The sequence below is a fragment of the Streptomyces sp. NPDC001914 genome (genome assembly GCF_042891215.1).
In the GTDB taxonomy this organism is placed as follows: Bacteria; Actinomycetota; Actinomycetes; order Streptomycetales; family Streptomycetaceae; genus Streptomyces.
Genome location: NZ_JBIASW010000002.1, coordinates 745832 through 860129, shown reverse-complemented (window position 1 = coordinate 860129; position 114298 = coordinate 745832). Strand labels below are relative to the sequence as shown.

General features: G+C 71.8%; 97 protein-coding genes, 2 tRNA genes, 1 pseudogene and 1 riboswitch (1 of these 101 only partly in view). Of the genes and pseudogenes, 40 read left to right on the top strand and 60 right to left on the bottom strand.

Translation table 11 applies throughout. From position 1 onward, the window contains the following. The 3 genes from ACFYYF_RS08850 to ACFYYF_RS08840 form a co-directional block, all read left to right on the top strand. On the top strand, window positions 1-14 hold the 3' portion of the coding sequence (locus ACFYYF_RS08850) for a VOC family protein (protein ID WP_355764829.1). The gene continues 406 nt to the left of window position 1, outside the view; only the last 14 of its 420 coding nucleotides appear in the window; its start codon lies beyond the left edge, outside the window; its stop codon occupies window positions 12-14. A gap of 198 nt (window positions 15-212) precedes the next feature. Further along, on the top strand, window positions 213-1049 hold the full coding sequence (locus tag ACFYYF_RS08845) for a hypothetical protein (RefSeq protein WP_388772789.1): 837 nt from the start codon (window positions 213-215) through the stop codon (window positions 1047-1049). Next, window positions 1046-1867, top strand: coding sequence for a VOC family protein (locus tag ACFYYF_RS08840; protein WP_388772787.1), 822 nt, complete (start codon window positions 1046-1048; stop codon window positions 1865-1867). Before ACFYYF_RS08845 ends, ACFYYF_RS08840 begins: the two co-directional genes overlap by 4 nt. Window positions 1868-2117: 250 nt before the next feature. Here ACFYYF_RS08840 and ACFYYF_RS08835 read toward each other — a convergent pair whose 3' ends face one another. The 7 genes from ACFYYF_RS08835 to ACFYYF_RS08805 form a co-directional block, all read right to left on the bottom strand. Then, window positions 2118-2465, bottom strand: coding sequence for a DUF952 domain-containing protein (locus ACFYYF_RS08835; RefSeq protein ID WP_388772784.1), 348 nt, complete (start codon window positions 2463-2465; stop codon window positions 2118-2120). 10 nt (window positions 2466-2475) lie between these two features. After that, window positions 2476-3699 (bottom strand): RNA polymerase sigma factor, encoded by a 1224-nt coding sequence (locus ACFYYF_RS08830; RefSeq protein WP_388772781.1) that lies wholly within the window; start codon window positions 3697-3699, stop codon window positions 2476-2478. 5 nt (window positions 3700-3704) lie between these two features. Continuing rightward, window positions 3705-4118: a YciI family protein gene (locus tag ACFYYF_RS08825; RefSeq protein WP_388772779.1), complete on the bottom strand. Its 414-nt coding sequence runs from the start codon at window positions 4116-4118 to the stop codon at window positions 3705-3707. 139 nt (window positions 4119-4257) lie between these two features. Further along, window positions 4258-4506 (bottom strand): hypothetical protein, encoded by a 249-nt coding sequence (locus ACFYYF_RS08820; protein WP_388772776.1) that lies wholly within the window; start codon window positions 4504-4506, stop codon window positions 4258-4260. A gap of 95 nt (window positions 4507-4601) precedes the next feature. Beyond that, window positions 4602-5237, bottom strand: coding sequence for a GNAT family N-acetyltransferase (locus tag ACFYYF_RS08815; protein ID WP_388772773.1), 636 nt, complete (start codon window positions 5235-5237; stop codon window positions 4602-4604). A gap of 273 nt (window positions 5238-5510) precedes the next feature. Beyond that, window positions 5511-6656, bottom strand: coding sequence for a family 2 encapsulin nanocompartment cargo protein polyprenyl transferase (locus ACFYYF_RS08810; RefSeq protein WP_388772770.1), 1146 nt, complete (start codon window positions 6654-6656; stop codon window positions 5511-5513). After that, window positions 6647-8053, bottom strand: a complete 1407-nt coding sequence (locus ACFYYF_RS08805) for a family 2B encapsulin nanocompartment shell protein (protein ID WP_388772768.1) — start codon at window positions 8051-8053, stop codon at window positions 6647-6649. Before ACFYYF_RS08805 ends, ACFYYF_RS08810 begins: the two co-directional genes overlap by 10 nt. Before the next feature lie 255 nt (window positions 8054-8308). Here ACFYYF_RS08805 and ACFYYF_RS08800 point away from each other — a divergent pair, with 255 nt between their 5' ends. Further along, on the top strand, window positions 8309-8899 hold the full coding sequence (locus ACFYYF_RS08800) for an N-acetylmuramoyl-L-alanine amidase (protein ID WP_361694576.1): 591 nt from the start codon (window positions 8309-8311) through the stop codon (window positions 8897-8899). 246 nt (window positions 8900-9145) lie between these two features. After that, window positions 9146-10093 (top strand): 1-aminocyclopropane-1-carboxylate deaminase/D-cysteine desulfhydrase, encoded by a 948-nt coding sequence (locus ACFYYF_RS08795; RefSeq protein WP_388772998.1) that lies wholly within the window; start codon window positions 9146-9148, stop codon window positions 10091-10093. On the opposite strand, the gene ACFYYF_RS08790 is transcribed toward ACFYYF_RS08795, so the two are convergent. Continuing rightward, on the bottom strand, window positions 10075-11670 hold the full coding sequence (locus ACFYYF_RS08790; protein ID WP_388772765.1) for a Na+/H+ antiporter: 1596 nt from the start codon (window positions 11668-11670) through the stop codon (window positions 10075-10077). The two genes, ACFYYF_RS08795 and ACFYYF_RS08790, sit on opposite strands and share 19 nt — an antisense overlap. 92 nt (window positions 11671-11762) lie before the next feature. Between ACFYYF_RS08790 and ACFYYF_RS08785 the strand changes: the two genes are divergently transcribed. The 3 genes from ACFYYF_RS08785 (at window position 11763) to ACFYYF_RS08775 (ending at window position 13902) form a co-directional block, all read left to right on the top strand. Then, a complete protein-coding gene (locus tag ACFYYF_RS08785; protein ID WP_361694580.1) occupies window positions 11763-12023 on the top strand; it encodes a UBP-type zinc finger domain-containing protein in 261 nt (86 codons plus the stop codon). Between the two features lie 284 nt (window positions 12024-12307). Continuing rightward, window positions 12308-12721: an anti-sigma regulatory factor gene (locus ACFYYF_RS08780; protein WP_054228129.1), complete on the top strand. Its 414-nt coding sequence runs from the start codon at window positions 12308-12310 to the stop codon at window positions 12719-12721. Continuing rightward, window positions 12718-13902, top strand: coding sequence for an RNA polymerase sigma factor SigF (locus ACFYYF_RS08775; RefSeq protein WP_388772761.1), 1185 nt, complete (start codon window positions 12718-12720; stop codon window positions 13900-13902). The genes ACFYYF_RS08780 and ACFYYF_RS08775 overlap by 4 nt, the downstream gene beginning before the upstream one ends. A 6-nt stretch (window positions 13903-13908) precedes the next feature. On the opposite strand, the gene ACFYYF_RS08770 is transcribed toward ACFYYF_RS08775, so the two are convergent. Beyond that, entirely contained in the window at window positions 13909-14361 is a 453-nt protein-coding gene (locus tag ACFYYF_RS08770; RefSeq protein WP_361694584.1) for a hypothetical protein, read from the bottom strand. 171 nt (window positions 14362-14532) lie between these two features. Between ACFYYF_RS08770 and ACFYYF_RS08765 the strand changes: the two genes are divergently transcribed. Together ACFYYF_RS08765 and ACFYYF_RS08760 are read left to right on the top strand one after the other, a co-directional pair. Further along, on the top strand, window positions 14533-15501 hold the full coding sequence (locus ACFYYF_RS08765; RefSeq protein WP_361694586.1) for a diacylglycerol kinase family protein: 969 nt from the start codon (window positions 14533-14535) through the stop codon (window positions 15499-15501). A gap of 318 nt (window positions 15502-15819) precedes the next feature. Next, window positions 15820-16077 carry a WhiB family transcriptional regulator gene (locus ACFYYF_RS08760; protein ID WP_006380970.1) on the top strand — a complete coding sequence of 86 codons (258 nt, stop codon included), beginning with the start codon at window positions 15820-15822 and terminating at the stop codon, window positions 16075-16077. Between the two features lie 253 nt (window positions 16078-16330). On the opposite strand, the gene ACFYYF_RS08755 is transcribed toward ACFYYF_RS08760, so the two are convergent. Continuing rightward, a complete protein-coding gene (locus tag ACFYYF_RS08755; protein WP_361694593.1) occupies window positions 16331-17797 on the bottom strand; it encodes a PAS domain-containing sensor histidine kinase in 1467 nt (488 codons plus the stop codon). A 553-nt stretch (window positions 17798-18350) separates the two neighbouring features. On the opposite strand from ACFYYF_RS08755, the gene nagB reads away from it, so the two are divergent. After that, window positions 18351-19136, top strand: a complete 786-nt coding sequence (nagB, locus tag ACFYYF_RS08750; RefSeq protein WP_388772758.1) for a glucosamine-6-phosphate deaminase — start codon at window positions 18351-18353, stop codon at window positions 19134-19136. Between the two features lie 136 nt (window positions 19137-19272). On the opposite strand, the gene ACFYYF_RS08745 is transcribed toward nagB, so the two are convergent. From ACFYYF_RS08745 to ACFYYF_RS08730, 4 genes are all read right to left on the bottom strand, one after another. Then, the gene (locus tag ACFYYF_RS08745) at window positions 19273-20991 is read right to left on the bottom strand and encodes a glycoside hydrolase family 3 protein (RefSeq protein WP_388772755.1); all 1719 of its coding nucleotides are present in this window, start codon (window positions 20989-20991) and stop codon (window positions 19273-19275) included. Window positions 20992-21000: 9 nt separating this feature from the next. Beyond that, the gene (locus tag ACFYYF_RS08740; RefSeq protein ID WP_361690109.1) at window positions 21001-21876 is read right to left on the bottom strand and encodes a carbohydrate ABC transporter permease; all 876 of its coding nucleotides are present in this window, start codon (window positions 21874-21876) and stop codon (window positions 21001-21003) included. After that, window positions 21873-22859 (bottom strand): sugar ABC transporter permease, encoded by a 987-nt coding sequence (locus tag ACFYYF_RS08735; RefSeq protein WP_361690112.1) that lies wholly within the window; start codon window positions 22857-22859, stop codon window positions 21873-21875. Before ACFYYF_RS08735 ends, ACFYYF_RS08740 begins: the two co-directional genes overlap by 4 nt. A gap of 144 nt (window positions 22860-23003) precedes the next feature. Next, window positions 23004-24287 carry an extracellular solute-binding protein gene (locus ACFYYF_RS08730; protein WP_388772751.1) on the bottom strand — a complete coding sequence of 428 codons (1284 nt, stop codon included), beginning with the start codon at window positions 24285-24287 and terminating at the stop codon, window positions 23004-23006. Window positions 24288-24725: 438 nt separating this feature from the next. Here ACFYYF_RS08730 and ACFYYF_RS08725 point away from each other — a divergent pair, with 438 nt between their 5' ends. The 8 genes from ACFYYF_RS08725 (at window position 24726) to ACFYYF_RS08690 (ending at window position 35263) form a co-directional block, all read left to right on the top strand. Next, on the top strand, window positions 24726-25490 hold the full coding sequence (locus tag ACFYYF_RS08725) for a GntR family transcriptional regulator (RefSeq protein ID WP_103554145.1): 765 nt from the start codon (window positions 24726-24728) through the stop codon (window positions 25488-25490). A 156-nt stretch (window positions 25491-25646) separates the two neighbouring features. Then, window positions 25647-25910, top strand: a complete 264-nt coding sequence (locus ACFYYF_RS08720; RefSeq protein WP_361690119.1) for a DUF3311 domain-containing protein — start codon at window positions 25647-25649, stop codon at window positions 25908-25910. Next, window positions 25907-27517 carry a monocarboxylate uptake permease MctP gene (gene mctP, locus ACFYYF_RS08715; RefSeq protein WP_388772748.1) on the top strand — a complete coding sequence of 537 codons (1611 nt, stop codon included), beginning with the start codon at window positions 25907-25909 and terminating at the stop codon, window positions 27515-27517. The genes ACFYYF_RS08720 and mctP overlap by 4 nt, the downstream gene beginning before the upstream one ends. Before the next feature lie 330 nt (window positions 27518-27847). Next, window positions 27848-28366, top strand: coding sequence for a GNAT family N-acetyltransferase (locus ACFYYF_RS08710; protein ID WP_361690125.1), 519 nt, complete (start codon window positions 27848-27850; stop codon window positions 28364-28366). A gap of 52 nt (window positions 28367-28418) precedes the next feature. Beyond that, window positions 28419-28568, top strand: a riboswitch (cobalamin riboswitch). Window positions 28569-28699: 131 nt separating this feature from the next. Continuing rightward, window positions 28700-31081, top strand: coding sequence for a ribonucleoside-diphosphate reductase subunit alpha (locus ACFYYF_RS08705; RefSeq protein ID WP_388772746.1), 2382 nt, complete (start codon window positions 28700-28702; stop codon window positions 31079-31081). Then, window positions 31081-32115: a ribonucleotide-diphosphate reductase subunit beta gene (locus ACFYYF_RS08700; RefSeq protein WP_388772743.1), complete on the top strand. Its 1035-nt coding sequence runs from the start codon at window positions 31081-31083 to the stop codon at window positions 32113-32115. Before ACFYYF_RS08705 ends, ACFYYF_RS08700 begins: the two co-directional genes overlap by 1 nt. A 378-nt stretch (window positions 32116-32493) precedes the next feature. Beyond that, window positions 32494-34584: a putative Ig domain-containing protein gene (locus tag ACFYYF_RS08695; RefSeq protein ID WP_388772741.1), complete on the top strand. Its 2091-nt coding sequence runs from the start codon at window positions 32494-32496 to the stop codon at window positions 34582-34584. 136 nt (window positions 34585-34720) lie between these two features. Next, a complete protein-coding gene (locus ACFYYF_RS08690) occupies window positions 34721-35263 on the top strand; it encodes a hypothetical protein (protein WP_388772739.1) in 543 nt (180 codons plus the stop codon). A gap of 102 nt (window positions 35264-35365) precedes the next feature. On the opposite strand, the gene ACFYYF_RS08685 is transcribed toward ACFYYF_RS08690, so the two are convergent. The 10 genes from ACFYYF_RS08685 to ACFYYF_RS08640 all read right to left on the bottom strand — a co-directional run bounded on the left by ACFYYF_RS08685 (window position 35366) and on the right by ACFYYF_RS08640 (window position 45723). Then, the gene (locus ACFYYF_RS08685) at window positions 35366-36736 is read right to left on the bottom strand and encodes a cytochrome P450 (protein ID WP_388772736.1); all 1371 of its coding nucleotides are present in this window, start codon (window positions 36734-36736) and stop codon (window positions 35366-35368) included. Then, a complete protein-coding gene (cyc1, locus tag ACFYYF_RS08680) occupies window positions 36733-37812 on the bottom strand; it encodes an epi-isozizaene synthase (protein ID WP_388772734.1) in 1080 nt (359 codons plus the stop codon). The genes ACFYYF_RS08685 and cyc1 overlap by 4 nt, the downstream gene beginning before the upstream one ends. Before the next feature lie 340 nt (window positions 37813-38152). Beyond that, entirely contained in the window at window positions 38153-38803 is a 651-nt protein-coding gene (gene def, locus ACFYYF_RS08675) for a peptide deformylase (protein ID WP_388772732.1), read from the bottom strand. A 59-nt stretch (window positions 38804-38862) separates the two neighbouring features. Next, complete coding sequence (locus ACFYYF_RS08670; protein WP_361690151.1) at window positions 38863-39843, bottom strand: hypothetical protein; 981 nt, start codon at window positions 39841-39843, stop codon at window positions 38863-38865. A 153-nt stretch (window positions 39844-39996) separates the two neighbouring features. Further along, window positions 39997-41220 (bottom strand): HD domain-containing protein, encoded by a 1224-nt coding sequence (locus ACFYYF_RS08665; protein ID WP_388772995.1) that lies wholly within the window; start codon window positions 41218-41220, stop codon window positions 39997-39999. 71 nt (window positions 41221-41291) lie between these two features. Then, a complete protein-coding gene (locus tag ACFYYF_RS08660; protein WP_388772729.1) occupies window positions 41292-42647 on the bottom strand; it encodes an HD-GYP domain-containing protein in 1356 nt (451 codons plus the stop codon). Window positions 42648-42869: 222 nt separating this feature from the next. Further along, window positions 42870-43172: a mycothiol system anti-sigma-R factor gene (gene rsrA / locus ACFYYF_RS08655; protein ID WP_103548068.1), complete on the bottom strand. Its 303-nt coding sequence runs from the start codon at window positions 43170-43172 to the stop codon at window positions 42870-42872. After that, window positions 43169-43861, bottom strand: coding sequence for an RNA polymerase sigma factor SigR (gene sigR, locus ACFYYF_RS08650; RefSeq protein WP_361690159.1), 693 nt, complete (start codon window positions 43859-43861; stop codon window positions 43169-43171). Before sigR ends, rsrA begins: the two co-directional genes overlap by 4 nt. 255 nt (window positions 43862-44116) lie before the next feature. Then, entirely contained in the window at window positions 44117-44743 is a 627-nt protein-coding gene (locus ACFYYF_RS08645; RefSeq protein WP_388772725.1) for an alpha/beta family hydrolase, read from the bottom strand. 164 nt (window positions 44744-44907) lie between these two features. Then, a complete protein-coding gene (locus tag ACFYYF_RS08640) occupies window positions 44908-45723 on the bottom strand; it encodes an SOS response-associated peptidase (RefSeq protein WP_361690165.1) in 816 nt (271 codons plus the stop codon). Between the two features lie 50 nt (window positions 45724-45773). Between ACFYYF_RS08640 and ACFYYF_RS08635 the strand changes: the two genes are divergently transcribed. The 4 genes from ACFYYF_RS08635 to ACFYYF_RS08620 all read left to right on the top strand — a co-directional run bounded on the left by ACFYYF_RS08635 (window position 45774) and on the right by ACFYYF_RS08620 (window position 49847). Further along, window positions 45774-46505, top strand: coding sequence for a M50 family metallopeptidase (locus ACFYYF_RS08635; RefSeq protein WP_388772723.1), 732 nt, complete (start codon window positions 45774-45776; stop codon window positions 46503-46505). A gap of 479 nt (window positions 46506-46984) precedes the next feature. Beyond that, a complete protein-coding gene (aroA, locus tag ACFYYF_RS08630; protein ID WP_355771410.1) occupies window positions 46985-48325 on the top strand; it encodes a 3-phosphoshikimate 1-carboxyvinyltransferase in 1341 nt (446 codons plus the stop codon). 16 nt (window positions 48326-48341) lie between these two features. Further along, on the top strand, window positions 48342-49355 hold the full coding sequence (gene rsgA / locus ACFYYF_RS08625; protein ID WP_361690171.1) for a ribosome small subunit-dependent GTPase A: 1014 nt from the start codon (window positions 48342-48344) through the stop codon (window positions 49353-49355). A gap of 168 nt (window positions 49356-49523) precedes the next feature. After that, on the top strand, window positions 49524-49847 hold the full coding sequence (locus ACFYYF_RS08620) for a multidrug efflux SMR transporter (protein WP_361690174.1): 324 nt from the start codon (window positions 49524-49526) through the stop codon (window positions 49845-49847). 45 nt (window positions 49848-49892) lie between these two features. Here the strand turns inward: ACFYYF_RS08620 and ACFYYF_RS08615 are convergent, their stop codons facing one another. Continuing rightward, complete coding sequence (locus ACFYYF_RS08615) at window positions 49893-50498, bottom strand: TetR/AcrR family transcriptional regulator (protein WP_388772720.1); 606 nt, start codon at window positions 50496-50498, stop codon at window positions 49893-49895. A gap of 287 nt (window positions 50499-50785) precedes the next feature. On the opposite strand from ACFYYF_RS08615, the gene hisN reads away from it, so the two are divergent. The 3 genes from hisN (at window position 50786) to ACFYYF_RS08600 (ending at window position 52917) form a co-directional block, all read left to right on the top strand. Further along, the gene (gene hisN / locus ACFYYF_RS08610; RefSeq protein WP_361690180.1) at window positions 50786-51586 is read left to right on the top strand and encodes a histidinol-phosphatase; all 801 of its coding nucleotides are present in this window, start codon (window positions 50786-50788) and stop codon (window positions 51584-51586) included. A gap of 329 nt (window positions 51587-51915) precedes the next feature. Continuing rightward, window positions 51916-52308 carry a CBS domain-containing protein gene (locus ACFYYF_RS08605; protein WP_355775182.1) on the top strand — a complete coding sequence of 131 codons (393 nt, stop codon included), beginning with the start codon at window positions 51916-51918 and terminating at the stop codon, window positions 52306-52308. 186 nt (window positions 52309-52494) lie between these two features. Next, window positions 52495-52917: a Fur family transcriptional regulator gene (locus tag ACFYYF_RS08600; RefSeq protein ID WP_365479905.1), complete on the top strand. Its 423-nt coding sequence runs from the start codon at window positions 52495-52497 to the stop codon at window positions 52915-52917. A gap of 206 nt (window positions 52918-53123) precedes the next feature. Here the strand turns inward: ACFYYF_RS08600 and ACFYYF_RS08595 are convergent. From ACFYYF_RS08595 to ACFYYF_RS08580, 4 genes are all read right to left on the bottom strand, one after another. Continuing rightward, window positions 53124-53197: transfer RNA gene (locus tag ACFYYF_RS08595), tRNA-Met, on the bottom strand. Window positions 53198-53273: 76 nt separating this feature from the next. Beyond that, window positions 53274-55124: a sel1 repeat family protein gene (locus ACFYYF_RS08590; RefSeq protein ID WP_365479907.1), complete on the bottom strand. Its 1851-nt coding sequence runs from the start codon at window positions 55122-55124 to the stop codon at window positions 53274-53276. A 225-nt stretch (window positions 55125-55349) separates the two neighbouring features. After that, window positions 55350-55423: transfer RNA gene (locus ACFYYF_RS08585), tRNA-Met, on the bottom strand. A gap of 43 nt (window positions 55424-55466) precedes the next feature. After that, window positions 55467-58439 (bottom strand): UPF0182 family protein, encoded by a 2973-nt coding sequence (locus ACFYYF_RS08580; RefSeq protein WP_388772992.1) that lies wholly within the window; start codon window positions 58437-58439, stop codon window positions 55467-55469. A 164-nt stretch (window positions 58440-58603) separates the two neighbouring features. Here ACFYYF_RS08580 and ACFYYF_RS08575 point away from each other — a divergent pair, with 164 nt between their 5' ends. Beyond that, window positions 58604-59146, top strand: a complete 543-nt coding sequence (locus ACFYYF_RS08575) for a PPA1309 family protein (RefSeq protein WP_355775701.1) — start codon at window positions 58604-58606, stop codon at window positions 59144-59146. 72 nt (window positions 59147-59218) lie between these two features. On the opposite strand, the gene ACFYYF_RS08570 is transcribed toward ACFYYF_RS08575, so the two are convergent. From ACFYYF_RS08570 to ACFYYF_RS08555, 4 genes are all read right to left on the bottom strand, one after another. After that, the gene (locus ACFYYF_RS08570) at window positions 59219-60316 is read right to left on the bottom strand and encodes a PDZ domain-containing protein (RefSeq protein WP_388772715.1); all 1098 of its coding nucleotides are present in this window, start codon (window positions 60314-60316) and stop codon (window positions 59219-59221) included. A 225-nt stretch (window positions 60317-60541) separates the two neighbouring features. Next, window positions 60542-60727 (bottom strand): hypothetical protein, encoded by a 186-nt coding sequence (locus ACFYYF_RS08565; RefSeq protein ID WP_355763908.1) that lies wholly within the window; start codon window positions 60725-60727, stop codon window positions 60542-60544. A gap of 160 nt (window positions 60728-60887) precedes the next feature. Beyond that, a complete protein-coding gene (locus tag ACFYYF_RS08560) occupies window positions 60888-61349 on the bottom strand; it encodes a molybdenum cofactor biosynthesis protein MoaE (protein WP_361690192.1) in 462 nt (153 codons plus the stop codon). Between the two features lie 467 nt (window positions 61350-61816). After that, a complete protein-coding gene (locus ACFYYF_RS08555; protein ID WP_361690195.1) occupies window positions 61817-62932 on the bottom strand; it encodes an SDR family oxidoreductase in 1116 nt (371 codons plus the stop codon). Between the two features lie 190 nt (window positions 62933-63122). Here ACFYYF_RS08555 and ACFYYF_RS08550 point away from each other — a divergent pair, with 190 nt between their 5' ends. Beyond that, the gene (locus ACFYYF_RS08550; RefSeq protein ID WP_388772711.1) at window positions 63123-64565 is read left to right on the top strand and encodes a zinc-dependent metalloprotease; all 1443 of its coding nucleotides are present in this window, start codon (window positions 63123-63125) and stop codon (window positions 64563-64565) included. Further along, window positions 64562-65083 (top strand): NUDIX hydrolase, encoded by a 522-nt coding sequence (locus ACFYYF_RS08545; protein WP_388772708.1) that lies wholly within the window; start codon window positions 64562-64564, stop codon window positions 65081-65083. The genes ACFYYF_RS08550 and ACFYYF_RS08545 overlap by 4 nt, the downstream gene beginning before the upstream one ends. A 192-nt stretch (window positions 65084-65275) precedes the next feature. On the opposite strand, the gene ACFYYF_RS08540 is transcribed toward ACFYYF_RS08545, so the two are convergent. The 4 genes from ACFYYF_RS08540 to ACFYYF_RS08525 form a co-directional block, all read right to left on the bottom strand. Next, entirely contained in the window at window positions 65276-66031 is a 756-nt protein-coding gene (locus ACFYYF_RS08540) for an AIM24 family protein (protein ID WP_361690203.1), read from the bottom strand. 16 nt (window positions 66032-66047) lie between these two features. Beyond that, on the bottom strand, window positions 66048-66728 hold the full coding sequence (locus ACFYYF_RS08535; RefSeq protein ID WP_103548048.1) for an AIM24 family protein: 681 nt from the start codon (window positions 66726-66728) through the stop codon (window positions 66048-66050). An 11-nt stretch (window positions 66729-66739) separates the two neighbouring features. Continuing rightward, complete coding sequence (locus tag ACFYYF_RS08530) at window positions 66740-68446, bottom strand: TerD family protein (protein WP_388772705.1); 1707 nt, start codon at window positions 68444-68446, stop codon at window positions 66740-66742. A 181-nt stretch (window positions 68447-68627) separates the two neighbouring features. Continuing rightward, on the bottom strand, window positions 68628-69224 hold the full coding sequence (locus ACFYYF_RS08525) for a M48 family metallopeptidase (protein ID WP_361690209.1): 597 nt from the start codon (window positions 69222-69224) through the stop codon (window positions 68628-68630). Window positions 69225-69441: 217 nt separating this feature from the next. On the opposite strand from ACFYYF_RS08525, the gene ACFYYF_RS08520 reads away from it, so the two are divergent. Beyond that, the gene (locus ACFYYF_RS08520) at window positions 69442-70644 is read left to right on the top strand and encodes a TOMM precursor leader peptide-binding protein (RefSeq protein WP_388772702.1); all 1203 of its coding nucleotides are present in this window, start codon (window positions 69442-69444) and stop codon (window positions 70642-70644) included. After that, the gene (locus ACFYYF_RS08515; RefSeq protein WP_388772699.1) at window positions 70637-72013 is read left to right on the top strand and encodes an ABC1 kinase family protein; all 1377 of its coding nucleotides are present in this window, start codon (window positions 70637-70639) and stop codon (window positions 72011-72013) included. The genes ACFYYF_RS08520 and ACFYYF_RS08515 overlap by 8 nt, the downstream gene beginning before the upstream one ends. 49 nt (window positions 72014-72062) lie before the next feature. Here ACFYYF_RS08515 and ACFYYF_RS08510 read toward each other — a convergent pair whose 3' ends face one another. The 5 genes from ACFYYF_RS08510 to ACFYYF_RS08490 form a co-directional block, all read right to left on the bottom strand. Beyond that, the gene (locus tag ACFYYF_RS08510) at window positions 72063-72287 is read right to left on the bottom strand and encodes a hypothetical protein (protein ID WP_388772697.1); all 225 of its coding nucleotides are present in this window, start codon (window positions 72285-72287) and stop codon (window positions 72063-72065) included. A gap of 136 nt (window positions 72288-72423) precedes the next feature. Beyond that, on the bottom strand, window positions 72424-72747 hold the full coding sequence (locus ACFYYF_RS08505; RefSeq protein ID WP_361690218.1) for a hypothetical protein: 324 nt from the start codon (window positions 72745-72747) through the stop codon (window positions 72424-72426). Further along, window positions 72744-73112, bottom strand: coding sequence for a WhiB family transcriptional regulator (locus ACFYYF_RS08500; protein WP_028802016.1), 369 nt, complete (start codon window positions 73110-73112; stop codon window positions 72744-72746). The genes ACFYYF_RS08505 and ACFYYF_RS08500 overlap by 4 nt, the downstream gene beginning before the upstream one ends. Before the next feature lie 176 nt (window positions 73113-73288). Continuing rightward, window positions 73289-73615, bottom strand: a complete 327-nt coding sequence (locus ACFYYF_RS08495) for a hypothetical protein (RefSeq protein WP_361690221.1) — start codon at window positions 73613-73615, stop codon at window positions 73289-73291. A 164-nt stretch (window positions 73616-73779) separates the two neighbouring features. Further along, entirely contained in the window at window positions 73780-76062 is a 2283-nt protein-coding gene (locus ACFYYF_RS08490; RefSeq protein ID WP_388772693.1) for an ATP-dependent DNA helicase UvrD2, read from the bottom strand. Between the two features lie 233 nt (window positions 76063-76295). Between ACFYYF_RS08490 and ACFYYF_RS08485 the strand changes: the two genes are divergently transcribed. Further along, entirely contained in the window at window positions 76296-76553 is a 258-nt protein-coding gene (locus ACFYYF_RS08485; protein ID WP_361690229.1) for a mycoredoxin, read from the top strand. A 69-nt stretch (window positions 76554-76622) separates the two neighbouring features. Here ACFYYF_RS08485 and nudC read toward each other — a convergent pair whose 3' ends face one another. From nudC to ACFYYF_RS08460, 5 genes are all read right to left on the bottom strand, one after another. Beyond that, window positions 76623-77570: an NAD(+) diphosphatase gene (gene nudC, locus ACFYYF_RS08480; RefSeq protein ID WP_388772690.1), complete on the bottom strand. Its 948-nt coding sequence runs from the start codon at window positions 77568-77570 to the stop codon at window positions 76623-76625. A 95-nt stretch (window positions 77571-77665) separates the two neighbouring features. Beyond that, window positions 77666-79078 carry a dipeptidase gene (locus ACFYYF_RS08475; RefSeq protein WP_388772687.1) on the bottom strand — a complete coding sequence of 471 codons (1413 nt, stop codon included), beginning with the start codon at window positions 79076-79078 and terminating at the stop codon, window positions 77666-77668. 10 nt (window positions 79079-79088) lie between these two features. Further along, complete coding sequence (locus tag ACFYYF_RS08470) at window positions 79089-82745, bottom strand: UvrD-helicase domain-containing protein (protein ID WP_388772684.1); 3657 nt, start codon at window positions 82743-82745, stop codon at window positions 79089-79091. A gap of 122 nt (window positions 82746-82867) precedes the next feature. After that, a complete protein-coding gene (locus ACFYYF_RS08465; protein WP_388772681.1) occupies window positions 82868-86434 on the bottom strand; it encodes a UvrD-helicase domain-containing protein in 3567 nt (1188 codons plus the stop codon). A 255-nt stretch (window positions 86435-86689) separates the two neighbouring features. Continuing rightward, a complete protein-coding gene (locus ACFYYF_RS08460) occupies window positions 86690-87055 on the bottom strand; it encodes an MGMT family protein (protein WP_388772677.1) in 366 nt (121 codons plus the stop codon). Between the two features lie 185 nt (window positions 87056-87240). Here ACFYYF_RS08460 and ACFYYF_RS08455 point away from each other — a divergent pair, with 185 nt between their 5' ends. From ACFYYF_RS08455 to ACFYYF_RS08445, 3 genes are all read left to right on the top strand, one after another. Beyond that, window positions 87241-90036, top strand: coding sequence for a lysylphosphatidylglycerol synthase transmembrane domain-containing protein (locus ACFYYF_RS08455; protein ID WP_361690247.1), 2796 nt, complete (start codon window positions 87241-87243; stop codon window positions 90034-90036). Window positions 90037-90183: 147 nt separating this feature from the next. Further along, complete coding sequence (locus ACFYYF_RS08450) at window positions 90184-91728, top strand: alpha/beta hydrolase (RefSeq protein ID WP_388772674.1); 1545 nt, start codon at window positions 90184-90186, stop codon at window positions 91726-91728. A 115-nt stretch (window positions 91729-91843) separates the two neighbouring features. Beyond that, window positions 91844-93397, top strand: a complete 1554-nt coding sequence (locus ACFYYF_RS08445) for an alpha/beta hydrolase (protein WP_388772670.1) — start codon at window positions 91844-91846, stop codon at window positions 93395-93397. 71 nt (window positions 93398-93468) lie between these two features. Here the strand turns inward: ACFYYF_RS08445 and moeZ are convergent, their stop codons facing one another. From moeZ to ACFYYF_RS08385, 12 genes and pseudogenes are all read right to left on the bottom strand, one after another. Next, complete coding sequence (moeZ, locus tag ACFYYF_RS08440) at window positions 93469-94647, bottom strand: adenylyltransferase/sulfurtransferase MoeZ (protein ID WP_365479970.1); 1179 nt, start codon at window positions 94645-94647, stop codon at window positions 93469-93471. A 63-nt stretch (window positions 94648-94710) separates the two neighbouring features. Continuing rightward, window positions 94711-95460, bottom strand: coding sequence for a spherulation-specific family 4 protein (locus ACFYYF_RS08435; RefSeq protein ID WP_361690259.1), 750 nt, complete (start codon window positions 95458-95460; stop codon window positions 94711-94713). Continuing rightward, window positions 95448-96410 (bottom strand): NAD-dependent epimerase/dehydratase, encoded by a 963-nt coding sequence (locus ACFYYF_RS08430; RefSeq protein WP_361690262.1) that lies wholly within the window; start codon window positions 96408-96410, stop codon window positions 95448-95450. The genes ACFYYF_RS08435 and ACFYYF_RS08430 overlap by 13 nt, the downstream gene beginning before the upstream one ends. Before the next feature lie 161 nt (window positions 96411-96571). Further along, entirely contained in the window at window positions 96572-97747 is a 1176-nt protein-coding gene (locus ACFYYF_RS08425; RefSeq protein WP_388772667.1) for a hypothetical protein, read from the bottom strand. After that, window positions 97744-99486, bottom strand: a complete 1743-nt coding sequence (locus ACFYYF_RS08420; RefSeq protein ID WP_388772665.1) for a DUF3492 domain-containing protein — start codon at window positions 99484-99486, stop codon at window positions 97744-97746. Before ACFYYF_RS08420 ends, ACFYYF_RS08425 begins: the two co-directional genes overlap by 4 nt. Window positions 99487-99696: 210 nt before the next feature. Next, on the bottom strand, window positions 99697-101406 hold the full coding sequence (locus tag ACFYYF_RS08415; RefSeq protein ID WP_388772662.1) for a dipeptide ABC transporter ATP-binding protein: 1710 nt from the start codon (window positions 101404-101406) through the stop codon (window positions 99697-99699). Next, complete coding sequence (locus tag ACFYYF_RS08410) at window positions 101403-102401, bottom strand: ABC transporter permease (protein ID WP_365479983.1); 999 nt, start codon at window positions 102399-102401, stop codon at window positions 101403-101405. Before ACFYYF_RS08410 ends, ACFYYF_RS08415 begins: the two co-directional genes overlap by 4 nt. A 335-nt stretch (window positions 102402-102736) precedes the next feature. Further along, a pseudogene (locus ACFYYF_RS08405) lies at window positions 102737-103738 on the bottom strand (ABC transporter permease); the annotation flags it as partial. Between the two features lie 4 nt (window positions 103739-103742). Next, the gene (locus tag ACFYYF_RS08400; RefSeq protein WP_388772659.1) at window positions 103743-105461 is read right to left on the bottom strand and encodes an ABC transporter substrate-binding protein; all 1719 of its coding nucleotides are present in this window, start codon (window positions 105459-105461) and stop codon (window positions 103743-103745) included. A gap of 201 nt (window positions 105462-105662) precedes the next feature. Then, window positions 105663-105755, bottom strand: a complete 93-nt coding sequence (locus tag ACFYYF_RS08395) for an Ms4533A family Cys-rich leader peptide (RefSeq protein WP_318658278.1) — start codon at window positions 105753-105755, stop codon at window positions 105663-105665. A gap of 55 nt (window positions 105756-105810) precedes the next feature. Continuing rightward, entirely contained in the window at window positions 105811-106812 is a 1002-nt protein-coding gene (locus ACFYYF_RS08390; RefSeq protein WP_388772655.1) for a DUF3152 domain-containing protein, read from the bottom strand. A gap of 860 nt (window positions 106813-107672) precedes the next feature. Beyond that, window positions 107673-108662 (bottom strand): alpha/beta fold hydrolase, encoded by a 990-nt coding sequence (locus tag ACFYYF_RS08385; RefSeq protein WP_388772652.1) that lies wholly within the window; start codon window positions 108660-108662, stop codon window positions 107673-107675. Window positions 108663-108820: 158 nt separating this feature from the next. On the opposite strand from ACFYYF_RS08385, the gene ACFYYF_RS08380 reads away from it, so the two are divergent. The 4 genes from ACFYYF_RS08380 (at window position 108821) to ACFYYF_RS08365 (ending at window position 111092) form a co-directional block, all read left to right on the top strand. Further along, window positions 108821-109039, top strand: coding sequence for a hypothetical protein (locus tag ACFYYF_RS08380; protein WP_361688812.1), 219 nt, complete (start codon window positions 108821-108823; stop codon window positions 109037-109039). A gap of 242 nt (window positions 109040-109281) precedes the next feature. Beyond that, window positions 109282-109923 carry a TetR/AcrR family transcriptional regulator gene (locus ACFYYF_RS08375; RefSeq protein ID WP_361688809.1) on the top strand — a complete coding sequence of 214 codons (642 nt, stop codon included), beginning with the start codon at window positions 109282-109284 and terminating at the stop codon, window positions 109921-109923. A gap of 217 nt (window positions 109924-110140) precedes the next feature. Continuing rightward, on the top strand, window positions 110141-110368 hold the full coding sequence (locus ACFYYF_RS08370) for a DUF3107 domain-containing protein (protein WP_028801993.1): 228 nt from the start codon (window positions 110141-110143) through the stop codon (window positions 110366-110368). Between the two features lie 454 nt (window positions 110369-110822). Next, window positions 110823-111092 (top strand): hypothetical protein, encoded by a 270-nt coding sequence (locus ACFYYF_RS08365; protein ID WP_361688806.1) that lies wholly within the window; start codon window positions 110823-110825, stop codon window positions 111090-111092. 125 nt (window positions 111093-111217) lie between these two features. On the opposite strand, the gene ACFYYF_RS08360 is transcribed toward ACFYYF_RS08365, so the two are convergent. Then, window positions 111218-111979 carry a ferritin-like fold-containing protein gene (locus ACFYYF_RS08360; RefSeq protein ID WP_361688803.1) on the bottom strand — a complete coding sequence of 254 codons (762 nt, stop codon included), beginning with the start codon at window positions 111977-111979 and terminating at the stop codon, window positions 111218-111220. Between the two features lie 471 nt (window positions 111980-112450). Here ACFYYF_RS08360 and ACFYYF_RS08355 point away from each other — a divergent pair. Continuing rightward, window positions 112451-114298 (top strand): DEAD/DEAH box helicase (locus ACFYYF_RS08355; protein WP_388772648.1); only part of this gene is annotated, 1848 nt, incomplete at its 3' end.

Here is a 114298-nt window from a genome sequence, read left to right as displayed (position 1 = left end):
GCACGGCCGGCTGACCCCGGCGACCGGCCGACCCGGGCGACCGGCGGCAGGGCGGCGCCCGGCCGGGGGCGGCTCGGGGCCGGCTCGGGGGCGGGAGCACCCGGGAGGGGGCGGCTCGGGGGCGGGGTAGCCCGGGAGGGACACTACGTCCGTGGTCCGCGGGCACGATCCGCCCGCGGAGCGAATTCTCCGAGCCCTTCGAGGAGCCACCCGTGCCGTCCGAGCGCCCCCGCGTCCTGTTCGTCAGCGACCTGGCCTATCCGGCCAAGGGGCGGCGGTACTGCGACGAGGACATCGCCCTGACCTCGCGGCTGCGCGAGGAGTTCGACATCGCCGTCTGCCACCCGCTGGACGCGGCCGCGCTGATGACCGGCTTCGACGCGGTGGTCGTACGCAACAGCGGGCCGGTCCTGCACTACCAGGCCGCGTACGACGCCTTCCGCGAACGGGCGCTCGCGGAGGGCGTCCGCGTCTACAACCAGCTCTCCGGCAAGGGGGACATGGCCGGCAAGGGCTATCTGCTGGAGCTGACCGCGGCCGGGTTCCCGGTCATCCCGACCGTCGACCGCGCCGAGGACCTGCACCTGCTGCCCGAGGCCGAGATGTACGTGGTGAAGCCGAAGCAGGGGGCGGACTCCATCGGTCTGGAGTTCGTGCCGCGCGAGCGGCTCGCCGCGCTGCCGTTCGGCCCTCTCCTCGTCCAGCCGCGCGTCGAGTTCCGCTACGAGGTCTCGTTCTACTTCGTCGACGACACCCTCCAGTACGCCCTGTACGCGCCCGACCCGGAGCGGCGCTGGGCACTGGAACCCTATGAACCCACCGACGAGGACCGTCGGTTCGCCCAGCGGTTCATCGAGTGGAACGACATCGCGTACGGCATCCAGCGCGTCGACGCCTGCCGGGCCCCCGGCGGCGAGCTGCTGCTCGTCGAGCTGGAGGACCTCAACCCGTATCTCTCCCTGGACGTCCTCTCCCCCGAGGTCCGGGACTCCTTCGTCGCGCGGATGAAGACGTCGCTGCGCACGCTGATCGCCGAGGAGGCGCTGTGAACCGCACGGACGGCGGAGCGGGTGATGCCCCGGTGACCGCGAGGCCGGCCATCCGGTGGACCCACGTCTTCGTCGACCGGCCGGCGGCGGACCTCGGACGGGCCCTCGGCTTCTGGACGGCGGTCACCGGCACGAAGCCGTCCGAACGCCGGGGCGAGCGCGGCGAGTTCGTGACGCTGCTACCCGCCGAGGGCGACGCGTACGTGAAGGCGCAGGGCATCCGGGAGGGGTCCGGGGGCGCGCACGTCTGCCTGTCCGCGGAGGACGTGCCGGCCCTGGTGGAGTGGGCGCTGCGGCTCGGTGCCGGGGTCGTCGCGGAGCACGACGGCTGGTCCGTACTCCGGTCCCCCGGAGGGCAGTTGTTCTGCGCGGTGCCGTGGAACGGCGAGTCGGAGCGGCCGCCGGTGACCGAGGGACCGGACGGGACGACGAGCCGGCTGGACCAGGTGAGCATCGACCTGGCGCCGGGCGTGTACGAGGCCGAGACGGTCTTCTGGGGCGAGCTCACGGGGTGGGAGTCCTTCCCCGGAGCGTTCCCGGAGTTCCATGTGATCAGGCCGCCCGCCGGGCTGCCGCTGCGCATCCTGCTGCAGCGCCTCGGCACCGACCGCCCCACCTCGGCCCATCTGGACCTCGCCTGCTCGGACGTCGACGCGGTCCGCGCCCGGCACGAAGCCCTCGGGGCGACGGCGGTCGGCCGGGGCGCGCGATGGACGGTGATGCGGGACCCCGCCGGCGGCACGTACTGCCTGACCGGCCGCGATCCCGCGACGGGCAGCCTGCCCCAGGGCCCCGTCGTGTCGACTCATCTGCCCTAGGGACCGGTCGCGTAGACGCAGACGACGGGCCGGCCGCCACTCGCGCTCGGACAAGGGGGTGTAGGGGGCTCGGAGGAGGGCGACGCTGCCGGGTCCCCGGGGCCGCCCTGCTCGACGGAGTACCAACCGGTGGGCGGTGGCGGCTCCGCCGAGGCCTGGAGCCGGAGCGTGAGGACGCCCCCTCCGATCACGGCGACCGCCCACACCACCAGGATCAGGCGCCACATCCGGCGTCGTCCCCCCGGCACGCTCACGCCGAGGCCGCCCCGCCCCGGCCCCAGACCTCCACGTCCACGACGGCGTCCACGTCGAGCGGCCCGTAGACGTGGGGGAACTCCTCCCCGCCGGGCTCCATCGCCTCGAAGCGGACCGGCGCCGTGAGCCGTTCGGCGTCGATGACGAGGACCACGAGCTCGTCGGGCCCGGTGTAGGAGCCGTACACCATCGCGGCTACGGCGGGGAGTTGGTTCCGCAGCGAGCAGTGGATGAAGCCCTCCTCCTTCAGCGTCCGGCCGCGGGTGGAGATCTCGAAGGTGCCCGACGCACGGGCCGCGTCCCACAGGGAACGCTCGGTCAGATGCAGCAGAGGTTCGGACATGCGGACCACGCTACGGCCGCAGCCGTGCCGCGCGCACTTCCAAATAGCGGCGCTCGGGCAGGCTGAGGGTCTTGGCCGCGGCGGAGGCGTAGGCGTTCCGCGCGGCCTCCGGGTCGCCCGCCCGTTCCAGCAGATGGCCCCGGACGGCATCCAGCCTGTGCCCGGCCGACTCGCCCTCCAGCCGGTCGAGTTCGGCGAGGGCGGCGCGCGGTCCGTGCACCATGGCCACGGCGACCGCGCGGTTGAGGCGTTCGACGGGGCCGGGGACCCGGCGGACGAGGAGGTCGTACAGGCCGAGGATCTCGGTCCAGTCCGTCTCCGGCGGCGAGGGCGCCTCGTCGTGGACCGCGGCGATCGCGGCCCGGAGCGCGTAGGGGCCGGCCGGACCCAGCGCCAGGGCCTCGGTCACCAGCGCCACACCCTCCTCGATCGCCGCCTTGTCCCAGCGGGCGCGGTCCTGTTCGTCGAGGGGGACGAGTTCTCCGTGCGGGCCGGTCCGCGCGGCACGCCGGGCGTCGGTGAGCAGCATCAGCGCGAGCAGTCCGGTCACCTCGCCGTCCTCGGGCAGCAGAAGCCGGACCGTTCGGGTCAACCGGATGGCCTCACGGGCGAGTTCGGCACGCTGGAGCGCCGTGCCGGAGATCGCCGTGTAGCCCTCGTTGAAGATCAGGTAGAGGGTGTGCAGGACGGCGGGGAGCCGTTCCTCCCAGTGGTCGGGACGGGCGAGTCCGACGCCGCGGATCCGCTGCTTGGCCCGGCTGATCCGCTGCGCCATGGTCGCCTCGGGCACCAGGTAGGCCCGCGCGATCTCCGCCGTGGTCAGGCCGCCGACCGCGCGCAGGGTGAGGGCGATCTGCGCGGCCGGAGACAGGGCGGGGTGGCAGCACAGGAAGAGGAGGGAGAGGGTGTCGTCCTGCGACGGGGCGCGGTCCGCGCCCGGCGGCGGCGCCGTGAAGGCGTCCCGCGGTGTCAGCGCCGCGGCCTTCTCCTCCCGCAACCGCCGTGCCTCCTCCGCGCGCAGGGTGTCGACGAGCCGCCGCGAGGCGACCTTGATGAGCCATCCGCGCGGGTTGTCCGGCACTCCCTTCCCGGGCCACTGCCGGGCGGCCGCGAGCAGCGCCTCCTGCGTGGCGTCCTCGGCGGCGTCGAAGTGCCCGTAGCGGCGGACGAGCGCGCCGAGGACCTGCGGCGCGTGGCGGCGCAGCAGGTCCTCGACCTCGGTCGTGCCCCTCATCCCGCTCAGATGTCCCCGGCCCCGTCCTGGATGGGGCGGATGACGACGGGGCGGCCGGTCTGGCCCTTCGGACCGGGGCATCCGGTGACCCGCTCGGCGATCTCGGTGACCCGCTCCAGGCTCGCGCAGTCGACCACCCAGTAGCCGGCCATCAGCTCCTTGGTCTCGCTGTACGGGCCGTCGGTGATCACGGCCTTGCCGTCCGGGCCCAGGGACACCTGACGGGCCAGCGCCGGGTCGGTCAGGCCCTGGGCGTCGACGAGTTCGCCGGATTCGGAGAGGTCGTCGCCGATCGCGCCCATGTAGGCGTACATGGCCTGCAGTTCCCGTTCGCTCCAGGCCGGGGACCCTTCGGACGCCTTGCCCCGCATGGCCTCGTAGTCGGCGTGTGTGCCCTGCACCATCACCAGGTACTTCATGAGTCCGCTCCTTCGGCTTCCTCGGCTCGGACCGCCCGTGGTGGGCGGCTCTCACAGGGGACGTCGGAGCCGGCCCGCGTTTCTCTACACGTTCTCCGCGCGGCTTTCCACGACGTCGTACCGCGGTGGCCGGTGCGCGTCAGGACTGCTCCGCCGCGGCTTCCTCCGGCACATCGTGCCCGTTCTCCTGGTCCTGGGCGTGTCCGTGCCCCTGGGCCTGGTCCTGGGCGTGTCCGTGGCCGGGCTCGTCCGCGTAGGCGGCGCAGTCAGGGTTGCGGCAGGGTCCGGGGCCCCATTTGGGCACCCAGGCGCCCAGGGTTTTGTACCGGTGCACGATCGTGGCGACCGGTTGCCCGCATTCTGGACATACATGCTCATCCGTGCCCATGCCTTCAGGGTAGGACGGCCTCCCCACCGCTTCCTGTCGTACGCCCCGCACCGGGTTCCGGTCGTACGCCCCGCACCGGGCGCGTCCGGCCGCCGCTAAGCCTGCGCCGCTCCCGCCGGACGGGGTTCGCGCCACATCGGCCACATCCGCGGGCCGTCCGGCAGGTCGAGGGGGCGGCCCGCGAGGGCGAACCCGAGCCGTTCGTACAGGGCGCGGCTGCGGGCGTTGCTCGCCTCCAGGTAGGCGGCCACCCCCTCACGGTCGCATCGGTCGAGGACCGCCTCGATCAGCGCGCCGCCGAGGCCTTCGCCCTGGCGCTGCGGCATGACCCCGATCATCCACAGGTATTCGTGAGCCCGCCCCTCGGGGTGGACGGCGGCCGTCAGCCGGCCGATCAGCTCGACGCGTTCGTTGTCCGGGTCGACGGCCTCGCGGAGCTGCGCGGGACCGTCCTCGCCGGCCTCCTCGCCCTCACCGTCGCCTTCGTGGTTCCCGGTGGCGGGGACGGACAGCCACAGCGCGCACGCCGAACCGTCCTCGGCCAGATCGACACGCCCCTCGGCGAGCACGACATCGGTGAACGCCGCCATCAGACGGGGGTGCTTCGCGCGGCGCCGCGCCGGGTCGGGGAAGACCCAGTTGCTCACCGGATCGTCCTGGAAGGCCTCGTCCAGCAGCCGGACGACCAGCTCCCGGTCCGCCTCGCCCGCCACCCGGATCGCCACACCCATGACCAGCCCCACCCTTCGCCCCAACCAGCCTCGACCGTACGGCGGTTGAGCCTAATACGCCTGCGCGCCGGTCCACCGCCCCCGGGGTACGCGAGCGCCCCCGGCCGGCGGGGTCCGACGTCGGAGCGGGCGCGGGGCGCGGGCCTGCGGTGCGGGGCCCGCACGCCGTGGGGCCGTGCGGGGCCCGCCCCTCCGGAGCCGGGCACCGCGCGGATGTCAGGTTCCGTGCGGTGCCCGGGGGTTCCGGGGCCCTCGACCGGAGCGCGGGACCGGTCAGCTGCTGCGCCGCGTGACGAACTCGGCGAGTGCGAGGAGGCCGCCCGCCGCCTCCGGGTCGGGGACCGCGCGGGACAGTTCGTGCATCGCCCGGGACATCCGGTCGGCCGCCTGGACCTGGGCCCAGTCACGCCCGCCCGCCCGCTCGACGGCCAGCGCCGTGCGCTCCAGCTCTCCTTCCCGGTAGGGCGCCGCGTACAGCTCGGCGAGTTCGGCGGCCGCCGGGGTGCCCGAGGTGAGCGCGGCGACCACGGGCAGCGACTTCTTGCGGACGGCGAGGTCCGCTCCCGCCGGTTTGCCGGTGCGGCCCGGGTCTCCCCAGATCCCGATCACGTCGTCGATGAGCTGGAAGGCGAGCCCCGCCTCCCGGCCGAAGGCGTCGAGCGCCTCGACGTCCTCGGCGTCCGCCCCCGCGTACAGCCCGCCGATGGCGCAGGCGCTGCCGAGCAGGGCGCCCGTCTTCGCCTCGGCCATGGCGAGGCACTCGTCGAGGGTGACCTCCTGCGGGCCGAGCTTCTCCATGGCCGTGTCCGTGTGCTGTCCGGCGCACAGCTCGACGACGCAGCCCGCGAGCCGGGCGGCGGCCGCCGAGGACGCGGGGTGCGGATCCTCGGCCAGCATCCGCAGGGCCAGGGCCTGCAGGGCGTCCCCGGCGAGGATCGCGTCGGCGTCGCCGAACACGGTCCACGCGGTGGGGCGGTGTCTGCGGGTGGTGTCCCGGTCCATCACGTCGTCGTGCAGCAGGGTGAAGTTGTGGATCAGCTCCACCGCGGCGGCCGCCCGTACGGCCGCCGTGTGCTGTCCGCCGAGGGCCTGGACCGCGCTCAGCACGAGCGCGGGCCGGATGGCCTTGCCGGCGTTCCCCGCCCCGGGCGTGCCGTCCGCCTGCTCCCACCCGAAGTGGTAGAGCGCGATCCGGCGCATCGAGCCCGGCAGCGAGTCGAGCGCCCGGCGCAGTTCGGGGTCGACGCAGGCCCGCGCCCGTTCCAGGACGACCGCGGCCTCCGAGGCGTCGAGCGGGCCGTGCGCGCCCGGTCTCTCCGCGGGCCTCGCGCCGGGAACCCGTCGGTCCGCGGGTCCCGGCGGACGGCGTCCGCCGGGAATCCCGGCCGGTCCCTGCCGCGTCCGGGTCGTCACCGCCATCGGCCGATCTCGACGTTCTCCAGGATGCCGAGCGCGTCCGGCACGAGGACGGCGGCCGAGTAGTACGCCGTCACCAGGTAGGAGATGATCGCCTGTTCGTTGATGCCCATGAAGCGCACCGACAGGCTCGGTTCGATCTCGTCCGGGATGCCCGCCTGCTGGAGCCCGACCACTCCCTGTTCGGCCTCGCCGGTTCGCATGGCGATGATCGAGGTCGTACGGGCGTCACTGACCGGGATCTTGTTGCACGGGAAGATCGGCACCCCGCGCCAGGTCGGGATGCGGTTGCCGGCCACCTCGATGCTCTCGGGGACGAGCCCGCGCTTGTTCAGTTCGCGGCCGAACGCGGAGATCGCGCGCGGATGGGCGAGGAACAGCTTGGTGCCGCGCCGGCGGCTGAGCAGTTCGTCCATGTCGTCCGGGCTCGGCACTCCGTCGTGGGGCTGGAGCCGCTGGTCGTACTCGCAGTTGTTGAGCAGGCCGAACTCGCGGTTGTTGATGAGCTCGTGCTCCTGGCGCTCCTTCAACGCCTCCACGGTGAGCCGCAACTGCTGCTCGGTCTGGTTCATCGGCTGGTTGTAGAGGTCGGCCACACGGGTGTGCAGCCGCAGGACGGTCTGGGCGATGCTCAGTTCGTACTCGCGCGGGGACGCCTCGTAGTCCACGAAGGTGCCCGGGATGTCCTGCTCGCCGGTGTGGCCGGCCGCGAGGTCGATCTCCTTCTCGCCGTACTTGTTGGTGCGCTGCGAGGGAATCGCGCGCAGTTCCGTGAGGTGTTCGCGCAGGGACTCGGAGCGTTCCGCCACCATTTCGAGGTCCTGGCGGGGCAGCACGAGCACGGTCACCGCCGTCACCGCGCGGGCCGTGTACTCCCAGATGGCCTCCGGGTCGATGAGCGCCTGTTCGCCGAAGTACGCGCCGTCGGCGAGGACACCGAGCACCGCGTCGCCTCCGTAGGGGCCGGTGCCGATCTTCTCGACCTTGCCGTGCGCCAGGAGGAACACCTCCTCGGCCCGGCTGCCGAACGAGGCCAGCACCTCCCCCGGGGCGAACTCCCGCTGCTGGCACCGCTGGGCGAGCTCACCCAGTACCTCGGGGTCCTCGTACGACCGCAGTACGGACAGTTCTCCGAGCTCCGCGGGGATGACCTGGACGCGGTCCCCGGTCTTGACGAACGTCACTCGGCCGTCGCCCACCGAGTAGCTGAGCCGCCGGTTCACGCGGTACGTGCCACCTTGGACGTTCACCCACGGAAGCATGCGCAGCAGCCACCGCGAGCTGATCTCCTGCATCTGTGGCGCGGACTTGGTGGTGGTGGCCAGGTTCCGCGCGGCTGATGTGCCGAGACTCTGCTGCGGACGGTTCTGCTCCGCGCGGACCTCTTCGCCTACCGACATGAAAATTGCCCTCCCGGTCGTGCACTGATCTTCGCGGCCAAGCCTTTCATCACGGAGTGTGCTGATGCCATTACACGAATGAGGGGGAATGGATCACTCCGGAGCTGGGCAGAGGCGGCCGCTCCGCGCCGCGGCTGACCGGATCGGCTCGCACGCTGTACGAACGGCTGGTTCCGGCCACCCGGCCGGTTATAGAAGCTGCGGTACCAGACGGCCGCGGCAGGGCGGCCGGCGTACAGCGCGAAGGAGTCGGCCATGGCATCGCCCATGTCCGCGGGCAGGTTCCTGGACCGGATCAGGGACGAAGGCGTCCATGTCGTCGAGGTCGGCGACTGGGAGCACCACAACCGCAATCACAAGGGCCCGTGGGGGCCGGTGCACGGGGTGATGATCCACCACACGGTGACCTCGGGCAGCTCGCTCACGGTCGGGCTGTGCCGCGAGGGCCGCGAGGATCTGCCCGGACCGCTGTGCCACGGGGTCATCACCAAGGACGGCGTCGTCCACCTGGTCGGCTACGGCCGCGCCAACCACGCGGGGCTCGGCGACGACGACGTGCTGCGCGCGGTGATCGCCGAGAAGGCGCTGCCGCACGACAACGAGGCGAACACCGACGGCAACCGCCACTTCTACGGCTTCGAGTGCGAGAACCTCGGCGACGGCAGGGACCCGTGGCCCGAGGCGCAGCTCGACGCCATCGCCAAGGTCTGCGCCGCGATCTGCCGGTTCCACGACTGGACGGAACGCTCGGTCATCGGCCACCTGGAGTGGCAGCCGGGAAAGGTGGACCCGCGCGGCTTCACGATGAACTCCCTGCGGGCGCGCGTCCGCGAACTCCTGAAGTGAACTAAGCCGCCGGGCACCGGGACCGACGCCGGGCCCGGCGGACGACCACCCTCCCGGACCCCGTGTCCGACCGTCACCCCCGGACGGAGCGTCGGCCCCGCCCCGCGCCGAGCACCCGGCCGTCCGCACACCCGGCCGTCCGCCGGGCCCCCGGGTGCACCGGGTCGCGCCCGGACCCCCGTCCGGCCCGTCCCCCTGCCCCCGCGTCCGGCGCTCCCCGGACAGGTGTCCGACAATGAACGGGTGATCGGTCACGACGCCCCGCCCGGCCCCGGTGGCACCCCGCCGCGGCTTCCGTCGCCCGTCGTGGAGGCCGTGGACCCCCGCTTCGCGGGGCGGGGGGTCCGGCTGGTGCTGAAGCGGGACGATCTGATCCACCCGGAGCTGATCGGCAACAAGTGGCGCAAGCTGACGCCGAACCTCGACGCGGCGGGCGGCCGCACGCTGGTCACCTTCGGCGGGGCCTACTCGAACCATCTGCGCGCCACCGCCGCCGCGGGCCGGCTCCTCGGACTGCCCACGCTGGGCGTGGTCCGGGGCCAGGAGCTGGCCGACCGCCCCCTCAACCCCTCCCTGGCCCGCTGCGCCGCCGACGGCATGCGCCTCCACTTCGTCGACAGATCGACGTACCGGCACAAGACGGACCCCGGGACGCTGGCCGGGATCCTGCGCGCGACGGGCACCGAGGACGCGTACGTGGTGCCCGAGGGCGGCAGCAACGCCCTCGCCGTACGCGGCTGCCGGGCACTCGGCGAGGAACTGCGGGACACGGACGGCGTCGACGTGGCCGCCCTCGCCTGCGGCACCGGCGGCACCCTCGCGGGGATGGCCGCCGGTCTCGCCCCGGGCCAGCGGGCGCTGGGCGTCCCCGTCCTGCGGGGCGGCTTCCTCGACGCCGACACGGCGGCGCTCCAGGAGGACGCGTTCGGCGGCCGGCGCGGGACCTGGTCCCTCGACCACCGCTTCCACTTCGGCGGCTACGCCCGCACCACACCCGAACTCGACGCCTTCGCGGAGGACTTCGAGCAGCGGCACGGACTGCCCGTCGAACGTCTCTATGTCGCCAAGATGCTCTACGGACTTGTCGCCCTCGCCGCGGAAGGGGCGTTCCCGCGCGGCACGACGGTGGCCGCGGTGATCACCGGGGCGCCGTTCCCCGCACCCGAGGCCGCGCCTCAGGCCGCTTCCCGGTAGGCCGCCGCCTCCTCCAGGTCCAGCCGGCGCAGCAGCGTGCGCAGCATCTCGTCGTCGATGTAGCGCAGGTCGCGCAGCTTGACGAAGACGTCACGCTCGGCGCCGATCATCTCGCGGGAGAGACGGCGGTAGGTGTCGTCCGCGGTCTCGCCGGTGACGGGGTTGACCGCGCCGAGCCGCTCCCAGACGGCGTTGCGGCGCCGCTCCATGACCGAGCGCAGGCGCTCGGTCAGCGGCGGCGGCAGGGCGTTGCGCTCGTCGGCGAGGAGTTCGTCGAGGCGCGCCTCGGCCGCGCGGGACGCCTGTGCCTGGGCGTTGGCCTCGGCGAGCGTCTCGGCCTGCGTGTCGCGTCCCGGCAGCTTCAGCAGCCGGATGAGCGGGGGCAGGGTCAGGCCCTGCACGACCAGGGTGCCGATGACGGTGGTGAAGGTCAGGAAGAGGATCAGGTTGCGCTCGGGGAAGAGGTCGCCGCCGTCGACGGTGAGCGGGATCGAGAAGGCGATGGCGAGCGAGACGACGCCGCGCATCCCGGCCCAGCCGATGATGAACGGCCCCTTCCAGGTGGGGTTGGCCTCGCGTTCGCGGATGCGCGCCGACAGCAGGCGGGGCAGGAAGGTGGCCGGGTACACCCACATGAACCGGGTCGCGACGACGACGAGGAAGAGGGCGAGGGCGTACCAGGCGGCGGTCGTCCCCTCGTAGGATCCGAGGCCCTTGAGGACGACGGGGAGCTGGAGTCCGATCAGCGCGAACACCGCGGACTCCAGGACGAAGGCGACCATCTTCCACACCGCCTCCTCCTGGAGCCGGGTCGCGAAGTCCACCTCCCAGGAGCGGTGTCCGAGGTAGAGCGCGACGACGACCACCGCGAGCACTCCGGAGGCATGGAACTGCTCGGCGATGCCGTAGGCGACGAAGGGGATCAGCAGGGACAGGGTGTTCTGCAGGAGCGCCTCGTTCATGTGGGTGCGCAGCCAGTGGATGGGGATCATCAGCACGAGCCCGACGGCGACTCCGCCGACCGCCGCGAGCAGGAACTCGCCGATGCCGCCCGCCCAGGTCGCGCCCTCGCCGACCGCCGCGGCGAGCGCCACCTTGTAGGCGGTGATCGCGGTCGCGTCGTTCACCAGGGACTCGCCCTGCAGGATCGTGGTGAGCCGCGAGGGCAGGCCCACCCGGCGCGCCACGGCCGTCGCGGCGACCGCGTCCGGCGGCGCGACCACGGCGCCGAGGACGAGCGCCGCGGGCAGCGGCAGACCCGGCACGAGCAGATAGGCGGCCCAGCCGACCACGAGGGTCGCGAAGAGGACGTAGCCGACCGACAGCAGCGCGACGGGCCTCAGCTGGGCCCTGAGGTCGAGATAGGAGCTGTCGGTGGCCGCCGTGTAGAGCAGCGGCGGCAGCACCAGCGGGAGCACGACGTCGGGGTCGAGCTCGTACGCGGGCACCCCGGGGACGTACGAGACCGCCAGGGCCACGGCGACGATCAGCAGGGGTGCCGGGACGGGGGTGCGACGGGCCGCCCCGGCGACCGCCGCGCTCCCCGCGACCAGCAACAGCAGTGGCAACACGTCCATCGTCTTCCGCCCACCCTCGTTCTTCCGTGCGGTCCCCCGCACGCCCGGCAATTGCGCGCGGTGTCCCGCACGCCCGACGTAACCTGGCAATCATGAAACAGTGCACGCACGCCGACGCGCTGCCGCAGCCCGAACCCGACCCCGGGAGCGAGACCTGCCTGGAGTGCGTGGCCGCCGGTACGCACCCGGTGCAGCTTCGGCTGTGTCTGGAGTGCGGGCATCTCGCCTGTTGCGACTCCTCACCACTGCGGCACGCCTCGGAGCACCACAACGCCACCGGCCATCCGATCATGCGCACGTTCGAGCAGGGGGAGGACTGGCGTTGGTGTTTCGTGGACCACGTCCTCGTCTGAGCCGTGGATCACGTACGCGCGTGACTCCCGATCGGGACGGTTCGAGCGTCTGACGTCTGGGTACGTCAACCCGGCGCGCGCTCTTCCTATTTGGGGCCGTAGACCTCTAGCCACTGTCCGTACTCATGGGCTTACTATGAGTGACAGCAAGGGGCGGGGTCCCCAGGACAGGAAAGTCGGGAGCGCGGTAGCGTCACCGCAGAACGACGTAGCGCGTTACCCCGGGGGGCGACCCTCGGCCCCCGAAAGAGCTCGAATGAGCTTGTACCACCATGGAGGTGAGGGTGTCCCAGATCGCAGGCGAGCCCGCGACGAAGGACTTCGTGGAAGTCCGGCTGCCGGCCGCGGGTGCCTACCTGTCGGTACTGCGTACGGCCACGGCCGGGCTGGCGGCCCGTTTGGACTTCACCCTCGACGAGATCGAGGATCTGCGCATCGCGGTGGACGAGGCCTGCGCGATCCTGCTGCAGCAGGCCGTCCCCGGTTCGGTGCTCAGCTGTGTCTTCCGGCTGATCGACGATTCGCTGGAGGTCACGGTCTCGGCGCCGACCACCGACGGTCACGCTCCGTCACGTGACACGTTCGCGTGGACCGTCCTGTCGGCTCTCGCGGGCAAGGTCGACTCCACCGTCGCCGAGGACAAGACCGTTTCGATCAGCCTCTACAAACAACGCGGCGCGGGACCCGGGCCGGCGTGAGGAACGGGGACGGGCCGGTGCGGGACGAAGAGCGCGGCACACGGGAGCCTCCCGCGGAGCGCGCCGACGGTCCGGGTGGGCCGCGGCACACGGCGGACGGCGTCGACGGCATCCCCGAACAGGCCCGGCCGCATCCGGAGATCGGCGTCTCCTCGGCGGCAGCGGCGCAGCCGGGAGCCTTCCCCGTCCGGGGAGGTCCCCCCGGTTCGAGCGCGGCCGAGGACACGGGGGAAGAGCCTCGAGCTCGGGAAATGGTGACGGGCGGGACTATGAGCGAGCACGAGCGAGACGCGGAGCAGAACGTGCAGGGCGCGCAGCACGAGCGGGAGCCCGGGCAGGGCGCGCAGGACGAGCAGGGTGTGAAGGACGCGCAGGGTGTGCAGGACGCCCTGCGGATCCAGCACACGCCGGGCGAGCGGCACGACCCGCAGGACCGCAGCGGGGCGCGGGCGATGTTCGTCGAGCTGCGCAAGCTGCAGGACGGCAGCGCCGAGTACGCGGAGCTGCGCAATCAGCTCGTCCGCATGCACCTGCCGCTCGTCGAGCACCTGGCCCGCCGCTTCCGCAACCGCGGTGAGCCGCTGGACGACCTGACCCAGGTCGCGACGATCGGGCTGATCAAGTCGGTCGACCGGTTCGACCCGGAGCGCGGTGTCGAGTTCTCGACGTACGCGACCCCGACGGTGGTCGGCGAGATCAAGCGGCACTTCCGCGACAAGGGCTGGGCGGTGCGCGTCCCGCGCCGTCTCCAGGAGCTGCGCCTGGCGCTGACGACGGCGACCGCGGAGCTCTCCCAGCTCCACGGCCGCTCGCCGACGGTCCACGAGCTGGCCGAGAAGCTGGCCATCTCGGAGGAGGAGGTCCTGGAGGGCCTGGAGTCCGCCAACGCGTACTCCACGCTGTCCCTGGACGTCCCCGACACCGACGACGAGTCCCCGGCGGTCGCGGACACCCTGGGCGCCGAGGACGAGGCGCTGGAGGGCGTCGAGTACCGCGAGTCGCTGAAGCCCCTCCTCGAGGACCTGCCGCCGCGGGAGAAGCGGATCCTGCTCCTTCGCTTCTTCGGCAACATGACCCAGTCGCAGATCGCGCAGGAGGTCGGCATCTCGCAGATGCACGTCTCGCGGCTGCTGGCCCGCACGCTGGCCCAGCTCCGGGAGAAGCTCCTCGTCGAGGAGTGAGCCGCGCTACTTCTCTTCGCGTACGTCGCCGCCGGGCCCTCGGATGCCGAGGGCCCGCGTCGTTTCCGGGTTGGCCAGCAGCACCAGGGCCGTCAGCGCGACGACCGCGAGGGCGATGCCGGCGGGGATCGCGACGCTGTCGGCCCGCAGGAGGGTGTAGGCGACGGGCAGCGCCATGATCTGGGTGACCAGGGCCGGGCCCCTGCTCCAGGAGCGGCGCAGCAGCAGTCCGCGGGCGGCGAGCAGCGGCAGCAGCGCGAGCGCGACCAGCGTGACGCCGCCGGTGACGGCCTGGGTCCGGTTGTCGGGGTTGCCGGTGAGGCCGAGGACGAGGACGCAGATGCCGCCCGCGACGAGGGCGGCCCCCTCCAGCGCGGCCAGCGCCGCGGCGGCGGTCAGCCGTCCGGGACGGGCGTCGGAGTGGGGGGCGTCAGGGGTGGGGTTCTGCTCACGGCTCACCCCCGAAGAGTAGCCGCCGCATCCGGAGGCCCGGATGCCCCCCGGGCCGGGAACCGCAGGGCGGCGGGAGTCTCGCCGGGCCGAATCCGCACCCCGCCGCCACCTGCGGACTCTTACTTGATCCCTACCTCGGTCTGGGACGAGTACCACTCAGTAGGTACGCTGCATCGCATGCGTGCACTTCTCGTGGTCAATCCGGCGGCAACCACCACCAGTGCGCGCACGCGCGACGTCCTGATCCACGCGTTGGCCAGTGAGATGAAGCTGGACGTCGTCATGACCGAGTACCGCGGGCACGCCCGGGACCTCGGCCGGCAGGCCGCCGACAGCGAGGACATAGACCTGGTCGTGGCCCTCGGCGGGGACGGCACGGTCAACGAGGTCGTGAACGGTCTGCTGCACCGGGGCCCCGACCCCGACCGCCTGCCCGGGCTCGCCGTGGTCCCCGGCGGCTCCACCAACGTCTTCGCCCGCGCCCTCGGCCTGCCGAACGATCCCGTGGAGGCGACCGGCGCCCTGCTGGACGCGCTGCGCGAGGAGCGCGAGCGCACGGTCGGCCTCGGTCTGGCGGCGGGCACCCCCGGCACCGAGGACGAGTCCGTCCCCTCCCGCTGGTTCACCTTCTGCGCCGGCCTCGGCTTCGACGCGGGTGTCGTGGGGCGGGTCGAACAGCAGCGCGAGCTCGGCCGGCGGTCCACGCATGCGCTGTATCTGCGCCAGGTGCTGCGGCAGTTTCTGGACGATCCGCACCGCCGGCACGGAGTGATCACCCTGGAGCGCCCCGGCGCCGACCCGGTCACCGATCTGGTCCTGTCGATCGTCTGCAACACCTCGCCGTGGACGTTTCTCGGCAATCGTCCGGTGTACGCGACACCTAAGGCCTCGTTCGATACCGGACTCGACGTACTCGCGCTCAGCCGCATGTCGACGCCCGCCGTCGCCCGGTATGCCACCCAGTTGCTCACTTCGTCCCCCGAGCGTGGACCCCACGGCAAGCACGCCGTCACCCTGCATGACATGGCGGACTTCACCTTGCATTCGAAGGTCCCGCTCCCCCTTCAGATGGACGGCGACCATCTGGGACTGCGTACAAGCGTGACGTTCACAGGCGTACGCCGTGCACTGCGTGTGATTGTGTGAGTGGAAGGGCCCAAACTCCTTTCACTCGAACGTTTAGACCACGGTCCACCCCATGGAAGTACGGCTGTGACTCAGCCGACACCGAGGAATCAAAAAAAACTTTCCGGAAGGGGTTGTATCCGCCGCTGAGGTTTGCGAGTCTCTACGTGGCGCTCGGGACGGCCCACAACATCGGCCCCACAGAGCACCGGAACCCCTCCTCAATTCTTAGGACCACACCAGTCCGTCTGGTTGTCGGCCCTTCACTTGTTGAGGGATTCGTGAAAGCGTTCACATTCACAAGCAACGTGCATGTAATACCAAGGAGAGGTAGCAGCCATGGACTGGCGTCACAACGCCGTTTGCCGCGAGGAAGACCCCGAGCTCTTCTTCCCCATCGGCAACACCGGTCCTGCGCTGCTGCAGATCGAGGAAGCCAAGGCCGTCTGCCGCCGCTGCCCCGTCATGGAGCAGTGCCTGCAGTGGGCGCTCGAGTCCGGCCAGGACTCCGGCGTCTGGGGTGGCCTCAGCGAGGACGAGCGCCGCGCAATGAAGCGCCGTGCCGCCCGCAACCGAGCTCGTCAGGCCACCGCCTGACGTTCCACCCCGCACGAGCCTGAGCTTGGCGGCGCGTACAGCGAGTACGCAACTCCCGCCCCCGAGCCGCAGCGCGCAGTACCCCGATGCGCTTGATGCAACGAGCTTTCAGCCCCGGACCACCTGGTGGTCCGGGGCTCATTGCTGTTCGCGCCCGGAACCGGTCACTGTGAGTGACGCACACCCGGGAACACCGACCCGCCCCGCGTACGGGCCATGCGTGCGGCCCGTACGCGGGGCGGGTGCCGCCGGGTCACTTGGGCACGACGACCGGGATGTCCAGGAGCACCTGGGTGCCGCGCTCCGGGGCGGGCACCATGTCGAAGCTGCCGCCCAACTCGCCCTCCACCAGCGTCCGTACGATCTGGAGGCCGAGGTTGCCCGAGCGGTGCGGGTCGAAGCCCTCCGGCAGTCCGACCCCGTCGTCCTGCACGGTGACCAGCAGCCGGGCCTCCCTCGAGGTGCCGCCGCGCACCGCGGAGACCTCGACGGTGCCCCGGTCGCCCTCGCGGAAGCCGTGCTCCAGCGCGTTCTGCAGGACCTCGGTGAGCACCATGGAGAGCGGGGTCGCGACCTCGGCGTCCAGGATGCCGAAGCGTCCGGTGCGCCGGCCGGTGACCTTGCCGGGCGAGATCTCGGCGACCATGGCGAGCACCCGGTCGGCGATCTCGTCGAACTCCACCCGCTCGTCCAGGTTCTGGGAGAGCGTCTCGTGCACGATCGCGATCGAGCCGACCCGGCGCACGGCCTCCTCCAGGGCCTCCCGGCCCCGGTCCGAGTCGATGCGCCGCGCCTGCAGCCGCAGCAGGGCCGCCACCGTCTGAAGGTTGTTCTTCACCCGGTGGTGGATCTCCCGGATGGTGGCGTCCTTGGTGATCAATTCGCGCTCGCGGCGGCGCAGTTCGGTGACATCGCGGAGCAGGACCAGGGAACCGACGCGGGTGCCCTTGGGCTTGAGCGGGATCGCCCGGAGCTGGATCACCCCGTCGGCGCTCTCGATCTCGAACTCGCGGGGCGCCCAGCCGCTGGCGACCTTCGACAGCGCCTCGTCCACCGGGCCCCGGGACGGGGCCAGTTCGGCGGTCGTGGTGCCGAGGTTGTGCCCCACCAGGTCGGAGGCGAGACCGATGCGGTGGTACGCCGAGAGCGCGTTCGGCGAGGCGTACTGGACGATGCCGTCCGCGTCCAGACGGATCAGCCCGTCGCCGACCCGGGGCGAGGCGTCCATGTCGACCTGCTGGTCGGGGAACGGGAAGGTGCCCGCCGCGATCATCTGGGCGAGGTCGGAGGCGCTCTGCAGATAGGTCAGTTCGAGGCGGCTCGGGGTGCGCACGGTGAGCAGGTTGGTGTTGCGCGCGATGACACCGAGGACGCGGCCGTCACGTCGTACGGGGATGGACTCGACCCGGACGGGCACCTCCTCGCGCCATTCGGGATCGCCCTCGCGCACGATCCGGCCCTCGTCGAGCGCCGCGTCCAGCAGGGGGCGGCGGCCGCGCGGGACCAGATGGCCGACCATGTCGTCCTGGTACGAGGTGGGCCCCGTGTTGGGGCGCATCTGGGCGACCGAGACGTAGCGGGTGCCGTCGCGTGTGGGGACCCACAGGACGAGGTCGGCGAAGGAGAGGTCGGAGAGCAGCTGCCACTCCGAGACCAGCAGATGCAGCCACTCGAGATCGGAGTCGTCGAGGGCTGTGTGCTGGCGTACGAGGTCGTTCATGGAGGGCACGTGTGCGAGCGTACCCGGAGGATCCGACAGGTCCCGAAATCGGCCGCGCGTCCGGGGCTCCAGGGGGGCCGCACGGCCCCCGGAGACACCCGCGGGCCGCGGCGCCTGGGAGGGACCCTCAACCCTCCCGGCACCGCAGCCCGGAGCAACAACGGCCGTGGGGTGTGCGGTCCCGGTCGGCCGAAGAGAGGAGCCGGTGCAGTCAGGGCAGAGAGCGCCGGTTCCTCGGTCCGTCTTCCTGTGCGGGGAAGACGGAGGCTTGTTCAGTTTCTCAGAGCATTGTGGACTAGACCATGGTTCCGCGTCCATGCGTCGGCGGTCGTGTCCGAGCCGCGTCCACACCCCCTGGATCTACGGTTGTTGTTCACCGTCCGCTCATCCAACACCAGGAACTCCCCTCAGGCTATCCCGCTTCGGTCCTCGGTACGGGCCGATCGCCGGGGCGACGGGAGGGTGACGCTCTGATAGATTGGTCTATACCACATGTGTCCCCCTTCGGATTCGACGCGTTCCTGAGTCCCCTCTCCAGATCGGCAGGCCCAGCGTGGAAGTTGTCATCGTCCCGGACGCCAAGGCGGGCGGCGAGCTGATCGCCACGGCCATGGCGGAACTGCTCAGGCGCAAGCCCGACGCGCTGCTCGGCGTGGCCACCGGCTCGACGCCGCTGCCCATCTACGCGGCGCTCGCGGCCGAGGTGGGTTCCGGTGCCGTGGACGCCTCGCGCGCGCGCATCGCCCAGCTCGACGAGTACGTGGGGCTGCCGGCCGAGCACCCCGAGTCCTACCGCTCCGTGCTGCGCCGCGAGGTCCTGGAGCCGCTGGGCATCGGCATGGACGCCTTCATGGGCCCCGACGGCACGGCGCAGGACGTCCAGGCCGCGTGCGAGGCGTACGACAGGGCGCTGGCGGCCGCCGGCGGGGTCGACCTCCAGTTGCTGGGCATCGGCACGGACGGGCACATCGGGTTCAACGAACCGTGCTCCTCGCTCGCCTCGCGGACCCGCATCAAGACGCTGACCGAGCAGACCCGGGTCGACAACGCCCGGTTCTTCGACGGCGACATCGAACAGGTGCCGCACCACGTCATCACCCAGGGCATCGGCACGATCCTGGAGGCACGGCACCTGGTGCTGCTCGCGACCGGCGAGGGCAAGGCGGACGCGGTGGCGGCGACGGTCGAGGGGCCGGTCGCGGCCGTCTGCCCGGCCTCCGCGCTGCAGTTGCACCCGCACGCCACGGTGGTCGTCGACGACGCCGCCGCCTCCAAGCTGAAGCTCGGGGACTACTTCCGTCAGACGTTCGCCGCCAAGCCGGAGTGGCAGGGGATCTGACAGGCGGGGCCCGGCGCGAGCGCCGGGCCCGCGGACACGCACCGGTGCCGGGCACTCCCCCCGTGGGAGTGCCCGGCACCGGTGCGTGGTGGCCCGTGGGCCGGTCCGCCGGGCGGATCCGACGCCGCGGACCGCCCTAGGCGCCCGCGATGACCTCCGCGGCGGCCTGGCCGCACACCCGCGCGGCGCCGTGGGTGGCGATGTGCAGGGCTCCGCGGGGCGCCGACTGGGGGACGCCCATCTCGACCACGACGGTGTCGGGGCGGGACGCGAGCAGCGTGTCGAGGGCGGCCGCCATCCAGGGGTGACGGTGTTCGTCGCGGACCACCGCGACGAGGGGCCGCCCGGCGGCGGCCGCGAGCGCCGCGGAGCCCGCGTCCTCGCCGGTGAATCCGGCGGTCTCGGTGCCGGGAAGCAGCCGTGCCAGCTCCGCCGCCACGCCCCAGGGGGTCTCGTCGCCGACGGCGATGTTCGCGACCGGGGTGAGCGCGGCGACGAAGGGGGCCTCGGTGAGCGGGGTGTACGACGCGGAGCGGGTCACGGTCAGCGCGCGCCGGGCGGCGACCAGGCCCACCTCGGCGACCGGGCCGGCCGGAACGCCGTCGGTGCCCTCGGAACCGTCCGCGCCGTCGGAGCCGCCCGCGCTGCCCGTACCGGCCTCACTGCCCGTACCGTTCGCACCGCCGGTGACACCCGTACCGCCTGTACCGTTCACGCCGGCCGCACCGCTCGCACCACCCGTACCGCCCGAGATGTTCGAGCCGTTCGAGCCGTTCAAGCCATTCGTGGACGAGAGGACCGCCGGGCCCGGGACGGCCGGGGAGGCCGTGCGTGCCGCGGCTGCCGAGGCCGTCCACTCGGCCAGCGCCCGTACCCGGTTCGCCGCGTCCGCGAGGCGTTCCTCGGGAAGCTCGCCGTCCCGGACGGCGGAGACGAGGGCGTCGCGCAGCCGGCGCACGGTGTCGTCGTCCGCCAGTCCCCCGCCGACGCAGATGGCGTCGGCGCCGGCCGCGATCGCGAGCACGCTGCCCCGCTCGATGCCGTAGGTCGCCGCGATGGCCTGCATCTCCATGCCGTCGGTGACGATGAGCCCGTCGTAGCCGAGCTCCTCGCGCAGCAGGCCCGTGAGGATGCGGCGGGAGAGGGTGGCCGGGCGGTCCGGGTCCAGGGCCGGGACGAGGATGTGCGCGCTCATCACGGCCCGGCTGCCCGCGGCGATGGCGGCCCGGAACGGGACGAGTTCGCGGGAGTGGAGGACGGAGAGGTCCGCGTCGATGCGCGGCAGGGCGTGGTGGGAGTCCACCGCGGTGTCCCCGTGGCCCGGGAAGTGCTTGGTGCAGGCGGCGACGCCGGCTTCCTGGAGGCCGGTGACGTAGGCGGCCGTGTGCCGGGCCACCAGTCCGGTGTCGGCACCGAAGGACCGTACGCCGATCACCGGGTTGGCGGGGTTGGAGTTCACGTCGGCGGACGGCGCCCAGTTGAGGTTCACCCCGCACGCGGCCAGCCGGCGGCCGAGCTCGCGGGCGACCTCCTCGGTGAGCGCCACGTCGTCGACGGCGCCCAGCGCGTGGTTGCCGGGGAAGGACGACCCGGTGCGCACCTCCAGACGGGTGACGTCACCGCCCTCCTCGTCGATGGCGACCAGGACGTCGTCACGTTCGGCACGCAACTGGGCGGTCAGTGCCGCCAGTTGATCGGGCGAGGCGATGTTGCGGCCGAACAGGCCGACGGAGGCGAGGCCCTCACCGAGGCGGCGCAGCAGCCAGTCCGGAGCCGTGGTCCCGGTGAAACCGGGCTGGAGCACGGTCAGGGCGTCGCGCGTCAGGGTGTCTGTACCGCTGGCGAATGTCGTCATCGGGTGGCGTTATCCCTTCACGGCGCCCGCGGTCAGACCCGCGGCCATCTTGCGCTGGACGAGGAGGAACAGGACGACGATCGGCACGGCCATCATGGTGGCTCCGGCCATCATCGGGGCGTACTCGGTGCCGTGCTTGGTGGTGAAGTTGCCCAGCCAGACGGTGGCCGTCTGGTTCTGCTGGCTCAGCAGCATCAGGGCGTAGAGGTATTCGTTCCACGCCTGGATGAAGGCGTAGACGGACGTCGCGACCATGCCGGGGGCCAGCAGCGGGAAGACCACGCGGATGAAGGCGCCCGTGCGGCTGCATCCGTCGACCATCGCCGCCTCCTCCAGCTCCTTCGGGATGTTGACGATGAAGCCGCGCAGCGTCCACACCGTGAAGGGGAGGATGAAGGTCAGGTACGTGATGATCAGACCGGAGAGCTTGTCGTACTGGTCCAGGTCGTTCAGCAGCAGGAAGACCGGGATGATCATGGCGACGAGCGGGATCATCTGCACCGCGAGGATGCCCACGATCACGACCTTGCGGCCGCGAAAGGCGAAGCGGGAGATGGCCAGCGCGGCCAGCATCCCGACCACGATGCCGATCACGACCACCGCGAGGGAGACGATCAGGCTGCGGCCCACCGGGCCCCAGAAGTCGGCGATGTCGAGCGCGCGGCGGAAGTTGTCGAGCGTGAACCCGGTCGGGAACAGGCTGGGGTCGGGGTCGATCGCGTCCTTGGCCGGCTTGATCGCCGTGTTGAGCATCCAGTAGACGGGGAAGCCCGCCGTGAGGAAGACGAGCAGGCCGATCAGGTTCCAGCCGAGCTTGGACTTGCGGGGCCCGGAGGACTTCCGCCCCGTGGCGGACCTACGCCCGGACGTGGCGACGGCACTCATTCGACCTCTCCGATCTGGAGCATCTGACGCATGTAGACGGCGACCACGCCGAGGAGCAGCAGCACGGTGAGCACGGCGATCGCCGACCCCTGGGCGTAGTCGTTGACGACGAAGGCACGGTCGTACGAGTACGTGGTGAGGAGCTGGAACTCCGCCTCCGGGTGGCCGCCGCGCATGACGAAGACCTGCGGGAAGACGCCCATGTCCCAGATGACGGAGAGGGTCGTCAGCATCACGATGACCGGCTTGAGGATCGGGAGCGTGACATGGCGGAAGACGCCCCAGGAACCCGCGCCGTCGAGCCGTGCGGCCTCCTCCAGCTCGGCGGGGACCTGGGTGAGTCCCGCGCTGAGCGTGATGACCACGAAGGGCACCGCGCCCCAGACGACCAGGAGCATGATCACGCTCAGGCCCTGCCATCCGCTGGCGAACCAGTTGTGGCCGACCATGTCGACGCCGGGCAGCTTGCTGAGCAGTGCGTTGAAGACGCCGTAGTCGGAGTCGAAGAGCCACTTGAAGACCGTGGTGGCCACGATGATGGGCATGCCCCAGCTCGCCACCAGCGCGATGTTGATCAGGGTCTTCACCCAGCCGGAGACGCGCTGCAGGAGCAGCGCGATCAGCATGCCGATGACCATCGTGAAGACGACGGCCCCGCCGGCGAAGAGGACGGTCCGGACGACCACCTGCCAGAACTCGTCGTCCGAGAGCACCTTCGTGAAGTTGTCGAGGCCGACCGACTCGGCCGGCTGGAAGCCCCAGAGCTGGGACTGCCCGAACTTCTGGAAGGAGAGCGTGACCAGGCGCACCAGCGGATAGCCGAGGACGAGCGCGAGGATCAGCAGGCACGGGGCGAGCAGGGCCCAGGGGGCGGCCGCCGCACCCGCGGTCCGCCGGGGGCGTGGCGCCTTCGCGACGGCCGGTGGTGGTGCCTGCCGCGGTGGCGGCACCTTGGCAGGGGTGGTCGTGTCTGCGGCACTCATCGCGCGCTCCTCAGCGGTCCCTCAGGTCGTACGAAAGCGAAGGCCCGTACGGCCGGGCGTGCGGGGCGCGCCCCGGGCCGGGCCGTACGGGAGGCAGGGCCCCGCCCCTCCGTGAAGGAGGACCGACGGGGCCCTGCTCTCAGGTCACTTGGTGTTGATGACCTTGTCGATCGCGGCGTCCGCTTCCTTCGCGGCGTCCTCGACGGACTTCTTGCCGGTGCCGATGTTCTGCAGCATGGTCTGCAGGACCTGGGCCTTCTCGACCTGGCCCCAGCCCGGCGCCATCGGGACGAACCAGCTGGACTCGGCCGCGGTGGCCGGGACGGCCGTCTTCGGGTCGCTCTGCAGGCTGACCAGGTCGGTCTTGTTGTTGGGCAGGTTGCCCTTGCCCATCAGGAGCTTCTGGCCCTTGGCGCCGGTGAACGCGTTGATCCACTCGGCGGCGACGGTCTGCGCCTTCGACTTCACCGGGACGGCCAGGTCGGAGCCGCCCAGGAAGACCGGGAGGTTCTTGCCGGACGGGCCGGGCATCACGAAGTTCTCGAGGTTGCCCTTGAGCTTGCCGGTCTTGTCGCTCTTCGGGTCCTCGGCGGTCGCGCCCTCCCAGGCGGCACCGAAGATCATGCCCGACTTGCCCTGGCCGTAGACGATGTAACGGTCGGACTCGTCCTTGGTCTTGTCGCCGTGCATGTACTTGTCGACGATCGTCTTGAACTCGTTGAGTCCCTTGACCGACTCGGGCGAGGAGAGGTTGGCCTTCCAGGTGCCGCCCTCCTCCTTCGCGATGGAGCCGCCGGCGTCGTAGACGAAGGACATGGCCGCGTACCAGTCGCGGGTGGGCTGGTACCAGGCGCTGAACTTGGCGCCCTGCTTCTTCTGGATCTTGTCCAGGTCGGAGGTGAGCTCCGCGTACGTCTTCGGCGTGGACTTCACGCCGGCCGAAGCGGCGATGTCCTTGCGCCAGTTGCCGACGCGGCCACCGGCGTAGTACGGCACGCCGTAGGTCTTGCCGTCGTAGGTCACGGACTCCTTGAGTCCGTCGAGCCAGGCGGACGAGTTGTCGAACTTCGACGCGTCGAGGGGAGCGAAGGCGCCCTTGACCATGTAGCCGAGCATCTCGGTGTTGCCCATCTCGACCACGTCCGGCGCCTTGTCGGTGGCGAGGACCGCGTCGAGCTTGGTGTTCTTGTCCGGCCAGCCGTAGTACTCGTGCTTGATCTTGATGCCGGGGTGCTTCGCCACGATGGCCGCGTCGGCCTGCTTGACCAGCTCGGGCCAGTTGTTCTGCGCGTCGACCGTGAGCCAGACCGTCAGCTCCTTGGCGTCCGCGCCCTTGTCCGACCCCCCGGACTTGTCGTCGTTGCCACAGGCCGCGACGGAGAACATCATGCCCGCGATACCGATCGCGGCTATCAGCTTGCGCTTCACGCCACCCTCCTCAGGGATGCCACAAACCCCCCTGCTCCCCCGCGGTGACAAACGCCGTGTACCGCCCGTGGGGCCGGGACTGGACCAATGGTGTAGACCAGTACCGGGAGCTTGGCCTAGACCTAGGGGGGTGTCAAGGGTGTGTAAGCCCGTCCAGTCGGCCGTTATGGGACCTACATATGCAAGGACCTTTAAGTAGCCAAGCGGCACAAATGACGGACCCGCCCACGGCCTGCGAAGGAACCGTTTCCGGCCGGTCCGCGCCGAGTTCGGCGGCACCGCCGGCCCGTGATGGACTAGACCAACAGGTACGCCGACGGTATATAGAGGGGATCACGGAGCGTGCGGGGAACACCTGCACAACAAGCCGTGCCACGATGTGAGCCGTGGCCGACGACATGGCGGTCGCTTCGGCATCCGGAGCCGGAAAGGCAGAGCATGAGCACCGACGTCAGCAGTGCGGAGAACGAGGGTGGGGCACCCATCCGTACCGCGCGCGTGCCCAAGTACTACCGCCTCAAGAAGCACCTGCTCGACATGACGGAGACACTGCCGCCCGGTACGCCGGTACCGCCGGAGCGCACCCTCGCCGCCGAGTTCGACACATCGCGCACCACGGTGCGGCAGGCCCTTCAGGAGCTGGTCGTCGAAGGGCGCCTCGAACGCATCCAGGGCAAGGGCACGTTCGTCGCCAAGCCGAAGGTCTCCCAGGCGCTCCAACTGACCTCGTACACCGAGGACATGCGCGCCCAGGGGCTCGAACCGACCTCGCAGCTCCTGGACATCGGCTACATCACGGCGGACGACGCCCTCGCGGGCCTCCTCGACATCTCCGCCGGCGGCCGGGTGCTGCGCATCGAGCGGCTGCGCCTCGCGAGCGGCGAGCCCATGGCCATCGAGACGACCCATCTCTCGGCCAAGCGTTTCCCCGCCCTGCGCAGGTCGCTGGTCAAGTACACCTCCCTCTACACCGCGCTGGCGGAGGTGTACGACGTCCACCTCGCGGAGGCCGAGGAGACCATCGAGACCTCGCTGGCCACCCCGCGCGAGGCCGGACTGCTCGGCACCGACGTGGGCCTGCCCATGCTGATGCTCTCCCGTCACTCGCTCGACCGGCAGGGCGAGCCGGTGGAATGGGTGCGCTCGGTGTACCGGGGAGACCGGTACAAGTTCGTCGCCCGCCTCAAGCGCCCGCAGGACTGAGCGGCGGGGAGCGTTCCACGGGCACGGGGACACACCCCCCGTGCCCGACACCAACCCTCCACACACCGTCCGTGCTGCGGTGTTCCCTAAAGCCGGACCGTCCCCTAGATTGCCTGCGCGTTACACAGGTGATCGATGAGGGGACGGAGTCGCCCGATGTCAGACCTGCCCGAAGTGAAACCACCCGTGGTGACACCGGTTCGTGTGGTGATCGCCCTCTGTCTGCTCGCGCCCTTCGTGGCGATGCTGTGGGTCGGCTCCTACACGAAGACCGACCCGGCGTTCATCGGCATCCCGTTCTTCTACTGGTACCAACTGCTGTGGGTACCCCTCTCCACCCTGCTGACGGTGATCGCCTACCAGTTGTGGCGGCGTGACCAGCGGGCCCGCACCTCCGCGAAGGGGGGTGCGGAGGCATGAAGGACGGTGTGAACGGCGTCGCTCTCGGCGTCTTCATCTTCTTCTTCCTGGCCGTCACGGTCATGGGATTCCTGGCCGCGCGCTGGCGCAGGGCCGCCGACGAGCACACCCTCGACGAATGGGGCCTGGGCGGACGGTCCTTCGGCACCTGGGTGACCTGGTTCCTGCTCGGCGGCGACCTCTACACCGCGTACACCTTCGTCGCCGTGCCGGCGGCGATCTACGCGGCGGGCGCGGCCGGCTTCTTCGCGGTGCCGTACACGATCCTGGTCTATCCGCTGATCTTCACCTTCCTGCCCCGCCTGTGGTCGGTCTCCCACCGGCACGGCTATGTGACGACCTCGGACTTCGTGCGCGGCCGCTTCGGCTCCAAGGGCCTGTCCCTCGCCGTGGCCGTCACCGGCATCCTCGCCACCATGCCCTACATCGCGCTCCAACTCGTCGGCATCCAGGCCGTCCTGGACGTGATGGGCGTGGGCGGCGGCGACAGCACCAACTGGTTCGTCAAGGACCTGCCGCTGCTCATCGCCTTCGGTGTGCTGGCCGCGTACACCTACTCCTCGGGTCTGCGAGCCCCCGCGCTGATCGCGTTCGTGAAGGACACCCTGATCTACATCGTGATCGCGGTGGCGATCATCTACATCCCGATCAAGCTGGGCGGCTTCGACGAGATCTTCAAGGCGGCGAGCGACAAGTACACGGCCGCGGGCGCCGGCGGGGTCGTCCCCGCCGAGGCCGGCCAGTGGACGTACGCCACCCTCGCGCTCGGCTCGGCGCTGGCCCTGTTCATGTACCCGCACTCGGTCACCGCGACGCTGTCCGGCCGCAGCCGGGAGGTGATCCGCCGCAACACCACGATCCTGCCGCTGTACTCGCTGATGCTGGGTCTGCTCGCCCTGCTCGGGTTCATGGCGATCGCGGCGGGCGTGAAGGTCACCAACGGCCAGCTCGCCATCCCCCAGCTCTTCGAGAACATGTTCCCCGCCTGGTTCGCGGGCGTCGCCTTCGCCGCCATCGGCATCGGCGCGCTCGTCCCGGCGGCCATCATGTCGATCGCGGCGGCGAACCTCTTCACCCGCAACATCTACAAGGACTTCATCAACCCGGCCGCGACCCCGCGCCAGGAGACCCGGGTCTCCAAGCTGGTCTCGCTGCTGGTGAAGGTGGGCGCCCTGGCCTTCGTCCTGACCATGGACAAGACCGTCGCGATCAACTTCCAGCTGCTGGGCGGCATCTGGATCCTGCAGACCTTCCCCTCGCTGGTCGGCGGGCTGTTCACCCGCTGGTTCCACCGCTGGGCGCTGCTGGGCGGCTGGGCGGTCGGCATGCTCTACGGCACGATCGCCGCCTACGGGGTGGCCTCCCCGACGCAGAAGCACTTCGGCGGCAGCGCGAAGGAGATCCCCGGCATCGGGGAGATCGGGTACATCGGTCTGACGGCGTTCGTCCTGAACGTGGCCGTGACCGTCGTCCTGACCTTCGTCCTCAGGGCGCTCAAGGCCCCGGAGGGCGTGGACGAGACCTCGCCCGGCGACTACACGGCCGACGCGGGTGATCCGGGCGTCGAGACCGAGCTCCCGCCGGCCGCGGCGGAGGCGAGCCACTAGGGACGAGCCACCAGGAGACACGAGCGCACGACGAAGGGCCGCCGGAGGAGAAGCCGGCGGCCCTTCGCCGTACCGGCCGGATGAGAAGCCGGCGGCCCTTCGCCGTACCGTCCGGATGAGAACCCGCAGCCCTTCGCCGTACCGGCCGGAGGAAGACGCGCGGCCCTTCGCCGTACCGGCCGGATGAAAACCCGCGGCCCGTCCGTACCGGCCGGAGGCGAACCCGCAGCCCTTCGCCGTACCGGCCGGAGGAGAGCGGCAGCTCTTCGCCCTGCCGGTTTGAGGAAAACCGGCGGCCCTTCGTCCTGCCGGTCGGGCACACTCGCCCGCATGGACATCGTCATCCGGCCGGCCCGGCCCGAGGAGTACCCCGTCGTCGGCGAGATCGCGGCCCAGGCCTATCTCGGGGACGGGCTGCTCGACTTCGGGGAGAGCGACGCGTACCTGGGACGGCTGCGGGACGTCGCGGGACGCGCGGCCGTCGCCGAGGTACTGGTCGCCGCCGAGGGGGACCGGGTGCTCGGCAGCGTGACCTTCGTGGCGGACGCCGGTCCCATGGCCGACTTCGCGCGGGCCGGGGAGGCGGAGATCCGGATGCTCGCGGTCGCGCGGGAGGCCCGCGGCCGGGGAGCGGGCGAGGCCCTGGTACGTGCCTGTGTCGGGCGGGCACGGGCCGTGGAGGGCTGCGCGCGCCTCGTCCTGTCCACCCAGCGCACCATGCACGGCGCCCACCGCCTCTACGAACGCCTCGGCTTCACGCGCACCCCGGACCGCGACTGGAACCCCCTCCCGGAGCTCGACGACATCCGGCTGCTCACTTACGAGTTGACGCTCCGGCACGCTCCGTAGCGCTCTCGGACACCGAGCGGACACAACATGTGGGGGCAGTCCCGAAGCCCGGCACAAGATGTATGCTCATGGTCGCTGTCGCCGCAGGGGAATCCGGTGCGAATCCGGAACTGTCCCGCAACGGTGTACTTGTGCGTGTTCGCGTCTGCGTGTGCCCGTACTCGCGTCAGTCCGAGGACCTGCCGACAGCGCGCCCCGGCCGTCCGGCCCGGGTGCCGACGACGTCCGGGCCTCGCGGAATGGGCCGGTGGACGCGGTGCGCTGCTGCCCGAAAGCGCTCCCGTGTGCCCCGTGCCCGCCCGCAAGGCCCCGTGCCGAGCGAGGAGAGCCCACGTGACCATCGCGCCAGCCGATCCGGCTTCAGTGACCGCGCAGCAGGCCCCGGTGGAGACCGACGGTCCCGGGACCGCGCTGCTGCGGACCCTGACGGATCTGACCGCCGACCTCCCCGACGCCGACCCCGGCCGGGTCGCCGCCGCGGCGCTGCGCGGCCGGTCCGCCCGCGCCGACGAGGCCGAGCTGCGCGAACTGGCCACCGAGGCGGCCGCGGGTCTCATCTCCGAGGACCCCGCCTACTCCCGGCTGGCCGCCCGGCTGCTCGCGATCACGATCGCCGCCGAGGCCGCCTCGCAGGGCGTGAGCACCTTCTCCGAGTCGGTCGCCGTCGGCCACCGCGAGGGTCTGATCGCCGACCGTACGGCCGCGTTCGTGCGGCTGCACACGGCCCGCCTCGACGCGCTGATCGATGCCGAGGGCGACGACCGGTTCGGCTACTTCGGGCTGCGCACGCTGCACAGCCGCTATCTGCTCCGGCACCCGATCACCCGCAAGGTCGTCGAGACGCCCCAGCACTTCATGCTGCGGGTGGCCTCAGGTCTCGCGGAGGACGACACCGTCCGCTCCGTGGAGGAGGTCGCCGCGCTCTACCGGCTCATGAGCCGCCTCGACTACCTGCCCTCCTCCCCCACGCTCTTCAACTCCGGTACGCGGCACCCCCAGATGTCGTCCTGCTATCTCCTCGACTCCCCGCTGGACGAGCTGGACTCCATCTACGACCGCTACCACCAGGTGGCCCGGCTGTCGAAGCACGCCGGCGGCATCGGCCTGTCGTACTCCCGTATCCGCAGCCGCGGTTCGCTGATCCGCGGCACCAACGGGCACTCCAACGGCATCGTCCCGTTCCTGAAGACCCTCGACGCCTCGGTCGCCGCGGTGAACCAGGGCGGCCGGCGCAAGGGCGCGGCGGCGGTCTACCTGGAGACCTGGCACTCCGACATCGAGGAGTTCCTGGAGCTGCGCGACAACACCGGTGAGGACGCCCGGCGTACGCACAACCTGAACCTCGCGCACTGGATCCCGGACGAGTTCATGCGCCGGGTGAACGAGGACGCCGTCTGGTCGCTGTTCTCCCCCGCCGACGTGCCGGAGCTGGTCGACCTGTGGGGCGACGAGTTCGACGCGGCCTACCGCAAGGCGGAGGAGGCGGGCCTCGCCAGGAAGACCATCCCGGCGCGCGACCTGTACGGCCGCATGATGCGCACCCTGGCGCAGACCGGCAACGGCTGGATGACCTTCAAGGACGCCGCCAACCGCACCGCCAACCAGACGGCGGAGCCGGGCCACACGGTCCACTCCTCGAACCTGTGCACCGAGATCCTGGAGGTCACGGACGACGGGGAGACGGCGGTCTGCAACCTGGGTTCGGTCAACCTGGGCGCGTTCGTGACCGGCGGGGACATCGACTGGGAGCGGCTCGATGCGACCGTGCGCACCGCGGTGACCTTCCTCGACCGCGTGGTGGACATCAACTTCTACCCGACCGAGCAGGCGGGCCGCTCGAACGCCAAGTGGCGTCCGGTCGGTCTCGGCGCGATGGGTCTGCAGGACGTCTTCTTCAAGCTGCGGATCCCGTTCGACTCGCCCGAGGCCCGCGCGCTGTCCACCCGTATCGCCGAGCGGATCATGCTCGCCTCGTACGAGGCCTCCGCGGACCTCGCCGAGCGCAACGGGCCCCTCCCGGCCTGGGAGAAGACCCGTACCGCCCGGGGCGTCCTGCACCCGGACCACTTCGACGTCGAGCTGAACTGGCCGGAGCGCTGGGCGGCCCTGCGTGAGCGGATCGCCGCGGTCGGCATGCGCAACTCGCTGCTCCTCGCGATCGCGCCCACCGCCACCATCGCCTCCATCGCGGGCGTGTACGAGTGCATCGAGCCGCAGGTGTCGAACCTGTTCAAGCGCGAGACGCTCTCCGGCGAGTTCCTTCAGGTCAACTCCTACCTGGTGGCCGAGCTGAAGGAGCTCGGCGTGTGGGACGCGCAGACCCGTGAGGCGCTGCGCGAGTCCAACGGCTCGGTCCAGGGCTTCACCTGGGTCCCGCAGGACGTGCGCGACCTGTACCGCACGGCGTGGGAGATCCCGCAGCGCGGACTGATCGACATGGCCGCCGCCCGCACCCCGTTCCTGGACCAGGCGCAGTCGCTGAACCTGTTCCTGGAGACGCCGACCATCGGCAAGCTCTCCTCGATGTACGCGTACGCCTGGAAGGCGGGGCTGAAGACGACGTACTACCTGCGTTCGCGCCCGGCGACGCGCATCGCCCGCGCGGCCCAGGCCCAGGCGCGGCCCGAGACCACCATCCCCGTCCAGCAGGCGGCCGACCCCGACGCCGTCGCCTGCTCCCTGGAGAACCCCGAGTCCTGCGAGGCATGCCAGTAATGAGCGACACGAACACCGAGAAGGCTGTGTCCGAGAAGAACCTCCTGGACCCGGGATTCGAACTCACCCTGCGTCCCATGCGCTACCCGGACTTCTACGAGCGCTACCGGGACGCGATCAAGAACACCTGGACCGTCGAGGAGGTCGACCTCCACTCGGACGTCGCCGACCTCGCGAAGCTGACGCCGGGTGAGCAGCACATGATCGGCCGGCTGGTCGCGTTCTTCGCGACGGGCGACTCGATCGTGGCGAACAACCTGGTGCTGACGCTGTACAAGCACATCAACTCCCCCGAGGCGCGGCTCTACTTGAGCCGTCAGCTCTTCGAGGAGGCCGTGCACGTCCAGTTCTATCTGACGCTGCTCGACACCTACCTGCCCGACCCGGACGACCGCGCGGCGGCCTTCGACGCGGTCGAGAACATCCCCTCCATCCGCGAGAAGGCGCAGTTCTGCTTCAAGTGGATGGACTCGGTGGAGAAGCTGGACCGGCTGGAGACCAAGGCGGACCGCCGGCGCTTCCTGCTGAACCTGATCTGCTTCGCCGCGTGCATCGAGGGACTCTTCTTCTACGGGGCCTTCGCGTACGTCTACTGGTTCCGCAGCCGGGGTCTGCTGCACGGCCTGGCGACCGGCACCAACTGGGTGTTCCGCGACGAGACGATGCACATGAGCTTCGCCTTCGAGGTGGTCGACACCGTCCGCAAGGAGGAGCCGGAGCTGTTCGACGACCTGCTCCAGGAGCAGGTGACGGACATGCTGCGCGAGGCCGTCGAGGCGGAGCTGCAGTTCGGCCGTGACCTGTGCGGCGAAGGCCTGCCGGGCATGAACACCGACTCGATGCGGCAGTACCTGGAGTGCGTGGCGGACCAGCGCCTCCAGCGGCTGGGCTTCGCGCCGGTGTACGGCTCCGAGAACCCGTTCTCCTTCATGGAGCTCCAGGGTGTCCAGGAGCTGACCAACTTCTTCGAGCGCCGCCCGTCCGCGTACCAGGTCGCGGTGGAGGGCACCGTCGACTTCGACGAGGACTTCTGAGCGGTCAGGTCTTTCTGACCGTTCGTCACTGGTGAGAGCCGGGCCGCCCGTTGCGGCCCGGCTTTCGTCACGTACTGCCCGCGCGCCTCCAATCGCCGTGCCAATCCCCGTCCATGGAGCGGCAAAGTTCTTCCGGCACGCCTGTTCGCACGTCGTTCCCCCCGGTTACGTTCTGGCCGTCCCGCCACACCGCGCACCGCGGCACACCGGGACGACTGAATTGGCATGCCCATGACGCGTCTCTCCCACGTTCGCGCTACGCGCGTCACCGGCTGCCGTTTCAGAGCGCCGAGAACCCCACTTCCGGCCATGGCGCCACGAACGGCCCCACCCGGGCCCGAGCGGCACCGGCCCAGAACCGACGGAGGCGACACCCCCATGCGTTCCCAGCGCCCCACCCCCTCGGGCAGACCCGCCCGGAGCCTGCGAAGACTGCTCACCGCCGCCCTCCCCGCCCTGGCCCTCGGCGTCGCCGGGTTCGCCGCGGCCCCTCCCGCGAACGCCCGGCCCGTGCCGGTCCCCCACGTCTCCCGGGTCACCCAGAACTCCGGGGCCCTCACCGACCCCGCCCGACAGACGGTCCACGCGACCGGCAGGGCCGGCCAGAAGGTCGCGACCAAGCACCTGTGCGCCGAGGCGTCACGGCCCGGCGAGATGTCGTGTTTCGCCCAGCGCCGCACCGACATCGCGCAGAAGCTCGCGGCCCAGGTCTCCCCCGACGCCGCCGCCGCGGTGTCCGGCCTCAGCCCGGCCAACCTGCACAGCGCCTACAACCTGCCCTCGACGGGCGGCTCCGGCATGACGGTCGCCGTGGTCGACGCCTACAACGACCCCAACGCGGCCGCCGACCTCGCCACCTACCGCTCGCAGTTCGGCCTGTCGTCCTGCACCAAGGCCAACGGCTGCTTCAAGCAGGTCGGCCAGACCGGTTCGACGACCTCACTGCCCTCGAACGACACCGGCTGGGCGGGTGAGGAGGCGCTCGACATCGACATGGTCAGCGCCGTCTGCCCCAACTGCAACATCATCCTCGTCGAGGCGAACTCCGCGAACGACTCCGACCTCGGCGCCGCGGAGAACGAGGCGGTCGCGCTCGGCGCGAAGTTCGTCTCCAACAGCTGGGGCGGCTCCGAGTCCTCCTCGCAGACCGGCGAGGACACCGCGTACTTCAAGCACCCGGGCGTCGCGATCACCGTCTCCTCCGGTGACGAGGCCTACGGCGCCGAGTACCCGGCGACCTCCCAGTACGTGACCGCCGTCGGCGGCACCGCGCTGAGCACCTCCTCCAGCAGCCGCGGCTGGAGCGAGTCGGTCTGGAAGACCAGCAGCACCGAGGGCACCGGCTCCGGCTGCTCCGCCTACGACGCCAAGCCCTCCTGGCAGACCGACACCGGCTGCGCCAAGCGCATGGAGTCCGACGTCTCCGCGGTCGCCGACCCGGCCACGGGCGTGGCGGTCTACGACACCTACGGCGGCTCCGGCTGGGCGGTCTACGGCGGCACCAGCGCCTCCGCACCCATCATCGCGGGCGTGTACGCGCTGGCCGGCACCCCGGGCTCCGCCGACTACCCGGCGAAGTACCCCTACTCCCACACCTCGAACCTGTACGACGTGACGAGCGGCAGCAACGGCTCCTGCTCCCCGTCGTACTTCTGCACCGCGACCACCGGCTACGACGGCCCGACCGGCTGGGGCACCCCCGACGGCACGGCCGCCTTCACCTCCGGCACCAGCACCGGCAACACCGTGACCGTCACCAACCCCGGAAGCCAGTCCACGGCCACCGGGGGCTCGGTGAGCCTGCAGATAGCGGCGAGCGACAGCGCGGGCGCGAGCCTCACCTACAGCGCGACCGGGCTGCCGACCGGCCTCACGATCAACGGCTCGACCGGTCTGGTCTCCGGCACCGCGAGCGCCGCGGGCACGTACGCGGTCACCGTCACGGCGAAGGACGCCACCGGCGCCTCCGGCTCGGCCTCCTTCACCTGGACCGTCAGCACCTCCGGCGGCGGCACCTGCACCTCGGCGCAGCTGCTCGGCAACCAGGGCTTCGAGTCGGGCGCCACCGTGTGGAGCGAGACCAGCGGCGTCATCACCAATGACACGAGCGAGGCCACGCACTCCGGCTCCTACGACGCATGGCTCGACGGATACGGCTCGACCCACACCGACACGCTGTCCCAGTCGGTGACCGTCCCGTTCGGCTGCAAGGCCACGTTCACCTTCTACCTGCACGTCGACACGGCCGAGACCAGCACGAGCACGGCCTACGACAAGCTCACCGTCACCGCGGGCTCGACCACGCTCGCGACCTACTCCAACCTCAACAAGGCCTCCGGGTACACCCAGAAGAGCTTCGACCTGTCCTCCTTCGCCGGCTCGACCGTCACGCTGAAGTTCAGCGGCGTCGAGGACTCCTCGCTCCAGACCAGCTTCGTCGTGGACGACACCGCCGTCACGACCAGCTGATCAGCGCCACGAGGTCCGGCCGCCCCGGTGGCCGGACCGAGCGGGCCCCGGTCGCCGAGGCGGCCGGGGCCCTGCCGTGCCCGGGGAGGGATCCTGATCCACCGGTGGCACGTCCAACCCCCGAGGAGGCCACCCCATGCGTCGAACGACTCACACCCGGACCATCGCCCTCGCCGCCCTGGCCCTGCTGCTCGCGGGCTGCGGAACGCAGGGCGGAGACGACACGGGCGCCGGCGGCACCGTGTCCCCGACCTCGTCCTCACCCCCGTCCCCGTCCCCGACCCCGCCGTCCTCCCCGACCTCGTCCCCGGTTCCGTCCCGTTCCTCGCCCCCGTCCTCCACGCCGTCCGGCCCGGACTGCCCGGCGGTCCAGGCACAGCTCGGCGCCGCCGACACGGGCCACACGTACTGCCTGGCCCCCGGCGACACGATCCGGGTCCTGCTGGACGGCACCACCAGCCGGCCCTGGAAACCCGTCAAGAGCGAGGGCGGCGCCCTGGCGGCCACCAACGGCGGGATCGTCCTTCAGCCCGGTGACGCCTCGGCCGCCTACCGGGCGGTCTCGGCGGGAACGGTCACGCTGACCTCGTCCCGCCCGATGTGCCCGAGCGATCCGGCGCGGATGTCCTGCAAGGGCCTTCAGGAGTGGACGGTCACCGTGGTCGTGCCGAAGGCCTGACGACCGCGGCGCACGTCCAGGAGCCCGAGGGCGGCCTGGACGTGCGCCGATGGACGTGCGGGGCCGGTCACCCGCCGGCCGGGGCGGAGCGTACGGAGACCTCTAGCGCGGCCTGGCCCTCAGCCGCAGGTCGTGGGGGCGCAGGGTGATGCCGACGCGGGTCGTGTCGCTGGAGGCGGACACAGGCTCGAAGCGCCACCGGGACGCCACGGTCGCGGTGATCAGGGAGAGCAGGGCCATCGAGAAATGGTCGCTCGGGCACTTGCGGTTGCCCACACTGAAGGGGCGCATCGCGTACTTCGGGATGTCCGCGGAACGTTCCGGAAGCCAGCGGTCGGGATCGAAATCCAGATGCTCCTGGTACGACCGGGGGTCGCGCTGGATCGCGTACGGGCTGTAGACGATGTCGGCACCGGCCGGAATCCGATAGCCGCCCAGCTCGGTTTCGGCCACCGCGCGCCGCGTCAATATCCATACGGCGGGCCGTAAACGCATCGCCTCGACGACGACATTGTTCGTGTGCGACAGCTTCCGGACGTCAGCGAATCCCACGGGGCGGTCTCCCGCGACGGATCGGACCTCTGCGGCCACTTTGTCCGCCTGTTCCGGATGTTCCGTCAACACCTGGAGCAACCACATGATCGTGGATGCGATGGTTTCACTGCCGGGAGTCAGTATCGCGACGACTTGGTCGTGGATCTCCTGTTCGTCTATGGGGTCGCCGTCGTCGTTCTTCGCTTCCAGCAATGCCGTCAGCAAATCGTCCGGCTTTTGACCAGATGCCCGCCGCTCGTCGATGATCTCGTCGACAAGCGCGTGCAGATCGGCCAATGCGCGGTCGAATGCGCGTATCGAGGGAAGCGGGAGCCGGTAGAGCGGTCCCGCGGGTATCACCATGCGGCGGTACATACCGCGGAACACGGTGGCGAGCGCGACGCTCAGCCGCTCGGCGCGCTCGTCCATGAACCGTCCGCGCAGCAGACAGCGGGCGGCCACACGGACCGCGACGCGGAACGACTCGGAGGTGCAGTCGACCGCCGCGCCGCTCTCCCAGCGCTCCGCGAACGCCTTCGACTCCTCCTCCATGATCGGGCCGTACTCGGGGACGATGTCGGCCCGGAACGCGGGCTGGATGGTCCGGCGCTGGCGCCGGTGCTGCGCCCCGTTGGCCGTGGCGACACCCTGTCTGCCCAGCAGTCCTTCGAGCGACTCCCACAGGGGGCCGCCGATCTCGTAGTCGGGACTGAGCGCCAGGGCGCCGGTGAGCGCGGGGGTGGTGACGGCGTACACCGTCTTGGGTCCCATCCTGAGCCGGACGACGTCGCCGTGGTCGCGCAGCCCGGCGAGGAAGCCCAGCGGGTCGCGGACCAGTTTCCAGCCGTGCCCGAGAACGGGCACCCCTCCGCCGGCGAGGGGCGGGACGGAGAGCTCCCGCGCCTCGGGTGTCTCGGGTCGTACCGCATCGACGGTCATTTCTCACCTGCCGCTTCATTGTTGACGTACGGGGGTGTGGAGCGGTCGTCCCAGTTGTCGACCATGTACCGGCCCGACTCGTGGTGGAACCAGTACACGGAGCTGAACCAGTTCCGCATGTTTCCGAGGCACGCCCTGACGGTGATGCTCGTCTCTTTTCCCCGGACCGTGCCGTCGTCGAGTAATTCGGCGAGCCGCGAGACGTCCTTCTCGGCGACGAGGAATTGCCGTACGCATTCCTCGATCCGCCGCCTCAGTTCGACGACGGCTTCTTCCAGCGTCAGCCCCTGATGGTGAATGAGACTGATTCCGAGATTGTGGACCTCGTCGCCCGCTATTTCTTTGGGGAGAGAGCAGAGGTCGTTGTACCAGGCGGCGAATTCCTGACTGAGCAGGGCCGCCCGGCGAAATGCCGGATGACGCCGCACCTCGGCCGGCAGTTCGCGGCCCGCGCTCGGTTCCAGTAGGTCGGTCCAGATGTGGTGCGCGAAAGTGAGCCGGCGGAGTTCCAGGTATTCCGGAACCGTGGGAACGGTTCCGGAGGTCCGGTTCCGGAACTCCCGGTCGTACGCGTCGATCACCTCGTGGAAGTGACGTGCGAACCGCTTGTTCCAGTTCTCGTCGAGGAACGAGTACAGCCGCACCATGCTGTCCGCGAACCCCGCCACCAGGGGATCCTGGTGGTGCACATGCTCCCTGGGTGCGTCGAGGGCCGCGTGAAGCCGGATCCTGAGCTTCCGCCAGGCGCCCGCCCGGCCGTGGACGACATCGCGGTCGTGCCGGTCGTCCCAGACGAAGAACCACGCGCTGTAGTCCGCTATCGCCTGCATGACCTCGTCGGGGGCGCCTATGTAGTAGCCCGCCATGAGGTCCGTGTAGCACAAGCCGTCGGCGTACTCCTCGACCTTGTCCGCGGGCATCAGCCGTTTTTCGAGCAGCCAGGTCCTGGTGTTCTCCTGGAGCCTCGGCCAATACGGGTGCAGTTGACGGGGAAACTCGGACTCGATCACCGGGAGATAGAGCGCCGGTGGCACCGCGAGCGCTGTCGATGGAGAGCCGTATGAGAAAGCACGCACGAACAAACCCCTCTCAGCCGCTTGTTGACGTCACGCCCCTCCCGCTGTGCCGGGCGCGCGCCGTTGCGTATCCCCGCACTTCCCATTCAGCACCACAACTGACCGTTCTGGGAACGGATTTGGCCCACTGACTACGCGACCATGCCGAGATTCTCCCCTTGTGTGACTGAATCTGGATCACTCCAGGAGCACAAGGGATCGAACATGCGACGTACATGCGAACGGTGCCTGGTCAGGAGGATCACCTGTCCAGACACCGTTCGAGTGGAACCACTAGAGACCGCGCGTCACGCCGGTCAATTTATGTCACAGCGGCGCGGGGCGCCTGGCGAGCCGGGGCTCAGTCGTTCGCGACGGTCGCGTAGCGCGGCTCGTTCTCGGCCATCTGCCGCAGCGCGTCCTTGCGGTCGCGCTTGGAGAGACGGTCGATGTACAGGTAGCCGTACAGGTGGTCCGTCTCGTGCTGGAGGCAGCGCGCGAAGTACCCCGTGCCCCGCACCCGGACCGGGTTGCCCTTCTCGTCCTGCCCGGTGACCTCGGCGTAGTCCGGACGGGCGAGCGGCGCGTAGGCCGTCGGCACCGACAGGCAGCCCTCATTGCTCTCGTCGAGCTGCCGGCGGTCGGCGGGCAGCTCGACCGGCCTCGGGTTGCAGACCACGCCGACGTGCCGCACGCCCTGGTCGTCCTGGCAGTCGTAGACGAAGACCTTCAGGTCGACGCCGATCTGATTGGCCGCCAGGCCCACACCCTCGGCGGTGCGCTGGCTCGCGAACATGTCGGCGACCAGCTGGTCCAGCTCGTCCCCGAACTCGGTGACGTCCTTGCACTCCTTGTGCAGCACCGGGTTCCCGACCACCGTGATCGGGCGCGAGGTGCCGCGCTCGCGGTAGGCGGTCTCGCGCTCCTCGGCGTCCTCGGTGTCGATGACGTAGCCGTCGTCGTCCACGGGGAGCACGCCCACGTGCTGCTGATCGGTGTCCTGCTGCGCCATGACGACGTACGCCTTCCTCAGACCTTGGGGTTTCCTGCGACTACAGCCTAAAGGTGCGTTCAGCAGACCTCTTCCAGATCCCGCCAGTCGCGGGAGTCCGGGCTGTCGGCGACCCAGCCGTCGAGCAGGCCGCGCACCAGCGAGGCCGGTGCGGCGAGGCCGCACTCCCGCTCGGGCACCCAGAGCTGTCCGTCGGTGCGATGGCCGAGCGGACCCGGGTGACCGGGCTCGCTGTGGTCGTGCGGGTCGAGGTGTTCCTCGTCGCCCTCGTCGGACGGCATCCGGGACTCGGAGCACATCCGGCACAGCAGCCGTACCGACGAGGACCAGTCCTCGGCGGCAAAGCCGGCGTCGGCGGCGAGCCGCTCCAGCGCGTCCCGGTCCTCCTCGGTGGCCGCCTCGAGGAGGACGACCCAGGTCGGCACCGGTGAAGGGGCCCACAGCTCGATCTCGTCGAAGACCGGGTAGGCGTGCCCCGCGGCGGTGGTCCGCTCGCCGTGCGGAACGCCGTCGTGCAGCACGACCTCGCCCCAGCGGCGTCCGGAGGACGGCAGCGGGATCGACAGCACCTCTACACGGGCCGGGTCCAGCCGGCGCCCCCACACCACCTCGGCCTCGCCCTCGGGCGACAGCCGCACGGCCGCGCTGCCGAGGTCCATGCCCACGGGCTCGCCGGAGACGGCCGCGCCGCCGGGCACCCGCAGCCCGTACGCCTGCCAGGAACGCCGCGCCAGCGGCCAGTCCTGAAGGGCGGTGGCCGCGATCCCCACGTTCCACCAGTCGGGTGCGCCGGTCTCCCGGTCGAGCAGCGCCACGGCCCGCAGACCCGCCGCCCGCGCCTGCTCCCAGTCGTGCCGGAACTTGTGCAGCAGGGCCAGGTTGAACCAGGACTCGGACAGCCAGGGCTCCAGGTCCGCGGCACGCGTCAGCAGCGCCCCCGCGTCCTCGTACCGGCCGTCGCCGATCAGCGTGAACGCACGGTCGGTGGCCTGCCGCCATGAGGCGGAGGGCCGGTGTCGTCCCTTGCCGAAGATCCTCACGATTCCCGCCTGCCAGTTTCTTGCGTTACCCGCCTGCCGGTCCCTCGAAGAGTCCCTGGGAGGCAGTGCAGCCCCGGGCCGGCCCGCGCCCCCTGACACCCTCTCCCTCGCATCCAACCACGTACCTTCGGACGGCCGCTCATTACCCATGGGTTACCCAGCTCCGGGCAAGGTCAGACCGGCCCGGAACAGGACCCGGGCCAGTGACTCCACGACCTCCGGCTGGTAGTCGCGGGCGGTGGCCAGGCGCAGTCGCTCCAGCGCGGTCAGCGGCCCTGTGGGCCCTGCTGCCCGGGCCATCTCCTCGTATGCGTTCACCGTCCGCACGATGCGCGCGGTGACCGGCTGGTCCCGGTACGGGTCCGCCTGCCGCTCCACCACGACGGCGACCTCGGACTCCACCCCGGTCTGCCGTACGACGGCGCCGCCGAGCAGCGCGATGCGCCGCTGCTCGGCGGCCGGGAGCGCGGCGGTGGCACCGGCCGGTACGGGGTCGACGAGGCTGAGCTGCCCGATGTCGTGCATCAGCGCCGCGTACTCCAGGACGGTCAGGTCGGGCTCGGACAGGCCCAGCTCGCGGCCGACGGCCCGGCTGAGGGCGGCCACCCGGCGGGCGTGCCCGGCCGGTGTGTACCCGGCGATCTCGGTCGCACGCGCGAGGGAGGCGATCGTCTGCCGGTAGGTGACCCGCACGGCCGCGTAGCGCCGGAAGGAGAGCTGGGTGAGCAGCAGCGGCAGCGAGAAGACGGGCAGCGCCCACAGTCCGACCACCGCGACCGCGAGCGCCATCACGGCCCCGGTCGCGCACACGGCCGAGCCGATCCCGAGGGTGGCCCGCAGTTCGTCGCGCAGCAGCGGCCCGAACGGCCACCGGGTCCGCGCGTGGGCCGTGGCCGCGGCGAGCACGGCGTCCCACAGGGTGGTGAGAACCAGCAGCGCGACCAGCAGCAGGGCCTGGGCCGAGCCGCTCCACTCCAGCAACCTGCCCCGGTCATAGAGGGGTTGGAAGCAGACGGCGGCGAAGGCGACGGTCAGGACGCGGCGGGCGAGATGGTCGGGCGTCGGCCCGTCCCCCCGCGCCACGTGCGGAACGCACCCGACCAGCGCCGCCGCCACGACCACGGCGACGACCTGGAGGACTCCGTGGTCGGTGCGGTGTCCGGCGTTCTCGCCGAGCAGCGCGTACGCGAGGGCTCCGGCGGCTCCGAGGGGCGCGGACTCGCGCTGCTCGGCCCCGCTCCACCGGGCGAGCTCGCCGACGGCTATGAGCAGGCCGAAGGCCAGCGCCGTGCCGCGCTGGTCGATTCCCTCCCAGAGGGTGACGCCGAGGGCGAAGAACGCGAGGCCGAGGGCGAGGGCGCGCACCGCGGTGAGCAGGGCCGGGGCCCTTCCGGCCGGCGCGGGTCGGGCGGCACGGGCGGGGGCCTCCCGACGGGAGGCGGTGGTGCTCACGGCGCGCCCCGCCCGACGGTGTCGGAGGGATGCGCCGGCGGCATGCCGGTCACACCCGCGGGGGCGGTGTCCGCGGTCACCGCGGGATGCCAGCCGTGCCGGTCGAGCGCGCGCACCAGCGCCGCAACCATCCGGGGGTCGAACTGGGTGCCCGCGCACCGGCCCAGTTCGTCCAGCGCCGCGCGCACCGGGCGGGCCCTGCGGTAGGAGCGGGTCGACGTCATCGCGTCGAAGGCGTCGGCGACGGCCACCACACGGGCGAACTCCGGGATCTGCGGCCCCGCGAGACCGTACGGATATCCGCTCCCGTCCAGCCGCTCGTGGTGGTGCAGGATCGCCGAGCGGGCCTCGCCGAGGAACCCGATCCCGCGGACCATCTCGTGCCCGTACTCGGGATGCAGTTCGATGACCCGCCGCTCCTCGGGGGTCAGCGGTCCGTCCTTGCGCAGCAGCCGGGTGGGGACGCCGAGTTTGCCGACGTCGTGCAGGATGCCGGCGAACCGCAGCACCTCGACGCGCTCGTCGTGCATGCCCAGCTCGCGGGCGATCATCACGGACGCCCGGCCGACCCGCTCGCTGTGTCCGCGGGTGTAGCCGTCCTTGATGTCGACGGCCTGGACGAGGGCGCGGATGGTGGCCTGGTGGGCGGCCCGTTCGCGGTGGTACTGGGCGAAGACCCAGCAGGACACGTACATCGGCAGCAGGACGAGGAGCGCGGAGACGGGCCCGTACGGGCTGCGCCAGAGCACCGCCATCATCAGTCCGGCGAGGCCGTGCACGGCGACCGGGGCCAGCGAGCGCGCGAAGAGTCCGTGCCAGGCACCGCGCACGGGGGCGCGTTCGGCCAGGGCGAGGATCCCGCCGTCGAGGACGGTGAGCGCGGCGCAGAAGGTGAGCACCGCGGCCCCGGCGGGCACGAGCGCGTAGGGGAAGTCGGGCGTGTCGAGCGCGTCCCGGCCGCCGAGCACGCCGAACACCCGGGACGCCGCCCAGACGGCGACGGCGAGCTGGGCGGCGCGCCAGACCCGGCGCGGGCCGCGCGGGCGCTGTTCGACCGGGGCGAGCAGTGCCCCGGGCAGCGCGACGAGGGCGACTGCGGGCGGGGGGAGCAGGAAGGCGCCGGCCAGCAGGACGGGGAGGAAGGTGCCCGTCCCGTGTGCGGTGTCGCCGGGCGCGCCGGTTCCGTGCGGCCGGAGCCGCAGGGTGAGGCGCTCGCAGCCCGCGTACAGCAGGGCCAGCAGCGCGACGATCTCCCAGGGCACGTCCAGGTGCGGCAGGGGAGCGAGGCAGGCGAGTGCGAGGAGGGCGACACCGGCCACGTACGCACGGGCCCACGCCGGAACCGAACCCATCCCCGTACCTCCCCCGTACCTCCCCTGTTCTCAGGCTCGGAGCCTAGGGCGGGAGGAGGGAAACGGGGACGGGTATGCGCTAATCCGCGGGCTCCAGGCCCGCGGATTAGCACGTTCGGGTGATTAAACGGAGAGCCGGGAGACTTCGCCGGCGTGAGCGCGGACCCTGGCGGCGGAGCGCCGCCGTGAACGCGGCCCTCCGGCGGCGCAGCGCCGCGGGGCTCAGGACTCCTGGGCCGTCGCGGTCACGTCGTGCTCGGGCACGGTCTGTCCGGAGCGGATCAGATCGATGCGGCCCATGACCTTGGCCCGCAGGTCGGTGGGCACGTCGTCATGGCCGCAGCACCGCTTGACCAGCTTCTTCACGGCCTGTTCGAGGCCGTACTTCTCCAGGCACGGAGAGCACTCCTCGAAGTGGACCTCGAACTTGGTGCAGTCCGCGTCCGGCATCTCATGATCGAGGAACTCGTACAGATGATCGAGTACCTCACTGCAATCCGTCTCGTGCGGCTCTCCGCAGCTCATGAGCCCGAGCCTTTCGCTTCGTTCGACTCTCCGGCGCCGGCGGGGACCAGCCCGCGGTCACGGGCGTAGTCCTCCAGCATGCCGCGCAGTTGGCGACGGCCCCGGTGCAGCCGGGACATCACCGTACCGATGGGTGTCCCCATGATGTCCGCGATCTCCTTGTACGCAAAGCCCTCTACGTCCGCGAGATAGACGGCGATGCGGAATTCCTCGGGGATCGCCTGCAGCGCTTCCTTCACGTCGGAGTCGGGCAGGTGGTCGAGCGCCTGCGACTCGGCGGAACGGAGGCCGGTCGACATGTGCGACTCGGCGCGCGCGAGCTGCCAGTCCTCGATCTCCTCGGCCGCGCTGCGCTGGGGTTCGCGCTGCTTCTTGCGGTACGAGTTGATGAAGGTGTTGGTGAGAATGCGGTACAGCCACGCCTTGAGGTTCGTGCCCTCGCGGAACTGGTGGAACGAGGCGTACGCCTTGGCGTACGTCTCCTGAACCAGGTCCTCGGCGTCGGCCGGATTGCGCGTCATGCGCAGCGCGGCCGAGTACATCTGGTCGAGGAATTCGAGCGCGTCCCGCTCGAAGCGCGCGGTGCGCTCGGCGGAGGTCTCCGCCGACGCGTCGCTCGTGCCCCGGCCCTCGGGCTGCTCCGCCTGGCCGTTTTCGGTCCCTGCGTCGGTCCCAGTGACCGGACCCACCTCCTCCAGCGACGTAGCGAGACCGAGACCGGTCCCACTGGAATCGGAGGATAGACGAACATCATGTCCGCCCGCCGCCCGAATCGGGGCGTTCTTGCCCGCGTGCAGCACCGTCCAGTCCAGGTCAGCGCGGCTGCTGCGGCTCGGGCAGAAGGTCGAACCCATGCGGCGGACTTCCTCTCGTACGAACGGTGCAGCACGTCGCGTGCTGTCTGATCCGCACAACAGAAGTCCGTCACCCCGCATTCCCGGGCGTCACCCGAGTGACGCGGCCCACCCTGCGACACCGTCCGTGATGATCTTCAGCGCCTCCTCCTCGCCGAGCGGAGCCCGCTTCGGGACGGCGAAGCCGTGATCTCCGTGGGGCACTTCGACCAGCTCGTACGAGCCCGGCGGGAACTCCTCCGGTCGGCCGAACGGGTCGTTGCCGCCCTGGACGACGAGCGTGGGCACCCCCGCGCCGAGCAGCTCGGCGGCGCGGGACTTCTCCGGCCGGCCCGGCGGGTGCAGGGGAAAGCTCAGGGCGAGCACCGCGGCGGCGCCCAGCTCAACGGCGGTCCTGCACGCGACCCGGGCTCCGGCGCTGCGGCCCCCGGAGACCACGGGCAGCCCCTGCTCCGCCAGCGCCGGCCACACGCCCCGCCATCCGACGTCCAGCGTCTTCGGTGCCGGGGCCACCTTCTTCCCGGCCACCCGCCAGGGCTGTTCGACGAGTGCCACGCTCACCCCGTGGGAGGGAAGCACCTCGGCCAGCGCCCGCAGGTCCCGGGCCTCGATCCCGCCGCCCGCGCCATGACTCACGGCGAGAACGAGCCGCGCCCCCGCCGCCCGGTGCCAGGTGATCCGCGCCGTACCGGCCTCGGTCTCGATGGTCTCGCTCACGTCGCTGATCCTCGTCACGTCGGAAGGGCGCTGATCCTCTTCGGGCCGGAAGGGTGCGATCCTCTTCGGGTCGGAGGGGCGCGATCCTCTTCGGGTCGGAGGGGCGCGATCCTCTTCGGGTCGGAGGGCCGGAAGGGCGCGCTCCCCGGGTCAGAAGAGTCCGGTCAGAAGAGTGTGCCCTCCTCGGGCCCCTCCAGCTCCTTCAGCAGCTCCGCGCCGTTGTTGCGGACGTTGCTGACCGCGGTGGACACGGGATAGGCGCGCATCAGCCCGGTGGGCGGCGGCGCGAGCAGGTCACGGAGCTCGTCCGGATCGGTGCGGGAGGGGTCGAGCCAGTGGTCCCAGCGGTCGGGGGTGAGCATCAGGGGCATCCGGGGGTGGATGTCGGCCAGCGCTCGCGGACCCTCGGCGGGGCCCACCGCGAGCGGTGCCGTCTCCGCCTCGGTCGTGATGACCGAGCAGGTCACCCACCAGGCCAGCGGGTGCTCGTCCGGCAGCGTCCGGTCCCGCCAGAACTCGTAGAGACCCGCCATCGCGAACACCGATCCGTCCGCCGGCGTCACGAAGTACGGCTGCTTGCGCGGGCGCTTCTTCCTGCCCTCGACCTCCAGCTCGCGCTCGGCACTTGCGGTGACCCACTCGTAGTAGCCGTCGGCGGGGACGATGCAGCGCCGGGCGCTGAAGGCGCGGCGGTACGAGGGCTTCTCGTGCACCGTCTCGGCGCGCGCGTTGATCATCCGGGCGGCGCCCTCGGGCGTCTTGGACCAGGACGGGACCAGTCCCCACTTGAGCTTGCGCAGCTGGCGAACCGGCCTCGGGCTGTCGGCGTCCTTCACAGGGCGGTCGAGGACGACGTAGACCTCCTTGGTCGGGGCCACGTTGTAGTCGGGCGCCAAGGTCTCTTCCGGCTCCCACTTCTCGACCTCAAAGGTTGCTGCGAGATCCTCGGGTCCACGACTGGCTGCATACCGTCCGCACATACGTGCAACACTGCCAGATTCCGCGCCGCGAAAGGGAGCCACCGCCGACAATGGACAGCACCGCATCCACCTCGCTGGCCTCGCTCAGCTCCCTGTGGGACGAGGTTTTCGGCACCCAGCCTGACCCCGACCTGTGGGTGGTGATCGCCACCCTGGTCGCGGCCCTCGCGGCGGTCGTCCCGCACGGAGTCTGGCGCATATCCCGCAACGCCATCACCATCGCGCACGAGGGCGGCCACGGCCTGGTCGCCCTGCTCACCGGGCGCAGTCTCAGCGGTATCCGGCTGCACTCCGACACCAGCGGCCTCACGGTCAGCCGCGGCAAACCGACCGGCCTCGGCATGATCCTCACGGCGGCGGCGGGCTACACCGCTCCCCCGCTGCTCGGGCTCGGCGGCGCCGCGCTGCTCGGCGCGGGCCACATCACCCTGCTGCTGTGGGTGGCCACGGCCCTGCTCGTCGCCATGCTGGTGATGATCCGCAACGCGTACGGCGCGCTCACCGTGATCCTCACCGGCGGCACCTTCCTGCTGGTGTCCTGGCTCGCCGGACCCCAGGTGCAGGCCGCGTTCGCGTACGCCGTGGTGTGGTTCCTGCTCCTCGGCGGTGTCCGCCCCGCCTTCGAACTCCAGGCGAAGCGGCGGCGCGGCGGCGCGGGCGACTCCGACGCCGACCAGCTCTCGCGGCTGACCCACGTACCGGCCGGGCTGTGGCTGTTCCTCTTCCACGCCGTGTCGCTGTGCTCACTGATGGGCGGCGGCCGCTGGCTGCTGGCCCTGTGAGCCGCGGGGTTTTGGCCGCCGGGGCGTGAGCAACGCCGTCGCCCACCGGGACCGGGCCGCGAGGTTCCGGCTTCCGGGGTGGGGGCTGCGGCATCGCCTGCCGGGACCGGGCCGCGAGGATCCGGCTTCCGGGGTGTGGGCTGCGGCATCGCCTGCCGGGACCGGGCCGCGAGGATCCGCGGTGGTGAGCCCCCGTCGCCGCCTGCCCGGTCCGTGAACCTGGGTTTCGGGCCGCTGCGGCCGTGAGCTGCGGGGTCCTGTCCGCACGGCCCGATCTCCCGGTCTGGGGAACCTGATCTCCCGCTCCGGGGAAGGGTGACGTCCTGCCGAGGGTCCCGGTGCCGGCCGGTGGGTCCTCGCTTGTGCCGCGGCACGTCCGCCGGGCCGCGGAGCAGTGCCCCGCCCCGCTCCCCCGGGCGGGCGTGACCGGCGGTGACGGACCCGCGGCTGCCCGGCGCGCTGCCACTAAAGTGGGGCGCATGACCGTGAACCCCGCCCACACCGCTCTCTGGCCAGCCCCGCACGCGAGCGGAGCCGTCGACGCGACGGTTCACGTGCCGGGGTCCAAGTCGGTCACCAACCGCGCCCTCGTCCTGGCCGCGCTGGCCTCCGAGCCGGGCTGGCTGCGCCGCCCGCTGCGTTCCCGCGACACCCTGCTGATGGCCGGCGCGCTCCGCGCGATGGGCGTCGGCATCGAGGAGACCGTCGCCTCCAGCTCGACGGTCGCGGCGGGCCCGGACGCCTCCGGCGAGGCCTGGCGTGTCATCCCCTCCGGCCTGCGCGGCCCGGCCACGGTCGACGTCGGCAACGCCGGCACCGTCATGCGCTTCCTTCCCCCCGTGGCCGCGCTCGCGGACGGCCCCATCCGCTTCGACGGCGACCCGCGGTCGTACGAGCGTCCGCTGCACGGCGTGATCGACGCGCTGCGCCTGCTCGGCGCCCGGATCGACGACGACGCCCGCGGCGCGCTGCCGCTGACGGTCCACGGCGGCGGTGCCCTGGACGGCGGCCCGGTGGAGATCGACGCCTCGTCGTCCTCCCAGTTCGTGTCCGCCCTGCTGCTCTCCGCCCCGCGCTTCAACCAGGGTGTCGAGGTCCGGCACACCGGCTCGACGCTCCCGTCCATGCCGCACATCCGGATGACCGTGGACATGCTGCGCGCGGTCGGCGCCCAGGTGGACACCCCGGAGTCGGGCGGTGAGCCGAACGTGTGGCGGGTGACGCCGGGCGCGCTGCTCGGCCGTGACCTGATCATCGAGCCGGACCTGTCGAACGCCCAGCCGTTCCTGGCGGCGGCGCTGGTGACCGGCGGCACGGTCGTGATCCCCGACTGGCCCGCCCACACCACGCAGCCCGGCGACCGGCTGCGGGAGATCTTCACCGAGATGGGTGGTTCCTGCGAACTGACCGAGGCCGGACTGCAGTTCACCGGTTCGGGTGCCATCCACGGTATCGACGTGGACCTCGGCGAGGTCGGTGAGCTCACCCCCGGCATCGCGGCCGTCGCGGCGCTGGCCGACTCCCCCTCCACCCTGCGGGGCGTGGCCCATCTGCGGCTGCACGAGACGGACCGGCTGGCCGCGCTCACCAAGGAGATCAACGAACTCGGCGGCGACGTCACCGAGACGGCCGACGGCCTGCACATCCGGCCGCGCCGGCTGCACGGCGGCATCTTCCACACGTACGACGACCACCGCATGGCGACGGCCGGCGCGATCATCGGGCTGGCGGTGGAGGGCGTCCAGATCGAGAACGTGGCGACGACGGCGAAGACCCTGCCCGACTTCCCCGACCTGTGGACCGGGATGCTCGGGAACTGACGGGCGGACCTGGATCATGCGCCGTTACGGCAAGCACACCGACGAGGACGACATCCGCCAGCGGCCGAACCGCAAGGGCAACCGTCCGCGTACGAACATCCGCCCCAAGCACGAGGAGGCCGTCGAGGGCATGGTCCTCACGGTCGACCGCGGCCGGCTGACCTGTCTGGTCGAGGACCGTGCCGTGGTGGCGATGAAGGCACGCGAACTGGGCCGCAAGGCCGCCGTCGTCGGCGACCGGGTGGCCATCGTCGGCGACCTGTCCGGCGAGAAGGACACCCTCGCCCGCATCGTCCGCATCGAGCCGCGCGCCTCGGTGCTGCGCCGCACGGCCGACGACGACGACCCGTACGAGCGCGTGGTCGTCGCCAACGCCGACCAGCTCGCCATCGTCACCGCCCTCGCGGACCCCGAGCCGCGCCCCCGGCTGATCGACCGCTGTCTGGTCGCCGCCTTCGACGGCGGTCTGACCCCGCTCCTGGTCCTCACCAAGTCCGACCTGGCCCCGCCGGACAAGTTCCTGGAGCTGTACGGCGCGCTGGACATCCCGTACGTGGTGACCAGCCGAGAGGAGCTGCGCAGCGAGGCCGCCGCCGACCGTGTGCGCGAGCATCTGGACGGCAGGATCACGGCGTTCGTCGGCCATTCGGGCGTCGGCAAGACGACCCTGGTGAACGCGCTGGTGCCGCCCGAGCGGCGCCGGACGACCGGTCACGTCAACGCGGTCACGGGCCGCGGCCGGCACACGACGACCTCGGCGCTGGCGCTGCCCCTGGCGGGCAGCGACGGAGGCTGGGTGATCGACACCCCGGGCGTCCGGTCCTTCGGCCTCAACCACGTCGATCCGTCCCGGGTCATCCACGCGTTCCCCGATCTCGAACCCGGCACCGAGGGCTGCCCCCGGGCGTGCAGTCACGACGAGCCGGACTGCGCGCTCGATCAGTGGGTGGCCGACGGCCACGCGGACCCGCAGCGGCTGTACTCGCTGCGCCGTCTGCTGGCCACCCGCGAGCGCCGCGAGGGCGACTGACGTCCCCGTGTTTGCGTGCGCCCGCCGTCGGTAAGGGCTTCTCCGGGCCGGTGAATGCATAATCGCTCCGACCCGGTCCGGACCGGCCGGAGGCCTGTCCGGCGGAGCAGGTCGGAGGAAGCCCACCCAGGCCCCGAGCAGTCGACGTGTGATGCGGGAGGACAAGACATGGCGTGGCTGCTGGTCGTGGTGGCGGGACTGCTGGAAACCGGCTTCGCCGTCTGTCTGAAGCTGTCCCACGGCTTCACCAGATTCTGGCCCACCGTGGCCTTCTGCATCTTCGCGCTCGGCAGCTTCGGCCTGCTGACCCTCTCCCTGAAGAAGCTCGACGTCGGTCCCGCCTACGCCGTGTGGACCGGCATCGGCGCGGCCGGCACCGCCATCTACGGGATGATCTTCCTCGACGACCTGGTCTCGGTCCTCAAGATCGTCTCGATCAGCCTGGTCATCATCGGCGTCATCGGTCTGCAACTGTCGGGGTCGGCGCACTGAGCGCACGTCCCTCGGGCGCCGTCGGGCCCCGAGGCACCCGGCCCTTCAGACGCCGAGCCGCTGGGACGGCGCCAGCGCGGTCCTGACCAGCTCCGCGACACCGCCCCGCTCGGGCGGCGCGACGACACACGACAACGCGAGCCGGGCCACCAGTTCACAGGTCCGTGCGACCTCGGGGGCGTCCGCCCGGGACAGGGCGAGCGCCGCGACCGCGCGGTCGCGGACCAGTGCCACGAAGTCGGCGGGCGCGGGCAGCGGTCCGTCGGCCCGCCGCTGCGCGGGCACCGCGGACGACGAGGGCACGGCGGACAGCGCGGGCGAGGGCAGCCGCTCGCTCCAGCATCCGGTCAGCATCGCCCGCACCAGCGCGTTGCTGCGGGCCGTGGACGCGGTCCACTCGGCGATCGCGGCCAGCCGGTCCCGCGCGTCCGTGTGCGCGGCCAGGGCCCGGTCGACACCGGCGAGATAGGCGTCGGCCTCCCGCCGTACGAGGGCACGCGCGAGGCCCTCCTTGCTCCCGAACTCGTTGTAGAGCGTCTGGCGTGACACTCCGGCGACCGCGGCCACGTCGACCATCCGCACCGCGGACCACGGCCTGCGCGCGAGTGCCGTATAGGCGGCGTCCAAGAGCGATTCGCGCGCTGCGGGCATCATCGCCTCCTCGGGGCGAGCGGCTCTGGAGCCAGATTTGACGCGTGCGGGAGCACTGTCAAGGGGTCGCGGCGCCCCCGAGAGGAGCACACCGAAGCCGCGCACGCCGGGGCGGGTGCCCGCGTACGTGCCGGCCCAGGGCGGTCCTGCCTCCCGGGCGGACCGGACACGGGTCCGGGGTGGGTCGGCTCCGCGTCCGGGCCGGCGGGGCCGGACGCGCGTCGGCGCCGTGATCACCTGGCGGTCCTGTGTAGCCCCGTCCCGACGCGGGCAGATACGGTTCACCCATGCCCGACTACCGCGATGACCTGCGCCTCGCCCATGTCCTGGCGGACGCCGCCGACGCCGCGACGATGGACCGCTTCAAGGCGCTCGACCTGAAGGTCGAGACGAAGCCGGACATGACGCCGGTGAGCGAGGCGGACAAGGCCGCCGAGGAACTGATCCGGGGTCATCTCCAGCGGGCCAGGCCGCGCGACGCGGTCCTCGGCGAGGAGTACGGCATCGAGGGCACGGGCCCGCGCCGCTGGGTCATCGACCCGATCGACGGCACCAAGAACTACGTCCGCGGTGTGCCCGTGTGGGCCACGCTGATCTCCCTGATGGAGGCGGGCGAGGGCGGCTACCAGCCGGTCGTCGGCGTGGTCTCCGCCCCCGCGCTCGGCCGTCGCTGGTGGGCGGCGAAGGGCCACGGCGCGTTCACCGGGCGCAGCCTGTCCTCCGCGACCCGGCTGCGGGTGTCCAGCGTCTCGCGGACGGCCGACGCCTCCTTCGCCTACTCCTCGCTGTCCGGCTGGGAGGACCAGGGCCGCCTGGACGGGTTCCTCGACCTCACGAAGGCGGTCTGGCGCACCCGCGGTTACGGCGACTTCTGGCCGTACATGATGGTCGCCGAGGGCTCGGTCGACATCTGCGCCGAACCCGAGCTGTCGCTCTGGGACATGGCGGCGAACGCCATCATCGTGACCGAGGCGGGCGGCATGTTCACCGGCCTCGACGGACGCCCCGGCCCGCACAGCGGCAACGCGGCCGCGTCGAACGGCCTCCTCCACGACGAGATGCTCGGCTATCTGAATCAGCGCTACTGAGGAACGGGCCGCGGCCGTGACCGCGACGTGAGCCGGGACGTATCGACGTCCCGGACCGACCTCGACACGTCCCGGACCGACGTCGCGGACCCTCGGACGGCGCCCCGGCCCCGGCGGTACCCCCGGGGCGCCTGAGCGGCCCTGCCGGACCCCGGGGCTGCCGAGCAACCCCGGGCGCCCCCGAACTCGCGGCACGCGCCCCCTTGTTGACCCTCTCTTTAACTGCGACCCTGAGAGCTCCCCCACTTGTGAACTTGTGAACCACTTCTCTTTGCGCTCCGCCTCGGAGTCGAGGAGCCCGCGGTTCACCGAGGAGGTGGCTCCAGCCCATGCTCGTCCGCGACGCCATGAGCACGGTGGTCCTCACCATCGGCCCGGCACACACCCTCCGACAGGCGGCCCGCCTGATGTCCGCACGTCACGTCGGCGCGGCGGTGGTCCTCGACGAGGACTCCTCCGGCCTCGGCATCCTCACCGAGCGCGACATCCTCAACTCCCTCGCCCACGGCCAGAACCCGGACTCAGAGACCGCCGGCAGCCACACCACCACCGACGTCGTCTTCGCGGCACCCACCTGGACCCTGGAGGAGGCTGCGGCCGCGATGTCGCACGGCGGCTTCCGGCACCTGATCGTGCTCGACGGCAGCGGCCCCGTCGGCATCGTCTCGGTCCGCGACATCATCCGCTGCTGGGCACCCGTCCGGCAGCACGTACCGGCCTGAGACGCCCCCGGGTCCGGCCCGGACACTCGGCGGGCCTGGACTCCCGGACGGATCAAGGGGTCCAGGCCCGCCGCACACAGTGGACCCGACCGCACCCGACCCCATCATGGACATTGTCCAAGTCAGGGCAAGATCTAAAATCACACCCATTCGGGATCTGGTTCACCTGCTGTTACGCTGACCTGTATGAGTGACCTGTTGGAACGACTGCGCGGACGTGGATGGCGCATGACCGCGCAGCGGCGTGTCGTGGCCGAGGTCCTCGACGGCGACCACGTCCATCTGACGGCCGACGAGGTGCACTCCCGCGCCGTGGCCAAGCTGCCCGAGATCTCCCGGGCGACCGTCTACAACACCCTGGGTGAGCTCGTCTCGCTCGGCGAGGTGCTGGAGGTGGCCACGGACAAGCGCGCCAAGCGGTACGACCCGAACGCGCACCGTCCGCACCACCACCTGGTCTGCGCCCGGTGCGGGGCGATCCGCGACGTCCATCCGATCGGCAACCCGCTCGGCGACCTCCCCGACTCGGAGCGCTTCGGCTTCACCGTGTCGGACGTCGAGGTGACCTACCGAGGCGTCTGCCCCGACTGCGCCGCCATCGCGGCATAGCGGCACAGCGGCACAGCGGCACAGCGGCACAGCGGCACAGCGGCACAGCGGCAGCCGAACGCCCGCACGGCCGGCTCCGCGCCGAAACCGGGCCCCGATCTCCGTCCGGCGTTCACAGTTCACCGTTCGCGGCCGTGTTTTCCGTACCGGACCCGCAAACGCACCGAGGGCCGGAACCCTTTCGGATTCCGGCCCTCGGCCTTCAGTAGCGGGGACAGGATTTGAACCTGCGACCTCTGGGTTATGAGCCCAGCGAGCTACCGAGCTGCTCCACCCCGCGTCGATGAACTGAACAGTACGTCAAGACCGTGGCCCGCGCAAATCCATTGCGCGGGCGTCCGACACCCGGCCCGCCGTCAGGCGGACAGTTCCTCCCGCAGGGCGTCCCGCAGGCGCGCCGCCCGCTCGGCGACCTCCACCGGGCCCAGCGACACGGCCCGGTCGGCCCAGCGCTGGCCCTCGGCCAGCTCCCCGCGCCGCGCGTACACGAGCGCCAGGCGGAGCGCGGCGCGTCCGTGGCCCGCGTCGGCCGCGCGGGTCCACCACAGCGCCGCCTCCGGCTCGCTCCCCTCGCGCGCCAGCAGCAGCCCGAGGTTGAAGGCGCCGTTGCGCGACCCGGCCTCGGCGGCCTCGCGGTACCAGCGAGCGGCCTCCACCACGTCACCCCGCGCCGCGGCCAGCATCCCGACCCGCACCTGCGCACGCCGGTGCCCCTGGGACGCGGCCCGCTCGTACCACTCCTCGCACTCGCTCTTCTCCTGCGCGGGCTCACCGAGTTCGTGCGCGGGCGCCGGGGGCCGCCGGGCGTCGAGCACGGCGGCGAGCCGGTAGGCGGCCTCCGCGCTGCCCCCTCCCGCGGCGCACCGCAGATGCCGCTCGGCAGCGGGCTCGTCGCCCTCCCGCAGCCGCGCGATGCCCACCTGGAGCGCCGCCTCCGTGTGACCGGCGGCGGCCGCGCGCTCGTACCAGCGCAGCGCCGCGGCGTCGTCGCTCTCGGTGGCGCGCCCGGCGTGCAGGATGCCGAGGTTGAACGCGGCGTCCACGCTCCCGGCCTCCGCGGCCTTGGAGAACCAGGGCTCGGCCCCGGCCGCGTCACCGACCTGGAGCAGCAGGATCGCCAGGGCGTTGGCGGCCTCACGGTGACCGGCGTAGGCGGCCCTGCGGTACCACTGCTCGGCCTGCGCGGTCCGTCCCTGCTCGGCGCAGAGCAGCCCGAGGTTGTACGCGCCGTTCACGTCGCCCGCGTCCATCGCGGCGCGGTACCACCGCTCGGCGGTCTGGGTCTCACCGCGCTCGGCGTGCAGCGCGCCCAGCGCGTTGGCGGCGTTGCCGTCCCCGTCCTGCGCGGCCCGCAGCCACCACACGGCGGCGCTGTCCGGGTCCCCGGCGTCGCGCAGCAGGAATCCGAGGGCGCACGCGGCACGCGCCTCCCCGTCCTTGGCGGAGGTCAGGTACCAGCGTCCGGCCTCCTTGAGATCGCCGCGCTTCTCCAGGATCGCCCCGAGATGCAGAGCGGCCCTGCGGTGTCCGCGTGCGGCGGCCTGCCGGTACCACTGCTCGGCGGCCTGTCCGGCGGCGCCGATGACACCGTTGTCGCCCACGGCCTCGCCCGAGTCCAGGGCCTTGCGGTCGAGCGTGCGCGCCAGCCGGTACGCGGCCTCGCGGTGCCCCCGCTCCGCGGCGGCCCGCATCCACTGCTCGGCGCCCACGTCGCTACGATGCTCCAGCAGATCGGCGAGAGCGTACGCGCCCAGGGCATGGCCCTGTTCGGCGGACTGACGCAGCCAGTACTCGGCGGCGGGCTCGTCACCGCGCTCGCGGTGGTGCCGGCCGAGCGCGTGCGCGGCGGCGGCACTGCCGGCGACGGCGGCGATCCGCCACCATCCGGCGGCCTCGTCGGCGTATCCGCGCTGGTAGAGGAGGACACCCAGATTGTTGGCGGCGGCACGGTCACCCGCGGCGGTGGCCGCGCGCAACTGCGGTTCGGCAGCGTCGAGATCGCCGCGGCGCAGCAGCATGGCACCGAGGACGCTCATCGCCTCGACGTCGCCGGCCTCCGCGGCCGACCACTGGCGCGCCTCCTCGGCAGCCTCGCCGGTCTCGTCCCGGTCGGAAGGCTGCGTGAGATCCGCAGGCTGCTCAAAGTCGGCAGGCTGCGCAAACCGCCCTGTATCCAACAGAGTTGCCTTGTCCCCCATAACGTCCATCGTCGCACCACCTGCTACCTGGGTACACCTGGTATACCGCAGCCAGTGAGGTCACTTCAGCGTTTTGTCGACATGCCCACAGAGAGACAAGTCAAACACAGAACGCTCAACTCCCCTCGCATGTCGTAGCACTTCACACGAGTCGGCAGGTCACCGGCGCGCCCCGGCGTGGCGTCACACGTCGAAGGCCCGGATCCATAAATGGATCCGGGCCTTCGACTTCAGTAGCGGGGACAGGATTTGAACCTGCGACCTCTGGGTTATGAGCCCAGCGAGCTACCGAGCTGCTCCACCCCGCGCCGTTGTGTTTCAACCGTATCACGGCGCGGGACGGGCTTTTGATCAGTCGCTTCCCGAGCTCTTCTCACTGCTCGGGCTGCTGCTCGGACTCGGACTGCCGCCGGCACCGGCGCTCTTGTCCGTGCCCTTGTCGGCCGACTTGTCCGCACCGGACGTGCCGGCCGTCTTGTCCGCCTTGGCCTGCGCGTCCTCCGCCCGCTGCAGCGCGTCCTCGAGGTCCTTCTGCGCCTCGCCGTACGCCTTCCAGTCGCCCTTCTTGAGAGCTTCCTGGCCCTGGTCGAAGGCCTTCTGGGCGTCGGCGAGCGCGGCCTGGACCGTCGGGTTGCTCGACGTGGGCGGCTTCGTGGTCTCTTCCGGCGGCTGGGTCGAACTCTCCGCCCCGAAGACCTTGTTGAGCGCCTGGTCCAGGGTGTCCTCGAAGGCGGTGCTGCCTCCGTAGGTCACCAACACCTTGCGCAGCAGCGGGTACTTGAGGTCGCCGCCGCGGACGTAGACCGGTTCCACGTAGAGCAGTCCGCCGTCCAGCGGGACGGTCAGCAGGTTGCCGTACTCGACTTCCGAGTCGCCGCCTCTGAGGAGCCTGATGGACTCGGCGATGGACGGCTCGGAGTTGAACTGGCTCTGCACCCGCTTGGGTCCGTCGACGGTTCTGCCGGTCGGCAGTTTCAGAATGCTGATCTTGCCGTAATCGGGTGTCCCCGCCTCGGCGTTGACCGACACGAAGGCGCTCAGGTTGTCGCGGCCGTTCGGCGTCATCGTCGTCGTCAGCGAGAACGCCTGCGACGACTGCCCCGGCAGTTTCATGCTCAGGTAGTACGGGGGCATCGCGCTGCCCGACTTGTTGGTCGGGTCGTCCGGGACCTGCCACACCTCGCTGCCGCTCAGGAACGTCTGGGCGTCCTTCACGTGGTAGCGGGTGAGCAGTTCGCGCTGGACCTTGAACAGGTCCTGCGGGTACCGCAGATGGGCCTCGAGCTCCGGTGAGATCGAGTTCTTCGACTCCACCGTGTTCGGGAACGCCTTCATCCAGGTCTTCAGGACCGGGTCCTTGGTGTCCCACTGGTAGAGCTTGACCGCGCCCGTGTAGGCGTCGACGGTCGCCTTCACCGAGTTGCGGATGTAGTTGACCTGGTTCTGCTGGGCCACCACCGCGCGCTGGTTGTTGGCCGCCGTCAGCGAGTCCGCCGTGGTGTCGCCGAGCGTGGTGCGCGAGGCGTACGGATAGCCGTTGGTGGTGGTGTACGCGTCGACGATCCACTGGATCTTCCCGTCGACGACCGCCGGGTAGGCGTCGCCGTCGATGGTCAGCCAGGGGGCGACCGCCTCGACCCGCTCCTTGGGCGTGCGGTTGTACAGGATCCGCGAACCCTCGCCGATCGCGCCGGAGTACAGGATCTGCGGCTCGCCGAACGCCACCGCGTACGCGGCCCGGTTGACCGGACTCGCGAGGCTGACGCCGCTCTTGCCCTTGTAGCTGGTCGTCTTCTCACCGTTGTCGTCGGAGTAGTCGATCTCCTTCTGGGGACCGCCGACGATCGAGTACTGGGTGGTCTTCTCGCCGTAGTAGATCTGCTGCTCGTACGTGCCGAGGTCGCCCTTGGACGGCAGGTTGTACTCGGTGAAGACCGGGCGGCCCTCGCTGTCGGCCGTGGTGCCCTTGGCCGCGACGACGCCGTATCCGTGCGTGTAACGGAAGTGGTCGTTGATCCAGTTGCTCTTCGGAATGCCCGCCAGGTTCAGCTCGCGCAGACCGATGACGGTGTCCTGCTCCTTGCCGTTCGTGCTGTACCGGTCGACGTCCAGGTTCGACGGGAAGCCGTAGTAGTTCCGCACCTGCTGGAGCTGCTGGAACGTGGGCGACACGATGTTCGGGTCCATCAGGCGGATGCTCGCGACGGTGTCCGCGTCGTCACGGAGCTCGGCCTTGTCCTTGGTGTCGCTCGCCCCGGCGTAGTCCTGCACGTCGGTGCCGGCGATCCCGTACGCGTCGCGGGTCGCCTTGAGGTTCTTCTCGACGTACGGCGCTTCCTTGGCCTGCTCGTTCGGCTCGACCTGGAACTTCTGGACTATCGCGGGGTACAGACCGCCGATGAGGACCGCCGACAGCACCATGAGGCCGAAGCCGATCACAGGGAGCTGCCAGGTGCGCCGCCACAGCGTCGCGAAGAAGAGCAGCGCGCAGATGACCGCGATGCAGAACAGGATCGTCTTGGCGGGCAGGTACGCGTTCGCGTCGACGTACCGCAGGCCCGTCCAGTTGCCGGTCGCCTTGAAGTCACTGGACTTCACCGCGAGCCCGTACCGGTCGAGCCAGTAGGCGACCGCCTTCAGGGCGACGAAGACGCCGAGGAGCACCGAGAGGTGTCCGGTGGCCGCCGCCGTGGCACGTGCTCCGGGGCTGGTGATCCGCAGACCGCCGTACAGGTAGTGCGTGAGCGCGGCGGCGATCAGGGAGAGCACGGCGGCGGCGAAGCCGAAGCCGAGCAGGAAGCGGTACCAGGGCAGGTCGAAGGCGTAGAACGAGACGTCGAGGTGGAACTGGGGGTCCTTCTGGTCGAAGGGAACTCCGTTCACCCACATCAGCCACGTGCGCCACTGGCCCGAGGCGGACGCGCCGGCGATCAGCCCCACCAGGGACGTGATCGCGAGCAGCAGCCACCGCTTGTAGGGCGCGATGCCCATGCGGTACCGGTCGAGGCTCTGCTGCTCCATCGACATGGCGCTCAGCGGCGGGCGCAGCCGGTGCGCCAGCCAGATGTTGAAGCCCACGGCGGCCGCCATCAGCAGCCCGAAGACGAAGAAGAGCCCGATCTTGGTCCACAGTGTCGTGGTGAAGACCGACGAATAGTGGACCGAGCGGTACCAGAGCCAGTCCGTCCAGAACCCCGCGAACATGACGAAGGCCATGGCCAGTACGGCCAGCACGCCCAGTGTCATGAGCAGGGTCCGGACACGCCGGGACGGCCGGCCCATGCTGATCCGTGGCCCCGTCGGGCCTCCGCCGCGGTCCGGCATCTGGAAAGCCAAGGTGCGCACCTCGAAGTCGCTGTCGATTCCGTCAGGCCCCCATGTCGGTGGACCGTCAGCAAGGCTCCGTGATCGGGGAGCCTCATCTATGCAACTTACTCACGCTTTACTCGGTTCCCGATTCAGGTCACGAACGAGGCAGGATTGTGACCATGTCCAACACTCCCATGGCAGCGAGCCCCCTGACCCGGGCCGTACTCGAGATCGACGAGTACGCCTCCGGCCTCGGCTGGGACCAGCCCGCCCGCCTCTTCGCCCTCGTAGACACCGCACGGCTGCGGTCCCAGGAACCCGGCCTGGCCGCTCAGCTCGGCCTGGAGCACGAACAGGAGACCACCGGTCTCACCCCCGTCGAGCAGGAGGAGATCCCCGCCGGCAAGCCGCTGGACGAGTTCCTCGGCACCATCGCCTGGCCCGACGCCGTCGTGGGCTGCGCCCTCACCGTCGAGCGGCTGATGCTGCCGCCGTCCGCGGAGAGCTCGGTCCCGGAGGGCCTGAGCGGCAAGAAGCTCACCCAGTGGGTCGCCGCACACCCGGACCGCCAGGAGGTGCGCATGACGGTCGGTGTCCTGCGCGACGGCACCCGCGACTCGGCGCTGCGGCTGCGCGAGAAGGACGCGGCGACGGAGGTCCTGACGGGCGCGGGCCTCGTACCGGGCCTCGCGGAGGCGCTGTCGGCGACGTTCGCGGACTGACCCGCGCACGGACGTGGCCGGGGGCGCCCCACGCATCGTGGGGCGCCCCCGGCCACGGACGAGCGGGGTGGGTCAGCCCTTGGTGCTGCACGTGGGCAGGTCGGAGGTCCGGCCCGCGCTGATGTCCTTGAGGGCCTTCATCGCGTCGTCGAGGGTGTCGACCTTGACGAGCCTGAGCCCGTCGGGGGTGTCCTTGGCCGCCTCGGCGCAGTTGTCCTTGGGCGTCAGGAAGTACTGGGCGCCCTTGTTCCGCGCGCCGACCGTCTTCATGTCGATGCCGCCGATCGGGCCGACCTTGCCGTTGTCGTCGATGGTGCCGGTGCCGGCCACGAACTTGCCGCCGGTGAGGTTGCCCGGGGTGAGCTTGTCCACGATGCCGAGCGAGAACATCAGACCCGCGCTCGGGCCGCCGACGTCGGCGAGCTTGATGTCGATCGTGAACGGGAACGTGTGGTCGGTCCCGGCCGAGATCCCGACGATGGCGCGGTCCGAGCCGTCGTCGTCGGACTTGGCCGTGGTGATCGTCACGTCCTTGGTCGCGGTCGCCGTCGTGTGTTCCTTCGTGGCGGCCGCCTGATCCTTGGCGGGCACGATCGTGAACACGGCCTTCTCGCCGGGCTTGTGCTTGGTGACGAGCTTCGCGACGTCGTCGGGCGCCTTCACGGCCGTGCCGTCGACGGCCTTGATGACGTCACCGGCGTGCAGCCGTCCCTCGGAGGGGGAACCCTTGACGACGGTGGAGACGATCACCCAGGACTTCACCGGGATGCCCAGTTCCTTCAGGGCGGACACCTTGGCGCTCTCCTGGGACTGGCTGAACTCCTCGGCGTTCTCCTGGGTCGACTCCTGCTCGGTCTTGCCGTCCGGGTAGAGCGTGTCGTGCGGCACGATCTTGCTGTCGTGCGCCAGCCAGCCGTACACGGCCTCGACGAGGTTCATGTTGTAGTCGGCGCTCGTGACCCTGACCGTGGTCATGTTCAGGTGACCGGTCGTCGGATACGTCTTGCGGCCCGAGATCTGCAGCACCGGCTCACCGTCGTGGTCACCCAGCGTGTTCACCGTGGGACCCGGTGACATCTCCGAGTACGGCACTTTGATGAACACTCCCGCGCACAGGAGCGCGATCAGGATCAGAGTGGAGGCGAGCATCGTCGCGGTGCGGCGTGGCATGGAACGACAGTACGGGACGGTGGTGTAAGCGCACCGTCGGGGCCGTCCGTACGTGGTGGGTCCGGAACGCGTCCGAAAGGCGTGAAAGCCGTGTTCCGGGCGTCGCGCCGCCGTGTTCCGCGCGGTTCGGGACCGCGCGGCCGGGCTCCCTGCCGACCGGGTCCGCGGCGGTTCCCCTCGAACGCGTGGACGCGTCGCGCGGGCACCGGGGACGCGCCGTGGACCTCAGACCGCGTCGGAGTGGGACTTCTCCCGGACGTCGGTCCGCTCCATGGCCTCACGGAAGCGTGTGTAGCCCGCGAGCTCGACGCCGTCTCCCGCGGCCTTGCGATTCCGACCGGCCCAACTGCCCCACAGACCGGCACCGATCGCGGCCATCAGCGGAATCAGCAACCAGGCAAGCGCCGCCATGTCGACCTCCCAACCCCATGAGCGACCGCAACTGACTGATCAGCAGATTAACCATCCGCAGTGTCAACGCTCACGGCAGGGCCCCGGTTACGCAACCGGACGGCGGAAAGTGATCGGCGGCCTCCGGAGGGTGCCGGATGCCCCGGGATTCCGGCCGGTCTCAGCAGGCTCCGACCCATTCCTGGGAGCCGTCGGAGAACCTCTGGTGCTTCCAGATCGGCACCTCGTGCTTGAGGTCGTCGATGAGCATGCGGCAGGCCTCGAAGGCCTCGCCCCGGTGCGGGCACGACACGGCGACGATCACGGCCGGCTCCCCGACCCGCAGGTCGCCCACCCGGTGAACGGCGGCCAGCGCCCGCACCGGATAGGTGGCGGCCACCTTCTCCGCCACGCGGCGCATCTCCGCCTCGGCGGTGGGGTGGGACGAGTAGCCGAGCTCGTCGACGTCGGCGCCCCCGTCGTGATTGCGTACGGTTCCCACGAACAACGCGGTACCCCCGGCGGCGTCGTCCCCGACCGCCTTGAAGACCTCGTCCAGGGAGAGCGGTTCGTCGCGGATCGCGAGCAGCCGGATCGGGTCCTGCGCGGCCCGCTCACCGGGGTGGTCATAGGTAGGTGCCATGCCCCCATCGTGCCGCACCCCGCCGACCCCGCGGAATACGGCTTTCACCCGGCACGCACGCGTACCGCTTGGAGCCTCCTCCAGTACGCCTTCGACCGTCCGGGCCCGTACGGCAGATGCGCCTCATCTCGGGTGCGGTCCGGCGCCGCCCGGCGCGAAGCGTGATACGCCCAGGTCAGCCCTGGAGCGGGTGCGGTCCGGCGTCGCCCGGCGCGGAGCGCGATGTGCCCGGTGCGGCCCCGGTGCGGCCCCGGTGCGGCCCCGGTGCGCGGAACGGATCGGCTCGGGTCCGCGCGCAGCCCGGCCCAAGATCGCTGCCCCGCCGGGTACCGCTGCCCTGCCGGGGATCACCGCCCCGCCGAGAATCGCCGCGCCCACCGGAGACGGTCGCCCCGGATCGCCGCGCCCGCCGGAGACGGCCGCCCCGTCGCCGTTCACCCGGTTGCCGCAGTGGCGCGGCGCCGGTTTCAGAACCTGCGGCGGGCCTTCCGCGCCCGGCGGACCACCGCCGCCGCACCCAGGAGGGCCACCGTGGCACCCGCAGCGCCCGCGGCGGTCGCGTCCTTGCGTCCCAGCCGCCGGCCGGCCACCGTGTGCCGCCCCGAGACCTCCTCCAGCAGCTCCGCCAGGACCTCCTCGTTGGTCCAGCGCGGCCGCCACCCGGCGTCGTGCAGGCGGCTCCCGCTCACCACCCAGGGGTACATCGTGTAGGCCAGGTCACCGGCGGGCGAAGGCGTCAGCCCGATGCGGTGGAGCCGGGCGGCGGCGCCCAGCGCGACCGCGGACGGCAGCTCCATCCGCCGGATCCCGCTCAGCTCCTCCACCTCCTCCTGCTCCAGCCACCCGTCGCACCCGACGGCCAGCTCGCCCTCGACCTTCTCGACGACCGCGTACTCCAGCGCGGCACACAGGTCCTCGACGTGGCAGAACTGCCAGGCGGGCCTCGACCCCGCCACCACTAGCAGCCGGGGAGACTCGAAATACCTGGTCAGGGCGGTGTCCGTGCCGCCGCCGACGAGGACCGCGGGCCGCACGACGGTGACGTTCAGGCCGGGGTGCGCGCGCGGCGCGCGGCGCGCGAGCCGTTCGATCTCCAGCAGGTCGCCGACGCCCGTCGCCTCGGCCGTGGCCCGCAGCTCGGCGTCCTCGGACAGCGGCAGCTCGTTGTCGGGCAGCGCCCCGTAGACCATCGCCGAGGTGCACAGCACGACCCGGTGGACCCCGGCCGCCGCGGCGGCGGTGAGCACGGTCTGCGTACCGCGGACGTTGTACGCCGTCCGGGCCGCCGCGTCGGTCTCCAGGTCGAGGTCGAGCGCCAGATGGACGACGACGTCCGCTCCGCGCAGCTTCTCGGCGATCGCCGGGTCCCGGACGTCCAGGATGTGCCACTGGGCGTCGGCGCAGTCGCCGCGCCGCTCGTCGATGGCGACGACCCGCTTGATCTCGTCACTGGCGGCCAGCCGCTCGGTGAGCAGCGCGCCCACACCGGCCGCCGCGCCGGTGACCGCGACGACGGGGCCGCGCGAGGCTGGGCTGGTTGAGTGGTTTCGCGCTGCGCGAACCTGCGGATCTGGGGAACTCACCGGGCGTCTCCAGCGGTTGTCTTCAGTAATGGACGCGTGTGACGCGTCCCTACCAGGTGGCATCCATCCTGCCGCAGGCGACGAGTCGGCGAAGCACCGAGGCCCGATCGGGTTCAGGTGTCTACGCTGGGTGGTGTTGTGGGCAGCCGCCGTCGGAACGAACCGGCGGCCTTACCAGCCGAGGAATCCCGTGAGTGACACCCCATTCGGATTCGGCCTTCCGCCGGAGGAGCCGGAGAACGGCGACGAGGGCAAGAAGAAGGACCAGCAGAGCGGTGGTGGTCAGGGACCGTTCGGTTTCGGGCTGCCCGGAGCCGGCGGCCCCGGAGCCGACAATCCGCTCGCAGCGATGTTCGGTTCGATGAACCCCAACGACCTGGGCGCCGCGTTCCAGCAACTGGGACAGATGCTCTCGTACGAGGGCGGCCCGGTGAACTGGGACATGGCCAAGCAGATCGCCCGGCAGACGGTCGCCCAGGGCACGTCGGACGGCACCAAGGACGCGAGCGTCGGACACTCCGAGCGGCTCGCGGTCGAGGAGGCCGTCCGGCTGGCCGATCTGTGGCTGGACGACGCGACGTCCCTGCCGTCCGGTGCCGCCTCCGCTCTGGCCTGGAGCCGGGCGGAGTGGGTCGAGGCCACGCTGCCGGTGTGGAAGGAGCTCGTCGACCCGGTCGCCGAGCGGGTCGGCGCGGCCATGGGCGACGTGCTGCCCGAGGAGATGCAGGCCATGGCGGGCCCGCTGATCGGCATGATGCGCTCCATGGGCGGCGCCATGTTCGGTACGCAGATCGGCCAGGCCGTCGGCGTGCTCGCGGGCGAGGTCGTCGGCTCGACCGACATCGGTCTGCCGCTCGGCCCGGTCGGCAAGGCCGCGCTGCTGCCGCTGAACATCCAGTCGTTCGGCAAGGACCTGAGCGTCCCCCAGGAAGAGGTGCGGCTGTATCTCGCGCTGCGCGAGGCCGCCCACCAGCGTCTCTTCGCCCACGTGCCGTGGCTGCGCTCGCACCTGTTCGGCGCCGTCGAGGGATACGCGCGCGGGATCAAGGTCGACACCGCGAAGCTGGAGGACGTGGTCGGCCAGTTCGACCCGCAGAACCCCGAGGAGCTGCAGCAGGCACTCCAGCAGGGCATGTTCCAGCCGGAGGACACGCCGGAGCAGAAGGCCGCGCTGGCCCGCCTGGAGACGGCGCTCGCGCTGGTCGAGGGCTGGGTGGACGCGGTCGTGCACTCGGCGGCCAAGCCGCGGCTCTCGTCGGCCGACGCGCTGCGCGAGACGCTGCGCCGCCGCCGCGCCACGGGCGGTCCCGCCGAGCAGACGTTCGCCACGCTGATCGGTCTGGAGCTGCGCCCCCGCCGGCTGCGCGACGCCTCGCGCCTGTGGGCCTCGCTCACCGACGCGCGCGGTGTGGACGGCCGTGACGGCCTGTGGGCCCACCCGGACATGCTGCCGACGGCGTCCGACCTGGACGACCCGGACGGCTTCGTGCACCGCGAGCACATGGACTTCTCGGAGCTGGACAAGATGCTCGGCGAGGCGGCGAGCGGCAAGGCCGAGAAGCCCGACCTGACGAAGCACGACGACTCCGACGACTCCGACGGCGACTCCGGCAAGGGCGACGGCACCGAGTGAGCCTGCACGACGACGCGGTCCTCGTACTGAAGAGCTACGAGGACCAGGAAGAGCTGCGCCAGATCTATCTGGACCACCTGTCCGCGCACCCGGACGGGATGTGGAAGTCCTGCCACGCCGGGCACCTCACGGCGAGCGCCCTGGTGATCGACGCGTCGCGCGGCCGTGTCCTGCTGACCCTGCACCGCAAGCTCCGGATGTGGCTGCAGATGGGCGGGCACTGCGAGCCGGGGGACGCGACCCTGGCCAGGGCGGCCCTGCGCGAGGCGCACGAGGAGTCGGGCATCACGGGTCTGACCCTGCTGCCGGGCGGCCCCGTGACCCTGGACCGGCACGCCATCCCGGCGCCGTGCCACTGGCACCTGGACGTCCAGTACGCCGCGCTCGCCCCGGCCGGCGCCGTCCCGGCGATCAGCGACGAGTCCATCGACCTGCGCTGGTTCGCCTACGACGAGGTGGCCGAGTCGGCCGACACCTCGGTCGTACGACTCCTGGAGGCGACGCTCGCCAGGCTGTGACCCCGCGACGGCCACCGGAGCGGGACTGCCACCGAAGCGGGACGGCCACCGAAGCGGGACGACCACCGTCCGAGGAGGGCCAGAGGGGCCACCCCACCGGGGAGGGCCACCGACGGGTAAGGGGCGACCGCCATGGCGATCGCCCCTTACGTACTGCTGACCGGACCGTCGTGGGCCACTGGGGCCGAACGGTCAGCTCCAGACGTTGCCCTGGTTCTGCGCGTGGACGCCCTGCTGCCCCATGCCGTACTGGGCGCGCAGGCCCTGGCCGATCACCGCGTTCTGCGGCGGCAGCAGTTCACTGGGCTGCACGAGCGCGTAACCGCTGCCCATGAAGCTGAGCTCCCAGCCCTCACCGGTGTTGCCGCGGCGCCGCCACACGCCCGAGGAGTGCGTCTGGGCCTGCATCTGCACTCGCAGACCGGTGGACCACGCGACGATCGCGTCGGCGTCGCAGTTGACGTACTTGTCCGGGGTGACCTGCATCATCAGCGGCATCCCGGAGGTCACCAGCGCGACCTTGCCGCGCCCGGTGATGTTGAGCTGGTACTTGCCGGACCCCGAGATGCCGTACTGGCTGTCCACCGCGATGACCTCGTGGTGGAGTCCGGAGTCCATCGCCAGCACATAGCTGCTGTCGACGGTCAGGCCGTCCTGGTCCACATCGATGATGTGGACGTGCTGGCCCAGGTTGGCGAGGTAGACCGTGCCCTGCCCGTGGCAGCGCATCAGGTCCAGGCCCTCGCCGGTGTGCGCGCGAGCGCGGTGCTGGCTGCTGTTCTGGTACTCGGCGTCGAACTCGACCAGACCCTGGTACGCGACCATGGTGCCCTTGCGGGCGAGGATGTCGTCGTGACCCTCCAGGACGATGCGCAGCATCTGCGAGTTCTGCAGGCTGTAGCGGTCCTGGGTCTGCTGCTCGTTGTAGCCGAAAAGCGGGCTCTGCATGATGTCCTGCTCCCCCTCAGCCCCGGACTCGGAGGCGGTCGGTGCTGTCCTCGCTGGGCTGGACGACGACGATGCCCTGCCCGGAGAACGCCATCTGGAACGCCTCGCCGCTGCCGCGTCCGATGAGCGACTGTGCCTTGAAGCTGCGCTTGCCCTTCACCTTGAGGTTCGGGGACCAGGCGACGAGCGCGTCCGGGTCGACGTACGTCTCGTCCTCACCGCCGCCGCAGTCGACGACGATCGGCTTGCCGCGGGAGGTCAGCGCCACCCAGCCCTGACCGGAGATCTTGGTGTTCCACAGACCCTGTCCGGCGAACTTGGCGAGCCCCTTGACCCGCTCGACTCCCCAGGTGAGGTGGGCGTCGAAGGCGAGCAGATTGGTCGCGTTGACGGAGATCGCGTCACCGTTGAGGTTGATGACGACGACGTTCGCCCCGTAGTCGGCGAGGTAGAGCAGGCCGTCGCCGGAGCACTTCATGAGGGGGGCGCCCTCGCCGGTCATCCAGTCGCGGGCGATCTGGCGGACGGCGGGCGGGTTGGGCTCGTACTGGACGAACCCTTCGTAGGCGACCATCGACCCCACGCGCGCGAGGAGGTCGTTCCCGGTCTGCATGGCGACCTTCAGCATGTGATTGCCGTGGTTCTCCATGCGCGCGGTGACGGGTGCAGGGGCGAAGCCCGCGAGTGGCTGGTTCATGACGGGCTCCCTCAGACCTCGTACGGCTGGACGACGACGAAATTGCCTGGCGCGGCACGGAACTGGAGGTTCACGCTCTCGCCGGTGTCGCCGGCGTAGGCGTTCCGGCGCATCCTCACCTGGCTGGAGACGATCACCTGTGCGGCGGCCGACCAGGCGACGACGGCGTTGCAGTCGGCGAACGTCGTGGGCGTCACCGGCAGGACGACGGGCGCGCCGTGCGTCTTGACGACGATGGTGCCCGTCCCCTGGAACTGCATCGTGAACAGCGCGCCCCCGGGGATGCCATGGCCCTCGATGCGGCGGACCTCGTACTGGAGGGACTCGTCGAAGGCGAGGACGTTCTCCGCGGAGACGCAGATCGCGTCCCCCTGGAGCTCGATGGGGTGCACCTGGGTGGCGTTCTCGGCGAAGAACACCTGGCCCTGGCCGGTGCAGCGCATGAGCTGCATCTCCTGGCCGGTGGCGTTGCCCGTGATCCGGCCGGCGAATCCGGCGCCCTTGTAGCTGAAGTCGACCTTGCCCTGGTACAGCACCATGCTGCCTTGGCGGGCCAGTACGGCTTGGCCGCCGATGCCAAGGTCGACACGGATGAGCTTCTTGTTCTGCGGGGTCCACCGCTGGCCGGTGGGCGTCTCCTTGAAGGCGCTCAGCGCGGCGGCCACGCCGGCCCCGCCCTGCGGAGCGCCCTGGGGTGCGCCGTAAGGGGACGGGGCGCCGGGCTGGCCCGGGTACTGCCCGGGTGCCTGGCCCGGGATCTGGCCGTAGGGCGGCTGCTGACCGTAGCCGGGCGGCGGACCGGGCGGCTGCTGACCGTATCCGGGAGGCGCGGTCGGTGCCTGCTGGCCGTAGCCGGGCGGCATGGGGGCCGTCTGGCCGGGCGGCTGCTGGCCGTAGCCGGGGGGCGGGCCGGGCGGCTGACCGTACGGCGCGGGGCCCGGCGGCGGGACGGTGCCGCCCGGCGGGGTGTGCAGGGGCGCCACGATCGTCGGCGCGCCGTGCACCGAGGGCGCGGGAGCGGGCGTGGGGGCGTGCGGCGCGGCACCGGGCGGCGGCGCGAAGCCTTGCGGGGCGGGCGCCGGAGCGGGCGCCGACGGCGCGCCGAACGCGGGCGCCGGGGTGCTCTGGGCGGGCGGGGCGAAGGACGGCGCGGCGCCGGGCTGCGGCTGCTGGGCCGCGGCCGGCTCCTCCTCGGCGACCTCGCCGCCGAAGTTCTTCAGCAGCGCGTCGAGGCCGCCGTCGAAGCCCTGTCCCACCGCGGCGAAGCGCCAGACGTCCTTGAGGTAGAAGTCGCCCAGCATCACGGCGCGTTCCGTGGAGAACTCGGCACCGCTGAACGCGTACCGGGCCACCTCCTCGCCGCCCGCGACGACGCGCAGGTATCCGGGCGCGATCTGCGACATCTGTCCGGCGCCGTCGATCGTCGCGGTGAACGACAGCTTCTGGATCTGCGCCGGGATCCGGTCGAGGGTGACCCGGAAGGACTCCGTGTCGCCCGACTGCGCGCCGAGCAGCTGGATGGACTCCTCGGGGGACTTCGGCTGATTGAAGAAGACGAAGTACCGGTCGTCCGAGAGCCGTTCGTCGGCGTCCAGGCCGAAGCAGCTGATGTCGAAGGTGAGTCCGGGGCCGGTGATCTGCACGCCTACGTACAGGTCCGTGCCCGCGGTGAGGTCACTGATCTTGGCCTTGTGGCCGCGTTGGAATTCCCTGGCCATGCGTAACGACCGTCCCCCATCCCGAATACGAGTGCGTCGCGTCAGGCTAACGGCAAAGTCCGGAAGTGGACGAAGCCGGTGCAGACCCGGTACACAATCGCACTCCGGGCGGGACGATCCGCCGCCCCGTACCACGGCACTGGTCCCCGAGTGCCGCCGCAGGTGGCTCCCGGTGCCGGCCCTAGTCCTCGCGTGTCGCCGGGAGGTGGGGCAGCCGGTCCGCGGCGACGACGCCCTCGAGATAGCCGCGGGCGCGCTCGGTGCGCGGGTACGCCTCCAGGAGCCGCCAGAAACGGGGCCCGTGGCCCGGTACGAGCAGATGGGCGAGCTCGTGGAGCAGGACGTAGTCGACGACGTACTCGGGCATGCCCTGCAGCCGGTGCGACAGACGGATGCTGCCCTCGGCGGGGGTGCAGGAGCCCCAGCGGGTGTTCTGGTTGGTGACCCAGCGCACCGACGACGGCCGGGCGCGGCCGTCGAAGTAGTGGGCCGACAGCCGCTCGGCGCGTTCGGCCAGCTCGCTGTCGCCGAGCACCCGCCGGCTCTCCTGGGCGGCCAGTTTGTCGAGCATGACGGTCACCCAGCGCTTCTCCTCCGCCTCGGACATCCGGGCGGGGATGAGGACGACGGTGCGGTCGCCCTCGCGGTACGCGGAGACCGTTCTGCGCCGTCGGGCGCTCCTGCGGACCTCGATCGCGCTCGCCCCCGAACCGCTCGGCGGCGGGCTCGTCGTGCTGCGCTGTGATGTCGCGGCGCTGTGCGGTGGGTCGGCGGGCACGCCCCGACGTTACCTGCTGCACGTGGCGGAAGTCCCGCCCCCGGGACGGTTCGATGTCGATCCGCATCCTGCCCGTCCGGTTCGTACGACGAACGGTGCCGTCTGTGGACAACTTTCGGCGGGGTCCGGCGGGCACGGGCATGCTGGCACTCGGTCCGCGCTGCGGGAGCGCACCACGGACATACGGGGACGTACTACGGGTCTACGGGGGTAGGTCATGCATCCGATCATGAAGCCCGCTCTGCGGCGCGGCTGGCGGGATCTCAACACCGTGCAGTTCGGTATGACACCGGCGCACGCGATGGTGCTGGGCCCGATGGACACGGCGACGGGCAGTTTCCTCGAACTGCTCGACGGGACACGCGGACTGCCGCTGCTGCGTGAGCAGGCGCGCGCGATGGGGCTGCCCGACGGCCACGTGGACGGACTGGTGGACCGGCTGGCCGGGTCCGGCCTCCTGGACGACACGACCGGAGGCGGTCCGGCCGCGGACGCGCTGCGCGACAAACAGGGGGTCATGGACCGGCTGCGGCCGGACCTCGCCTCCCTGTCCCTCGTCGCCCGCGAGCCGGGAGCGGCGGTCGGGCGCCTGGCCGCCCGCCGCCGGCTGCGCGTACGGGTGCTGGGCGCCGGCCGGGTGGGAGTCGTGCTGGCCGCGCTCCTCGCGGGCGCCGGCGTGGGTGAGGTCGAGGTGCGTGACCTCGGCCGGGTGGAGCCGTGGGACGTGGCACCGGGCGGCCTACCCGTCGAGTCGATCGGCGAGCGCCGGGAGGACGCGGCCCGGCGGGCGGTGCGCCGGGCCGCCCCGGACCGACCGCCCCGCACCGTCGCCGGAGGCGGGGAGGGAAGAGGAGAGGGAGAGGAGGCGCGCGGGCTGTCCCTCGTGATCCTCGCTCCCCGGGACGGTCTCGCCGTCCACGCGCCGGACCCCGCGTCGGCCGAGGGCCTGATCGTCTCGGGTACACCCCACCTCTACGCGGGAGTGGTCGAGGCGACCGGGGTCGTGGGGCCGCTGGTCCTGCCGGGTGACACCGGCTGTGCGGGCTGTCTCGACCTGCGGCGCACCGATGCGGATCCGGTCTGGCCGCGCCTGGTCGCGCAGTGGCGCTCCGGGCGGCAGCGCCGGGTGGCCGCCTGTGATCTCGCCCTGGCCGCGGCGGTCGCCGGACTCGCGGCGAGCCACGCGCTCGCCTTCCTGGACGGAGATCCGCCGTCCTGTGCGGGGACCCGCTGGGAGACTTCGCTGCCCGGCTGCGCTTGGCGGGCGAAACCGGTCGAGGCGCACCCCGCCTGCTCCTGCGGCACCGCGAAGAGAACAATTGGAGAGCGGACCCCCGAGGACGGCGAAGCGCACGAGACAATGGCAGGGCGACAACCGCACGCGGCACAGCTTGCTGGGATCTGGAGGGCGCATGTCTGATCTTCCCCGGAAGGCGGTCACCCGGACTGCCAAACTGGCCGCGCTGCCACTCGGCTTCGCCGGGCGGGCGACCTGGGGGCTCGGAAAGCGGATCGGCGGGAAGTCGGCGGAGATCGTTGGCCGCGAGCTCCAGCAGCGCACGGCCGAGCAGCTCTTCAAGGTCCTCGGGGAGCTGAAGGGCGGTGCGATGAAGTTCGGGCAGGCACTGTCCGTGTTCGAGTCGGCACTGCCGGAGGAGATCGCGGGCCCCTATCGTGCGGCGCTGACGAAACTCCAGGAAGCGGCGCCTCCCATGCCGACGCGCACGGTCCACTCCGTGCTGGAGGAGCGGCTGGGCGCGGACTGGGCCGAGCTGTTCGTGGAGTTCGAGGACAAGCCGTCGGCGGCCGCGTCGATCGGCCAGGTGCACCGGGCCGTGTGGCACGACGGCCGGGAAGTCGCCGTCAAGGTGCAGTATCCGGGGGCGGGCGAGGCCCTGCTGTCCGACCTGACCCAACTCAGCCGCTTCGCCCGGCTCCTGGGTCCCCTGATCCCGGGAATGGACATCAAGCCGCTCATCGCGGAGCTGCGCGACCGGGTCTCCGAGGAGCTCGACTACGGCCTGGAGGCGCAGGCCCAGGCGGCGCACGCCGAGGAGTTCGCGGACGACCCGGACGTGCTGGTGCCCGCGGTGGTCCACCAGTGCGAGCAGGTCCTGGTGACGGAGTGGATCGACGGGGTGCCGCTGTCGGAGGTGATCAACGACGGCACGCCCGAGCAGCGGGACCGTGCCGGCCAGCTGCTGGCCCGCTTCCTCTTCTCGGGCCCCGCCCGCACGGGTCTGCTGCACGCCGATCCGCACCCGGGCAACTTCCGTCTCCTGCCGGACGGGGACAGCGGCTGGCGGCTGGGCGTCCTGGACTTCGGCACGGTGGACCGGCTTCCCGGCGGACTGCCCCAGCCGATCGGCGATTCCCTGCGGATGACCCTGGACGGCGACGCCGAGTCGGTCTACGAACTGCTCTGCTCGGAAGGCTTCGTCAAGGAGTCGATAGACCTCGAACCCGACGCGGTCCTGGACTATCTCCTGCCGATCATCGAACCGGCCGAGGCGGACGAGTTCACCTTCACCCGGAGCTGGATGCGCAACCAGGCCGCCCGCGTCGCCGACCCGCGCTCTCCCGCCCACCAGTTGGGCAGGCAGTTGAACCTGCCGCCCGCCTATCTCCTCATACACCGGGTGACCCTCAGCACGATAGGGGTCCTGTGCCAGCTGGGCGCGACGGTCCGGCTGCGCGACGAACTGGAGGAGTGGCTGCCGGGGTTCGTGCCGGAGGAGGAGCTGGAGGACGAGGAGTTGGGCGAAGAGGTGTCGGCCGCCGAGGCGTGAGGCCGCGCCCCCGGGCCCGGCCCGAGGGGTGGGGAGTCCGTCGGGCGGGCTACCACCAGGCCGAGTCGAGACGCCCCTCGATCGCTCTGAGGTTGCTGCGGGCGCAGGTGTCGCAGAAGTAGAGGCGGGTGCCGTTCTCGACGGAACAGGTCCACGTCGGCCGGGGGCCCTGAGCCGTGGTGCCGCACTGGGCGCACACGATCTTCTCGGCCTCGTCCGCGTCGGACTCCGGTGCGGGGCCGCTGCTGTCACTGTCTTCGGGAAGACTCGTCACCGGGCGACGATATCGCCGCGGCCCGCGGTTCGCGCGGTGCAACGCACCGCGGGGGCCGGTCCCCTCGGACCGGCCCCCGCCACTTCTCACCTGCGCGTGCTGCGACTGCAACGGCTGCTACGACGTCGGGCGTCGATTACTGCATGACCGCCATGGCCAGCGCGCGCCGGGCGCGCATCGAAGCGCGCTCGGCCCGGCGCTGCATGCGGCGAGCGGTCGCCAGGCGCACGGCCTGACGTTCCCGCTCGGCCTGGTGCAGTTGCTCGTGCATATGCGCACGAGCCAGGGCTTCTGGGATGAGTTGCATCTCTCGGGTCCTGTTCTGACGCGAGTCGTTCGCGCCGGTGATGGTGAAGTCTGGAATCGCGGAGCCTGCGGGCTCGCTCGTGGACGGCTTCATCGGGGCCTGCTTCTTGGGGTCGTGCGTCAGGGGGCGGTCGATCGTTCCTCGGATGTTCATGCCGCGACCGGGTTCTTGCGCGGGCGGCCACGCGGCCGCTTGCGGGCCACGACGACACCCTGGACGAAGAGCTCGCCACCCCAGACGCCCCAGGGCTCACGCCGCTCCTTGGCGCCGGCGAGGCAGGCCTCCATCAGCGGGCAGGTGCGGCAGAGAGACTTGGCGTACTCGACGTCGGCCGGCGACTCGGCGAAGAAGACCTCCGGGTCGTAGGAACGGCAGGGGACGGGTACGCCGAGGTTCTCGATGGCGTCGTCGAGCGCGGTGAGCGCGGTGAGGGGGATCAAGGTGGAGTCCTCCGTGAGGCCGGGCGGGGGGATCGTTTCGGAAGGCGGTACTGACGGGGCGTGCGCTTCGAGTTGCACGGTTCGTCTTCCTCGTCTGGTCGTGCCGGCCTGGGTCGGCCGGTTGGCGGCTGGTACCGGGTTCTTTTCTTGTCCCGAGGCCCCTTCGCTCCGTCGTCCCCGGTCGGGGACAAACAGAAGGGCCGCGGATCCCGGGTGGGGTTCCGCGGCCCTGAAGGCGCCGGCCTGATGGTGAATCAGGCTGGATCACTCCAGGGTTCAGGCCCACGGAAGGCCCACATCGTGTGGTGCTGCTGCGTCTGCTTCAGGGATCCGGCACCGGCTGCCGCAAAGGCATAGGCATGCGCCTCTGCCACTACTGCCGCTTCCAGTGCCTGGGTCGGTCGCTCATTGCGCTCACGGATGGGAAGACCCGCGAGAGACAGGGAGGACGCCGGCCGGACGGCACTGATGCCGGACAGACCGGTGCCCAGGTTCGAGACGCCGAGCGAGCACATGGAGACGACGACCGAGGGATCGGTCATTTTCACGGTGTAGATGGAGCTGGTGTCGATGCTGATCACTGGAATCGCCTCCTCTCGGCGTCTTGGGGGACCGGCGCGAACCGGTCCGACGGTTATTAAGTACAGCACGGAACCAGGGCCTTCGAGAAGGCCGCTGCTGCCGTGGTTAAGAACCTATGGGGATTGCTGGGGCATGCGCAAACTATTTTCTCGACGAGTTTCAATCAGTTGCCCTCACCGTGCTCCCCGACCTCCCGACCTGCGCAGATGGCCAGAACATCGGCTCCGAAGCGGTTGAGTTTGCGGACACCGACCCCGGGGATCCGGGCGAGCTCGCCCTCCTCGTCCGGCGCGGTCTCCGCGATCGCCATCAGCGTCCTGTCGGTGAAGACGCAGAACGCGGGCTGCCCGCTGCGCTCCGCCTGCACCGCGCGCCACTCGCGCAGCCGCTCGTAGAGACCCTCGTCCATGTCGGAGGGGCAGTCGTCGCAGCGCATCAGCTTCATCTCACCGGCGTCGGTGAGCGTGCGACCGCAGACCCGGCAGCGCGCGGGGCTGCGGCTCGTTCGCCGCGCGGCGGTGACGCCGCCTCTCGCGGCGCCGCGCTCGATGCCGCCCTGGGCGGCGCCGGCGCGACCGCCCGAGGTGGCGACGGAACCGGGGCGCAGTCCGTCGAGGAACCGGCTGGGACGCCGGCCCGCGCGGCCTCCGGGCGAGCGGGCGAGCGCCCAGGAGACGAAGAGGTGCTCTCTGGCGCGGGTGACACCGACGTAGAGCAGGCGGCGCTCCTCCTCGATCTGCTCGTCGGTCTTTGCGTAGGTGATCGGCATCATTCCCTCGGCGACCCCCACCAGGAAGACGACGTCCCACTCCAGTCCCTTGGCGGAGTGCAGCGAGGCGAGGGTGACGCCCTGGACGGTCGGGGCGTGCTGGGCGCCGGCGCGTTCGTCGAGCTCGGCCACCAGGTCGCCGAGTGTCGCGCCGGGCTTGGCGGTCGCGAAGTCCTGCGCGAGGTTCACCAGGGCGGCCAGGGACTCCCAGCGCTCCCGGACCGCGCCGGAGCCCGCCGGCGGCGTGCCGGTCCAGCCCTCGCCCGAGAGCACCGCCCGGACCTGCGAGGGCAGGTCGACGGCATCGTCGAGGAGCGAGTCGTTTCCGCCGAAACGGGCCGCGGCGCGCAGGGCCGCGCCCGCCTTGCGCACCTCGGGGCGGTCGAAGAACCGCTCGGCGCCGCGGAGCTGGTAGGGCACGCCGGCGTCGGCGAGGGCCTGCTCGTAGGTCTCTGACTGGGAGTTCGTGCGGAACAGGATCGCGATCTCGGCCGCCGGGACGCCCGAGGCGATGAGGTCGCGGATGCGGCGGGCGGCGCCCTCGGCCTCGGCGGGCTCGTCCGTGTACTCGGCGTAGACGGGCTCGGCCCCGGGGGGCCGCTGGGAGATCAGTTCCAGACGGTGCTCGGCGGCCCGGCCACGGGCCTGCGAGAGCAGTCCGTTGGCCAGGTGGACGACCTGGGGCGAGGAGCGGTAGTCGCGGACGAGCTTGACGACGGTGGCTCCGGGATGGCGGGTGCGGAAGTCGAGAAGGTGGTCCGGGGTTGCACCCGTGAACGAGTAGATCGTCTGGCTGGCGTCGCCCACCACGCAGAGACTGTCCCGCTCGCCGAGCCACAGTTCCAGGAGGCGCTGCTGGAGCGGGCTGACGTCCTGGTACTCGTCGACCACGAAGTGCTGGTACTGCGAGCGGACCTGGTCGGCGATGTCGTGCCGGTCCTGCAGGATGGCGACCGTGAGCAGCAGGACGTCCTCGAAGTCGATGACCGCGCGGTCGCGCTTGAGGTCCTCGTACGCCGCGTAGATCTTGGCGGTCTCGGCCGGGTCCCGGGGGGCCTCGCGGCCGGCGCGGGCTGCGGCGGCGGCGTAGTCGGCGGGGATGGTCTGGGTGACCTTGCACCACTCGATCTCGCCGGTGACGTCCCGCAGCTCTCCCCGGTCGAGGCGGATGCGGCAGGCGGCCGCCGCGTCCGCGACGAGCTGGATCTTGCGGTCCACCAGCCGGGGCAGTGAGCCGCCGACGGCTTTCGGCCAGAAATACTGGAGCTGGCGCAGCGCCGCGGAGTGGAAGGTCCGGGCCTGGACGCCTCCGGCGCCGAGCTGGCGCAGCCGTCCGCGCATCTCTCCGGCGGCCCGGTTGGTGAAGGTGACCGCGAGCACGCTGGACGGCTGGAGGATCCCCGCGCGCACTCCGTAGGCGATGCGGTGGGTGATCGCCCGGGTCTTGCCCGTGCCGGCTCCCGCCAGCACGCACACCGGACCGTGCAGGGCGGTGGCGACCGCGCGCTGCTCGGGGTCGAGCCCGTCGAGCACCGCGTCGGCCGTGTCCGGAACCTGCGGGAAGAGGGGGGAGTGCGTTGCTGCTGTCACACAGCCATGCTGCCAGGTCGGTGGAGGCGGGTGAGCCGGTTGTCCACAGGGAGGCGGCCGCAGTCGTACGAATGCGGCGAGCGTCACCTCGGCCGCCTGCGCCGGGTCGTGTTTCGGCCAGGGGGCCGGTGTCCCGCCCCAGGCCCACCCCTCCCCCGCCCCGGGCGTCCCACCTGCGGTGCGACGCGGGTGCGACGGGGCTGCGGTGAGCGTCACGTCACGGTGGACGTCCCCGATACCCCCCGCGGGAATGGTGACCGGGTGGCCTGCGTTCCACTTGCAGCGACCACGCACCCGAGCCGTGAAGGAGCGCAAGAGACATGCAGGGCACTGTGACGATGTACAGCACCACGTGGTGCGGCTACTGCCGCCGCCTCAAGAGCCAGATGGACCGTGAGGGCATCGCGTACACCGAGATCAACATCGAGCAGGACCCGCAGTCCGCGGCGTTCGTCGAGAAGGCGAACGGCGGCAACCAGACGGTTCCGACCGTCCGGATCGTCTCCGGCGCCGGTGGTGCCGAGGTCGTCATGACGAACCCGAGCCTCGCCCAGGTGAAGCAGGCCCTCACGGCCTGACCTCCCGCGCGCACGGCCATGCCCCTCCGGCGAGCTCGCCGGAGGGGCACCGTCATGTCAGGGGCCCTCTCAGGCGGTGTTCCCCCTGGTCGGCAGGGGCTTGCCGTACCAGAGCTCGATCAGGCGCGCCGCGATCGAGATCCCGTAGGGAGGCAGGACCTCCCCCGAGTCGAAGGCGGCCCGCAGGTCGTCCCGGGAGAACCAGCGGGCCTCCTCGATCTCCTCGCCGTCGACGTCGATGTCCGACGAGGTGGCGCGGGCCCGGAAGCCCAGCATGAGGCTGGAGGGGAACGGCCAGGGCTGGCTGGCGACGTACTCGACCTCGCCGACCGTCACGCCGGCCTCCTCGAAGACCTCGCGGCGCACCGACTGCTCGATCGATTCGCCGGGTTCGACGAAGCCCGCGAGGGTGGAGAAACGGCCTTCGGGCCAGTGCACCTGCCGGCCGAGCAGGATGCGGTCGTCGTCGTCCGTGACGGCCATGATCACGGCCGGGTCGGTGCGCGGGTAGTGCTCGGCGCCGCAGGCCGGGCAGCGGCGGATGTGACCGGCGGCGGCGATGACGGTGCGCTCGCCGCAGCGCGAGCAGAAGCGGTGGGTGCGCTGCCAGTTCTCCAGGCCGACCGCGTGCACCATCAGGCCCGCGTCGCGCGGCGACAGCAGCAGGCCCGCCTCACGCAGGCCGGCCGGGCGCGCGGACTGGTCGATCCGGCCGGGAAGCGCGTCCTTCTGGAGCGCGAAGTAGCTCACCCCGTCCTCGTCCGTGCCCAGGAAGTAGCGGTGCGCCTCGGTGAGAGGCGCCTCGAAGGAGGGCGTCATGAGCAGTTCGGTGGTGCCATCGGCCGTCTCGTCGATGAGCACCTGACCGCCGGAGACCACGAAGACGCGGGTCGTGGGGTGGCTCCAGGCGGCCGCGAGCCAGGCCTCGTCGAGCCGGTGGTGGGCCGCCCGGTCGATGCCGCTCGGGGCGGTGAGCGAGATGGGACGGTCGGCGCTGTGGTCGGTCCAGGTGGTCACGGATGCTTCCAACTCCCCCGGTGGAACGGTTGTCTCGACGGGCGGTTCGGCAGGGCGGGCGTGCGGTGGTGCGCTGTCGGGGCGGTTCGGCTTGTTCAGTTCGTCTCGCGCCAGTTCTCGGCCAGGTCGCCCCACAGGTAGGCGGTCGTCTCGACGCCCTTCATGAGGAGGTCGAGTTCGACCTTCTCGTTGGGGGCGTGCCAGCCGTCGGACGGAACGGAGATGCCCAGGAACAGCACCGGGGCGCCGAGGACTTCCTGGAGGTCGGCCGCCGGTCCCGAGCCGCCCTCGCGGGTGTAGCGGACCGGCTGCTCGAAGGCCCGGCCCATGGCGCGTACGACGGACTGCAGGGCGGGGTGGTCGAGCGGGGTCAGACAGGGGCGGGTGGACGGGGCGAACGTGATCTCGTGCCGGATGCCGTTCGGCACCTGCCCGGCCGCCCAGGCCCGTACGGCCTTCTCAATGTGGTCCGGGCCCTGTCCGGCGACGAGCCGGAAGGAGAGCTTGACCATGGCCGACGACGGGACGATCGTCTTGCTGCCCGCGCCCTGATAGCCGCCGCCGATGCCGTTGACCTCGGCGGTCGGGCGGGCCCAGACGCGCTCCAGGGTGGTGTGGCCGGCCTCTCCGTGGGTGGCCGTCGACCTGGCGGTGCGCAGCCATCGCTCCTCGTCGAAGGGCAGTTCGGCGAAGAGTTCGCGCTCGCGCTCGGTGAGTTCGGCGACCCCGTCGTAGAAGCCCGGCACGGCCACGCGCGCGTGCTCGTCGTGCAGGGCCGCGACCAGCCGGGCGACGGCGGTGGCGGGGTTGGGCACGGCGCCGCCGAAGGATCCGGAGTGGATGTCCTGCTCGGGTCCGTGGAGGACGATCTCGCACTCGGCGAGGCCCCGCATACCGGTGCAGACGGTGGGTGTGTCCTCGGACCACATGCCGGTGTCGGAGACGATCACGGCGTCCGCGGCGAGCCGCCCCGCGTTCTTCTCGACGAGTTCCCGGAAGTGCGGGGAGCCGGACTCCTCCTCGCCCTCGATCAGCAGCTTGAGGTGCACGGCCGGGGTGGTGCGCCCGGTGGCGGCGAGGTGGGCCCGGACGCCGAGTGTGTGGAAGAACACCTGGCCCTTGTCGTCCGCGGCCCCGCGCGCGTGGAGGCGGTTGCCCCGGACCACCGGCTCGAAGGGGTCGGTGTCCCAGCCGTCCTCGCGGGCGGCGGGCTGCACGTCGTGGTGTCCGTAGACGAGGACGGTGGGGGCGTCGGGGTCCTCGGAGGGCCACTCGGCGAAGACGGCCGGGGCGCCCGCGGTCGGCCAGACCTCGCAGGTCGGGAAGCCGGTCTCCCGGAGTTCGGCGGCGAGCCAGTCGGCGCTGCGTGCCACGTCCGCGGCGTGCTCGGGCTGAGCCGAGACCGAGGGGATGCGCAGCCACCGACCGAGGTCGTCGAGGAAGGCGGCGCGATGCGTCTCGATGTACGTACGGACGGTGCTGACGGCGTTGTCAACGGGCTTGCTCATGTTCCTGAGCCTATCCGCCCACAGAGGCGTGTTCGTCCGGCGGTTCCCCGGCGACCTCGTCCCCGTCCCGCGCGCCCGCCGGGTCCTCGGTGAGCAGCCGCTCCAGCGCGGCCCGGTCGGGAAGGCCCTCCGGCCGTACGGCCTCGCCGTCGCGGACGTACAGGAACGTGGCCGTGACGGATTCCAGGGGCACTCCCTGCCGCTCGGCCCAACCCAGGCGGTACAGCGCGAGCTGGAGCGGGTCGGCCGTGCGGCCGTGGCCGGTCTTCCAGTCGACGATCTCGTACGTCGTCTCCTCGCCCTCTCCGTTCCGGTAGACGGCGTCGATCCGGCCCCGGATGACACGGCCGGCGATCGCGAGCTGGAAGGGCACCTCGACGCGGTAGGGGGTGCGGTGCGCGTAGGGACTGCGTTCGAAGGCGTCCTTCAGGGCTTCCAGGTCGTGCTCGTCGGCGATCTCCGCCTCACTGCCGGGCAGGTCCTCGGGGTCGAGCATCGGCAGCCGCAGTTCCTCGAAGCGGGACTCCACCCAGGCGTGGAAGCGCGTGCCCCGGCGCGCGGCGGGCTGCGGGGGGCGCGGCATGGGGCGGGCGAGCTCCTGCGCCAGGCCGTCCGGGTCGGCGGCCAGACGCACGAGCTGGGAGGCGGTGAGCGAGGCGGGCAGGGGAACGTGGGTGACGGTGGCGCGGGCGCGCAGCAGCTCTCCGGTGAGCGCGTCCAGGTCGCGGTCCCAGGACGCGAGGGTGCGGGCCTCCTCGGGCGTGAGGCGCTCGCTCCCGGCCTCCCGGGGGCGCGGGCGGGCGATCGGGCCCTGGGCCTGGTGCGGCACCGTGGGACGTCCGCTCCCGCGGCCGGCCGGCCGCTCTCCCGGCCGCTCCGTCGTCCAGGAGTCCCAGTCCGGGTCGTCGCCGCCGGACGGGGCGCTCCGCGCGGAACGGCGGCCCTGCGGGACGTGCTCCTCGATCGGGCCGCCTCCGGGGAACTCGTCCTCGGGCAGGCCGTCTTCGGCGTACTCGTCGTAGTCGTCGAACTCGGCGTACTCGTCGTAGGGCGGGACGTCGTCCTCGGGCGGGGGCGGCCAGTCCGGGTCGTCGAAGGAGGCGGGGTCATGGGCGGCCGGGTACGGGTGCGCGTCGGCGCCCGGGTGGGTCTCGTCGTGGGACGCGACCCGCTCCAGGTGCGCGAGTACGGTCTCCGCCGCGGCGCGGCGCCGGGCGAGGGCCGCGTCGTCGAGCGGGAGCGGCCAGGCGTGGTCGGCGGCCGCCTCGCGCAGGGCCGGGTTCTCCTCGCCCTCGGCCGGTTCGTCCGCCCAGACCTCGATCTCGCCGTGTCCGGCCGCGCAGTGGTCGTAGAGGGCGTGCAGGAAGTCCGAGGGGCCGCGCGTCCGCTTCTGGGAGGGCCCCCACCAGTGGCCCGAGCCGAGCAGAAGCGAACGGGGGCGGGTGAACGTGACATAGCCGAGGCGCAGTTCCTCGGTGTGCTGGTGGGCCTTCATGGCCTCGTGGAAGGCCTTGATGCCCTGGGCGTCCCAGCTCCCGACGTCAGGCAGCGTGTCGGCGTCGCCGCGCAGCCGGTGGGGCAGGACCTTGCCCTGGGCGGTCCACTTCTCGCGGCCCTGGCCGCTCGGGAACGTGCCGTCGACCAGGCCGGGGACGGCCACCACGTCCCACTCCAGGCCCTTGGACTTGTGCGCGGTGAGCACCTTGACGGTGTTCTCGCCGCCGGGCAGCGCGTTGTCCAGCCCCTTCTCGTACTGCGCGGCGGTGCGCAGGAAGCCGAGGAACGCCAGCAGGCTCGCCTCGCCGTCGCCTGACGCGAAGGAGGCGGCGATGTCGAGGAAGTTGGACAGGGTCTCGCGGCGGCGGGCCGCCAGGGCGTGCGGGGACGCGGAGAGCTCGACCTCCAGACCGGTGACGGCGAGGACCCGGTGCAGGACGTCCATGAGCGGGTCGGCCAGCGAGCGGCGCAGATCGCGCAGTTCGGCGGCGAGCCGGGCGAAGCGCACGCGCGCGTCCGGCGAGAACGGCAGCCCGTCGTCGTCGCCCGCGGCCTCGATGGGCGTCTCCAGGAACGTGTCGAGGGCGTCGGCGAGCGATATCACCTCGGCCGGGTCGACCCCCTCGACGGCCGCGGCGAGCCTGCGGTCCGGGTCGTCGTCGCCCCGCGCGTGCGCGTGGGACACGAGCAGACGGGCGCGGCGCCCGAGGAGGGCGAGGTCGCGCGGGCCGATACGCCAGCGCGGACCGGTGAGCAGCCGGACGAGGGAGGCGTTCGCCCCCGGGTCCTGGAGGACCTCGCAGACGGCCACGAGGTCGGCCACCTCGGGAAGGTGCAGCAGACCGGAGAGGCCCACGACCTCTACGGGGATGTCGCGGGCGACGAGCGCGCCCTGGATCTCGGCGAAGTCGGTGGCGGTGCGGCACAGGACGGCGATCTCGGCGGGTGCCTTGCCGGTGCGCACGAGATGCGCGATCGAGTCGGCGAGCCAGCCGATCTCCTCGGCGTGGGTGGGCAGCAGCGCGCAGCGCACGAGTCCGTCCCGCTCGGCTCCCGGGGCGGGCCGCAGGGCCTCCACGCCCGCGTGCATGGCGCGCAGCGGCTCCGCGAGGCCGTTGGCGAGGTCGAGGAGGCGGCCGCCGCTGCGGCGGTTCTCGCTGAGCGACTGGCGGGTGGCGGGGCGGCCGTCGGGGCGGGCGAAGTGCTCGGGGAAGTCGTCCAGGTTGGCGACGGACGCGCCGCGCCAGCCGTAGATCGCCTGGCAGGGGTCGCCGACCGCGGTCACGGGGTGTCCGGTGCCGCCGCCGAACAGTCCGGCGAGCAGGACGCGCTGGGCCACCGAGGTGTCCTGGTACTCGTCCAGCAGGACGACGCGGAACTCGTCCCGCAGGATCTCCCCGACCTCGGGACGGGTGCGGGCGAGGGTGGCCGAGAGGGCGATCTGGTCGCCGAAGTCGAGGAGGTCGCGCTCTCGTTTCGCCGCGCGGTAGCGGCCCACCAGTTCGGCGAGTTCGCGCCGGGCCGCGGCGGTCTCGGGGACCTTGCGCAGGTCCGCGTTGGTGAGTCGCGCGCTCTCCAGGGTGCGCAGGAGCTCGGCGTCGTGGGTGCGCAGGTCCTCGGCGGCCACGAGGTGTTCGGCGAGCTCGGAGTCGAGGGTCAGGAGGTCGCCGACCAGGTCCGGGAAGGAGCGGGTCAGCGCCGGGTACGGGCCGGGCGCCTCGCGCAGCACGCGCGCGGCGAGCTGGTAGCGGGTGGCGTCGGCCAGGAGCCGGGAGGTGGGTTCGAGCCCGATGCGCAGGCCGTGGTCGGTCAGCAGCCGGCCCGCGAAGGCGTGGTAGGTGGAGATGACCGGCTCGCCCGGCGGGTTGTCGGGGTCGATGACGTCGGGGTCGGTGACTCCGGCCTTGACGAGCGCCTTGCGGACCCGCTCGGCGAGTTCGCCCGCCGCCTTGTTGGTGAACGTCAGGCCGAGGACCTGCTCGGGGGCCACCTGTCCGGTGCCGACCAGCCACACCACACGGGCCGCCATCACCGTGGTCTTGCCCGAACCGGCTCCGGCCACGATCACCTGGGGGGCTGGCTCCGCGGTGATGCAGGCCGTCTGCTCCGGGGTGAACGGGATGCCGAGGAGCTCCTTGAGCTGTTCGGAGTCGGTGATACGGGCGGGCATGTCGCAGAGGCTAGCGGCGTCCACTGACAGCGGAGGCCACATCGGCGCCCGGGGCGAAAGAACCGCAGGTCAGCACATGTGGTGCTATGCGTCACTCGCTGACGTCGTGCCCTGGGGCCGGCTCACTCGACCACCTGGCGGCCCTCCGGCCTGGCGCTGCAGGACGCCCGGAACGAGCAGTGCGTGCAGTGCTGTCCGGTCGTCGGTGAGAAGCGTTCGTCGAGGACCTTGCCGGCCGCGTTCGCCAGCAGGTCGCCGACCCACTCGCCCTCCAGCGGCTCTTGCGCCTGCACCTTGGGAAGGGTCTCGCCGCCGTTCTTCTTGGCGGCGCCCTGGCGGAGCTGGACGAGTTCGGCGCCGCCCGCCTCGGGGCGTACGCCGTCGAAGACCTCGTCGACCGCGCCCTCGCCCACCGCGAGCTGGTAGACGGCGAGCTGCGGGTGACGGGTCACCTCGGCGGCGGTCGGCGCCTGCTTGCCGGTCTTGAAGTCGACCACGTAGGCGCGGCCCTCGGTGTCGGCCTCGACGCGGTCCATGGAGCCCCGGATGCGCACTTCGTAGGAGCCCGCTTCGAGCGTCACGTCGAAGTCGTGCTCGCTGGCCACCGGCGTACGGCCGGTGCGGTCCATGACGTGCCACTTCAGGAAGCGTTCGAGCGCCACGCGCGCGTGCTCCTTCTCCTGCGCGGACTTCCAGGGCGCGTCGAAGGCGAGCGCGTTCCACACGGAGTCGAGGCGTTCCATGAGGACGTCGAGGTCCGCGGGGGTGCGTCCGGAGGCGACCTCGTCGGCGAGGACGTGCACCACGTTGCCGAAGCCCTGGGCGGCCGTCGCGGGCGCGTCGGCCTTCACCTCCCGCCCGAGGAACCACTGCAGGGCGCAGGTGTTGGCGAGCTGGTCGAGCGCGCTGCCGGAGAGCACGACGGGCTGGTCGCGGTCGCGCAGCGGCACCTTGCTCTCCGTCGGCTCGTACATGCCCCACCAGCGGTAGGGGTGCGCGGAGGGGACCAGCGGGCGGCCGTCGTCGTCGGCGAGCGCGGCGAGCCGGGCCAGGCGGCGGGCGGCGGCCTGGCGAAGGGGCTCCGAGACGCGCGGGTCGACCGTGGTGGCGCGCAGTTCGGCGACGAGGGGGGCGACGGCCAGCGGGCGGCGCGGGCGGCCGGTCACGTCCTTGGGTTCGACGCCGAGTTCGGTGAGGAAGCGGGAGGGCTGGTCGCCGTCGTCGGCCGGTGCCTTCACCGCCGTCACGACGAGCCGTTCACGCGCGCGCGTGGCGGCCACGTAGAACAGCCGGCGCTCCTCGGAGAGGAGTGCCCCGGGGGTGAGGGGTTCGGCGAGTCCGTCCCGCCCGATGCGGTCGGCCTCCAGCAGGGAGCCGCGGCGGCGCAGATCCGGCCACAGGCCCTCCTGGACGCCCGCGACGACGACGAGGCGCCACTCCAGGCCCTTGGAGCGGTGCGCGGTCATCAGGCGCACCGCCTCGGGGCGGACGGCCCTGCGGGTGAGCGTGTCGGCCGCGATGTCCTCGGCGTCGATCTGCTCCAGGAAGTTCAGTGCGCCGCGGCCTCCGGTGCGCTCCTCCGCGCGTTCGGCGGTCGCGAACAGCGCGCACACGGCGTCGAGGTCCCGGTCCGCGTTGCGTCCGGCCGCGCCGCCGCGCCGGGCGGCGCGCTCCAGACGCTGCGGCCAGGGTGTGCCGTCCCACAGGTCCCACAGGGCCTCCTCGGCCGTTCCGCCGCCGGCGAGACGCTCACGCGCCGTGCGCAGCAGCGCGCCGAGGCGCTGGGCCCCTCGGGCGTACGCGGGATCGTGCGCGACGAGCCGCTCCGGCTCGGCCAGCGCGCGGGCGAGCAGGACGTCGGACGGCGGCGGTACGAGGTTGCCGCCGGCCCGCTCCTCCTCGCGCAGGGCGCGCCCCAGGCGCCGCATGTCGGCGGCGTCCATGCTCGCGAGGGGCGAGGCGAGGAGGGTGAGCGCGGTCTCGGTGTCGAGCCAGGAGGCGGCGCGAACCCCGGCGGCGGCCTCCTCCGGCCCGGCGGCGGCCGCGGAAGCCTCGTCCATATCGGGCGCCCCGTCCGCACCGGGCGACGCATCCAGGCCGGGCATCCCGTCCGCATCGGCTGGCACATCCGCACCGGGCGACGCATCCACGCCGGGCATCCCGCCCGCATCGGACGGCACATCAGCGCCAGACGCCCCAGACGCCCCGTCCGCACCGGGTGAAGCGTCCACACCGGACACCGCATTCGCACCGGACGGCACATCCACACCGGACGCCGCGCCCGTACCCGTCTCCGACTCCGCGCGGGCCACCGCCCGCAGGGCCGTCAGCAGCGGCGCGACCGCGGGTTCGTGCCGCAGGGGCAGGTCGTCGCCGTCGATGTCGAGGGGTACGCCCGCCGAGGTGAGCGCCCGCCGGATCGTGGGGATCGTGCGGGAACCGGCGCGCACGAGGACGGCCATCTCTCCCCAGGGGACACCGTCCTCCAGGTGCGCGCGGCGCAGGATGTCCGCGATGTTGTCGAGCTCCGTGCCGGCCGTCGGGTACGTGTAGACCTCGACCTGCCCTCCGTCCCGCACAGCGGACAGCTCGCGGTGGGCGCGTACCTTCTGCGCGGGCAGCCGGGTCAGCGGCATGCGCAGGGTGAGCCGGCGGGTGGCGTCCAGCAGGTCGGCGCCCGAGCGCCGGGAGGTGCCGAGGACCTCGACCGGAGCCGGACGGCCGTCCACGCGCGGGAATGCCTCGGGGAAGTCCAGGATGCCGTTCACGTCGGCGCCGCGGAAGGCGTAGATCGACTGGTCGGGGTCGCCGAAGGCGACGAGGGTGCGCCCACCGCCCGCGAGGCCGCGCAGCAGCCGCACCTGCGCGGGGTCGGTGTCCTGGTACTCGTCCACGTAGACGGCGTCGTACTGCGCCGACAGCCGCTCGGCGACCTCGGGACGGCGGACGAGGAGCACCGCGCGGTGCACCAGTTCCGCGTAGTCGAGGACTCCCTGCATGTCGAGGACGTCGAGGTATTCGGCGAGGAAGGCGGCCGCCGCGCCCCAGTCCGGGCGGCCGATGCGCCGGGCGAAGGCCTCCAGGGCGCCGGGTCCGAGGCCGAGCTCCCGGCTGCGGGCGAGTACCGCGCGGACCTCGTCCGCGAAGCCGCGCGTGGTCAGGCAGGCGCGCAGTTCGTCCGGCCAGCGCACGTGGGCGAGACCCAGCCGCTCCAGGTCGGGCTGGCCCGCGAGCAGTTCGCGCACGGCCACGTCCTGCTCGGGGCCGGACAGCAGCCGCAGGGGCTCCACGAACAGGTCGCTGTCCTGATGGGCCCGGATCAGGGCGTAGCAGAAGGAGTGGAACGTGGTGGCCCGGGGCGCCCGGGCGGCTCCGATGCGCAGCGCCATGCGGTCGCGGAGCTCGACGGCCGCCTTGCGGCTGAACGTGAGCACCAGGATGCGTTCCGGGTCGCCGCCGCGTTCGATCCGGGCGGCCACGGATTCGACGAGCGTGGTCGTCTTGCCCGTACCGGGACCGGCGAGGACGAGCAGCGGTCCGCTCCCGTGGTCAACCACCGAGTGCTGCGCCGCGTCAAGACGAGGGGGATCCACCCGGGCCGGCGCGGTGCGCACCAGCCGGTACGCACCGCGGGCCCCCTGGCGCACGAAGGGGTGCGTCAGACGCCTGCTGGAGGAAGTGGAGCTCACGTGGTTCGCCGGTCCTGGTGGTCGTACTGGTGGGCGGACTGCCGCGTGGACGGCGGTGACCGCGGGGTGAGGGGGACGCGTGCGGACGACGCTACGCCGGTGCCGTTCCCGGAAGGGGGACTTCCGATTCTTCCCTCAGGCCCCGTGCGTCCCGTGCGTTCCGTGCCTTACGAACGTACGGCATGTCACGGATATGCCTCGTTTCCCTCGTACGGGCCTCAGTGTCCCCTTCGGCCCGGCAAATACCCGAAGCTGTCAGGTGTGACCTTCCGCGCGTTCGCCGCCGTCCCATCGGGCCCGTCTTATGTCGACGCGCGGCAGATGCCCCGCGGAGGCCCGGCTCGCCTCCTTCAGCGGCGTCCCCTCGGCGCGGTAGTGGGCCAGCGCCTCCAGTTCGTGGCCGGGCAGCAGGCCACCGTCGGCGCGCATCACGCGCCACCACGGAACCGCCCCGCCGTACAGGGCCAGCACCCGGCCCACCTGCCGCGGCCCGCCCTCCTCCAGCCATTCGGCGATGTCGCCGTACGTCATGACGCGGCCGGGCGGGATCAGCTCGGCGACGTCCAGGACCCGTTCCGCGTACTCCGGCAGCGCGTCCGCCGGAAGGCTCTCCTCGCTCATCCGCCCCATCCTGCCCCACCCCACCGACAACGTGACCCGGCGGCGACCGTGCATATTCCTTCCCCTCGGGTGACGCTTGTAGCAGATTGCACGCCCCGCATTTGCACCCTGATGCCCCCGTGTGTCGGTCGGGCATGCCACCATCGTGCGGGCGGTGACTGGTGATACGAGATCAAGAAGAGACCATGAGGCAGCAGGGCGTGCACCCCGAAGACGCGGAGGGCACCTCCGCCGCCTCGTCACGCCCGGAAGCCGACGGCGTCGACGAGAAGGCCGCGGATCCCGCTCCTGAGACCGGCGCGGCCGCGTCCCGCAAGCCCGGGGACGAGAAGCGGCAGGCCGAGCGCGGCACCGGCTGCGTGGACGAGGTCCACGCCGACGAGGTCGAGGGCGACGAACCGTTGCTTCCCGCGCGCGTGCACCGCCCCTCGGACCTGATGCGGCTCCTGGTGGGCGTTCTCGCGATCGTGGTGCTGCTCGCCATCTCGGCGTTCGCGCACGGCACCACCTCGGGCCTGGAACAGGACATCAACAAGGGCACCGGTCAGGCACCCGATCTGCTGATCAAGATCGCGGGGCTGGCGTCCAGCATCGCGATCCTGCTCGTGCCGGTCGCCTTCGCCATCGAGCGGCTGATCAAACGGGACGGGCTGCGCATCGCCGACGGCGTCCTCGCCGCGGTCCTCGCGCACGGAGTGACACTCGCCACGGACCTGTGGGTCGCCAAGGGCGCCCCGGGCTCCATCCAGGAGGCACTCACCCAGCCCTCGCCGGGTGACGTCCACGCCCTCACCGACCCGGTGCACGGCTATCTCGCACCGGTCATCGCCTACATGACGGCCGTCGGCATGTCCCGCAGACCCCGCTGGCGCGGGGTGCTCTGGGTCGTCCTGCTCCTCGACGCCTTCTCCATGCTGGTCACCGGCTACACGACCCCGTTCTCGATCATCCTGACGGTGCTGATCGGCTGGACCGTCGCCTACGGAACGCTGTACGCGGTCGGATCCCCGAACGTACGGCCCACCGGGCGGACGCTGATGGCGGGCCTTCGGCACGTCGGCTTCCACCCGGTCAGCGCGGCCCGCGAGGAGATGCCGGAGACCGTGGAGAGCGGCGACCGCGGCCGGCGCTACTTCGTCACCCTGGAGGACGGCCCCCCGCTCGACGTCACGGTCGTCGACCGCGAGCAGCAGGCACAGGGCTTCTTCTACCGCGTCTGGCGCCGGCTGACGCTGCGCGGCATCACCACCCGCCGCAGCCTCCAGTCCCTGCGCCAGGCCCTGGAACAGGAAGCCCTCCTCGCCTACGCGGCCATCGCGGCCGGCGCCAACGCGCCCAAGCTGATCGCGACCTCCGAGCTGGGCCCGGACGCCGTGATGCTCGTCTACGAACACACCGGCGCGCACACCCTGGACTCCCTGCCCGACGAACTGATCACCGACGAGCTGCTGCGCGACACCTGGCACCAGGTGCAGGCGCTGCAGTCCCGGCGCATCGCGCACCGGCGGCTCGCGGGCGACGCGATTCTGGTGGATCGTTCCGGCACGGTGATCCTCACGGATCTGCGCGGCGGCGAGATCGCGGCCGGCGATCTGGTGCTGCGCATGGACATCGCCCAGCTCATGACCACCCTCGCGCTGCGCGTGGGCGCCGAGCGCGCGGTGGCGTCGGCGGTGGGCGTGCTCGGCCCGGACGCCGTCGCGAACTGCCTGCCCATGCTCCAGCCGATCGCGCTGACGCGCTCCACGCGCGCGACGCTGCGACGGCTCGGCCGGGAGCGCGCGCAGCGTGAACGCGAGGCGGTCCTGGAGGCCTCGCGGCAGGCCAGACTCGCCCGTGCCGCGGAAGCGGCCGAGGAGGGCGGGGACGCCGCCGCGCCCGTGCCGGAGAAGGCCGGGAAGAAGGCCGTACGCGCCGAGCAGCGCGCCGAGAAGCGCGCGATCGACGAGGCGCTGGACGAGGCGCGCGAGGAGGATCTGCTCACCCAGATCCGCCATCAGGTACTGCTGATCAGGCCCCAGGCTCCGGTGGAGCCGGCCCGCCTGGAGCGGGTCAAGCCCCGCACGCTGATCAGCGTCATCGCCGGGGCGATCGGCGCGTACTTCCTGCTCACCCAGCTCACCCACATCGAGTTCGGGACCCTTTTCGACAACGCCGAATGGGGCTGGGTCGCGGCCGCGGCGCTGTTCTCCGCCCTCAGCTACTTCGCGGCGGCGATGAGCCTGCTCGGCTTCGTGCCCGAGCGGGTGCCGTTCCTGCGGACCACGGCGGCCCAGGTCGCCGGCTCGTTCGTGAAGATCGTGGCGCCCGCCGCGGTCGGCGGCGTCGCCCTCAACACGCGCTTCCTCCAGCGTGCCGGGGTGCGGCCGGGGCTCGCGGTGGCGAGTGTCGGCGCGTCGCAGCTCTTCGGGCTCGGCTGCCACATCCTGATGCTGCTGTCCTTCGGCTATCTGACCGGTACGGAGAAGACGCCGTCGCTGTCGCCGTCCCGCACGGTCATCGCGGGCCTGCTGACGGTCGCGGTGTTCATCCTCGTGGTGACGTCGGTGCCGCTGCTGCGCAAGTTCGTCTCCACGCGCGTGAGGTCGCTCTTCGCGGGCGTCGTCCCGCGCATGCTGGACGTGCTGCAGCGGCCGCAGAAGCTCGTCACCGGCATCGGCGGCATGCTGCTGCTGACGGCCTGCTTCGTGATGTGCCTGGACGCGTCGATCCGCGCGTTCGGCCACGAGGAGACGACCACGCTCAGCCTCGCCAGTGTCGCCGTCGTCTTCCTCGCCGGGAACGCGCTGGGGTCGGCGGCCCCGACCCCGGGCGGTGTGGGCGCGGTCGAGGCGACCCTCACCGTCGGCCTGATCGCCGTCGGTCTGCCCAAGGAGGTCGCGGCGCCCGCGGTGCTGCTGTACCGGCTGCTGACCCTGTGGCTCCCGGTGCTGCCCGGCTGGCTGTTCTTCAACCACCTGACACGCAAGGGCGCGCTCTAGAGGCGGCCGCCCGACCGGGAGCCCGATCGCCCGACCGGACGGAGCACCTGCTCACCCGACCGGCCCGGGCGCGGGCTCCCGCCGTGTCCTCACCCACACGGCTCGTGCCCCGAGCGCCCCGCCGCGACCGCCCGCAGGATGGGGAGCATGCCGAACCCGTCCCCGCCGCGCTCCGCCGTCGTGGCCGTCGCCGCCGTCCTGCTGACCTCGTGGGTGTCGGGCTGCAGCGGTGACTCCAAGGAGGGGGATCTGACGGCGCAGAAGCTGGACTGGAAGGCGTGCCCGACACCGTCCGAGGCCCAGGGCGGCGGCACCGCCCCCTCCCCTCTGCCGGGTGGCACGGAGTGGCAGTGCGCCACCCTGAAGGCGCCCCTCGACTGGTCCGACCCCAAGGGCGACACCATCGGGATCGCGCTGATCCGGGCGAAGGCGAGCGGTGACCCCGGCAAGCGCATCGGCTCGCTCATCTTCAACTTCGGCGGCCCCGGCGGCTCCGGCGTCGCCACGCTGCCCGCCTTCGGGGCGGACTACGCCGCCCTGCGCACCCGCTACGACCTGGTGAGCTTCGACCCGCGCGGAGTCGGCCGCAGCGCGGGGGTGAAGTGCGAGAACGACCGGCAGCTCGACAGGTTCTTCCAGCAGGACGCCACCCCGGACGACACCGCCGAGCAGCAGGCGCTCCTGCGGAACACCAGGACGTTCAACGCCGCGTGCGAGAAGAACTCCGGGAAGGTCCTCCCCCATGTGCGCACGACGGACGCCGCTCGCGACATGGATCTGATGCGGCAGGTACTCGGCGACGACAAGCTGCACTACTTCGGCATCTCGTACGGCACCGAACTGGGCGGGGTCTACGCCCACTTGTTCCCCAAGAACGTGGGCCGGGCCGTGTTCGACGGAGTCGTCGACCCGACCCAGAACGTGGAACAGAGTTCCCTCGGCCAGGCCAAGGGCTTCCAGCTCGCGCTCGACAACTTCGCGAAGGACTGCACCTCGAAGGCCGAGGACTGCCCCATCGGCGACACCCCGCAGGACGTCAAGGACCGGATCGCCCGGCTCCTGAAGGACCTCGACGCCAGGCCGATCCCGGGTGTCTTCCCGCGGCGGCTCACCCAGACCGCCGCGACCAGCGGCATCGCGCAGTCGCTGTACTCCAAGGACTTCTGGGAGTACCTGACGGAGGGACTCGAGCAGGCGTACGACGGGGACGGCAAGGTGTTGATGCTGCTGTCGGACTCGATGAACGGGCGCAGCGAGAACGGCCAGTACAGCAACATCACCCCGGCGAACATCTCCATCAACTGCGCCGACGACAAGCCGCGTTACACCGCAGACCACGTGCGGTCGAAGGTCCCGGAGTTCCGGGCCGCCTCGCCGCTGTTCGGCGACTATCTCGCCTGGGGCATGGTCAGCTGCACCGACTGGGCCGTGCCGGGTGCGGCCGAGCATCCGGACGTCAGCGCCCCCGGCGCGGCACCGATCCTCGTGGTCGGCAACACCGGCGACCCCGCGACGCCGTACGAGGGCGCCCGGGCCATGGTGAACGCGCTCGGCAAGGGTGTCGGGGTCGAGCTGACGTACAAGGGCCAGGGACACGGGGCCTACGACAGCAAGAACAGGTGCGTGCAAGGCGCGGTGAACGGCTATCTGCTGGAGGGCACCGTGCCGCGGGCCAACACCGTCTGCTCCTAGAAAGTTGCAGGTCAGAGCGCTATCCACAGGCCCCGACGGCGATCGGCGGCCGCCGCCTACTATGGCGTGCATGTGATCCGCGAACTCGTGCGGGCCACAGGCGAGGGGGGCACTCATGACACGTTTCGCACGGTGGACGGCCGCGGCCGCCGCCACGTTGCTGCTGGCCGGCTGCGGCGGGGGCTCGCCGGCCGGCGGCGAGAAGGACGGGAAGAACGGCGACACGGCTCCGGCCACCGCCCCGCCCTCCGGCGGGTCACCGGGGCTGCCCGCCTCCCTCACCTCGCAGAAGCTCGACTGGGGCCGCTGCAAGGCCACTTCGGACTCCCCCGCGCCCGGCAGCGGCTGGCAGTGCGCCACGCTCAAGGCGCCGCTGGACTACGCGAAGCCGGGCGGCACGACGATCGGTCTGGCGCTCATCCGCTCCAAGGCGACCGGCGGCCAGGGCAAGCGCATCGGCTCGCTCCTGTTCAACTTCGGCGGCCCCGGCGGCTCGGGCCTCTCCACGATGCCGTGGTACGAGAACATCGTCGGCCCGCTGCACGAGCGCTACGACCTGGTGAGCTGGGACCCGCGCGGGGTGGCCGCCAGCGAAGGGGTGCGGTGCCGCGGGGACAAGGCGATCCAGGCCTCCGAGTCGGTGGACGCGACACCGGACGACGCGGCCGAGGAAGCGGCGTATCTCAAGGACGCCCAGGACTTCGGGAAGGGCTGCGCGAAGGCCGCGGGCAAGCTGTTGTCCCATGTCTCGACGACGGACACGGCCCGCGACATGGATCTGATGCGCCAGGTCCTGGGCGACCGCCGGATGCACTACTTCGGCATCTCGTACGGGACCGAACTGGGCGGTGTGTACGCCCACTTGTTCCCCAAGAACGTGGGACGCCTGGTGCTGGACGCGGTCGTCGACCCGAGCGCCGACACCGTGGGCCACGCCAAGAACCAGACGCTGGGCTTCCAGCGAGCCCTGGACGACTACCTCAAGTCCACCGGGCAGGACCCGAAGCAGGGCTCCCGGAAGATCGCGGACCTGCTGAAGCGGATCGACGCGAGCCCCCTGCCCACCTCCGGCGGGCGCAGGCTCGGCCAGACCCTCGCCCTCACCGGCATCGTGCTGCCGCTCTACAGCGAGGCGGGCTGGCCGCGCCTGACGAAGGCCCTGAAGGACGCCGAGGACGGGGACGGTTCGGCCCTGCTGGCGCTCGCCGACGAGTACAACGACCGTGACGCCTCCGGGCACTACGGCACGACGACCCATTCACAACGGGTCATATCGTGCCTGGACGACAAGGAGCGGCCGACCCCCGAGGAGACGAAGAAGCGGCTGCCCGAGTTCGAGAGGATCTCGCCCGTCTTCGGGGACTTCATGGGCTGGGACACCGCGGGCTGGTGCCACGACTGGCCGGTGGCCGGTCAGTACGACGATCCCCAGGTCAGTGCGCCGGGGGCGGCACCCGTGCTGGTCGTCGGCAACACCGGGGACCCGGCGACACCCTACGAGGGCGCGCGCAGGATGGCGGACGAGCTCGGCAAGGGCGTGGGCGTGCAACTCACCTGGAAGGGCGAGGGCCATGGCGCCTACGGGAGTGGCAGCAAGTGCGTCGACTCGACCGTGAACAGCTATCTGCTGGACGGGACGCTGCCGAAGGACGGCAAGGTCTGTTCATGACGAAGGCGGGGGCTTCACGGACACCTGGTCCGCGAAGCCCCCGCCGCCGAAAGAGCGGGCCGGTCGGCCGGTCAGTACACCGGCTTCTCGGGCTCGATCTGGTTGACCCAGCCGATCACGCCTCCGCCGACGTGCACCGCGTCGGAGAATCCGGCGGACTTCAGGACGGCGAGGACTTCCGCACTGCGGACACCCGTCTTGCAGTGCAGGACGATCTTCTTGTCCTGCGGCAGGGTCGCCAGGGCGGTGCCCATGAGGAACTCGTTCTTCGGGATCAGCTTGGCGCCGGGGATCGAGACGATCTCGTACTCGTTGACCTCGCGGACGTCGATGATCTCGATGTTCTCGCCGTCGTCGATCCACTCCTTGAGCTGCTTGGGAGTGATCGTCGAGCCGGCGGCCGCCTCCTGGGCCTCCTCGGACACGACGCCGCAGAAGGCCTCGTAGTCGATGAGTTCGGTGACGGTGGGGTTCTCGCCGCAGACGGCGCAGTTCGGGTCCTTGCGGACCTTGACCTGGCGGTACTGCATCTCCAGGGCGTCGTAGATCATCAGGCGGCCGACCAGCGGCTCACCGATGCCCGCGAGGAGCTTGATCGCTTCGTTGACCTGGATGGAGCCGATGGACGCGCACAGCACGCCGAGGACGCCGCCCTCGGCGCAGGAGGGGACCATGCCCGGCGGCGGGGGCTCCGGGTAGAGGCAGCGGTAGCAGGGGCCGTGCTCGGACCAGAAGACGGAGGCCTGGCCGTCGAAGCGGTAGATCGAGCCCCACACGTACGGCTTGTTGAGCAGCACGCAGGCGTCGTTGACGAGGTACCGGGTCGCGAAGTTGTCGGTGCCGTCGACGATCAGGTCGTACTGGCTGAAGATGTCCATCACGTTCTCGGCCTCGAGCCGCTCTTCGTGAAGGACGACGTTCACGTACGGGTTGATGCCCAGCACGGAATCGCGCGCGGACTCGGCCTTGGAACGGCCGATGTCCGCCTGGCTGTGGATGATCTGGCGCTGCAGGTTCGACTCGTCGACCTCGTCGAACTCCACGATGCCGAGCGTGCCGACGCCCGCCGCGGCCAGGTACATCAGCGCCGGCGATCCGAGGCCGCCGGCGCCCACACAGAGCACCTTGGCGTTCTTCAGCCGCTTCTGCCCGTCCATGCCCACGTCGGGGATGATCAGGTGGCGGGAGTACCTGCGAACCTCGTCTACGGTGAGCTCAGAGGCTGGCTCGACCAGGGGTGGCAGCGACACGGGGACTCCGTTGGTCGGTCTATCACTACGGTTGTTCTCTCCGTAACACTGCCACGCCCTTCTTCATTCCGAGACACCCGTTCCGATCCGCGAGACGATCTCGTCCCAGTAGCCGGGCATCGTCTCCCACGGATCGGCCGTCCCGCCGTGGTCGGAGCGGTCGGTGAAGTAGATCGTCGAGGCGCCCTGCCAGCGGGCGATGCGCAGTGCCTCCTCCAGATGACCGCGCGGCACGCCGTGCACGAAGTGGCAGAAACGCTCGGGCGGATGGTCGGCGGTCCACTCGGCGACCTGCGACCAGCGGTATTCGGTCCAGGGTCCCGAGAAGGTGATGAGCTGGTCGGCGCTCTCGGCATAGCCCGGGTGCGGGTGGGTGCCGTGGCCGAACACGATGTGGGCGCCGTCCCTCAGGGCGCGCAGTTCGTCCGCCGTCCGTCGGACGTCGGGCAGCGCGGCGCGTTCGGTGGGGCAGCGGTCGATCACGAATCCGTCGGCCTGGTACCAGTCGAGATGGCGGCGCGCGTCGGCGATCATCTCGCCGAAGGGGCGTACTCCGTGGGCGGCGTCGAGGAGTCCCAGCACCCGGACCCCCGCGTTGCGCAGCCGTCCCGTGGCCTCCAGGCAGCGCGGGTCGGGGCGCTCGCCGGGCCCCTCGTCCACGTTCAGGACGACCCAGTGCAAGGGGGTGCCGGGGCGGGTGAGTTCGTCCCATTCCATGGGAGCGACGAGGGGGTGCGCGTAACCGGGGACGCCGAAGCCGAGTCCCAGGTCCGTGCTCGCGCTGCCGGTCGCGGTTCTGGTCAGATACGACATGCCGCCTCCATCCAGATGTCGGCCAGGGATTCCTCGAGGTTGATCCGGGGCCGCCAGCCGAGCCGGTCGCGCGCGGTGCGCACGTCGGCCTGCTGCCAGCTGCCGCAGCCGTCCGGGTAGGGGTACGACACCGGGGCCACGTGGTCGGGTTCGGGGCGGGGGTGGCCGATGGGCGACCTCATGGGCGGGCCGGGCGGACCGTCGAGTTCGTGCAGGCTGCCGCTGTAGCCGGCCACGCGTGCGAGGACGGCGGCGGCGTCGCGGAGGCGCACCGCGCGGCCCGAGCCGATGTTGATCACGCCCTGCGCGGCGGACAGGGAGGCGGCGTGGACGGCGCGGGCGACGTCGCGGACGTCGATGAAGTCGCGCTGGACGCCGAGGCCGCCGAGCTTGAGTTCGCCGTCGCTGGCCTGCATCGCGCGGCGCAGGGCCTCGGCGAGCCGGCCGAGCGGGGATCCGGCGGGCGTGCCGGGTCCGGCGGGCGAGAACACGCGGAGCACGACGGCGTCGAGGCCGGAGCCGAGGACGAGTTCGGTCGCGGCGAGCTTGCTCACTCCGTACGGGCCGCCCGGGCGCGGCACGGCGTCCTCCGCGGTGGAGGAACCGGGCTGGCTCGGCCCGTACTCGGCGCCGCAGCCGATCTGGACCAGCCGGGCCCCGCAGCCGCTGCGACGCAGGGCCTCGCAGACGGTGGCGACGGCGACGGTGTTGTGCCGGGTCAGTTCGCGGGCACCGCCGCGGGTGGCGCCGGCGCAGTTGATGACGACTCCGGGATGCACCGCGTCCAGGAAGCGGGTGAGCGCGCCGGGGCTGCCCGAGGCGAGGTCGAAGCGTACGTCGGCGTCGTCGCCCCGGCCGAGCGCGGTGAGCTGCACGGCCGGGTCGGCGAGCAGTCTGTCGGCGACGAATCGGCCGAGGTAGCCGTTGGCTCCGATCAGCAGGACCCTCATCGGGCGGCTCCCGGGGCGGATTCTCCGGTTCGGGAGGTGATCATCTGGCTGTCTCCTTCGAGGTGATGCCGTAGGTCGGGGCAGGGCCCGCGGTGTCGGCCCCGCGGGAGATGGGGGCCCGGATCGGGGAAGCCGCCAGGCTGCCCGCGCTCCGGGGAGGCTCACGGCGGTGGGGCGGGCGGGGCGTGGGCCGAGGCGCGGGTGAGTGTCCTGGTCGCCTGCGCGAGGAGGACGAGGGCGCCCGCCCCGCAGGCCAGGGCCGGCACGGCCCCGGCGCCCGCCGCGTCCACGAGGCCGTCGACGGGGGCGGCCAGGAAGGAGCAGCCGGGCAGCCGGGCGGCGAGGACCGTGGCGAGGGCGACGGCCTCCGCCGCGCCCGCGCCGGCGAGCACGCGGGCCGGGACGTGGGCGAAGCCGCGTGCCGTGAGCAGCCGTGCGAGGAGGAGCAGGGCGCCGAGGGCGCCGGCTCCGGCGTAGGCGGGGGGCTCGTGCAGTGCCGCCCCGCAGAGGGCGAGCAGCCCGCACAGTGCGGCCGTGAACAGGCCGAACACCCCGAGGAGCAGCGGGCGTACGGAGGCGGCGAACTCCTCCAGGCCGCGGCTGGCGTCCAGTCGGCGGCGGGCGCGGGCGGCGAACAGGTGGGCGCACCAGACCGCGGGGGCGCAGCCCAGGGCGAGGGCCAGCACGGGTGCGGTGGCCAGGGGCCAGGGTCCGTGCGGAGCTCCGTCCCGGGCGGCGATCAGCAGCGCGTCGCCGGAGAGCGCGTACGCGATGAGCCAGCAGGTCCACGCGCGTGCGGCGCCCGTGGTGCGGTGCGGGGTGCTCAGGGGGCCGCGCCGGAAGGCGAAGTGCAGCCCGGTGGCGACGGCCAGGGCGCCGAACGCGGCGACGGCCAGGCGCGGTTGCCCCTCGGTGAGCCGCAGTCCGGCGACGACGGCCGCGGCGAGCGCGCCCGGTACCAGGGCGAGCGCCGCCCAGGAGGCGCGCGGGCCGGGGGGCACCGGGGTCCCGGTGCGGGGGGCCGCCTCTCCGTCGCGGGCCGCGCGGGCGTACATCTCCTCGGCGAGCGAGAAGACGTCCCGGTGCCGCAGGCGTGCGGCGGTCCGGTCGGTGACCCCGTGCGCCTCCAGACCCGCGGCGATCTCCAGCGGGTCCACGGCCCGCTCGCAGAGCTCGCGGTGCCGGTGCATGAGCGCCTTCACGGGGTCCACCGCGGCACGGCGCCCGGCGGGCCCGCGTGTGCCGGGGAGGCCGTCCCGCGCGGAGTCGGCGTCGCCGCGCGCGCGCCCGCCGTCGTGCAGAGGGGCGGTGCCGCGTCCCGCGCTGTCGATCGTCACGCGCCCTCCCCCACGGAAACGGGCACCGGCGCGGGCACGGTGGCCCGGACCGGTGCCCCCTCCGCCCGGGCCGGCCGGTGTTCGCCCGTGAAGCGGGTCTCGGTCCAGCACCCGGGCACGTGGACCTCGGCGGGGACGCCGAAGGGCAGCGGCTCGCCCTCGTCGTCCACGACGACCCGGCGTACCGGGGAGTGCGAGACGATCTCCAGGTAAATGCCGTGAAATGCCGTGATGTTCTGCTCGACGGTGAAGAGTTCGAGGGCGCGGGCGCGGGCGGCCGCGCCGAGCCGCTCACCGCGCTCGGGGTCGCGCAGCAGTGCCACGCACGCCTCCGCGAGCGCTCGCGGGTTGCGCGGCGGAACCACCAGGCCCGTACCGCCGATGACCTCGACGACCGCGCCCACGTCCGTGGAGACGGTGGCCCGGCCGCAGAGCATGGCTTCGACGAGACCGACAGGGAAGCCCTCGACGACGCTGGACAGGACGACCACGGCTCCGCAGGCGTAGGCCTCGGCGAGGCTCGGGATCTCGGGGCCGCCGATCTCCTCGAAGGAGACCGGGTTGTCGCCGACGGCGTGCACGCCCTCCGCCTCGTCGGGGAAGAGCTGCGCGGCCAGGGCCTTGCAGTGGGTCAGATAGGTGGCGGCGCCCGGGTCCTCGGCGGGGGCGCCGACGATCCGCAGCCGGGTGCCGGGCTCGGCCCGGCGGATCTCGGCGAAGGAGTGCAGCAGGGAGATCAGGTCCTTGGCCGGTTCGATGCGGCCGACCCACACCAGCGTGCCGGGGTCCGCGGACCGGCTGCCCCGCACTCCCTCCCCGACGTCCGCGAAGCGGGCGGCCTCCATGCCGGGGTGGACGGTGCGCAGTTTGGCGCGGTCGGCGCCGCAGCGCTCCTGCCAGCGGCGGGCGTGCGCGTTGCCGGGTGTGATGAGGGTGGCCGCGCGGTAGACCTCGGCGGCCAGCCGGCCGTGGAACGCGGCCAGCAGCGCCCGGACGGCGGGGCCCTCCTCCAGGGTCGCGGCGGCCAGGTAGTGCGCCCGCAGGTGCACGCCGTACTCGGTGACCAGCAGCGGGACACCGAGGAAGTGCCGGGCGAGGAGGCCGGGCAGCGCGGCCGCCCCACCGGCCGCGGCGTGGCAGAGGTCGGCCGAGCCGAGGGCGTCGTCCTCGTACCAGTCCAGCGAGAGGGGGCGCAGGGTGCGCTCGATGTGCGCGGCGACGGTGAGCAGGTCGGGCACGCGCGCGGTGCGGGCGGTGCGCGGTGCGCCGGGTGCGCGACAGGCGCGTTCGAGGACGCGCACCGCGCTCTCGGAGCGCAGGGCGCCGGCCAGTCCGCCCTCGTCCCGGGCGAGTTCGGCCAGCCCGTACAGGGCGCTGGCGAAACGGTCCGCCTCGGTGTCGGCGCCGTCGGCCGGGTCTCCGGGCCCTTCGGGACTCGCGGCTCGCGGTCCCCCGCACACCGCCGCCACCAGTTCCCCGTAGGCCTCGGCGAACCTGCGCCGGGCCCTGCGCCCGTGCACCACGCCGTCGTCGTGCGTCGTCCACAGCGGTGCCGTGCGGACGCGGCCGACCTGGGGCGGCAGCCGGACCCAGCCCCGGTCCTCCTGGCGCTCGGTGCGGCTGAGCGCGTAGATGTCGAACTCGTGCTGCCCGAGCCCGCGCACGAGCCGGTCGCACCAGAGTCCGGCGTCACCGCTCACATACGGATAGCCACCCTCCGTAAGCAGTCCGATGCGCACGAGCACACCCCCGATCTCCCGTATGGGGAGCCGCCGTTGACCCGGCGGCTCGCAGCGGGACGAAGGTATGCGGACAAGGCGGTGGTGCGACGGACGGTTGTCCATCGCACCACCAAAAGGGGTGAACGGTCGTAACTTTCCCGCGCAGGTCGCGTTTCGTAGCGCTACGCGTTCACGCGGGCACGTTCCGGCGGATCCCCGGCGCGCGCGTCACGCCGGGGACAGCTCCTCGCGCTCCGCGCGGCGCCGTGCCGCGATCTCCGGGTCGAGCGCCGGTACGGCGGCCAGCAGTTGCCGGGTGTACGGGTCGCGGGGACTCTCGTAGACCTCGTCGGCGGGACCGTGCTCGACGATCCGGCCGCGCCGCATCACCGCCACGTGGTCGCTGACCTGGCGTACGACAGCGAGGTCGTGCGCCACGAACACGAGCGCGAGCCCGAGTTCCCGCTGCAGCTCTCCGAGCAGGGCGACCACCTGGGCCTGCGTGGTGACGTCGAGCGCGGAGACCGGTTCGTCGCACACGATGGCGTGCGGTTCCGCGGCCAGCGCCCGTGCGATGCCGACGCGCTGACGCTGGCCGCCGCTGAACTCGTGCGGGTAGCGGTCGTAGTGCGACCCGTCGAGCCCCACACGCTCCAGCAGTTCCCGTACGCGTGCCCGGATGCGCTTCTCGTCCCGGTCCCCGCGCGCCCGCAGCGGGTCGGCGATGGACTCGCCCACGCTGCGCCGGGGGTTGAGGGAGGACACCGGGTCCTGGAAGACCATCTGCACCGAGGGGCGGACGCCGCTCTGTTCGCGCCCCTCGTGACGGACCACCCCGGCGGTGGGTTCCAGGAGTCCGACCAGCATCCTTCCCAGGGTCGTCTTGCCGCTGCCGCTCTCGCCGACGATGCCGAGGGTCTCGCCCCGGCGGACGCTCAGCGACACGTCGTCGACGGCGGCGAAGCGCCGCTTCCCGCGCCCGAACTCCCGCCGGAGTCCGGCCGCTTCGAGGACGACGTCGCCCGCGCCGGTGACCTCGTCCGGCCGGACGACGCCAGTGAGCCGGGGTGTGTCCACGCGGGGGACGGCGCCGAGGAGTTCACGGGTGTACGGCTCCCGGGGCGCGCCGAGGACGGAACCCACCGGGCCGTGCTCGACGGCGCGTCCGTGCCGCATGACCAGGATCTCGTCGACGCTCTCGGCCGCGACCCCGACGTCATGGGTGACCAGCAGCAGTCCTGTCCCGGTCTCGTGGCGCAGGGTGTGCAGGAGGTCGAGGATCTGCGCCTGGACGGTCACGTCGAGCGCCGTGGTGGGCTCGTCGGCGATCAGGAGCTCGGGTTCGCAGGCCAGCGCCATGGCGATGAGGGCGCGCTGGCGCATGCCGCCGCTGAACTCGTGCGGGCGCGAGCGGGAGCGGCGGGCCGCGTCGGGGATGCCGACGCGGTCCAGCACCTGCACCGCACGCGCGCGTGCGGCCCGCCGGGACGCCTTGGCGTGCGCCCGGTACACCTCGGCGATCTGGTCGCCGACCGCGTAGTACGGGTCGAGGGAGGACAGCGGATCCTGGAAGACCATGGCGGCCTTCCCGCCGCGCAGCCCGCGCAGTTCGTCGTCGGACGCCCGCCGGACGTCGACGCCGGCCACGCGGACCGTGCCGTCGACGCGCGCTCCGGTGCCCCGGTGCAGCGCCAGCAGGGCCGACGCGACGGTGGACTTGCCCGAACCGGACTCGCCGACCAGGCCGAGGGCGGCGCCCCTCTCCAGCCGGAAGGAGATCCCGTCGACCGCGCGCAGGCCCCCGAAGTCGACGACGAGGTCGCGCACGTCGACCAGCGGGGCGGCGAAGGCGGCCGGGGAGGAGTCCGCGCCGGAGCCGGGCGACGCGCCCGCCCCCGGCTGGGGAACCGTGGAAACGGTCGGGGAAGAGTCGCTCATGCCAGCACCACCCGTCGGTCGGCCACCGCGTAGAGCACGTCCGCGACGGCGTTGGCGATGACCACGAAGAATCCGATGACCAGGACCATGCCGACGACCACGGGAAGGTCGACGACGTTCACCGCGTGCACCAGCTCCTGGCCGATGCCGGGCAGTCCGAAGAGCGTCTCGGTGAGGACCGCGCCGCCGACCGCCGACCCGAAGGTGTTGGCGTTCAGCGCGATGATCGAGGCGAGCGCGCCCCGCACGGCGTGCCGCCCGATGATCGACCGCTCCCCCACGCCGTACGCGCGGAAGGTCCGTATGTGGTCCTCGGCCAGCGTCTCCAGCATCGAGGCCCTGGTCAGCCGGGCGAACGCGGCGGCCTCGACGAGGGCGAGCGAGAGCCAGGGGAGGACCAGGTTCCACGCCCACTGTTCGGGGTCGTCGGAGAGGTTCACGTACTGCGGGAAGGGCAGCAGTTCGAGCTGGCCGCAGACGACGATCATCAGGATCAGGCCGATGACGAAGACGGGCGTCGCCGTTCCGGCGAGCGTGAGTGCGGTCAGCACCCGCTCGCTGAGCCGGCCGCGCCGCCACGCGGAGAGCACGCCGGTGCCGACACCGAGCAGCAGCCATACGACCATCGCGCCGAACACCAGCGACAGGCTGACCGGCAGCTTCGCCAGGATCAGCCGCGTGACCTGCTGGTCCGTCTGGTACGACAGCCCGAGGCAGGGCGCCGGGCAGTGCTGGACGGAGGTGCCCGTCGAGTAGTCCTGGCCGGCGAGGAGTCCCTGGAGGAAGTGCCAGTAGCGCACGTACAGCGGATCGCCGAGGTGCAGCTGCTGGGCGACCTGCTGCACCTGGGCGGGCGAGCAGCGCGGGCCGCAGGTGATCTGGGCGACGTTGCCCGGGGTGGCGTAGAAGACGACGTAGACGATCACCGAGATGGCGAGGAGGGTGACCGCGGTGGCGATGGTCCGCCGCAGCACGAACCCGGCGAAGCCGCTCATGCCGTGCCCTCCTTCGTCCCGTCGGCAGCACCGCTGGACAGGGGGAGATCTGCGGCGGGCGCACCCGCCGGGGGAAGGTCAGTGCCGGGCGCGCCCGACCGGGACAGGTCCGTGCCGGGAGCGCCGGACGGAGGCAGGTCCGTGCCCGGTGTGGACCGGGACAGGTCCGTGCCGGGAGCGCCGGACGGAGGCAGGTCCGTGCCCGGTGTGGACCGGGACAGGTCCGTGCCGGGAGCGCCGGACGGAGGCAGGTCCGTGCCCGGTGTGGACCGGGACAGGTCCGTGCCGGGTGTGTCCGGGCGGGGCTCGGTCGTGTCGCGTCCGTCCTGCGTGCCGCCGGTCGCATCGGCGCGGGCCTCTCCCTTGCGGCCCGTGCCGACGCGCAGGCGGGAGGCCGCGCGCGGGTCGAGGGCCGTGCGCACGCCGTCGCCGAGGACCGTCAGGGCGAGGACGGTGACGAACAGGGCGCCCGCGGGGAGCAGCAGGTACTGCGGCGCCGCCTGGTACCAGACGTCGGCGGAGGTCAGCATCTGTCCCCAGGACGGAGTCGGCGGCTTCACGCCGACGCCGAGGAAGGACAGGGCGGCCTCGACGCCGATGTTCGCCGGCACGAGGAGCGCGGAGTAGGTGATGAGCGGGGCCGCGAGGCCCGGCAGCAGGTCGCGCCGGGCGATCCGCCAGGTGCCCCAGCCGCTGAGCCGCGCGGCGGCGACGTAGTCGAGCTGCTTGAGGGTGAGCGTCTGCGCGCGCACGATCTTGGCGAGGGTGCCCCAGGCGATGAGACCGATGACGAGGGCGACCAGGACGGGCCGCGGAAAGCTGCCGGGCACGACGGCCAGCAGCGCGAGCGACATGATCATCAGCGGCAGCGCGACGATGATCTCGGTGACCCGGCTCAGCACTTGATCGACCCATCGGTTCCCGAGCGCCGCCGAGACACCGACGACGACGGCGATGAGGACCTGCACCAGGGTCGCGGCGAGCGCGACGCCGAGGGAGACCCTGGCGCCGTAGACGAGGCGCGCGAACAGGTCGCGGCCGGTCTGGGGTTCGACGCCGAGCCAGTGGTCGGCGCCGATGCCGCCGAGCGCCCCGACGGGGACGCCGCCGCGCGCGGAGTCCACCAGCGCGGGGTGGTAGGTGGTGGGGTCCTGGCCCTCGATCGCCGTGAGCAGCGGCGCGGCGAGCGCGATCAGGACGAGCAGCGCGACGACGGCCGCCGCGACGAGGGCGGCGCGCTGCGCACGCAGCCGCCGCCAGAACTGACGGGCCCCCGAGGCCCCCACGGCGGACGGGTCCGCCGTGGGGGCCTGGGAGGCGACAAGTGCCTCGCTCACGGGGTTACTTCACCGCGACCTGGGAGATGTCCAGAACGCCGGTCCAGTCGCTGATGACGATGTTCTTGACGTTCTCGCCGTACAGACGCTTGTAGACGGGGTGGAACAGCGGCACGGTCAGGGCCTGCGCGCCGATCTTCTTGTCCAGCGCGCCCCAGCGCTTGGCGGCCTCGTCGAGATCGGTCAGCTTGTTGATCGCGTCGATCTCGTCGTTGACCGACTTGTCGTTCAGGAAGCCGGAGTTGAAGTTGGCTCCGTCCTTCACGATCTGCCGGCCGTCGAAGATCGGGGCCAGGAAGGGGCCGCCGGAGGGCCAGTCGGCACCCCAGTGGGCGAGGAACAGCCCCGGCTCGTTCTTGAAGCTGTGGATCTTGTCGCTGTAGTCGTTCTCCTCGAGACCCTGCAGCTTGACGGTGATCCCGGCCTTCTTGAGCGCGTCCTGGATCGCGGTCGCGATCTCGGGGCTCGTCTCGAAGTCCTTGCTGTTGGAATGAGTGAGGGTGATGCTCAGACCGTTCTTGTAACCGGCCTGCGCCAGCAGTTCCTTGGCCTTGGCCGCGTTGCCGGAGGCGCCCGCCGGGAAGAGGTCGTAGGGCGTGTAGCCGAAGGACTTCTGGTTCGGCAGGTACGTCGTCGCCGGCTCGGCCAGGGACGAGCCGCCCGCCGCGTTGATCACCGAGGTGCGGTCGATGGCGTACGAGATCGCCTGGCGCACCTTCGGGTTGTCGAACGGCTTCACCTTCGGGTTGAAGGCGAGGTAGTTCGTGTAGCCGAAGTGCCCGGTGCCGACGCGCGAGGCCAGCTCCTTGTCCCCGGTCACCTTGGCGAGCTCGGCCGGGCCGAGGTTGGTGTCCGTCGTGACGGCGGTGGCGTCGGCGCCCTGGGAGGAGGACAGCCGCTGGTTGATCACGGAGGAGTCCAGGCCGGACCGTACGTCGATCTTGTCCGGGTAGGCCTTGCGCTCGGCGTCGGTCGAGGCGGACCAGTGCGTGTTGCGCTCCAGGGTGAGGCGCTCGCCGTCGTTCTCGTTCTTGACGACCTTGTACGGGCCCGAGGAGACCGGGTGCTCCTCGTACTTCGTGCCGGTGTCCTTGGCCTTGGGGACGGGCGTGAACTGCGTCTGCGTGGCCAGGTAGGGGAACTCGCCCTCGGGCTTGTTCAGGTGGAAGACGATGGTCCGCTCGTCCGGCGTCTCGATCGAGTCGAGGCCCTTCTTGTCCTTGTAGGGACCCTGGTAGCCGGCGCCGCCGATCAGCCAGTCCCTCAGGTAGGGCGCGCCGCCGGAGAGTTCGGCGGCGAAGGAGCGCTCGATGCCGTACTTGATGTCGGCGGACGTGATCGGCGTGCCGTCCTCGAACTTGAGGCCCGCCTTCAGCGTGTACGTCCACACGGTCGCGTTCTCGCTCGGGCGGCCGGTGTCCGTGGCGAGGTCGGGGACGACCTCGGCGCCGGCGGCCCCGTCCTCGCGGTTGCGGGTGGTGAGCGTGCGGAAGACGAGCGAGGGCACGTTGCCGCCGCCGGAGGTGTAGAGCCGCGCGGGGTCGAAGTCCGACTGCGGGTTGGAGTTCAGGACGGTCAGGGTGCCGCCCTTGTGGGGCTGGGAGTCGCCGCCGGAGCTCTTGGCATCGTTGTCCTTCGGACCGCAGGCGGCGGCGCCCGCTGCCACGATCAGGCTGACGGATGCCGCGGCCACGCGGCGCGCTGTGACGGACGGTTGACGCATCGGAAGACGACCTCTCGGAATGACTCGAATACTGAGACGGAATGACACGGAGTGAGACGGCGGAGCGCAGAGCTCGCCCAGGGCGTCAGGCGTCGGAGTCCGGCAGGACCGAAAGGGGCACGGGCGCGACGAACCGCGGAGGTTCGGGGGCGCACGGCTGCAAGACGGAAAGGGAAGCGACGCGACTGCCGGGGGCGGGCGTCAGCAACAGTGAATGTCGGCCACGCAGAGCGCGGTCACGCCGATGAGCGCCAGCTCGATGGCGGCGCGAACGGAGGCGTGACGGGAGGACATGCGGAAAATATGAACGATCTTTTTCCGCATGTCAAAGCGGTTCGCGCACTTTCCGTCAACTCTTGGGATAGGGCCAGGGGTTGGGCAGGCAGTGGATTCCGTCGTGGTCGAGGAACTTGGTCTGCTGCTGCATGACCGGGGCGAGATCGCCGTCCTTCTCGCACGTGACGTGGCCGTATCCGAGCCGGTGGCCGACCTCGTGGTTGATCAGCATCTGCCGGTAGGCGTGAATCTCGTCACCGAAGCCGTAGGTCTTGGAGCCCTGCGCCCAGCGGTAGGCGTTGATCATGACGCGCTCGGTGGACGCCGAGTCGCACGACACGTTGTCCTCCGTGGTGTCGAGCCCCGATTTCGCGCACCACTCGGCGGTGGTGCCGGGGCTCGCCAGCGTGATGACGAAGTCTGGTTTGCCGGAATCGATCCGCTCGAAGGTGCGGGCACCGTCGTGGGCCCAGCTCTTCTTGTCGTTGAGGGTCTTCTGCACGGCGTCGGCGAAGAGCGCGCCGTCGAGACCGAGGCCCTGTTCGATGTCGACGCGGTAGGTGTACTTGCGTCCCTTGCCGGGGGCCTTGGCGACGCCGGGCACCGCGGTGAACTTCCCCGACCCCTTGAGCTTCGCCCCGAGCGGGTACGTCCTGGCCATCTGCTGGTCGTACGTCAGGGGTGCGGCGGCCACCTGCGGCTGTCCCGACTGGGTCGGCCGGTCGTCGCCGCGCGAGGCGGAGTCCTGGGTGGCCCGGCCACCGCTGTCGGCGGTCTGGGTCCGCGCGTCGGCGTCGTGCCCTCCGGTGGCCATCTGTCCGGCCACGACGACGGCCAGCACGGTGGTGACGGCGGCCGCGGCGATCCCGGTGAACGCCCATCCCTTGCGGGCCTTGGCGTCGCCCTGGTCGCCGGCCTCCCGCGGCGGGCCGTCACCGGTGCCGGCGGACTGGGCGTTCCAGTCCGCGGAGCCGTCGACTCCGCCACGGGGGCCGGGTGTCCGGCCCGCGGCGCCGCCGCCCGGCCGCTCGTCGAGGTCGAACGCGTCGACGTAGGCCTGCCGTGGTCCCGTCACGTCCTGCTGACGCTGCCGGGGCACCCGCGTCCCTGCGGGTGCGCCCCGAGAGGCCCCGCCGGTCCCGGACTCCCCCCAGCCGCCGCCCTGTTCACGCTGCTCGGGATGCCCGCCCCGCACCTGCGGCATCCCGTGCGCGGGGGTGCCGTCGGGAAGACGCGGCGTTCCGTGCGCGGGGGTGCCGTCGGGAAGACGCGGCGTTCCGCGCGCGGGGGTCCCGTCGAACGAACGCGGCACCCCACGCGCCGGGGTGCCGTCCTGGAGGCGTGGAACTCCGTGTGCCGGAGTCCCGTCCTGAAGGCGCGGGACCCCGTGAGCCGGGGTGCCGTCGGCGTAGCGCGGCACCCCGCGCGCGGGGGTACCGTCCGCCACCCGCGGGAAACCGTGCGCCGGAGTCCCCTCGGGAAGACGCGGCCCGCCCTGGGCGGGAGCGCCGCCCTGGAAACGCGGGACGCCTTGAGCCGGACCGCCACCCGGGAAACGCGGCCCGGCCTGGACGGGGGTACCGCCCTGGAAACGCGGACCGCCCTGACCCGGCGCACCGCCCTGAAGGCGTGGAACTCCGTGAGCCGGGGTGCCGTCGGCGTAGCGCGGCACCCCGCGCGCGGGGGTACCGTCCGCCACCCGCGGGAAACCGTGCGCCGGAGTCCCCTCGGGGAATCGTGGTGCGCCCTGCTGCGGGCCGCCGCCCGCGGGCGGGTGGGGAACCTGGGAACCGGGCGGGCGGGTCGCGGAGCGGCGGGCGCCGTCCGGGCCCGGAGCCGGCGCGGGTGCCGCCTCCTCCGCCGGAACCGCTCGCGTCTGCGCGGTGTCCGTCTTGCCGGCCCGCCCCCGACGACTGTGTCGTCCCACTTCCCGCCTCAGCTCTCCGCGCCGACTGCCACCGAAGGGTTCGACTCTCTCAGGTCCGCCAGGAGTTCACGGAAGGCGGTGGCGACCGTCTCCGGATACTCCATCATGGCGACGTGCCCCGCCTCCGGCAGGGACAGCAGCCGGGAGTCGCGGAAGGCACGGGCCGCGCGCTGCGCCATACGGTAGCCGACAAGTTGGTCGCGGCCGCCGTACACCAGGAGCGTCGGGGCGAGCACCCGTTCGGCCTGACGCCACAGTCCGTGCTGCCCGCCGAGCGTGTACGCGTTCACGACCCCGCGCGCGGAGCGTGCCATGGCGTCCCAGAAGTAGGGCAGGGCGAGCCGCCGTTCCATCTCCTCGACCGCGTGCCGGAACCCCTCGGGAGTGACGATGCCGGGGTCGCCGTAACAGAGGCCGAGAACCCCGCGTACGCGCTGCTCAGCGGTCCAGTCCCTGGTGAGTTTCGTGAACAGTCCGGCCACCCCGGGCAGGGCGAGCAGCGCGGTCGGCCAGGCGGTGCGCTGGGCCCGGATCTCGGGCAGCGCGGGGGACACCAGAGTGAGCGTCCGGACGAGATCCGGCCGCACCGCCGCGACGCGCGTCGTGACGGCTCCCCCGAGGGAATTGCCGAAAAGATGTACTGGCCCGCGTCCGGACGCGTCGAGGAAGCGGATGACCGCGCGCGCGTGTCCGGTGACGGAGTAGTCGCCGTCGTCCGGCGGCGGCGAGTCGCCGAAGCCCGGCAGATCGAGGGCCTCGCTCTCCACGAGCCCGTCGAGCTCGGACATCAGCGCCGACCAGTTCTGCGAGGAGCCGCCCAGACCGTGCACGTACAGCGCGGGCGGAAGTCCCTCACGGGCAGGCGGCCTCGACCGGATCGTCAGGGTGATGCCGGGCAGCCCGACCGATCGCAGCCGCTCCCCCTCCGCGACCCTGACGGCGCCGACCCTCGGCGTGACACTGGCGGCCGGCGCGGAAGGCAGTTCGGTCGAAGACATGCCGCAATGTTACGAGACGATCACGCCGGGGCTCATGTGTTCGCCGTCACAGATCGCGGACGCATCGCATAGCGTCCGGATCGCGTGTCTCCTAGGCTTCGAACGAGGGCACTCGTCCGCACACAGGAGCGCTCTCGTACCGTTCGGGAAGAGGAACCATGACAGTCGACCCGACAGACCCCGCAACGTTCGACGACCAGTTCCGGGAGATCCCCGACGCGGAGGCCCCGGAGGCCGACGCCGCCGAGCAGTCCGCCGAGCTGGACCCCGCGGACGACGTGGACCCGCAGCCCCCGGGCAACCGCCTCAACGCCGACGACGCGGATCTGGCCGAGCAGGCCCGGGTCGTCCGGCTGAACGAGGACGACTACAGGTGACCCGGCATCTGAGAGCGACGCGAAGGGGGCCCGCGGGCCGGCGTCCACGGGTGACCCGGCATCGCTGATCAGGGCCGCCGCGGCGGCCGGGTGCCCAGCTCGTCCCCTTCGGCACCACTGTGCGCCGTCCCGGCCGGGGTCCGGTCCGTGAAATTCTGCGCTCGCACCGCACACAGCGGGGTTACCGAAAAGTACGATGGCGGCGCGGCGCACACCGCACGTGGACAACTTTGGGAGGCGGCGTGACAGCCATCGAGCAGACAGAGGCAGCACGCCCGCGGGGCACTCGCCTGCCGCGCCGTGCCCGGCGCAACCAGCTTCTCGGCGCGGCCCAGGAAGTTTTCGTTGCGCAGGGATACCACTCGGCCGCCATGGACGACATCGCCGAGCGCGCGGGCGTCAGCAAGCCGGTTCTCTACCAGCACTTCCCGGGCAAGCTCGATCTGTACCTCGCCCTGCTCGACCAGCACTGCGAGTCCCTGCTCCTGGCGGTGCGGGCGGCGCTCGCGTCGACCACGGACAACAAGCTGCGCGTCCGCGCCACGATGGACGCCTACTTCGCGTACGTGGAGGACGACGGCGGCGCGTTCCGGCTGGTCTTCGAGTCCGACCTGACCAACGAGCCGGCGGTGCGCGAGCGCGTCGACAAGGTGACGCACGAATGCGCCGAGGCGATCTGTGACGTCATCGCGGAGGACACCGGTCTCTCGCGCGCGGAGTCGATGCTCCTCGCCTCCGGCCTCGGCGGACTGGCCCAGGTGGTGGCCCGTTCCTGGCTGCACAGCGACCGGAGCGTCCCGCGCGACCAGGCGGTGCAGCTGCTGACGTCGCTCGCCTGGCGGGGCATCGCGGGATTCCCGCTGCACGGCACCGACCACCACTGATCCGCCGGACCTCCGGTCCGTCCGGTCACCGGACGACCGGATCACCGACGCCGGGCGGCGGCCGGGGGCACACCCCCGGCCGCCGCTTCTTTGTTCCCGTCGGCTGTTCGCTCCTGGCGTTCCCGGGCGGAGCGTGCGGGTCCCCTCGCCGGGCTAATGTGTGCTGCGTACGGCGCGTACGAACGCGCACATGACTGACCGTCGGAGGGACAAAGCCGTGGAGGTCAAGATCGGCGTGCAGCACGCGCCCCGCGAGATCGTTCTGGAGAGCGGTCAGACCCCGGAAGAGGTCGAGCGCGCGGTGTCCGAGGCGCTGGCCGGCAAGTCGCAGCTGCTGAGCCTCGTGGACGACCACGGCCGCAAGGTCCTGGTTCCGGCCGACCGGCTGGCGTACGTGGAGCTCGGCGAGCCCACGCAGCGCAAGGTCGGGTTCAGCGCCCTGTAGGGCGACCTGGCGACACAGCAGTACGGGAAGGGCCCGGTGACATCGTCACCGGGCCCTTCCCGTACGCAGGTCCCGCCTCACGCAGACGCGTCCCGGCGCACGTACGCACGTCCCAGATAACGCAGGCACGTCCCGCCTCGCTCACGCAGGTCCCGCCTCACCCAGGCGCGTCACGCCACACGTACGCGCGTCCCACTTCACGCAGGCACGTCCGCCGCACGTACGCACGTCCCGCGTTCCGTGCGGGCGCCGCCCTTCCCCGCTCGCGTTGCCGTCCTCGGGGGCGCGTCCCCGCGGTGGGCGCCGACGGTTCCGCCCGGCGCACGTCCGCTTCCGCTCCGTCACGTCCGCAGATGGAGCACATGCCCGACACCGAGGAGGATTGCGTTCCGAACGTCAGGGGTAGGACCGGCTACGACCGATTTGCACCGGCCGTGCGGGAGGGACCCCCACCATGTTCTTGGAAGCCACCGCCTCCGCGCTGCTGGGTCTCGCGCTGGCGTGGGCGGCCTCGTACCGCCTGCCGCACCGGTTGCCGTCGCGCAGCCTGGTCCTGTCGACCGGCGTGGCGGGAGCCCTGTTCGGCGCCTTCCTGACGCACACGGCGCTGGGCTCCGGCCACTTCCTGGCCATCCTTCTCGGCGCGGTGGCCGTCTCCGCCGCGCTGCTGTCGCTGCTGCTGCGTCCCGAGGAGCGTTTTCGACGCCGCTCGGCGACCGCGTAGGCCACTGCGGAGGCCCCTGCGAAGGGCCCGCTCGCGCGACCGCGAACCACGTCCGTGAACCGTGCCCGCAGGCGGCCGGGCGATCGGCGGGGCGATCGGCGAGCCGTTCGCCCCTGGCTGCTGCCCTAGGCCGCCAGGCCCAGCGCCGCCATCCGCTTGGTGTGCGCCTCGGTGATCCGGGAGAACATCCGGCCGACCTCGGCGAGGTCGAAGCCGTCCGCCACGCCGCCCACGAGCATCGTCGACAGGGCGTCGCGGTCGGCGACCACACGCTGCGACTGGGACAGCGCCTCGCCCATCAGCCGGCGCGCCCACAGCGCGAGCCGGCCCCCGACACGCGGGTCGGCGTCGATCGCGGCGCGCACCTTCTCGATGGCGAAACCGGCGTGACCGGTGTCGTCGAGGACGCCGAGGACGAGCCCACGGGTGTCCGAGTCGAGGCGGGCCGCGACCTCGCGGTAGAAGTCACTGGCGATCGAGTCGCCGACGTACGCCTTGACCAGACCCTCCAGCCAGTCGGAGGGGGCCGTCTGCCGGTGGAAGCCGTCGAGCGCGGCGACAAAGGGCTCCATGGCCTGCGTCGGCTCCGCGCCGATCGCGGCGAGCCGGTCCCGCAGCTGCTCGAAGTGGTGGAACTCGGCGGACGCCATCTTCGCCAGCTCCGCCTTGTCGCTGAGCGTCGGCGCCAGCTTGGCGTCCTCCGCGAGCCGCTCGAACGCCGCGAGCTCGCCGTACGCGAGCGCTCCGAGCAGGTCCACGACCGCGGCGCGGTACTGGGGCTCGGCCGAGGCCGTCTCCCAGTTCTGCGCGGCGACTCCGGTGGCCGCGGGGGCGGTGTCGGCGGTGGCCTCGGCGGGCTTCTCAGCGGCGTTGTCAGGCGTCGTCATGAAGCGCACAATAGCCCGCTCACAGCACGGCGGAAGTCCCTGGTCAACCTGTGTGACGACGACAACGTGACCAAATCGGCCATCGCATGTGCGTGATTCCGGGGTATGGTGGTAATGCGCCCGGCGAGTATTCGACGGGCCGCACGAATGAGGATGCCCGGTCGGTGGCCCGATCGGCTCCGACCCGACAGCCCTCCTCGTCGGTACGGCACATTGCGTACGACATCCGGAGGGAACCCTCAGCGGCACGAGAGCTCGAGCGTCGGCAGTGGTCCCATGCCACCCGGCCCGCCCGTCAAGAGCGGCCGACGTCCCCGGCACGGTCCCGACACGACCCCCGCGTTCGCCTCGCACCGCGTACACAGAAGAGGCAGCACCCTGACTACGACTTTCCGAGAGCTCGGAATCCTCCCTGAGACCGCCGAAGCCCTTGAGGCCGTCGGCATCGTCAACCCCTTCCCGATCCAGGAGATGACGCTCCCGGTCGCCCTTTCCGGCACCGACGTCATCGGCCAGGCCAAGACCGGCACCGGCAAGACGCTGGGCTTCGGCCTTCCCCTGCTGGAGCGCGTCACCGTCCCCGCGGACGTCGAGGCGGGCCGGGCCAAGCCCGAGCAGCTCACCGACGCCCCGCAGGCCCTCGTCGTCGTACCGACGCGCGAGCTGTGCACCCAGGTGACCAACGACCTGCTCACCGCGGGCAAGGTCCGCAACGTCCGCGTTCTGGCCATCTACGGCGGCCGCGCGTACGAGCCCCAGGTCGAGGCCCTGAAGAAGGGCGTCGACGTCGTCGTCGGCACCCCGGGGCGTCTGCTGGACCTCGCGGGCCAGAAGAAGCTCAACCTCAAGCACGTCAAGGCCCTCGTCCTCGACGAGGCCGACGAGATGCTCGACCTGGGCTTCCTGCCCGACGTCGAGAAGATCATGAACATGCTGCCGGCCCGCCGTCAGACGATGCTGTTCTCGGCGACCATGCCGGGCGCGGTCATCGGTCTCGCGCGCCGCTACATGTCGCAGCCCACGCACATCCGTGCCGCCGCGCCGGACGACTCGGGCGCGACGGTCGCGAACACCGCGCAGTTCGTCTATCGCGCGCACAACATGGACAAGCCCGAGATGGTCGCGCGCATACTGCAGGCCGAGGGCCGCGGACTCGCGATGATCTTCTGCCGCACCAAGCGGACGGCGGCGGACCTCGCCGACCAGCTCCAGCAGCGCGGCTTCGCGTCCGGCGCGGTCCACGGCGACCTCGGCCAGGGTGCCCGCGAGCAGGCGCTGCGCGCGTTCCGCAACGGCAAGGTCGACGTCCTCGTCTGCACCGACGTCGCGGCCCGCGGCATCGACGTCGAGGGTGTCACCCACGTCATCAACTACCAGTCCCCCGAGGACGAGAAGACGTACCTGCACCGCATCGGCCGCACCGGCCGCGCGGGCGCCAAGGGCATCGCGATCACCCTCGTCGACTGGGACGACATCCCGCGCTGGCAGCTCATCAACAAGGCGCTGGACCTCGGCTTCGGCAACCCGCCGGAGACGTACTCCACGTCCCCGCACCTCTTCGAGGAGCTGAGCATCCCGGCCGGCACCAAGGGTGTCCTGCCGCGTTCCGAGCGCACCCGCGCCGGGCTCGCGGCCGAAGAGGTCGAGGACCTGGGCGAGACCGGTGGCCGTGGCGGCCCGCGCGGCCGCGGTGGCCGTTCGGCGGCGCCCGCCTCCACCGAGCGCGAGCGCGCGCCGCGTACGCCGCGCCAGCGCCGCCGTACGCGCAGCGGTGCGCCGGCGGCGGAGGGGACGCCCGCGTCCACGGCCGCTCCGGCGGCCACGGAGTCGCCCGCGTCCGTCGAGGGCTCCGAGCCCCGTACGCCGCGCCGCCGCAGGCGGACGCGCGGTGGAGCGGGAGAGGCCGTGGCGGCCGCTGCCGCCGCCCCCGTGACCGAGGCCGCGGAATCCGCCGTGGCGACGGCCGAGGGTGTCACCGACGAGCCGGCCGCGCCGCGCCGTCGCCGGACCCGCAAGAGCGCCGCGACGGCCGTCGAGACGGCGGAGGCCGTGGTGACCGCCGCCGAGGCCGTGGTCGAGAGCGCCGCCGCCGAGGTCGTCGCCGAGGCTCCGGCCAAGCCGGCCCGTCGCCGCACCCGCAAGACCGTCGAGACGGCGCCCGCCGCCGAGACGGTCACCGAGGCCACCGAGGTCGTCGAGGCCCCGGCGAAGCCCGTGCGGCGCCGCACCCGCAAGGCCGCGGAGGCCGCCGTCGACACCGTCGAGGCCCCCGCGACCGAGGTCACCGAGACGGTCACCAAGCCGCGCCGCACCCGCGCC

What these genes read in the sequence shown, in the direction of transcription:
- ACFYYF_RS08835 (WP_388772784.1), bottom strand. Translation starts at nt 2,465, where the DNA reads ATGTCCGAACCTCTGCTGCATCTGACCGAGCGTTCCCTGTGGGACGCG.
- ACFYYF_RS08830 (WP_388772781.1), bottom strand. Translation starts at nt 3,699, where the DNA reads ATGAGGGGCACGACCGAGGTCGAGGACCTGCTGCGCCGCCACGCGCCG.
- ACFYYF_RS08825 (WP_388772779.1), bottom strand. Translation starts at nt 4,118, where the DNA reads ATGAAGTACCTGGTGATGGTGCAGGGCACACACGCCGACTACGAGGCC.
- ACFYYF_RS08820 (WP_388772776.1), bottom strand. Translation starts at nt 4,506, where the DNA reads ATGGGCACGGATGAGCATGTATGTCCAGAATGCGGGCAACCGGTCGCC.
- ACFYYF_RS08815 (WP_388772773.1), bottom strand. Translation starts at nt 5,237, where the DNA reads ATGGGTGTGGCGATCCGGGTGGCGGGCGAGGCGGACCGGGAGCTGGTC.
- ACFYYF_RS08810 (WP_388772770.1), bottom strand. Translation starts at nt 6,656, where the DNA reads ATGGCGGTGACGACCCGGACGCGGCAGGGACCGGCCGGGATTCCCGGC.
- ACFYYF_RS08805 (WP_388772768.1), bottom strand. Translation starts at nt 8,053, where the DNA reads ATGTCGGTAGGCGAAGAGGTCCGCGCGGAGCAGAACCGTCCGCAGCAG.
- ACFYYF_RS08800 (WP_361694576.1), top strand. Translation starts at nt 8,309, where the DNA reads ATGGCATCGCCCATGTCCGCGGGCAGGTTCCTGGACCGGATCAGGGAC.
- ACFYYF_RS08790 (WP_388772765.1), bottom strand. Translation starts at nt 11,670, where the DNA reads ATGGACGTGTTGCCACTGCTGTTGCTGGTCGCGGGGAGCGCGGCGGTC.
- ACFYYF_RS08785 (WP_361694580.1), top strand. Translation starts at nt 11,763, where the DNA reads ATGAAACAGTGCACGCACGCCGACGCGCTGCCGCAGCCCGAACCCGAC.
- ACFYYF_RS08765 (WP_361694586.1), top strand. Translation starts at nt 14,533, where the DNA reads ATGCGTGCACTTCTCGTGGTCAATCCGGCGGCAACCACCACCAGTGCG.
- ACFYYF_RS08760 (WP_006380970.1), top strand. Translation starts at nt 15,820, where the DNA reads ATGGACTGGCGTCACAACGCCGTTTGCCGCGAGGAAGACCCCGAGCTC.
- ACFYYF_RS08755 (WP_361694593.1), bottom strand. Translation starts at nt 17,797, where the DNA reads ATGAACGACCTCGTACGCCAGCACACAGCCCTCGACGACTCCGATCTC.
- ACFYYF_RS08745 (WP_388772755.1), bottom strand. Translation starts at nt 20,991, where the DNA reads ATGACGACATTCGCCAGCGGTACAGACACCCTGACGCGCGACGCCCTG.
- ACFYYF_RS08740 (WP_361690109.1), bottom strand. Translation starts at nt 21,876, where the DNA reads ATGAGTGCCGTCGCCACGTCCGGGCGTAGGTCCGCCACGGGGCGGAAG.
- ACFYYF_RS08735 (WP_361690112.1), bottom strand. Translation starts at nt 22,859, where the DNA reads ATGAGTGCCGCAGACACGACCACCCCTGCCAAGGTGCCGCCACCGCGG.
- ACFYYF_RS08725 (WP_103554145.1), top strand. Translation starts at nt 24,726, where the DNA reads ATGAGCACCGACGTCAGCAGTGCGGAGAACGAGGGTGGGGCACCCATC.
- ACFYYF_RS08720 (WP_361690119.1), top strand. Translation starts at nt 25,647, where the DNA reads ATGTCAGACCTGCCCGAAGTGAAACCACCCGTGGTGACACCGGTTCGT.
- mctP (WP_388772748.1), top strand. Translation starts at nt 25,907, where the DNA reads ATGAAGGACGGTGTGAACGGCGTCGCTCTCGGCGTCTTCATCTTCTTC.
- ACFYYF_RS08710 (WP_361690125.1), top strand. Translation starts at nt 27,848, where the DNA reads ATGGACATCGTCATCCGGCCGGCCCGGCCCGAGGAGTACCCCGTCGTC.
- ACFYYF_RS08700 (WP_388772743.1), top strand. Translation starts at nt 31,081, where the DNA reads ATGAGCGACACGAACACCGAGAAGGCTGTGTCCGAGAAGAACCTCCTG.
- ACFYYF_RS08695 (WP_388772741.1), top strand. Translation starts at nt 32,494, where the DNA reads ATGCGTTCCCAGCGCCCCACCCCCTCGGGCAGACCCGCCCGGAGCCTG.
- ACFYYF_RS08690 (WP_388772739.1), top strand. Translation starts at nt 34,721, where the DNA reads ATGCGTCGAACGACTCACACCCGGACCATCGCCCTCGCCGCCCTGGCC.
- ACFYYF_RS08685 (WP_388772736.1), bottom strand. Translation starts at nt 36,736, where the DNA reads ATGACCGTCGATGCGGTACGACCCGAGACACCCGAGGCGCGGGAGCTC.
- def (WP_388772732.1), bottom strand. Translation starts at nt 38,803, where the DNA reads ATGGCGCAGCAGGACACCGATCAGCAGCACGTGGGCGTGCTCCCCGTG.
- ACFYYF_RS08660 (WP_388772729.1), bottom strand. Translation starts at nt 42,647, where the DNA reads ATGGGTTCGGTTCCGGCGTGGGCCCGTGCGTACGTGGCCGGTGTCGCC.
- rsrA (WP_103548068.1), bottom strand. Translation starts at nt 43,172, where the DNA reads ATGAGCTGCGGAGAGCCGCACGAGACGGATTGCAGTGAGGTACTCGAT.
- ACFYYF_RS08640 (WP_361690165.1), bottom strand. Translation starts at nt 45,723, where the DNA reads ATGTGCGGACGGTATGCAGCCAGTCGTGGACCCGAGGATCTCGCAGCA.
- ACFYYF_RS08635 (WP_388772723.1), top strand. Translation starts at nt 45,774, where the DNA reads ATGGACAGCACCGCATCCACCTCGCTGGCCTCGCTCAGCTCCCTGTGG.
- aroA (WP_355771410.1), top strand. Translation starts at nt 46,985, where the DNA reads ATGACCGTGAACCCCGCCCACACCGCTCTCTGGCCAGCCCCGCACGCG.
- rsgA (WP_361690171.1), top strand. Translation starts at nt 48,342, where the DNA reads ATGCGCCGTTACGGCAAGCACACCGACGAGGACGACATCCGCCAGCGG.
- ACFYYF_RS08620 (WP_361690174.1), top strand. Translation starts at nt 49,524, where the DNA reads ATGGCGTGGCTGCTGGTCGTGGTGGCGGGACTGCTGGAAACCGGCTTC.
- ACFYYF_RS08615 (WP_388772720.1), bottom strand. Translation starts at nt 50,498, where the DNA reads ATGCCCGCAGCGCGCGAATCGCTCTTGGACGCCGCCTATACGGCACTC.
- hisN (WP_361690180.1), top strand. Translation starts at nt 50,786, where the DNA reads ATGCCCGACTACCGCGATGACCTGCGCCTCGCCCATGTCCTGGCGGAC.
- ACFYYF_RS08605 (WP_355775182.1), top strand. Translation starts at nt 51,916, where the DNA reads ATGCTCGTCCGCGACGCCATGAGCACGGTGGTCCTCACCATCGGCCCG.
- ACFYYF_RS08600 (WP_365479905.1), top strand. Translation starts at nt 52,495, where the DNA reads ATGAGTGACCTGTTGGAACGACTGCGCGGACGTGGATGGCGCATGACC.
- ACFYYF_RS08590 (WP_365479907.1), bottom strand. Translation starts at nt 55,124, where the DNA reads ATGGACGTTATGGGGGACAAGGCAACTCTGTTGGATACAGGGCGGTTT.
- ACFYYF_RS08580 (WP_388772992.1), bottom strand. Translation starts at nt 58,439, where the DNA reads ATGCCGGACCGCGGCGGAGGCCCGACGGGGCCACGGATCAGCATGGGC.
- ACFYYF_RS08575 (WP_355775701.1), top strand. Translation starts at nt 58,604, where the DNA reads ATGTCCAACACTCCCATGGCAGCGAGCCCCCTGACCCGGGCCGTACTC.
- ACFYYF_RS08570 (WP_388772715.1), bottom strand. Translation starts at nt 60,316, where the DNA reads ATGCCACGCCGCACCGCGACGATGCTCGCCTCCACTCTGATCCTGATC.
- ACFYYF_RS08565 (WP_355763908.1), bottom strand. Translation starts at nt 60,727, where the DNA reads ATGGCGGCGCTTGCCTGGTTGCTGATTCCGCTGATGGCCGCGATCGGT.
- ACFYYF_RS08560 (WP_361690192.1), bottom strand. Translation starts at nt 61,349, where the DNA reads ATGGCACCTACCTATGACCACCCCGGTGAGCGGGCCGCGCAGGACCCG.
- ACFYYF_RS08540 (WP_361690203.1), bottom strand. Translation starts at nt 66,031, where the DNA reads ATGCAGAGCCCGCTTTTCGGCTACAACGAGCAGCAGACCCAGGACCGC.
- ACFYYF_RS08535 (WP_103548048.1), bottom strand. Translation starts at nt 66,728, where the DNA reads ATGAACCAGCCACTCGCGGGCTTCGCCCCTGCACCCGTCACCGCGCGC.
- ACFYYF_RS08530 (WP_388772705.1), bottom strand. Translation starts at nt 68,446, where the DNA reads ATGGCCAGGGAATTCCAACGCGGCCACAAGGCCAAGATCAGTGACCTC.
- ACFYYF_RS08520 (WP_388772702.1), top strand. Translation starts at nt 69,442, where the DNA reads ATGCATCCGATCATGAAGCCCGCTCTGCGGCGCGGCTGGCGGGATCTC.
- ACFYYF_RS08515 (WP_388772699.1), top strand. Translation starts at nt 70,637, where the DNA reads ATGTCTGATCTTCCCCGGAAGGCGGTCACCCGGACTGCCAAACTGGCC.
- ACFYYF_RS08505 (WP_361690218.1), bottom strand. Translation starts at nt 72,747, where the DNA reads ATGAACATCCGAGGAACGATCGACCGCCCCCTGACGCACGACCCCAAG.
- ACFYYF_RS08485 (WP_361690229.1), top strand. Translation starts at nt 76,296, where the DNA reads ATGCAGGGCACTGTGACGATGTACAGCACCACGTGGTGCGGCTACTGC.
- ACFYYF_RS08475 (WP_388772687.1), bottom strand. Translation starts at nt 79,078, where the DNA reads ATGAGCAAGCCCGTTGACAACGCCGTCAGCACCGTCCGTACGTACATC.
- ACFYYF_RS08470 (WP_388772684.1), bottom strand. Translation starts at nt 82,745, where the DNA reads ATGCCCGCCCGTATCACCGACTCCGAACAGCTCAAGGAGCTCCTCGGC.
- ACFYYF_RS08460 (WP_388772677.1), bottom strand. Translation starts at nt 87,055, where the DNA reads ATGAGCGAGGAGAGCCTTCCGGCGGACGCGCTGCCGGAGTACGCGGAA.
- ACFYYF_RS08455 (WP_361690247.1), top strand. Translation starts at nt 87,241, where the DNA reads ATGAGGCAGCAGGGCGTGCACCCCGAAGACGCGGAGGGCACCTCCGCC.
- ACFYYF_RS08450 (WP_388772674.1), top strand. Translation starts at nt 90,184, where the DNA reads ATGCCGAACCCGTCCCCGCCGCGCTCCGCCGTCGTGGCCGTCGCCGCC.
- ACFYYF_RS08445 (WP_388772670.1), top strand. Translation starts at nt 91,844, where the DNA reads ATGACACGTTTCGCACGGTGGACGGCCGCGGCCGCCGCCACGTTGCTG.
- ACFYYF_RS08435 (WP_361690259.1), bottom strand. Translation starts at nt 95,460, where the DNA reads ATGTCGTATCTGACCAGAACCGCGACCGGCAGCGCGAGCACGGACCTG.
- ACFYYF_RS08430 (WP_361690262.1), bottom strand. Translation starts at nt 96,410, where the DNA reads ATGAGGGTCCTGCTGATCGGAGCCAACGGCTACCTCGGCCGATTCGTC.
- ACFYYF_RS08415 (WP_388772662.1), bottom strand. Translation starts at nt 101,406, where the DNA reads ATGAGCGACTCTTCCCCGACCGTTTCCACGGTTCCCCAGCCGGGGGCG.
- ACFYYF_RS08410 (WP_365479983.1), bottom strand. Translation starts at nt 102,401, where the DNA reads ATGAGCGGCTTCGCCGGGTTCGTGCTGCGGCGGACCATCGCCACCGCG.
- ACFYYF_RS08400 (WP_388772659.1), bottom strand. Translation starts at nt 105,461, where the DNA reads ATGCGTCAACCGTCCGTCACAGCGCGCCGCGTGGCCGCGGCATCCGTC.
- ACFYYF_RS08395 (WP_318658278.1), bottom strand. Translation starts at nt 105,755, where the DNA reads ATGTCCTCCCGTCACGCCTCCGTTCGCGCCGCCATCGAGCTGGCGCTC.
- ACFYYF_RS08385 (WP_388772652.1), bottom strand. Translation starts at nt 108,662, where the DNA reads ATGTCTTCGACCGAACTGCCTTCCGCGCCGGCCGCCAGTGTCACGCCG.
- ACFYYF_RS08380 (WP_361688812.1), top strand. Translation starts at nt 108,821, where the DNA reads ATGACAGTCGACCCGACAGACCCCGCAACGTTCGACGACCAGTTCCGG.
- ACFYYF_RS08365 (WP_361688806.1), top strand. Translation starts at nt 110,823, where the DNA reads ATGTTCTTGGAAGCCACCGCCTCCGCGCTGCTGGGTCTCGCGCTGGCG.
- ACFYYF_RS08360 (WP_361688803.1), bottom strand. Translation starts at nt 111,979, where the DNA reads ATGACGACGCCTGACAACGCCGCTGAGAAGCCCGCCGAGGCCACCGCC.